The organism is Bacillus sp. LLTC93 (assembly GCF_002993125.1).
GTDB classification, from domain to species: Bacteria; Bacillota; Bacilli; order Bacillales; family Bacillaceae; genus Bacillus; species Bacillus zhangzhouensis.
The window spans coordinates 57,672-173,014 of the sequence record NZ_PVME01000001.1; the positions used below are offsets into that span (position 1 = coordinate 57,672).

Annotated in this window: 117 protein-coding genes and 1 pseudogene (2 of these 118 cut by a window edge); 48 read left to right on the forward strand and 70 right to left on the reverse strand. The window is 41.3% G+C overall.

The window, feature by feature from the left end:
• The 5 genes from C6W18_RS00320 to C6W18_RS00340 form a co-directional block, all read left to right on the forward strand.
• A protein-coding gene (locus tag C6W18_RS00320) for a bifunctional cytochrome P450/NADPH--P450 reductase (RefSeq protein ID WP_105925270.1) crosses the window boundary here: on the forward strand, positions 1–854 show its 3' end. The gene continues 2,290 nt to the left of window position 1, outside the view; only the last 854 of its 3,144 coding nucleotides appear in the window; the start codon falls outside the window, past its left edge; the stop codon is at positions 852–854.
• A gap of 194 nt (positions 855–1,048) precedes the next feature.
• Positions 1,049–1,957 (forward strand): trypsin-like serine peptidase, encoded by a 909-nt coding sequence (locus C6W18_RS00325; RefSeq protein WP_105925272.1) that lies wholly within the window; start codon positions 1,049–1,051, stop codon positions 1,955–1,957.
• Positions 1,958–2,104: 147 nt separating this feature from the next.
• Positions 2,105–4,093 (forward strand): ArnT family glycosyltransferase, encoded by a 1,989-nt coding sequence (locus C6W18_RS00330; RefSeq protein WP_105925274.1) that lies wholly within the window; start codon positions 2,105–2,107, stop codon positions 4,091–4,093.
• Positions 4,094–4,320: 227 nt separating this feature from the next.
• Positions 4,321–4,701, forward strand: a complete 381-nt coding sequence (locus C6W18_RS00335; protein WP_051691164.1) for a NucA/NucB deoxyribonuclease domain-containing protein — start codon at positions 4,321–4,323, stop codon at positions 4,699–4,701.
• 133 nt (positions 4,702–4,834) lie between these two features.
• The gene (locus C6W18_RS00340) at positions 4,835–5,683 is read left to right on the forward strand and encodes an STAS domain-containing protein (RefSeq protein ID WP_034323769.1); all 849 of its coding nucleotides are present in this window, start codon (positions 4,835–4,837) and stop codon (positions 5,681–5,683) included.
• Between the two features lie 32 nt (positions 5,684–5,715).
• Here the strand turns inward: C6W18_RS00340 and C6W18_RS00345 are convergent, their stop codons facing one another.
• The gene (locus C6W18_RS00345; RefSeq protein WP_105925278.1) at positions 5,716–6,258 is read right to left on the reverse strand and encodes an IseA DL-endopeptidase inhibitor family protein; all 543 of its coding nucleotides are present in this window, start codon (positions 6,256–6,258) and stop codon (positions 5,716–5,718) included.
• 293 nt (positions 6,259–6,551) lie between these two features.
• Here C6W18_RS00345 and C6W18_RS00350 point away from each other — a divergent pair, with 293 nt between their 5' ends.
• Positions 6,552–7,001 (forward strand): hypothetical protein, encoded by a 450-nt coding sequence (locus tag C6W18_RS00350; RefSeq protein ID WP_105925280.1) that lies wholly within the window; start codon positions 6,552–6,554, stop codon positions 6,999–7,001.
• A gap of 48 nt (positions 7,002–7,049) precedes the next feature.
• Here the strand turns inward: C6W18_RS00350 and lexA are convergent, their stop codons facing one another.
• Entirely contained in the window at positions 7,050–7,670 is a 621-nt protein-coding gene (lexA, locus tag C6W18_RS00355; protein WP_034323762.1) for a transcriptional repressor LexA, read from the reverse strand.
• A gap of 159 nt (positions 7,671–7,829) precedes the next feature.
• On the opposite strand from lexA, the gene yneA reads away from it, so the two are divergent.
• The 6 genes from yneA to C6W18_RS00385 all read left to right on the forward strand — a co-directional run bounded on the left by yneA (position 7,830) and on the right by C6W18_RS00385 (position 12,244).
• On the forward strand, positions 7,830–8,141 hold the full coding sequence (gene yneA / locus C6W18_RS00360; RefSeq protein ID WP_034660770.1) for a cell division suppressor protein YneA: 312 nt from the start codon (positions 7,830–7,832) through the stop codon (positions 8,139–8,141).
• Positions 8,142–8,158: 17 nt separating this feature from the next.
• Positions 8,159–8,806 carry a YneB family resolvase-like protein gene (locus C6W18_RS00365; protein ID WP_105925282.1) on the forward strand — a complete coding sequence of 216 codons (648 nt, stop codon included), beginning with the start codon at positions 8,159–8,161 and terminating at the stop codon, positions 8,804–8,806.
• Between the two features lie 68 nt (positions 8,807–8,874).
• Positions 8,875–9,105: a DUF896 domain-containing protein gene (locus tag C6W18_RS00370; RefSeq protein ID WP_099680703.1), complete on the forward strand. Its 231-nt coding sequence runs from the start codon at positions 8,875–8,877 to the stop codon at positions 9,103–9,105.
• 187 nt (positions 9,106–9,292) lie between these two features.
• The gene (gene tkt / locus C6W18_RS00375; RefSeq protein ID WP_034323750.1) at positions 9,293–11,296 is read left to right on the forward strand and encodes a transketolase; all 2,004 of its coding nucleotides are present in this window, start codon (positions 9,293–9,295) and stop codon (positions 11,294–11,296) included.
• Between the two features lie 198 nt (positions 11,297–11,494).
• Positions 11,495–11,941: a sporulation inhibitor of replication protein SirA gene (gene sirA / locus C6W18_RS00380; RefSeq protein WP_034323749.1), complete on the forward strand. Its 447-nt coding sequence runs from the start codon at positions 11,495–11,497 to the stop codon at positions 11,939–11,941.
• Between the two features lie 84 nt (positions 11,942–12,025).
• Positions 12,026–12,244 carry a YneF family protein gene (locus C6W18_RS00385; RefSeq protein ID WP_003212379.1) on the forward strand — a complete coding sequence of 73 codons (219 nt, stop codon included), beginning with the start codon at positions 12,026–12,028 and terminating at the stop codon, positions 12,242–12,244.
• A gap of 268 nt (positions 12,245–12,512) precedes the next feature.
• On the opposite strand, the gene C6W18_RS00390 is transcribed toward C6W18_RS00385, so the two are convergent.
• Complete coding sequence (locus C6W18_RS00390) at positions 12,513–12,686, reverse strand: aspartyl-phosphate phosphatase Spo0E family protein (protein WP_369810454.1); 174 nt, start codon at positions 12,684–12,686, stop codon at positions 12,513–12,515.
• Between the two features lie 209 nt (positions 12,687–12,895).
• Here C6W18_RS00390 and C6W18_RS00395 point away from each other — a divergent pair, with 209 nt between their 5' ends.
• Complete coding sequence (locus tag C6W18_RS00395) at positions 12,896–13,603, forward strand: cytochrome c biogenesis CcdA family protein (RefSeq protein WP_034323747.1); 708 nt, start codon at positions 12,896–12,898, stop codon at positions 13,601–13,603.
• A gap of 94 nt (positions 13,604–13,697) precedes the next feature.
• Positions 13,698–14,180, forward strand: a complete 483-nt coding sequence (locus tag C6W18_RS00400; protein ID WP_034323745.1) for a CcdC family protein — start codon at positions 13,698–13,700, stop codon at positions 14,178–14,180.
• Between the two features lie 21 nt (positions 14,181–14,201).
• Here C6W18_RS00400 and C6W18_RS00405 read toward each other — a convergent pair whose 3' ends face one another.
• From C6W18_RS00405 to sspO, 4 genes are all read right to left on the reverse strand, one after another.
• A complete protein-coding gene (locus tag C6W18_RS00405) occupies positions 14,202–14,630 on the reverse strand; it encodes a DUF2621 domain-containing protein (RefSeq protein WP_034323742.1) in 429 nt (142 codons plus the stop codon).
• A gap of 261 nt (positions 14,631–14,891) precedes the next feature.
• Entirely contained in the window at positions 14,892–15,293 is a 402-nt protein-coding gene (locus tag C6W18_RS00410) for an Hsp20/alpha crystallin family protein (protein WP_034323740.1), read from the reverse strand.
• Positions 15,294–15,395: 102 nt separating this feature from the next.
• Complete coding sequence (locus C6W18_RS00415; RefSeq protein WP_003211331.1) at positions 15,396–15,542, reverse strand: small acid-soluble spore protein P; 147 nt, start codon at positions 15,540–15,542, stop codon at positions 15,396–15,398.
• A gap of 16 nt (positions 15,543–15,558) precedes the next feature.
• The gene (gene sspO, locus C6W18_RS00420) at positions 15,559–15,705 is read right to left on the reverse strand and encodes a small acid-soluble spore protein SspO (RefSeq protein WP_034323737.1); all 147 of its coding nucleotides are present in this window, start codon (positions 15,703–15,705) and stop codon (positions 15,559–15,561) included.
• A gap of 220 nt (positions 15,706–15,925) precedes the next feature.
• Here sspO and acnA point away from each other — a divergent pair, with 220 nt between their 5' ends.
• The 8 genes from acnA to C6W18_RS00455 all read left to right on the forward strand — a co-directional run bounded on the left by acnA (position 15,926) and on the right by C6W18_RS00455 (position 20,924).
• Positions 15,926–18,655: an aconitate hydratase AcnA gene (gene acnA, locus C6W18_RS00425; RefSeq protein WP_034323734.1), complete on the forward strand. Its 2,730-nt coding sequence runs from the start codon at positions 15,926–15,928 to the stop codon at positions 18,653–18,655.
• A gap of 65 nt (positions 18,656–18,720) precedes the next feature.
• Positions 18,721–19,224 carry a TlpA family protein disulfide reductase gene (locus tag C6W18_RS00430; RefSeq protein WP_034323729.1) on the forward strand — a complete coding sequence of 168 codons (504 nt, stop codon included), beginning with the start codon at positions 18,721–18,723 and terminating at the stop codon, positions 19,222–19,224.
• Positions 19,224–19,421, forward strand: a complete 198-nt coding sequence (locus C6W18_RS20550; protein ID WP_034323726.1) for an FbpB family small basic protein — start codon at positions 19,224–19,226, stop codon at positions 19,419–19,421. Before C6W18_RS00430 ends, C6W18_RS20550 begins: the two co-directional genes overlap by 1 nt.
• A 51-nt stretch (positions 19,422–19,472) precedes the next feature.
• The gene (locus C6W18_RS00440) at positions 19,473–19,616 is read left to right on the forward strand and encodes an acid-soluble spore protein N (protein WP_008357830.1); all 144 of its coding nucleotides are present in this window, start codon (positions 19,473–19,475) and stop codon (positions 19,614–19,616) included.
• A 15-nt stretch (positions 19,617–19,631) separates the two neighbouring features.
• Positions 19,632–19,874 (forward strand): small acid-soluble spore protein Tlp, encoded by a 243-nt coding sequence (gene tlp / locus C6W18_RS00445; RefSeq protein ID WP_105925284.1) that lies wholly within the window; start codon positions 19,632–19,634, stop codon positions 19,872–19,874.
• Positions 19,858–20,037: a hypothetical protein gene (locus C6W18_RS19900; protein ID WP_189318041.1), complete on the forward strand. Its 180-nt coding sequence runs from the start codon at positions 19,858–19,860 to the stop codon at positions 20,035–20,037. Before tlp ends, C6W18_RS19900 begins: the two co-directional genes overlap by 17 nt.
• 149 nt (positions 20,038–20,186) lie before the next feature.
• Positions 20,187–20,609, forward strand: a complete 423-nt coding sequence (locus C6W18_RS00450; protein WP_034323719.1) for an acyl-CoA thioesterase — start codon at positions 20,187–20,189, stop codon at positions 20,607–20,609.
• Between the two features lie 3 nt (positions 20,610–20,612).
• Complete coding sequence (locus C6W18_RS00455) at positions 20,613–20,924, forward strand: hypothetical protein (RefSeq protein ID WP_034323717.1); 312 nt, start codon at positions 20,613–20,615, stop codon at positions 20,922–20,924.
• A 39-nt stretch (positions 20,925–20,963) separates the two neighbouring features.
• On the opposite strand, the gene C6W18_RS00460 is transcribed toward C6W18_RS00455, so the two are convergent.
• On the reverse strand, positions 20,964–21,239 hold the full coding sequence (locus C6W18_RS00460; RefSeq protein ID WP_373465705.1) for a HesB/YadR/YfhF family protein: 276 nt from the start codon (positions 21,237–21,239) through the stop codon (positions 20,964–20,966).
• Between the two features lie 110 nt (positions 21,240–21,349).
• Entirely contained in the window at positions 21,350–21,931 is a 582-nt protein-coding gene (plsY, locus tag C6W18_RS00465; protein ID WP_105925286.1) for a glycerol-3-phosphate 1-O-acyltransferase PlsY, read from the reverse strand.
• A gap of 154 nt (positions 21,932–22,085) precedes the next feature.
• On the opposite strand from plsY, the gene C6W18_RS00470 reads away from it, so the two are divergent.
• The 3 genes from C6W18_RS00470 to parC all read left to right on the forward strand — a co-directional run bounded on the left by C6W18_RS00470 (position 22,086) and on the right by parC (position 27,324).
• On the forward strand, positions 22,086–22,499 hold the full coding sequence (locus C6W18_RS00470) for a CoA-binding protein (protein WP_034323709.1): 414 nt from the start codon (positions 22,086–22,088) through the stop codon (positions 22,497–22,499).
• A 416-nt stretch (positions 22,500–22,915) separates the two neighbouring features.
• Positions 22,916–24,883, forward strand: coding sequence for a DNA topoisomerase IV subunit B (parE, locus tag C6W18_RS00475; RefSeq protein WP_034323703.1), 1,968 nt, complete (start codon positions 22,916–22,918; stop codon positions 24,881–24,883).
• 2 nt (positions 24,884–24,885) lie between these two features.
• Complete coding sequence (gene parC / locus C6W18_RS00480) at positions 24,886–27,324, forward strand: DNA topoisomerase IV subunit A (RefSeq protein WP_105925289.1); 2,439 nt, start codon at positions 24,886–24,888, stop codon at positions 27,322–27,324.
• A 52-nt stretch (positions 27,325–27,376) separates the two neighbouring features.
• Here the strand turns inward: parC and C6W18_RS20410 are convergent, their stop codons facing one another.
• The 3 genes from C6W18_RS20410 to C6W18_RS00490 form a co-directional block, all read right to left on the reverse strand.
• Positions 27,377–27,502, reverse strand: coding sequence for a hypothetical protein (locus C6W18_RS20410; protein WP_262982628.1), 126 nt, complete (start codon positions 27,500–27,502; stop codon positions 27,377–27,379).
• 43 nt (positions 27,503–27,545) lie between these two features.
• Positions 27,546–27,875 (reverse strand): hypothetical protein, encoded by a 330-nt coding sequence (locus C6W18_RS00485; protein WP_034323697.1) that lies wholly within the window; start codon positions 27,873–27,875, stop codon positions 27,546–27,548.
• 194 nt (positions 27,876–28,069) lie between these two features.
• Complete coding sequence (locus C6W18_RS00490; RefSeq protein ID WP_105925291.1) at positions 28,070–29,242, reverse strand: MFS transporter; 1,173 nt, start codon at positions 29,240–29,242, stop codon at positions 28,070–28,072.
• 169 nt (positions 29,243–29,411) lie between these two features.
• Between C6W18_RS00490 and C6W18_RS00495 the strand changes: the two genes are divergently transcribed.
• Positions 29,412–30,491: an isocitrate/isopropylmalate dehydrogenase family protein gene (locus C6W18_RS00495; RefSeq protein WP_189318013.1), complete on the forward strand. Its 1,080-nt coding sequence runs from the start codon at positions 29,412–29,414 to the stop codon at positions 30,489–30,491.
• Positions 30,492–31,117: 626 nt separating this feature from the next.
• On the opposite strand, the gene C6W18_RS19905 is transcribed toward C6W18_RS00495, so the two are convergent.
• The 6 genes from C6W18_RS19905 to C6W18_RS00525 all read right to left on the reverse strand — a co-directional run bounded on the left by C6W18_RS19905 (position 31,118) and on the right by C6W18_RS00525 (position 35,740).
• A complete protein-coding gene (locus tag C6W18_RS19905; RefSeq protein WP_189318042.1) occupies positions 31,118–31,381 on the reverse strand; it encodes a hypothetical protein in 264 nt (87 codons plus the stop codon).
• A gap of 91 nt (positions 31,382–31,472) precedes the next feature.
• Entirely contained in the window at positions 31,473–32,576 is a 1,104-nt protein-coding gene (locus C6W18_RS00505) for a threonine synthase (RefSeq protein ID WP_105925295.1), read from the reverse strand.
• A 72-nt stretch (positions 32,577–32,648) separates the two neighbouring features.
• Entirely contained in the window at positions 32,649–33,023 is a 375-nt protein-coding gene (locus C6W18_RS00510) for a RidA family protein (protein ID WP_105925297.1), read from the reverse strand.
• The gene (locus C6W18_RS00515) at positions 33,020–33,685 is read right to left on the reverse strand and encodes a helix-turn-helix transcriptional regulator (protein ID WP_105925299.1); all 666 of its coding nucleotides are present in this window, start codon (positions 33,683–33,685) and stop codon (positions 33,020–33,022) included. The genes C6W18_RS00510 and C6W18_RS00515 overlap by 4 nt, the downstream gene beginning before the upstream one ends.
• A 162-nt stretch (positions 33,686–33,847) precedes the next feature.
• The gene (locus C6W18_RS00520) at positions 33,848–34,528 is read right to left on the reverse strand and encodes a TetR/AcrR family transcriptional regulator (protein WP_189318014.1); all 681 of its coding nucleotides are present in this window, start codon (positions 34,526–34,528) and stop codon (positions 33,848–33,850) included.
• Positions 34,529–34,570: 42 nt separating this feature from the next.
• Entirely contained in the window at positions 34,571–35,740 is a 1,170-nt protein-coding gene (locus C6W18_RS00525; protein WP_105925301.1) for an FAD-dependent oxidoreductase, read from the reverse strand.
• A 254-nt stretch (positions 35,741–35,994) separates the two neighbouring features.
• Between C6W18_RS00525 and C6W18_RS00530 the strand changes: the two genes are divergently transcribed.
• Positions 35,995–36,183 carry a hypothetical protein gene (locus C6W18_RS00530; protein WP_105925303.1) on the forward strand — a complete coding sequence of 63 codons (189 nt, stop codon included), beginning with the start codon at positions 35,995–35,997 and terminating at the stop codon, positions 36,181–36,183.
• A 72-nt stretch (positions 36,184–36,255) separates the two neighbouring features.
• Here C6W18_RS00530 and C6W18_RS00535 read toward each other — a convergent pair whose 3' ends face one another.
• The 3 genes from C6W18_RS00535 to C6W18_RS00545 all read right to left on the reverse strand — a co-directional run bounded on the left by C6W18_RS00535 (position 36,256) and on the right by C6W18_RS00545 (position 37,827).
• Positions 36,256–36,603: a DoxX family protein gene (locus tag C6W18_RS00535; RefSeq protein WP_076821624.1), complete on the reverse strand. Its 348-nt coding sequence runs from the start codon at positions 36,601–36,603 to the stop codon at positions 36,256–36,258.
• Between the two features lie 156 nt (positions 36,604–36,759).
• A complete protein-coding gene (locus C6W18_RS00540; RefSeq protein WP_058337221.1) occupies positions 36,760–37,185 on the reverse strand; it encodes a MarR family winged helix-turn-helix transcriptional regulator in 426 nt (141 codons plus the stop codon).
• Between the two features lie 72 nt (positions 37,186–37,257).
• On the reverse strand, positions 37,258–37,827 hold the full coding sequence (locus C6W18_RS00545; RefSeq protein ID WP_105925305.1) for a TetR/AcrR family transcriptional regulator: 570 nt from the start codon (positions 37,825–37,827) through the stop codon (positions 37,258–37,260).
• A 181-nt stretch (positions 37,828–38,008) separates the two neighbouring features.
• Between C6W18_RS00545 and C6W18_RS00550 the strand changes: the two genes are divergently transcribed.
• Both C6W18_RS00550 and C6W18_RS00555 read left to right on the forward strand, forming a co-directional pair.
• Complete coding sequence (locus C6W18_RS00550; RefSeq protein ID WP_105925307.1) at positions 38,009–38,932, forward strand: DsbA family protein; 924 nt, start codon at positions 38,009–38,011, stop codon at positions 38,930–38,932.
• Between the two features lie 11 nt (positions 38,933–38,943).
• Positions 38,944–39,255: a monooxygenase gene (locus C6W18_RS00555; RefSeq protein WP_105925309.1), complete on the forward strand. Its 312-nt coding sequence runs from the start codon at positions 38,944–38,946 to the stop codon at positions 39,253–39,255.
• A 115-nt stretch (positions 39,256–39,370) separates the two neighbouring features.
• Here the strand turns inward: C6W18_RS00555 and C6W18_RS00560 are convergent, their stop codons facing one another.
• Positions 39,371–40,516 (reverse strand): alpha/beta hydrolase, encoded by a 1,146-nt coding sequence (locus C6W18_RS00560; protein ID WP_105925311.1) that lies wholly within the window; start codon positions 40,514–40,516, stop codon positions 39,371–39,373.
• Between the two features lie 165 nt (positions 40,517–40,681).
• Between C6W18_RS00560 and C6W18_RS00565 the strand changes: the two genes are divergently transcribed.
• Complete coding sequence (locus C6W18_RS00565; protein ID WP_105925313.1) at positions 40,682–41,449, forward strand: pentapeptide repeat-containing protein; 768 nt, start codon at positions 40,682–40,684, stop codon at positions 41,447–41,449.
• Between the two features lie 345 nt (positions 41,450–41,794).
• On the opposite strand, the gene C6W18_RS00570 is transcribed toward C6W18_RS00565, so the two are convergent.
• The 5 genes from C6W18_RS00570 to C6W18_RS00590 form a co-directional block, all read right to left on the reverse strand.
• Positions 41,795–42,721, reverse strand: a complete 927-nt coding sequence (locus C6W18_RS00570) for an alpha/beta hydrolase fold domain-containing protein (RefSeq protein WP_105925315.1) — start codon at positions 42,719–42,721, stop codon at positions 41,795–41,797.
• 26 nt (positions 42,722–42,747) lie between these two features.
• On the reverse strand, positions 42,748–43,149 hold the full coding sequence (locus tag C6W18_RS00575; protein WP_105925317.1) for a MerR family transcriptional regulator: 402 nt from the start codon (positions 43,147–43,149) through the stop codon (positions 42,748–42,750).
• 235 nt (positions 43,150–43,384) lie between these two features.
• The gene (locus C6W18_RS00580) at positions 43,385–44,851 is read right to left on the reverse strand and encodes a glycoside hydrolase family 1 protein (RefSeq protein WP_164072383.1); all 1,467 of its coding nucleotides are present in this window, start codon (positions 44,849–44,851) and stop codon (positions 43,385–43,387) included.
• A 23-nt stretch (positions 44,852–44,874) separates the two neighbouring features.
• On the reverse strand, positions 44,875–46,767 hold the full coding sequence (locus C6W18_RS00585) for a beta-glucoside-specific PTS transporter subunit IIABC (protein WP_105925319.1): 1,893 nt from the start codon (positions 46,765–46,767) through the stop codon (positions 44,875–44,877).
• Positions 46,768–46,885: 118 nt separating this feature from the next.
• A complete protein-coding gene (locus C6W18_RS00590; RefSeq protein WP_008343748.1) occupies positions 46,886–47,728 on the reverse strand; it encodes a PRD domain-containing protein in 843 nt (280 codons plus the stop codon).
• 375 nt (positions 47,729–48,103) lie between these two features.
• On the opposite strand from C6W18_RS00590, the gene C6W18_RS00595 reads away from it, so the two are divergent.
• Positions 48,104–48,412: a magnetosome magnetite crystal formation protein family gene (locus C6W18_RS00595; protein WP_007499277.1), complete on the forward strand. Its 309-nt coding sequence runs from the start codon at positions 48,104–48,106 to the stop codon at positions 48,410–48,412.
• A 54-nt stretch (positions 48,413–48,466) separates the two neighbouring features.
• On the opposite strand, the gene C6W18_RS00600 is transcribed toward C6W18_RS00595, so the two are convergent.
• The 18 genes from C6W18_RS00600 to C6W18_RS00685 all read right to left on the reverse strand — a co-directional run bounded on the left by C6W18_RS00600 (position 48,467) and on the right by C6W18_RS00685 (position 68,319).
• Positions 48,467–49,870 carry a sensor histidine kinase gene (locus tag C6W18_RS00600; protein ID WP_105925321.1) on the reverse strand — a complete coding sequence of 468 codons (1,404 nt, stop codon included), beginning with the start codon at positions 49,868–49,870 and terminating at the stop codon, positions 48,467–48,469.
• A gap of 2 nt (positions 49,871–49,872) precedes the next feature.
• Positions 49,873–50,580, reverse strand: a complete 708-nt coding sequence (locus C6W18_RS00605; RefSeq protein WP_105925322.1) for a response regulator transcription factor — start codon at positions 50,578–50,580, stop codon at positions 49,873–49,875.
• Between the two features lie 131 nt (positions 50,581–50,711).
• Complete coding sequence (gene xynC, locus C6W18_RS00610; RefSeq protein WP_105925324.1) at positions 50,712–51,980, reverse strand: glucuronoarabinoxylan endo-1,4-beta-xylanase XynC; 1,269 nt, start codon at positions 51,978–51,980, stop codon at positions 50,712–50,714.
• Positions 51,981–52,021: 41 nt separating this feature from the next.
• Positions 52,022–53,566 carry a glycoside hydrolase family 43 protein gene (locus C6W18_RS00615; RefSeq protein WP_035391887.1) on the reverse strand — a complete coding sequence of 515 codons (1,545 nt, stop codon included), beginning with the start codon at positions 53,564–53,566 and terminating at the stop codon, positions 52,022–52,024.
• A gap of 223 nt (positions 53,567–53,789) precedes the next feature.
• Complete coding sequence (locus tag C6W18_RS00620) at positions 53,790–55,250, reverse strand: CoA-acylating methylmalonate-semialdehyde dehydrogenase (protein WP_105925326.1); 1,461 nt, start codon at positions 55,248–55,250, stop codon at positions 53,790–53,792.
• A 396-nt stretch (positions 55,251–55,646) separates the two neighbouring features.
• The gene (gene melA / locus C6W18_RS00625; RefSeq protein ID WP_105925328.1) at positions 55,647–56,978 is read right to left on the reverse strand and encodes an alpha-glucosidase/alpha-galactosidase; all 1,332 of its coding nucleotides are present in this window, start codon (positions 56,976–56,978) and stop codon (positions 55,647–55,649) included.
• Between the two features lie 30 nt (positions 56,979–57,008).
• A complete protein-coding gene (locus C6W18_RS00630; protein WP_105925330.1) occupies positions 57,009–57,839 on the reverse strand; it encodes a carbohydrate ABC transporter permease in 831 nt (276 codons plus the stop codon).
• Positions 57,839–58,771, reverse strand: coding sequence for a carbohydrate ABC transporter permease (locus C6W18_RS00635; protein ID WP_105925332.1), 933 nt, complete (start codon positions 58,769–58,771; stop codon positions 57,839–57,841). The genes C6W18_RS00630 and C6W18_RS00635 overlap by 1 nt, the downstream gene beginning before the upstream one ends.
• A 30-nt stretch (positions 58,772–58,801) precedes the next feature.
• Positions 58,802–60,061, reverse strand: coding sequence for an ABC transporter substrate-binding protein (locus C6W18_RS00640; protein ID WP_105925334.1), 1,260 nt, complete (start codon positions 60,059–60,061; stop codon positions 58,802–58,804).
• 217 nt (positions 60,062–60,278) lie between these two features.
• A complete protein-coding gene (locus C6W18_RS00645) occupies positions 60,279–61,319 on the reverse strand; it encodes a LacI family DNA-binding transcriptional regulator (protein ID WP_105925336.1) in 1,041 nt (346 codons plus the stop codon).
• A 187-nt stretch (positions 61,320–61,506) separates the two neighbouring features.
• Complete coding sequence (alsE, locus tag C6W18_RS00650; RefSeq protein WP_105925338.1) at positions 61,507–62,199, reverse strand: D-allulose 6-phosphate 3-epimerase; 693 nt, start codon at positions 62,197–62,199, stop codon at positions 61,507–61,509.
• 18 nt (positions 62,200–62,217) lie between these two features.
• A complete protein-coding gene (gene ulaA, locus C6W18_RS00655; RefSeq protein WP_105925340.1) occupies positions 62,218–63,480 on the reverse strand; it encodes a PTS ascorbate transporter subunit IIC in 1,263 nt (420 codons plus the stop codon).
• Between the two features lie 25 nt (positions 63,481–63,505).
• Positions 63,506–63,772, reverse strand: coding sequence for a PTS sugar transporter subunit IIB (locus tag C6W18_RS00660; protein WP_034322754.1), 267 nt, complete (start codon positions 63,770–63,772; stop codon positions 63,506–63,508).
• Between the two features lie 15 nt (positions 63,773–63,787).
• A complete protein-coding gene (locus C6W18_RS00665; RefSeq protein ID WP_262982630.1) occupies positions 63,788–65,860 on the reverse strand; it encodes a BglG family transcription antiterminator in 2,073 nt (690 codons plus the stop codon).
• 249 nt (positions 65,861–66,109) lie between these two features.
• Positions 66,110–66,409, reverse strand: a complete 300-nt coding sequence (locus tag C6W18_RS00670) for a contact-dependent growth inhibition system immunity protein (protein ID WP_105925344.1) — start codon at positions 66,407–66,409, stop codon at positions 66,110–66,112.
• 108 nt (positions 66,410–66,517) lie between these two features.
• Positions 66,518–66,862, reverse strand: coding sequence for a hypothetical protein (locus C6W18_RS00675; RefSeq protein ID WP_105925346.1), 345 nt, complete (start codon positions 66,860–66,862; stop codon positions 66,518–66,520).
• Positions 66,863–67,115: 253 nt separating this feature from the next.
• Complete coding sequence (locus tag C6W18_RS00680; RefSeq protein ID WP_105925348.1) at positions 67,116–67,589, reverse strand: GNAT family N-acetyltransferase; 474 nt, start codon at positions 67,587–67,589, stop codon at positions 67,116–67,118.
• 310 nt (positions 67,590–67,899) lie between these two features.
• Positions 67,900–68,319, reverse strand: coding sequence for a MarR family winged helix-turn-helix transcriptional regulator (locus C6W18_RS00685; protein ID WP_223251628.1), 420 nt, complete (start codon positions 68,317–68,319; stop codon positions 67,900–67,902).
• Between the two features lie 170 nt (positions 68,320–68,489).
• On the opposite strand from C6W18_RS00685, the gene C6W18_RS00690 reads away from it, so the two are divergent.
• A complete protein-coding gene (locus C6W18_RS00690; RefSeq protein WP_105925352.1) occupies positions 68,490–70,010 on the forward strand; it encodes an MDR family MFS transporter in 1,521 nt (506 codons plus the stop codon).
• Positions 70,011–70,049: 39 nt separating this feature from the next.
• On the opposite strand, the gene C6W18_RS00695 is transcribed toward C6W18_RS00690, so the two are convergent.
• The 5 genes from C6W18_RS00695 to C6W18_RS00715 form a co-directional block, all read right to left on the reverse strand.
• Positions 70,050–70,919 (reverse strand): class II fructose-bisphosphate aldolase, encoded by an 870-nt coding sequence (locus C6W18_RS00695; RefSeq protein WP_105925354.1) that lies wholly within the window; start codon positions 70,917–70,919, stop codon positions 70,050–70,052.
• A 2-nt stretch (positions 70,920–70,921) separates the two neighbouring features.
• Positions 70,922–71,380 carry a PTS sugar transporter subunit IIA gene (locus tag C6W18_RS00700; RefSeq protein ID WP_034322740.1) on the reverse strand — a complete coding sequence of 153 codons (459 nt, stop codon included), beginning with the start codon at positions 71,378–71,380 and terminating at the stop codon, positions 70,922–70,924.
• A 15-nt stretch (positions 71,381–71,395) separates the two neighbouring features.
• Positions 71,396–72,811, reverse strand: coding sequence for a PTS fructose transporter subunit IIC (locus tag C6W18_RS00705; protein WP_105925356.1), 1,416 nt, complete (start codon positions 72,809–72,811; stop codon positions 71,396–71,398).
• A gap of 12 nt (positions 72,812–72,823) precedes the next feature.
• A complete protein-coding gene (gene pfkB, locus C6W18_RS00710; RefSeq protein WP_105925358.1) occupies positions 72,824–73,738 on the reverse strand; it encodes a 1-phosphofructokinase in 915 nt (304 codons plus the stop codon).
• 130 nt (positions 73,739–73,868) lie between these two features.
• Entirely contained in the window at positions 73,869–74,645 is a 777-nt protein-coding gene (locus C6W18_RS00715) for a MurR/RpiR family transcriptional regulator (RefSeq protein ID WP_034322733.1), read from the reverse strand.
• Positions 74,646–74,806: 161 nt separating this feature from the next.
• Between C6W18_RS00715 and C6W18_RS00720 the strand changes: the two genes are divergently transcribed.
• Entirely contained in the window at positions 74,807–76,213 is a 1,407-nt protein-coding gene (locus C6W18_RS00720; RefSeq protein ID WP_034322730.1) for a phospholipase D-like domain-containing protein, read from the forward strand.
• Positions 76,214–76,223: 10 nt separating this feature from the next.
• Here C6W18_RS00720 and C6W18_RS00725 read toward each other — a convergent pair whose 3' ends face one another.
• The 3 genes from C6W18_RS00725 to C6W18_RS00735 are packed head-to-tail and all read right to left on the reverse strand — an operon-like array spanning position 76,224 to position 77,862.
• On the reverse strand, positions 76,224–76,709 hold the full coding sequence (locus C6W18_RS00725) for a DMT family transporter (RefSeq protein WP_034322728.1): 486 nt from the start codon (positions 76,707–76,709) through the stop codon (positions 76,224–76,226).
• Between the two features lie 21 nt (positions 76,710–76,730).
• Positions 76,731–77,423 carry a Crp/Fnr family transcriptional regulator gene (locus tag C6W18_RS00730; RefSeq protein ID WP_105925360.1) on the reverse strand — a complete coding sequence of 231 codons (693 nt, stop codon included), beginning with the start codon at positions 77,421–77,423 and terminating at the stop codon, positions 76,731–76,733.
• A gap of 13 nt (positions 77,424–77,436) precedes the next feature.
• A complete protein-coding gene (locus tag C6W18_RS00735) occupies positions 77,437–77,862 on the reverse strand; it encodes a DMT family transporter (protein ID WP_034322722.1) in 426 nt (141 codons plus the stop codon).
• A gap of 211 nt (positions 77,863–78,073) precedes the next feature.
• Between C6W18_RS00735 and C6W18_RS00740 the strand changes: the two genes are divergently transcribed.
• The 3 genes from C6W18_RS00740 (at position 78,074) to cysI (ending at position 83,283) form a co-directional block, all read left to right on the forward strand.
• Positions 78,074–79,501 carry an aldehyde dehydrogenase family protein gene (locus C6W18_RS00740; protein ID WP_105925363.1) on the forward strand — a complete coding sequence of 476 codons (1,428 nt, stop codon included), beginning with the start codon at positions 78,074–78,076 and terminating at the stop codon, positions 79,499–79,501.
• Between the two features lie 210 nt (positions 79,502–79,711).
• Positions 79,712–81,532 carry an assimilatory sulfite reductase (NADPH) flavoprotein subunit gene (locus tag C6W18_RS00745; protein WP_105925365.1) on the forward strand — a complete coding sequence of 607 codons (1,821 nt, stop codon included), beginning with the start codon at positions 79,712–79,714 and terminating at the stop codon, positions 81,530–81,532.
• Positions 81,533–81,564: 32 nt separating this feature from the next.
• Complete coding sequence (gene cysI, locus C6W18_RS00750; RefSeq protein WP_034322715.1) at positions 81,565–83,283, forward strand: assimilatory sulfite reductase (NADPH) hemoprotein subunit; 1,719 nt, start codon at positions 81,565–81,567, stop codon at positions 83,281–83,283.
• A 30-nt stretch (positions 83,284–83,313) separates the two neighbouring features.
• Here the strand turns inward: cysI and C6W18_RS00755 are convergent, their stop codons facing one another.
• From C6W18_RS00755 to C6W18_RS00800, 10 genes are all read right to left on the reverse strand, one after another.
• Positions 83,314–85,251 (reverse strand): AMP-binding protein, encoded by a 1,938-nt coding sequence (locus C6W18_RS00755; protein WP_105925367.1) that lies wholly within the window; start codon positions 85,249–85,251, stop codon positions 83,314–83,316.
• Positions 85,252–85,264: 13 nt separating this feature from the next.
• On the reverse strand, positions 85,265–86,788 hold the full coding sequence (locus C6W18_RS00760; RefSeq protein WP_105925369.1) for an acyl-CoA carboxylase subunit beta: 1,524 nt from the start codon (positions 86,786–86,788) through the stop codon (positions 85,265–85,267).
• An 18-nt stretch (positions 86,789–86,806) separates the two neighbouring features.
• The gene (locus tag C6W18_RS00765; RefSeq protein ID WP_105925371.1) at positions 86,807–87,589 is read right to left on the reverse strand and encodes an enoyl-CoA hydratase; all 783 of its coding nucleotides are present in this window, start codon (positions 87,587–87,589) and stop codon (positions 86,807–86,809) included.
• Positions 87,590–87,604: 15 nt separating this feature from the next.
• Positions 87,605–88,510: a hydroxymethylglutaryl-CoA lyase gene (locus C6W18_RS00770; RefSeq protein WP_105925373.1), complete on the reverse strand. Its 906-nt coding sequence runs from the start codon at positions 88,508–88,510 to the stop codon at positions 87,605–87,607.
• A 12-nt stretch (positions 88,511–88,522) separates the two neighbouring features.
• Positions 88,523–88,738: an acetyl-CoA carboxylase biotin carboxyl carrier protein subunit gene (locus C6W18_RS00775; protein ID WP_034322699.1), complete on the reverse strand. Its 216-nt coding sequence runs from the start codon at positions 88,736–88,738 to the stop codon at positions 88,523–88,525.
• The gene (locus C6W18_RS00780) at positions 88,735–90,084 is read right to left on the reverse strand and encodes an acetyl-CoA carboxylase biotin carboxylase subunit (RefSeq protein WP_105925375.1); all 1,350 of its coding nucleotides are present in this window, start codon (positions 90,082–90,084) and stop codon (positions 88,735–88,737) included. The genes C6W18_RS00775 and C6W18_RS00780 overlap by 4 nt, the downstream gene beginning before the upstream one ends.
• 8 nt (positions 90,085–90,092) lie before the next feature.
• Positions 90,093–91,730: an AMP-binding protein gene (locus tag C6W18_RS00785; RefSeq protein WP_105925377.1), complete on the reverse strand. Its 1,638-nt coding sequence runs from the start codon at positions 91,728–91,730 to the stop codon at positions 90,093–90,095.
• A 42-nt stretch (positions 91,731–91,772) separates the two neighbouring features.
• On the reverse strand, positions 91,773–92,915 hold the full coding sequence (locus C6W18_RS00790) for an acyl-CoA dehydrogenase family protein (RefSeq protein WP_105925379.1): 1,143 nt from the start codon (positions 92,913–92,915) through the stop codon (positions 91,773–91,775).
• 158 nt (positions 92,916–93,073) lie between these two features.
• A complete protein-coding gene (locus tag C6W18_RS00795) occupies positions 93,074–94,612 on the reverse strand; it encodes a glycoside hydrolase family 10-like protein (RefSeq protein ID WP_105925381.1) in 1,539 nt (512 codons plus the stop codon).
• Between the two features lie 24 nt (positions 94,613–94,636).
• Positions 94,637–95,443: a tyrosine-protein phosphatase gene (locus C6W18_RS00800; protein ID WP_105926355.1), complete on the reverse strand. Its 807-nt coding sequence runs from the start codon at positions 95,441–95,443 to the stop codon at positions 94,637–94,639.
• 150 nt (positions 95,444–95,593) lie between these two features.
• On the opposite strand from C6W18_RS00800, the gene C6W18_RS00805 reads away from it, so the two are divergent.
• Positions 95,594–96,352: a DeoR/GlpR family DNA-binding transcription regulator gene (locus C6W18_RS00805; RefSeq protein ID WP_105925383.1), complete on the forward strand. Its 759-nt coding sequence runs from the start codon at positions 95,594–95,596 to the stop codon at positions 96,350–96,352.
• A 61-nt stretch (positions 96,353–96,413) separates the two neighbouring features.
• Here C6W18_RS00805 and C6W18_RS00810 read toward each other — a convergent pair whose 3' ends face one another.
• On the reverse strand, positions 96,414–96,992 hold the full coding sequence (locus C6W18_RS00810; protein ID WP_034322685.1) for a hypothetical protein: 579 nt from the start codon (positions 96,990–96,992) through the stop codon (positions 96,414–96,416).
• Positions 96,993–97,117: 125 nt separating this feature from the next.
• Between C6W18_RS00810 and C6W18_RS00815 the strand changes: the two genes are divergently transcribed.
• From C6W18_RS00815 to C6W18_RS00840, 6 genes and pseudogenes are all read left to right on the forward strand, one after another.
• Entirely contained in the window at positions 97,118–98,251 is a 1,134-nt protein-coding gene (locus tag C6W18_RS00815) for a CdaR family transcriptional regulator (RefSeq protein ID WP_034322682.1), read from the forward strand.
• 77 nt (positions 98,252–98,328) lie between these two features.
• Positions 98,329–99,738, forward strand: coding sequence for a glycolate oxidase subunit GlcD (gene glcD, locus C6W18_RS00820; protein WP_105925385.1), 1,410 nt, complete (start codon positions 98,329–98,331; stop codon positions 99,736–99,738).
• On the forward strand, positions 99,735–101,072 hold the full coding sequence (locus C6W18_RS00825; protein ID WP_105925387.1) for a (Fe-S)-binding protein: 1,338 nt from the start codon (positions 99,735–99,737) through the stop codon (positions 101,070–101,072). The genes glcD and C6W18_RS00825 overlap by 4 nt, the downstream gene beginning before the upstream one ends.
• A gap of 78 nt (positions 101,073–101,150) precedes the next feature.
• Positions 101,151–102,637 (forward strand): annotated as a pseudogene (locus C6W18_RS00830) (spore germination protein).
• Between the two features lie 12 nt (positions 102,638–102,649).
• A complete protein-coding gene (locus C6W18_RS00835; RefSeq protein ID WP_105925389.1) occupies positions 102,650–103,750 on the forward strand; it encodes a GerAB/ArcD/ProY family transporter in 1,101 nt (366 codons plus the stop codon).
• Complete coding sequence (locus C6W18_RS00840) at positions 103,747–104,847, forward strand: Ger(x)C family spore germination protein (protein WP_105925391.1); 1,101 nt, start codon at positions 103,747–103,749, stop codon at positions 104,845–104,847. Before C6W18_RS00835 ends, C6W18_RS00840 begins: the two co-directional genes overlap by 4 nt.
• Before the next feature lie 55 nt (positions 104,848–104,902).
• Here C6W18_RS00840 and C6W18_RS00845 read toward each other — a convergent pair whose 3' ends face one another.
• Positions 104,903–105,133 (reverse strand): excisionase family DNA-binding protein, encoded by a 231-nt coding sequence (locus C6W18_RS00845; protein ID WP_105925393.1) that lies wholly within the window; start codon positions 105,131–105,133, stop codon positions 104,903–104,905.
• Between the two features lie 164 nt (positions 105,134–105,297).
• Between C6W18_RS00845 and C6W18_RS00850 the strand changes: the two genes are divergently transcribed.
• The 3 genes from C6W18_RS00850 to uptA are packed head-to-tail and all read left to right on the forward strand — an operon-like array spanning position 105,298 to position 107,246.
• On the forward strand, positions 105,298–105,705 hold the full coding sequence (locus C6W18_RS00850; protein WP_105925395.1) for a GtrA family protein: 408 nt from the start codon (positions 105,298–105,300) through the stop codon (positions 105,703–105,705).
• A gap of 4 nt (positions 105,706–105,709) precedes the next feature.
• Positions 105,710–106,591, forward strand: coding sequence for a UTP--glucose-1-phosphate uridylyltransferase GalU (gene galU, locus C6W18_RS00855; protein ID WP_105925397.1), 882 nt, complete (start codon positions 105,710–105,712; stop codon positions 106,589–106,591).
• Positions 106,592–106,643: 52 nt separating this feature from the next.
• Positions 106,644–107,246, forward strand: coding sequence for an undecaprenyl phosphate transporter UptA (gene uptA, locus C6W18_RS00860; RefSeq protein WP_034322656.1), 603 nt, complete (start codon positions 106,644–106,646; stop codon positions 107,244–107,246).
• A gap of 43 nt (positions 107,247–107,289) precedes the next feature.
• On the opposite strand, the gene C6W18_RS00865 is transcribed toward uptA, so the two are convergent.
• The gene (locus C6W18_RS00865) at positions 107,290–108,108 is read right to left on the reverse strand and encodes a uroporphyrinogen-III synthase (protein ID WP_034322653.1); all 819 of its coding nucleotides are present in this window, start codon (positions 108,106–108,108) and stop codon (positions 107,290–107,292) included.
• Between the two features lie 142 nt (positions 108,109–108,250).
• Between C6W18_RS00865 and C6W18_RS00870 the strand changes: the two genes are divergently transcribed.
• Complete coding sequence (locus C6W18_RS00870) at positions 108,251–108,871, forward strand: acetate uptake transporter (protein WP_105925399.1); 621 nt, start codon at positions 108,251–108,253, stop codon at positions 108,869–108,871.
• Positions 108,872–108,909: 38 nt separating this feature from the next.
• Here C6W18_RS00870 and C6W18_RS00875 read toward each other — a convergent pair whose 3' ends face one another.
• The gene (locus C6W18_RS00875) at positions 108,910–109,929 is read right to left on the reverse strand and encodes an LLM class flavin-dependent oxidoreductase (RefSeq protein ID WP_105925401.1); all 1,020 of its coding nucleotides are present in this window, start codon (positions 109,927–109,929) and stop codon (positions 108,910–108,912) included.
• A gap of 183 nt (positions 109,930–110,112) precedes the next feature.
• Here C6W18_RS00875 and C6W18_RS20555 point away from each other — a divergent pair, with 183 nt between their 5' ends.
• Positions 110,113–112,470 (forward strand): beta strand repeat-containing protein, encoded by a 2,358-nt coding sequence (locus tag C6W18_RS20555; protein ID WP_411266064.1) that lies wholly within the window; start codon positions 110,113–110,115, stop codon positions 112,468–112,470.
• A gap of 21 nt (positions 112,471–112,491) precedes the next feature.
• Here C6W18_RS20555 and C6W18_RS00885 read toward each other — a convergent pair whose 3' ends face one another.
• The 3 genes from C6W18_RS00885 to dacB form a co-directional block, all read right to left on the reverse strand.
• Positions 112,492–113,052 (reverse strand): CatB-related O-acetyltransferase, encoded by a 561-nt coding sequence (locus C6W18_RS00885; protein WP_034319363.1) that lies wholly within the window; start codon positions 113,050–113,052, stop codon positions 112,492–112,494.
• A 64-nt stretch (positions 113,053–113,116) separates the two neighbouring features.
• A complete protein-coding gene (locus tag C6W18_RS00890; protein WP_105925403.1) occupies positions 113,117–114,484 on the reverse strand; it encodes an MATE family efflux transporter in 1,368 nt (455 codons plus the stop codon).
• A gap of 19 nt (positions 114,485–114,503) precedes the next feature.
• A protein-coding gene (gene dacB / locus C6W18_RS00895; RefSeq protein ID WP_105925404.1) for a D-alanyl-D-alanine carboxypeptidase/D-alanyl-D-alanine endopeptidase crosses the window boundary here: on the reverse strand, positions 114,504–115,343 show its 3' portion. It continues 645 nt past the right edge of the window; the window shows 840 of its 1,485 coding nt (coding positions 646–1,485); its start codon lies off the right edge, out of view; its stop codon occupies positions 114,504–114,506.

Below are 115,343 nucleotides of genomic sequence, written 5' to 3' on the forward strand. Positions count from 1 at the left end.
CGCAGCTAAGAGAGCTCGCAAAATATACAGTATGTCCGCCTCACCGCATAGAGCTTGAACAAATGGCTGGTGATTCCTATCAAGAAACCATATTAAAGAAGCGAGTAACCATGCTGGATTTATTAGATCAATATGAAGCATGTGAGCTGCCCTTTGTACACTTTTTGGCGCTTTTACCAGGTTTGAAGCCGCGTTATTACTCAATTTCTAGCTCACCAAAGGTAGATGAAGAGAGGGTCAGTATCACAGTAGCAGTTGTGAAAGGCGAAGCGTGGAGTGGCCGCGGAGAATACGCCGGGGTCGCATCAAACTATTTATGTGGTCTGCAAGAAGGACAAGAAGTGGCCTGCTTCCTGCATGAAGCGCAGGCAGGATTCCAGCTGCCGCCTTCACCTGAAGTACCGATGATCATGATCGGACCAGGAACAGGAATTGCCCCATTTAGAGGGTTTGTTCAGGCAAGAGAAGTGTGGCAGAATGAAGGAAAACAACTTGGTGAAGCCCATCTTTACTTTGGCTGCCGTCACCCTCATGAAGATGATCTGTATTTTGATGAAATGCAGCTGGCAGCACAAAAAGGAGTTGTCACCATCCACAGGGCTTATTCTCGTTATGATGAGCAAAAAGTGTATGTTCAGCACTTGATGAAAGAGGATGGCGACATGCTTATTGAATTACTTGATCAAGGTGCATATTTGTATATTTGCGGGGATGGAAAAGTCATGGCACCAGACGTAGAGGCTACACTTGTCGATCTGTATCAAGCCGTGAAACAGTGCTCGAAAGAAACAGCTGAAAATTGGCTGACATCAATTTCGAATGACAATAGATATGTAAAAGATGTATGGAGCTAACAAACAGCGAAAACCGCCAATTTGGCGGTTTTTTTCAGTTTACATAGAGAGAGATAGATAGAATGAAAGTTGGAAAGATACAAAACACCCAATTTAAAAATGAAATATTTTGTAAAAAATAAGAATATTCTCTCATTTACTCCAATATGAAACAATCGTATGATTTTTGATATAGGACATTAAGGAGGAATATGATGAAAAAGGTGAAAATGTTAATCCCTTCTCTACTCGTTTTTGGTGCTTTAAGTGTGCCTAGTTTTGCCCATGCCGCATCGGATTCAGTACTAACGTCTGATTATGACATGGTGACTTCTGATGGAAAGGTCATCTCTTCAAGTGATTTCCACAATGATACGAAAGCCCCCTCATCCTTTGACAAAGTGGACGATTTATCTTCTACTGTTGGCGAAAAAGTAAAACCACTAACAAAATATTTAAAAGACTTTCAAACAAAAGTAGTCATCGGAGACGATGGTAGAACAAAAGTAGCGAACACAAGAGTTGCGCCATATAATTCGATTGCTTATATTACATTTGGCGGGTCCAGCTGTACTGGTACACTCATTGCCCCAAACAAAATTTTGACAAACGGACACTGCGTGTACAATACAGCATCGAGAAGTTATAGTGCAAAAGGGTCTGTGTATCCAGGCATGAATGATAGTACTGCTGTGAACGGCTCAGCAAACATGACCGAATTCTATGTGCCAAGCGGATATATCAATACAGGTGGGAGCCAATATGATTTTGCCGTCATTAAAACAGATACGAACATCGGAAATGCGGTCGGTTACCGCTCCATCCGTCAGGTGACAAATCTGACTGGAACAACGATTAAAATTTCTGGATATCCAGGAGATAAAATGAGGTCAACTGGCAAGGTGTCACAGTGGGAGATGTCAGGTCCTGTGACAAGAGAAGATACGAATCTAGCATACTATACGATTGATACGTTTAGCGGAAATTCAGGTTCTGCGATGCTGGATCAAAACCAACAAATCGTCGGGGTTCATAACGCAGGCTATTCAAATGGAACGATCAATGGTGGTCCAAAAGCTACAGCAGCCTTTGTTGAATTTGTAAACTATGCGAAAGCGCAATAAAAAATAGAGCATAAAGCTTGTTTCCTTCAAAGGAGACGAGCTTTTTTTCATAGTCGAATGTAGAAAAGTTTCTTTTTTTATTCATCACTTTTTCATATTTAACAGCTATGCTGAATGAAAAAAATGAAAAAGAAAGAAGAGATATGAGTGAAAAACAGAAAAATAGACAGCATGTTGTTAATGATTTTGCTTATTGCAGGATTTCTCTATACTTATCAAATTTGGCAGAATGATAGTGCCAATCAATATTATTTAGCCGCGGTCAAAAGTATGTCCAAAAGCTTCCATCACTTTTTTTACGCCTCATTTGACGCAACTGGATTCGTATCAATTGATAAACCACCTGTCGTTTTATGGATTCAAACCATTAGTGCTCTTATTTTTGGCTTTCATACATGGAGTGTGATTTTGCCGCAGGCGCTTGCTGGAATTGGCTCCGTTCTTCTTCTTTATCTTATGATAAAACCGACCTTTGGTCAGGGTGCTGCGAGGGTGTCAGCGGCAGTTATGGCCCTCACTCCAATTGCAGCAGCGGTTAGTAGAACCAATAATATGGACAGTATGCTCGTTTTCACATTACTCGTTGGTGCTTATTTCTTAATGCGTGCTGTAAAAAGTGGGAGGCTACGCTGGCTCCTCATGGCTTTTGTTTTAATAGCCATAGGGTTTAATATGAAGATGTTGCAAGCATTTATGGTTCTTCCAGCATTTATGTTCTATTATTTTATTGCTGCTCGCGTCTCGTTGCAAAAGAAACTATTATCTCTCCTATGCTCACTGGCTGTACTTGTTTCTTTATCTTTATCATGGGCAGTTGCTGTTGATATGACAGCTGAAGGTCATCGTCCATATGTGGGAAGCAGCCAAACCAATTCTGTGTTAGAACTTGCCTTTGGTTATAACGGCACTGAGCGGTTACTTGGACAGACAACAGGCAAATCCTTTGGTGAGTCGAATCAGCAAGCAGGTGCTATGATGCCAGACAGTTCAGGAATAGGTGGGACGTCAGGTGATCAGTTCAATAGGAATCAGCCGCCCCCATCACAGAATCAAATGATGCCGCCTCATCAGGGTCCAGATGGTGCTCCGCCTGGCAGTTCTCTTAGTGGTCAAAGTATGAATATGTATGGGACTGGAAATCCAGGTGTATTTCGTTTATTTCAATCTGCATTGTCAGGTCAAATCAGCTGGATGCTACCATTCGCCTTATTTGGACTGTTAGGGATGATCATCAGCTGGTGGAAGGAGAGGAATTCTCAATTAAATGAATGGAAACAAACGATATTTTGGACAGCATGGCTGATCCCTATTGCAGGTTTTTTTAGTATTGCAGGATTTTTTCACCACTACTACCTCATCATGCTTGCCCCACCAATTGCGGCACTATGTGGCATAGGAGCCAAAAAAATGAGTGAGTTATTTACGGCGAACAAAGGAATGTCCGCATATCTACTTCCAGCGGCAATTGCTGTTACAGCTATATTCCAAGGATATATTTTGAGCAATTATATAACGCAAATAAGTAGTGTATGGATGTATACAATTGCGATTGCAGGTTTGAGTATCGCTATTTTATTGCTCGTATACAGAGAAAAACAATTGATCAAAAAACGGTTGATGATCATCGCTTTGACAACCCTATTGCTGATACCTGGTTATTGGGCTGCAACCCCTATCATATATGGAGGGAACAGCGTACTTCCTGAGGCCGGTATTCAGCTATCTAGTTCACGTGGAGGGAATATGTTTACATCTAGTGTCGATCAAGGTTTACTCACTTATTTAAAGACTCATCAAACAGGTGAAACGTATTTATTTGCGACACTTACGACAGTTACCGCAGCGCCATATATCATTGATGAAGATGAGAATGTGATGGCCTTAGGCGGGTTTAATGGGACGGATCCAATTTTAACTGTAAACAAATTAAAAGCACTTGTTCAACAAAGGAAAGTGAAATACTTTTTATTACCAGATAATCAGTCAGCTAACAGCGATTTAGTCAACTGGATCAAGTCACATGGTACAGTGATCTCAACAGAAGAGTATAAGGGCTATTCCTCATCAACTGTACAGGGGATGCCCTCTGAGAGTTCACAAAATGAAACATTATATAGAGTAGATGGAATATCATAAATGGAGCGAGGCGAATGATTGAAAAACCATTCGTCTTTTCTTATGGAGAAATCGCTCGACAGCTTCAGCTCATCTTTTTCACATGTCACCACTGAACCACTCATACATTAAAAATGACTCATTTCCTTAAAGTCAAGATCATACCTGAAGAAGTATGAGGAGGTCACAAGCTTTTGAAGATGAGGAAAGGCTGGTTCACTGTTGTCGTCCTATGCTTTGTGATATGGATGGGTGCGTTATTAAGTGGATTTGGAGAGGATCAGGCGGCAAAAGGGGCGGACCGTTATGATCATGTCATTCAATTTCCAAAGGAACGGTATCCTGAAACAGGCAGTCATATTCAAGAAGCCATTCGAAAAGGGCATTCAGATGTGTGTACCATTGACCGAAATGGAGCAGATGTCCGCAGGCAAGAATCGTTAAAAGGAATTCCCACAAAGCCTGGCTTTGACCGGGATGAATGGCCGATGGCGGTTTGTCTTGAGGGAGGAAAGGGTGCAAGTGTTCAATATGTCAGTCCATCAGATAATAGAGGAGCAGGCTCATGGGTCGGGCACCAAATAAGCGGCTATCCTGATGGGAAAAGAATTTTATTTATTGTGAAATAAAACTTGGGAAGAGGCTCCTTGTTGGGGCCTTTTTTGTTTACAATAAGAGCGTATTCAAGCTAGCAGGGATAAAAGATTCAGTGGTACAATCAATCTACAATGACAAGAAGAAAATGTGAAGGGACATATGCTTATGGATAAGAACCGTGCATTATACGATTTTTTCATGCAACATGCAGAGAAATTAACTGAAACATGGTATGAATCAATTGAGGATGATGATCCAGAATCTATTTATCGTTCAACTGATTCAGGCATCGTAGAAGAGCTAAAACGGCAAAATCAAGATTATTATCAGCATTTTATACGTGCTCTTATTGAAGATAAGACGTATTTACATACTGAATTTAAAAAGTGGTCGGAAGACTTAGCAAGTGATCCGAAGCATTTAAACACACCATTAGATTATGTTGTCAGAGAATATATGTCTAATCAAAGAGTGGTCCTTCATTACTTAAAAGAGTTTATTAAACAGCGTCAAGGTGATATTGATATCGACCGCATCTTTTATTGGTATGATTTAATATCAGAGGCGTTTAACATTTCAATCCATGTGTTCATTCAGCAATATGTGAAAAATACAACAAAAAAGCTCGTTGCTCAAAGAGATATGATTTATGAGCTGAGCTCTCCTGTGATCGTCTTAAAAAGCCATATTGCCTTATTGCCTTTAGTAGGTGACATTGACACAGCGAGAGCTAAGATTATATTAGAAAATACATTAAAACAGTGCTCACAAAAAGGTGTTCAGCATTTGTGCATTGATTTATCGGGTGTCGTCATTATTGATACAATGGTGGCTCATCAAATCTTTGATCTTGTGACATCACTACGGTTAATCGGGGTGGAGACAACCATTTCAGGGATCAGACCAGAAATTGCTCAAACAGCTGTGCAGCTCGGGCTTCCTTTTCATGAATTTCAAGCGGCATCATCACTTGCTCACGCGCTAGATCGAATGACTGAATTTTCTCCAATATAAAAACCAGGCCTAGTAATGGGCCTGGTTTTTAATTAGATCACAGCGTCAATTTTTGTTACTTTCCAATCCTTTTGTACTTTCTCGTAAGTGACAGTTCGTTTTACTTTACGTCCATCAAGCGTTGGGACTGTGAATTCATATGTGCGGATTGTATTTTTCTTAGAGACAAGTTTAGGTGTTGCTTTCTCCCAATTGAGCATATTGTCTCCGTCACCGACGGGAACAGCCATTTTACCTTTATGAACAATAAACTGATAGTCTTTTAAACCATGAGTGATCGCATCTTTTGTGAAAACTTGAGATAGGTAGCTGTTTAGTTTTTTCTTTGTATCAAATGTTTTAGAAAGATAGTTGTACGTCATGTCTTTATAGCTAAATGATTTTAATTTGTAATCTGAATGTTCATTAATTTTATAGCCTGACATCGCACTCCAAAAGTGTTCTCGTGCATCAAGGGCAATATGTAACGCTTCTTTATTTGTTAAAGCGGCTGGTTTTTTGGAAGCGGCCAGTGTTGTTGTTTGTAATGAGATCATCAGCATAATAGCAGTTAATAAAACAAATAGTTTTTTCAAGGCGATTGCCTCCTTTTTTAAATGAAAACTTCTTATGTTACAAATGTTACAATAATTACAGTGATATTACAAGTGTTAAATATAAATGTTTTTTATTTCTTTTCTTTCTATCTATATAACGTTTGAGTGAGACAAAAAGTTTTCATTTTTTTATTTTTTCTTCTCAACTATTATTTAACCGTTCTAAAGAAGAATAAAACGTCTTTTGGAAAAATTTTATTTGGACGTTCAACACCCTTTTTCATTTATGACATATAATGTCGTGATGAATGTCTAAGAAAGTGGTGTTTAGTATGTATCATCCGTATGAAGTTATGTGGAATGGGTACTTGTATGATAGGCAGGTACAAGGATGGCCATCGCTTCCTATTCCTCAAGTTGGAGGTTTTCCTGGGCTTCCAATCGGAGGGGGAGGTACTGGGCCAGGGCAAGGTTCAGGCGGACAATCAGCCCCGCCAGCTCCGTCGCAGCACATCATCTCTCAGTATCAGCAAGCAGTCTCTCAGCCTCAAAGTATGCAGTCACTTATTTCAGGGCAAAGTGTAAGTGGAGGCCAGCAAACTGTTCAATTTGCAGCGGGATGTAATAGAAGGTGGACGATTGTGTTCCTTAGAAACGGTCAAGTATTTTTAATGTATGTGCTTTCCTCACAGCCTTTTGGCCGTACAACAGGCTTTATATGGCCGAACTTTACATTTGGTTCGTTCCCAAGTTCGAGTATTCTTGCTTATTCTTGTTCATAAAAGAAAAAGCCGGTTTTCATCAGCAGCTGATGAAATTCCGGCTTTTCTTTAATGAATATTTCTAAATACGCCAATCACTTTACCTAGTATACTCACATTCTGTAAAATAATCGGTTCCATTGACGGGTTCTCTGGCTGTAATCTAAAGTGTGTATCTTCTTTATAAAAACGTTTCACTGTGGCTTCATCTTCCTCTGTCATGGCGACCACAATATCTCCATTGTTGGCTGTGCTTTGCTGACGTACAATGACATAGTCCTTGTCCAAAATACCAGCATCAATCATACTTTCTCCCATAATTTCAAGCATAAATACTTGTTCATCTGGTGCTGCAAAAGTTTCTGGAAGAGGGAAGTATTCTTCTACATTCTCAACAGCCGTGATAGGCAAGCCGGCTGTTACTTTTCCGATGACTGGTACATTCATTACAGCACTCTTTGGAATATTCATTTCCTCATCATCTAATACTTCGATCGCTCTAGGTTTTGTCGGGTCTCTTCTAATTAAGCCCTTTGTTTCTAGTCTAGCTAAATGTCCATGGACAGTTGAGCTGGATGCTAGACCGACGGCTTCTCCAATTTCACGAACGGATGGGGGATAGCCCTTGCTTTTTACTTCTTCTTTGATGAATTTCAGGATATCGAGTTGTCTTTTTGATAGCTTCGTCATCTTTTGCACCTCAAAACGTCAATTTTAAAGAAATTATAGCATGTTTTTCCTAACAGTACAAACATAGGTTCGAAAAAAACGTTTGACAGAAACGTTTGTTCGTATCTATAATGAGTAACAGAAAGAGCGAACACACATTCTATTAGGAGAGATGACATTATGAGGTTAAAAGAATCTATTATTTTTATTGGGGTATTCTCATTCATCGTTGGCATATTTCTCTCACTTATCGCAGTCACTAGCCATAATGATCCAAATCAATATGTTAAAATAGAGGTTCAATCAGGTGATACTCTTTGGGGGTTAGCTGATCAAGTAAACGATAGTAAATCAATCGACAAAAATGCGTTTATTGACTGGGTAACCGAACACAATGATCTTGCTTCAACTGAAATCCAGCCTGGAGACATTCTTGTGATACCAGTCAAAAAAGAGCATCCAGTCGTATATCAACTTGCAACGGTACAGTAGAAAGGTCGATTGAAGACATGAACGCAATCATTTATGCGAGAGTAAGTACTGTCAAAGAAGAGCAGGAAACCTCGCTGAAAAGACAAGAAGAAGAACTGCTAGCTTTAGCTGCTTTGCACAAGATGAATGTGGTCAAAGTCATTAAAGAAAAAGCAAGTGGATACGATCTAGATCGTGATGGAGTTTTTGATATGCTTGCTACGCTGAAAGAAGAGTCAATAGATGCTGTTCTCATTCAGGATGAGACGCGACTTGGAAGAGGACAAGCAAAAATTGCACTTCTCCATTGTCTTTTTAAAGAGAAAGTAAAGGTGTATAGCGTTTTTCATAGAGGACAGCTTGAGCTTTCAGAAGCAGATGAGATGGTCATTGAGATTGTAGGAATCGTGGAAGAGTATCAACGAAAAATTCATAACCTGAAAATTAAGCGGGGAATGAAGAGGGCTGTTGAGCGCGGGTATCAGCCTGAACTCAATTTAAAACACCATGAGCAGGCGCCTGGCCGTGAGCGTATTGAAGTACCGATTTCAGAGATTGTTCGATTAAGAAAAAACAACATGACGTTTGCCGAAATTGCAGCAACACTTCAGGCACTGGGCTTTGACATTTCAAAGGCGACGGTGCATAGAAGGTATCAAGAGTACGAAAAAGGTCTTACCACGTAAGTATGAATTGTTGTAAAAATGAATGATATTTAGTAGTATGTAGAGAAAATGTTTTAAAGGAGTTTGTCATGATTTCTAAAGAACAGCTTGCAAGAATAAATGAGCTTTCAAAAAAGTCAAAAGAGACGGGATTGTCGGACGCTGAAAAAACAGAACAAAAGCATTTAAGAGAAGAATATTTAAAAGCTTTTCGTTCTTCTATGAAAAATACACTTAAAACTGTGAAAATCGTCGATCCTGAAGGAAACGATGTCACACCAGAAAAATTAAAAAGAGAAAGAGATCAGAACCTTCATTAAGGTCGTGATTTCTTGAATTTTGAAAAGATGGGAAGAATATTCTCATCTTTTTTCATATTTGCATAAGTTTTTAGGTGATCGATAAACTAAATGTGACAAAATCCTTCTTTTTCAGCGTGAAATAGTTGTGAAAAAAGGACAGTAGATTTATGATAATGGTGTACACAAGATACGGAAGGGGATTTATATGGAAACGATTGAATTGAAATCTATTGCAACAATACGTACTCTCTCCATAGACGCAATTGAAAAAGCGAATTCCGGTCACCCTGGAATGCCAATGGGTGCTGCACCAATGGCATACGCTTTATGGACGAATCACTTAAACGTAAGTCCGCAAAATCCAAATTGGTTTAACAGAGACCGCTTTGTTTTATCTGCGGGACATGGTTCTATGCTTCTTTATAGCATGCTTCATTTAAGCGGATACAACCTTAGCATCGAAGATCTAAAACAATTCCGCCAATGGGGAAGCAAAACACCTGGACATCCTGAATTTGGACACACTGAAGGCGTAGATGCCACAACAGGTCCTTTAGGACAAGGGATTGCCATGGCAGTTGGAATGGCACTTGCAGAAAGACATCTTGCGGAAACGTATAACAAAGACAACTTTAACGTTGTGGACCACTATACATACAGCATTTGTGGAGACGGAGACTTAATGGAGGGAATTTCCTCTGAAGCTTCTTCACTTGCTGGTCATTTAGGCTTAGGCCGTCTAATTGTTCTTTATGATTCAAATGATATTTCTTTAGATGGCGACCTAGATCGTTCCTTCTCTGAAAATGTGAAGAATCGTTTTGAAGCGATGAACTGGGAAGTTCTTTACGTCAAAGACGGCAACAACATCGAAGAAGTGACTGCAGCTATTGAAAAAGCCAAACAAAGTACGGACAAACCTACACTCATTGAAGTGAAAACAACGATCGGTTTCGGATCTCCAAACCGCGCGGGAACGTCTGGTGTGCATGGTGCACCGCTTGGCAGCGACGAAGCAAAGCTGACGAAGGAAGCTTATTCTTGGACGTTTGAAGAAGATTTCCATGTACCTTCTGAAGTGTACGATCATTTTAAAGAAGCTGTAAAAGACGCTGGTCAGAAAAAAGAAGCTGCGTGGAATGAGCTATTCGCGCAATATGAAAAAGAATATCCAGAGCTAGCAGCTCAGCTGAAGCTTGCGATTGAAGGAAAACTTCCTGAGAACTGGGATCAAGAGGTTCCTGTTTATGAAGCAGGCTCAAGCCTCGCCTCTCGTGCTTCTTCTGGCGAAGTATTAAACGGCATTGCGAAGCAAGTACCTTTCTTTATTGGTGGTTCTGCTGATCTTGCTGGATCCAATAAAACAACAATTAAAAACACTGACGACTTTGGTAAAAATAATTATGCAGGCAAGAATATTTGGTTTGGTGTCAGAGAATTTGCAATGGGTGCTGCGTTAAACGGTATGGCACTTCACGGCGGTCTTCGTGTATTCGGCGGAACGTTCTTTGTTTTCTCAGATTACTTAAGACCAGCAATTCGTCTTGCTGCATTAATGGGACTGCCAGTCACTTATGTCTTTACGCATGATAGTATTGCCGTCGGTGAAGATGGTCCGACGCATGAGCCAGTTGAACAGCTTGCTTCATTACGTGCGATGCCTAACCTTTCTGTTATTCGCCCAGCTGATGGAAACGAAACAGCTGCAGCGTGGAAACTTGCTGTATCTTCAACGGATAAACCAACAGCACTAGTCCTTACTCGTCAAAACCTTCCAACGATTGACCAAGCACCAGAGAAGGCATATGAGGGAGTAGAAAAAGGTGGATACGTTGTCGTTGAAGCTGCTGACGCCCAGCCTGAAGCACTTTTACTCGCTTCAGGATCTGAAGTAGGTTTAGCAATTGAAGCGCAAAAGGCACTTGAAAAAGAAGGTATCCGCGCTTCTGTTGTGAGTCTTCCTGCATGGGATCGCTTTGATCAGCAATCAGACGAATACAAAGAATCAGTCCTTCCTAAAGCAGTGAGAGCACGTGTTGCGATTGAAATGGGTGCTTCACTAGGCTGGGAGCGTTACACGGGTCTTGATGGTGACGTGATTGCGATTGATAAATTTGGCGCTTCTGCTCCAGGTGAAACCATTATTGAGAAATACGGATTTACTGTAAGCAACGTGGTTAGCCGTGTAAAAGCAAAACTTAATAAATAATCGATTTCCAATCATCATGCTTTTTTGCTACCTGTTTGCAGAGCATTTCCATCCGCTCTGCAAACTTTTTTCTTTTTTCTTGTTTTTTTGACAAAACTAGTTTCTTCTTGCTTCATATATAGACAATTCTTTCTTTCACATTTTTGTATAATACAAGCAATAAACGATATTGACGAAATGTGAAAGGAAGGGATAGACATGGAACGCCATTATTATATTTATTGGATTGAGGATGAATTTGCTCATCATTATTTTGGCAGAGAATCTATTTTGTTTCACTTGTTTGAGTCATTGCACTGGACGAACTGTACTGACGATGAGTTAGTCATGCTTGTTAAGCAAGTGGATTACGTGACGAAACGAATCCCTGCTTTTCATATGCACCAACGATTAATGAACAACTTAACGAACATTCACTATACACAAATAGGCTCGATTTACAGCGCCTCATTACCAGATGGAAAAGGAACAGCTGCATTCATTATCAAAGATCGTTATATCCAAATGTCTGCCAAAGGTAGTTATGAGGCAGAAGCGGTGTTTTTTGAAGTGCTGAGAAAAATTAGTCCTTGCTTCCTTGCCATGGACTTTGGATCAAAGAAGCACGGGTGGCTCAATCCGGTAAAAGTGAGGAATTTTGTTTAAAAAAATAAAATTGAACGTGAAATGTTGTATAATAGCCTTTTGTTTAGTACACTTTATACGAGACAACATGAAGGAGGAAGAATTATGGATTTATGGGTTGTCATCCTTGTAGGCGTTGTTGCACTGCTTGCAGGAGTTGCACTCGGATTCTTTATTGCTCGTAAGTATATGATGAGCTACTTGAAAAAGAATCCACCAATTAATGAACAAATGCTTCGAATGATGATGATGCAAATGGGCATGAAACCGTCCCAAAAGAAAATCAATCAAATGATGAAAGCCATGAACAACCAAGCGAAATAATACGTACGATATTATGATCATAGATGGAACATGGGCATAAAGAATGGACAAGCTATGTCCTTTCTTTATGAAGTCACCTTCATCAGACGCTAAAAACCACTGTACTTGCATGAATGAAGCAGGGAAGGTGGTTTTTATTATGTCGTTATGCATCATCTGAAAGACCAAAAACAAAAAACCCCTGTGATTAGAGGTTTTTGTTTCGTTTATTGTCACACATATCAACTTTTCTAAAATCGTGCGGCTTGGTTTATATCATGAGATATGATTAGTTGGCTGAATTTGAGTGTAAGTGTCGTTGATATTGTAAGAGGAGATGATCTAGCTGCTGGCTATGTTCGATGGTCACTGTTGATGTCATCCCATTATGCAAGACAACTTTCATCAACTCTTCTCTTTTTTCTTCAATTTGAGTTAATAATGATGTTTTTACCAAAGTCATGTTCCTTTCATGCAAATCTTGATAAAAAGAATCGATTCTATTATATCCATATTAAGGTTTATTTTCAAATTTAAAGGATTCGTTATCTCGATGTCAAATTAAATTATATAAGGTTTTAAGAGAATAGACCATCTTTATTGAGATGATGTAAAAAAAATGAAATGATTTTGTCATCTCTTATTGTATATTGTAAGAAGGGGGGTGTTCTTTTGTCAGATTTGAATTATTTTTTAGCTTTTGGAGCAGGGTTTCTTTCTTTTATCTCACCGTGCTGTCTTCCGCTTTACCCAGCCTTTTTATCGTATATCACGGGTGTTAGTATAGATGAAGTGAAATCTGAGAAGGTGATGTTGAGAAGAAGAAGTCTCCTTCATACATTATTCTTTTTAATTGGGTTCTCTATCATTTTTATTGCGATTGGCTTTGGGACATCGTTCGTTGGTTCGTTCTTTATTGAATATCATCAAGCGATTCGTCAAATTGGGGCCATTCTCATTATTTTCTTTGGCTTTATGATTCTTGGTGTATTTCAGCCCTCTTTTCTGATGGGGGAAAAGAGAATGCAGTTCAAAAATCGTCCAGCTGGTTTTTTTGGATCGATTCTCATCGGAATGGGTTTTGCTGCTGGATGGACACCTTGTACCGGCCCGATTTTATCAGCTGTCATCACACTTGCCAGCAATAAACCGGAGTCCGCTGTGACCTATATGATTGCGTATGTATTAGGCTTTGCCATTCCGTTTTTTGTTCTTTCTTTTTTCATCACGAAAATGGCGTGGATCAGAAAGCGTCAGCAGCTCATCATGAGAATTGGCGGGATCATTATGATTGTGGTAGGGATTTTATTGTTCTTTGATCTTCTCACATGGATTATCATTATGTTCTCATCATTGTTTGGTGGATTTACAGGCTTTTGAAATCGTTTTCTACAGTCGCGGCGAATGGTTTTTTTTCGTCAATTGGAGTATATTATACATAGACTGACCTTAAAGAATAAAGGAATGATTTGATATGATGATCATAATCTCTTCTATAATTGCGGTATGTATGGCGGTAGCCGTCATGTTTATTCGCATTAAATCATCTGCAAAACCTGCAACCGCGAAAAAAATTATTTTACCTCCTATATTCATGAGCACTGGCGCTCTAATGTTTTTGATCCCTATGTTTCAAGTAACTGGAGCCGAATTTCTTGAGGCGATCACAGTGGGGATGTTTTTCTCAATATTTTTAATTAAAACATCAAAATTTGAAATTAGAGGGAATGAAATTTATTTAAAGCGATCAAAAGCTTTTGTGTTTATTCTCATTGGTCTTCTTGTTATTCGTATTGGCATGAAGACCATCCTGAGTTCTTCCATTGATTATGGCGCGCTAAGCGGGATGTTTTGGATCCTTGCCTTTGGCATGATCGTGCCTTGGCGTGTCGCTATGTATTTGTCGTTTAGAAAACTGGCTAAACAATTAGATCCACAGCAGGCTCAAATGAATTAAACCTCCTTTTTAAAAAGGAGGTTATTTTAATAGTGATTCGTATGGCGTGTGATCAATGTTTTTTTCTTGCAGGCGCTTTAGTAAAAACTTATGGTCTCGCTTTGGCGTAGCGATTATATAGCCGCGAATGATTAAGTCTAAATTAATGCTGGCAGCTTGTTCTTTTAGTGCCAGTTCGCCAATTTTACCAGCAATTTTTTCTTTGGCGACATCTCGAAACAGCTCTGGAACTGGTAATACCAGCTCATTTAAAAGCTGTTTGTCCTCATCCCGCCATAGGTGCAGGCTCTTTTGAATATATTCATCCTGCCAATCAAGTTCTGATTTCCCGTCTTCCTTCGGCAATCGTTTTAAAAATTTGCGAAACATAAAAAAGCCACCGATTGCTAGTAATCCGATCATTACTGTACCCCAAAATAAAATGAACCACAAAAACCAGCCGCTTAACATGTTCTCACTCCTTATACCCCTTATCTCTCTACCTTATTTTACATGAAGAGATGATAGAAGAAAATAACAAAAATGTCTGTATCTTTTCTGTATAAACGCCCTTTTTTATAAATAGACGTCCAATTACTAGAAGGACCCAAACCATTTAGTAGAAAAAGAATATATTATCGTATAGCGACTCTACTATTTGGCCATGGTGGTTCGCAAAAGGGATTGACTTGAAACGAACGGAAGAGAGCCCACCTAAATGAAGAAGGGCTCTTAATGTTTGACATGTGGCATTTGAAAGGAAAATGCCCCGTCTTGATGATGGGAATATTTTTTAATCTTTATCGATATGATTCGGTTTTCGTAATCCGTGGCTATGTCTTTGTCATTCAAATAAAAAGGAAGCATAACGCTTTTTTCAATTTGCTGATCGCCTGCATCATTTGGCTTTTTTAACGTATAAGCTAAAGTGAGCTCATATCCCGCGAAGGTCAGCTTTACATCAGTGATCGATAGGGCGGAGACATCGATCTCAATAATATAATCACGGCTTGTTTCATAAAGATCAATTGGGAGGTGTTCATCATACCAGGCAAAAGGATCATCCATTAGCACATTGAGCCAATCATCTATTTCAAGAAAATCAGAGGAATTCGCTTGCTTTTCATTCTCCATAAACACTCCTCCATCACATCTCATAATAAATCATATGTTGAAAACTGAAATGTGTGAAAGACCTAAAACATCCCGCTTGGTCACGGGATGAGAGGGGAATGTTTACATATCATGATGTGAATTGTGCTTTTGTCTTGTATGGTTGCGGTTTTTAACTTTTTTACTGCCTGATAATGGCTCAGGCTGTCCGCCTTGATGCTCCTTAGGAGAGTTTTGACGGATGTCTTTCCCTGTGTTTTTATTCGTCATGATTCCTGCTCCTTTCTTATTGGTTCTTTTTGCGCTTTTTATTGTTTTGTCTTTGTTCTTCTGTTAAAACGAGCTGATCATTTTCAATATAGCCTGCACCTTTTCCTTGGCTTTTGGCTGCGTTCATGCCGTCAATCACATGATTTGCTTTGCGTTTTGTCATGTTCTATCACCTCAATATTAGTATGAACCCGCACCACTCGGTTTATGAAGAGTAATCATTTCCTAATGATAAGATAAACTTATCGAATTTAATAAAAGCATTGTTATTTACTTATGTATGAATTTGTTTTAAGATGAAATTGTGAGAAAATTGTGGTGAAATACGACGATTTTTCTGAGAATTGAAATTGATCTTGATCATCAAAAGGGGGATTTTGGACATGTCGAAACAGCAGCAAGTCGCTAAACAAGACGCTTTTCAATCTAGAAAAACGTTTTCGACAAATGGGAAAACGTATCACTATTATTCGTTAGAAGCACTAGAAAAACAAGGAATCGGAAATGTTTCTAAGCTGCCTTATTCCATTAAGGTACTGTTAGAATCAGTGCTTCGCCAAGTAGACGGTAGAGTGATCAAAAAGGAACACGTTGAAAACTTGGCAAAATGGGGAACTGCCGAGGTAAAAGAGATCGATGTTCCATTTAAACCATCTCGTGTTATTTTACAAGACTTCACGGGTGTACCAGCCGTCGTTGACCTTGCTTCTTTAAGAAAAGCAATGGCAGATGTCGGAGGAGACCCGGATAAAATCAACCCTGAAATTCCAGTTGACCTTGTCATTGACCACTCGGTACAAGTTGACAAAGCTGGAACTGAAGACGCATTAAACATTAACATGGATTTAGAATTCGAACGTAACGCAGAGCGTTATAACTTCCTTAGCTGGGCTAAGAAAGCGTTTAACAACTATCAAGCTGTTCCGCCTGCAACAGGAATTGTTCACCAAGTGAACTTAGAGTATCTTGCAAGTGTTGTTCATGCGATTGAAGAAGATGGCGAGATCATCACTTACCCAGATACACTAGTTGGGACTGACTCTCATACAACAATGATTAACGGAATTGGTGTTCTTGGATGGGGCGTTGGCGGTATCGAAGCGGAAGCTGGTATGCTTGGTCAGCCTTCTTACTTCCCAGTACCAGAAGTTATTGGCGCTAAATTAGTTGGGGAGCTTCCAAACGGAACAACTGCAACTGATTTAGCATTAAAAGTCACGCAAGTATTACGTGAAAAAGGCGTTGTGAACAAGTTTGTTGAATTCTTCGGACCAGGCGTTGCCCAGCTGCCACTAGCTGATCGTGCAACGATTGCGAACATGGCTCCTGAATACGGTGCTACTTGTGGATTCTTCCCAGTAGATGAGGAAGCTCTGGCTTACCTACGCCTCACTGGCCGTGAAGAAGAACAAATTAATATCGTTGAAGAATATTCTCGCGCAAATGGTTTATTCTATACGCCAGATGCTGAGGAACCAATATTTACTGATGTCGTGGAAATTGATCTTTCTAAAATTGAGTCAAACTTATCTGGTCCAAAACGTCCACAAGATTTGATTCCACTTTCTGAAATGAAAGAGACGTTCCATAAACATATTGAAAGCCCAGCAGGGAACCAAGGATTCGGCTTAGAAAAATCAGAGCTGGATAAACAAATCGAATTTGATCTTTCAAACGGCGAAAAAGCTGTCATGAAGACAGGTGCGATTGCGATTGCAGCGATTACGAGCTGTACGAATACATCTAACCCATACGTCTTGATCGGAGCAGGTCTTGTCGCGAAGAAAGCAAGTGAACTTGGTATGAAGGTACCAAACTACGTGAAAACGTCACTAGCACCAGGTTCAAAGGTTGTAACAGGATACCTTGTGAACTCAGGACTTCTTCCATACTTAAGAGACCTTGGATTTAACATTGTTGGGTATGGTTGTACAACATGTATCGGAAACTCTGGACCGCTTGAGAAAGAAATTGAAGATGCTGTCTCTGAAAATGATCTTTTGATCACTTCAGTTTTATCAGGTAACCGTAACTTCGAAGGTCGTATCCATCCGCTTGTCAAAGGAAACTACCTTGCATCACCACCACTAGTTGTGGCATATGCACTTGCGGGTACTGTAGATATCGACCTAACAAAGGATCCGATCGGTGTCGATAAGGATGGCAAAAACGTCTATTTCAATGACATTTGGCCAACGATGGACGAAATCAACAGTGTTGTTAAGAGCACAGTAACACCTGAATTATTCCGTTCAGAGTATGAAACTGTCTTTGATAACAACGATCGCTGGAATGAAATCAAAACAACCGATGATGCACTATACAAATGGGATGAGAATTCAACTTATATTGATAACCCACCATTCTTCGAAAACCTTTCAGTTGAACCTGGCAAAGTTGAGCCACTTAAAGGACTTCGCGTTGTTGCAAAATTCGGTGACTCTGTCACAACTGACCATATTTCTCCAGCTGGAGCAATTGGGAAGGACACACCTGCAGGTAAATACTTGCAAGAAAGAGGCGTGTCACCTAGAGACTTTAACTCATATGGATCTCGCCGTGGGAACCACCATGTCATGATGAGAGGTACTTTTGCAAACATCCGGATTAAGAACCAGATTGCACCAGGAACAGAAGGCGGATATACAACGTATTGGCCAACTGGTGAAGTGACATCCATTTATGATGCATGCATGCGTTATAAAGAAGATGGAACGGGTCTTGCGATCTTAGCAGGTAAAGACTACGGAATGGGTTCTTCACGTGACTGGGCTGCAAAAGGAACAAACCTTCTTGGAATTAAATTTGTTCTAGCTGAGAGCTTTGAGCGTATCCACAGAAGTAACCTTGTCTTCATGGGCGTACTTCCTTTACAGTTTAAAGACGGAGAAAGTGCAGAGACTCATGGACTAACAGGTACCGAAACATTTGAAGTTGATGTTGACGAAACAGTTCGTCCGCGTGATCTTGTCACTGTAAAAGCAATCGATGCAGATGGCAATGAGAAAACATTTGAAGTGCTTGTTCGCTTTGACAGTGAAGTCGAAATTGACTACTATCGTCATGGCGGTATCCTTCAAATGGTACTGCGCGAGAAATTGGCAAGCAACTAATAAAACGAAGAAGAGAAGGCGCTCGAAAGCTTTCTCTTCTTTTTTAAAATGGTGGAGGATCAATCATGTGGAAAAAAGTAATGGCAAGCGCTGTTTTACTTGTGTTGATTGGTTTACTTGCGTGGAATTTATTTGGGCCGAAAGAGCCGGCCATTGGTCTTGAAAAAGGGGATCAGGCTCCTGATTTTGAGCTCAAAACACTTGATGGCAAAACCGTATCGTTAGCTGATTATCGAGGAAAAAAGGTGCTCGTCAATTTTTGGGCGACATGGTGTAAACCATGCAGAACGGAAATGCCGGATCTAGATGCGATCAGAAGCGAGAATGATCAAGTCGAAGTACTAGCGGTGAATTTGACGACGACTGAAAAGAGTGTGGATCATGTCGCAGCATTCAGAGATGAATTCAAACTGAGCTTTCCTGTTTTATTAGACCAAAAAGGCATTCAAGCGAGGTATCAGGTGCTTTCATATCCAACTACATACATATTAGATGAAAAAGGACGCATCATGTCTGTGAAGCATCAAATGCTGACAAAAAAAGAAATTGAAACAGAGCTGGATCTCTAATGATTCAGCTCTTTTGCTTATTTTCTAAATTTTTTGGCGAAAATGAAATACATACACTGGAGGTGAGTGGAATGAGAAGAAGAAAACGCCGTACATTTGAAGAGCTTGTGCTTGAAAATAAGAAAGAATTACTAAGTAATGAGGAATTTTTAAACCAGCTAGAAGAAAAGTTGGAAGAGCGATTTAGACAGAAATAAGTTATGATTTATCCGTTTTCGTTCATCCTAAAGAAGAGGGAGGGATGAATGATGGGTAGAGAGCATGATAAACAAGCACAGTTTACACCAGACCATTTAGGGACAAAACCTGTAGCGTACAAACGCAATAAAGGTAAAAAGATGCATAATAAATCAAATGAACAGCCTGATGTGATACAGACAAAGGGCGAATAATAGGAGGTAAGCATGATGTTTGGCAAGTCATATCAATCCAATCCAGATGATCGTTCTGATAACGTTGAAAAGCTGCAAGATATGATCGAGAACACCATTGAAAATATTGATGAATCTGAAGCAGCGATGGCCCTTTCGACAGAGGAAGAAAAGCAGATGATCAAGCAAAAAAACGAAAACCGCAAAATGAGTATTGACGCCATGCGTACTGAGATAAAAGACGAAGAAGCAGCAAGAAAGAATGGCTATACCGAATAAACCAGGGATACCTGGTTTATTTCAGCGTGAAGACAAACCCTCGCATTCGGTGTCAGTTCTGCGTGCTGGTGCTCACGAATATCAAATTCGCTCCGCGCCAGTACTCGACCTTCCTAGACTTCAAGGGTTTTCGTATCACGCTGAAAAGAAGACAAAGGGCTAAAATAAAGATCATTTTAGCCCTTTGTCAACAATCTGGAATAAAATAAACCAGGGATACCTGGTTTATTTTATTGTCTCTTTTTAGAAGAACCTTTTGGAATGTGGTAAAATGGCAGAGACCTTAGGTTTCGATAGGAGAGCGATGAAAACGTGTATGTATCCAAAAAAGAAATAGAAGTCCGTTATGCAGAAACAGATCAAATGGGCATTGTCTATCATGCCAATTACTTAATTTGGATGGAAGTCGGCAGAACAGCGCTGATTAAAGAACTGGGTTTTTCCTATGCTCAGCTAGAAGCAGACGGTGTCCTGGCACCTGTTGTAGATCTTCAGGTTCGATATAAAAAACCACTACTGTACGGTGAAACAGCCATCATCCATACGTGGATTGAAGAATATAATGGTGTCAAAACGGTATATGGCTATGAAATTCAAAAGCCTGATGGAAAAACAGCTCTTACAGGGACAACCTCACATATTTGTGTAGATAAAGACACCTTTAGACCTATTCAATTTAGAAAAGCCTTTCCTGCTTGGCACAAAGTATACGAACAGTCGAAAAAGCAGGGTTAATCTATGGCATTTGGCATTAAAAGAAGTGATTTGAATGCATGGAAATCAGCTGTTCAGCAAGGGAAAGTCGCCTTTTTGACACACTATTGGCTTGATGACCGTTTTCCAAATGCCAATACTGTCACAAAAGCAGCCTGTCAGGATATGAAGCAATTAATTGCTTGGGGAGAAAAGCATGGATTAAAAAAAGAATGGATTCATGTCCGTGAAGGCTTTCCTCACTTTGACCTGATCGGTGAATCGCAAAAAAGGATCTTGCAAAAGGAAAGGTCTTTAGGAAACATTCAGGAGTATGGACTATATATTGATGTGTAAAACAAAAAAGATACCCGAGGGATGAGGTATCTTTTTTGTTTATTCATAATGAAACTCTGGTTCTTTCACGGACTCGTTATAATCAATATGCAGATCATGGTTGTCAAAATACCAAATATCACTTTCCTCTATAAAGAAAGTAATACCTTCTAATTCAGCGGTTGCGCCGGCGTTTTGAGGTTTATCTTTTGCAACGCCGAGAGAAAAGCCTTTTTGTACATTACTGCACCCGCCATATCTTACAAAAAAGCGAACATGATCACCTTTTTCTAAATCCAGTTCATCCTTGTACCAATTGAGTGCATCATCTTTCATTGTTAATTTCAATGTGATCGCCCCTTTTTGAAGTCATGCTGTTTTTTAAAATGCAGGATGCAAAAACAGCTTTTCTGTACTTTTACCACATATTTAAACGTAATAAACGGCTAGAGCCATTTGATTTTCGGTTCAGTTTTGTTGAAGATTCGTTTGAGGTTGGCGATGTGTCTGTAGATCACAAAGCCAGCAAGAACGGCTACAACAATGATTAAGAATAGATCTTGGGTGAATATGCTGTAAATGAATGTATAGATCCCAGTCAGCATTGATGATAAAGACACATATTTACTAATGTATAAAAATAAGAAAAAAGCAGCGATCATCGTGATAAATAAGAACGGGGCATAAAATAGCAATACGCCACCTGATGTAGCGACTGCTTTTCCCCCTTTAAATTTTGCAAAGACAGGAAAGCTGTGACCGATAACAGCAGCAACTCCTGCTAGTAAGGGATGAATGTCCAGTTGCATGAAAAACGGTAAAGCTGAAGCGAGAGTCCCCTTTAAAATATCAGCTGTAATAACAATAGACCCTGCTTTTACCCCAAGCGTACGAAATGCATTCGTCGCACCTAGGTTCCCGCTACCATGTTCACGGATATCGATTCCCTGTGCAGCTTTCCCGACAATGAGACCGGACGGAATACTGCCGAGTAGATAAGCCAAAATAAATATCAAAGCAATTAACATCTGCATAACTCCTTTATATTCTCCCTCTTGTCTTACATTTTAACATGATCTTATGAAAAACATGGCGATCTTTTTTTGAAAAAATAGAAGGAGAATGAATTGAGCTTTGTTTTTCAGAGGAAATTCGCTAAAATAGAAGAAAAGGAGTGTCTGGATGAATCATCCTACTAAACAAGAAATTGGTCGTATATTAAAGAGTAGCAAACGAATTGCTGTTGTTGGGTTGTCAGATCAGCCGCACCGAACGTCTTATATGGTCTCAAAAGCGATGCAGGATGCCGGCTATGACATCATTCCGGTTAATCCAACGATTGATGAAGCACTTGGCGTAAAAGCGGTTGCGTCTTTAAAAGACATAAAAGAGCCTATTGATATTGTCAATGTCTTTAGACGTTCAGAATTTTTGCCTGAGGTGGCAAAAGAATTTCTTGAAATAGACGCACCTGTTTTTTGGGCACAGCAAGGCGTATATCACGAAGAAGCGAAAAGGTTGATTGAGGAAAAAGGTAAAGTGGCCATCATGGATTTATGCATTAAAGTGGCTCATGCTATGACAAAAACTCATTAAATCGTCAAGAATCCTTGGTTTTTCAAGGATTTTTGCTTTTTCATTGTAGAAATATATTTGCGATTCTAGAAGAAAGCGATAAAATAAGGCGACAGGGACATATCGATGACCTTGCATATCGAGAAAAAGAGCGATAAGATAAAAACGGAACATTTGTTCTGTTTCGCTAAAACCATCATATGATTGCATTTGGCTTATGAAACAGTCTTGTTTATAATGGACTTCTAGTTCTGATTGCAGAATATGGGCCATACTCATAGTCATGCAAAAGAGCATGTATAGCTGAATCACACATGCATGGTGATGATGCAGCTTATTAAAGTGGATAGTAATGAGCAGCATGATCATCATTAAAATCTAAAGAGATCATTTGATGATTAACCGGTTATGTTTGTTAGTGAAAGGGGATTAAGCATTTGGTTAAAAAGCAGCAAGTAGATTATAACGATGATTCTATTCAGGTGCTAGAGGGGCTTGAAGCGGTCCGTAAACGTCCAGGTATGTATATTGGATCTACGGATTCACGCGGTCTTCATCACCTTGTCTATGAGATTGTAGACAACTCTGTCGATGAAGTGCTCGCTGGTCATGGAGATCATATCATTGTCAAAATACATAAAGATAACAGCATTTCCGTCCAAGATAAAGGACGAGGAATGCCTACTGGTATGCATAAGCTTGGAAAACCGACACCTGAGATCATTTTAACTGTCCTGCACGCAGGCGGAAAATTTGGTCAAGGCGGATATAAAACAAGTGGTGGACTTCACGGGGTTGGGGCATCTGTTGTAAACGCATTGTCAGAATGGCTCACCGTAACAATTGAACGAGATGGCTTTATTTATCACCAGCGCTTTGAAAACGGCGGCAAGCCAGTGACATCACTTGAAAAAATCGGGAAAACGAAAAAGACAGGAACACTGATTCATTTTAAGCCAGATCGAACAATGTTTAGTGCCATCACCTATAATTTCGATACATTATCAGAACGTTTAAGAGAATCAGCCTTTTTATTAAAAGGGTTAAAAATAGAGCTGATCGATGAACGACACGATGTACAAGAAACCTTTTATTATGAGACGGGCATCGAAGCATTCGTAGCTTATTTAAATGAGGAAAAAGATGTACTTAGTGAAGTCGTCTCGTTTGAAGGGGAGCATCAGTCTATTGAAGTAGATTTTGCTTTTCAATTCAATGATGGCTACTCAGAGAATATCCTTTCCTTTGTCAATAACGTAAGAACAAAAGATGGTGGTACGCATGAGTCAGGTGCAAAAACAGCAATGACGAGAGCCTTTAATGAATACGCACGCAAAGTGACTCTTTTAAAAGAAAAAGACAAAAATTTAGAAGGCACTGATATTCGAGAAGGACTGTCTGCCATTATTTCCGTCAGAATTCCTGAAGAGCTGCTCCAATTTGAAGGACAAACAAAAGGAAAGCTTGGGACAAGTGAAGCTCGATCGGCTGTTGACACTGTTATTTCTGAAAAACTTGCTTATTTCCTTGAAGAAAACCGGGAAACGGCGACTCTTCTTGTGAAAAAAGCCATTAAAGCGCAGCAGGCAAGAGAAGCTGCTAGAAAAGCAAGAGAAGAAGCGAGGAGCGGCAAGAAACGTAAAAAGTCCGAAGCGACGTTAAGCGGGAAATTAACACCTGCTCAATCTAGAAACCCGGCAAGAAACGAACTGTACCTAGTAGAGGGCGACTCAGCGGGTGGATCAGCAAAGCAAGGACGTGACCGAAAATTCCAAGCGGTTCTTCCGCTTCGAGGGAAGGTCATTAACACCGAAAAGGCGAAGCTTGCTGATATTTTCAAAAACGAAGAAATCAACACGATTATCCATGCAATCGGTGGTGGCGTCGGTGTCGATTTTAATGTAGAAGACATCAATTATGACAAAATTGTTATCATGACAGATGCGGATACGGATGGCGCGCATATCCAAGTGCTTCTGCTTACATTCTTCTATCGATATATGAAGCCGTTGATTGAGCATGGGAAAGTATTTATTGCACTTCCGCCGCTATATAAAGTCAGCAAAGGCTCAGGGAAGAAAGAAGTCATTGAGTATGCATGGTCTGATGAAGAAATGGATGGCGTACTAAAGAAAGTTGGAAAAGGGTATACGATTCAGCGCTATAAAGGTTTAGGTGAAATGAATGCCGACCAGCTATGGGAAACGACAATGAATCCAGAGTCGAGAACACTTGTCAGGGTCAAAATCGATGATGCTGCACGAGTAGAACGCCGCGTCACGACACTTATGGGTGACAAAGTAGAACCGCGCCGTAAATGGATTGAAAAGAATGTCGCTTTTGGACTTGATGAGGAAAGCAACATTCTTGAAAATGAAAACTTGTCGCTAGCTGAGGAGGTTTAAACATGGCACAACAAGAACGATTTCATGATTTACCATTAGAAGAAGTGATCGGAGACCGGTTTGGTCGCTATAGTAAATATATTATCCAAGACCGTGCGCTTCCAGATGCACGCGATGGACTAAAACCTGTGCAACGAAGAATTTTATATGCGATGTACGCAGAAGGAAACACACAAGATAAAAACTTCCGTAAAGCCGCCAAAACAGTCGGTAACGTCATTGGTAACTACCATCCGCACGGTGACTCATCTGTTTATGAAGCCATGGTCAGAATGAGTCAGGATTGGAAAGTACGAAATGTGCTGATTGAAATGCATGGGAATAACGGAAGTATTGACGGAGATCCTCCTGCTGCCATGCGTTATACAGAAGCAAGACTTAGTGCGATTGCTTCAGAGCTTTTAAAGGATTTAGACAAGGAAACAGTCGAATTTGTCGCAAACTTTGATGATACGAGTAAAGAGCCGGTTGTATTACCAGCGATGTTTCCAAACCTTCTAGTAAACGGATCAACAGGAATTTCAGCTGGTTATGCGACTGATATTCCTCCGCATCACCTGGGAGAAGTGATTGATGGGGTCATTAAACGAATCGAACAGCCGCATTGTACGGTTGAGGAATTAATGACAGTCATCAAAGGACCAGATTTCCCAACAGGCGGTATTATTCAAGGTGTGGACGGCATTAAGAAGGCATATGAAACGGGAAAAGGAAAGATTATGATTCGCGGAAAAGCGGAGATTGAAACCATTCGCGGTGGACGTCAGCAAATCGTGATCACTGAAATTCCTTATGAAGTCAATAAAGCCAACCTTGTGAAAAAGATGGACGAGTTCCGCATTGAAAGAAAAGTAGAAGGGATTTCAGAGGTTCGAGATGAGACAGACCGCACTGGGCTTCGAATCGTTGTAGAGCTGAAAAAAGAAGCTGACGCAAATGGTGTCTTGAATTTCTTATATAAAAATTCAGATTTGCAAATCCCGTATAATTTTAATATGGTTGCGATACATAATCGAAGACCGACCTTAATGACGCTCACAACAATACTTGATGCATATATTGCCCATCAAAAAGAAGTGGTGACGAACCGCTCATCATATGAGCTTCGAAAAGCGAAGGAACGTCATCATATTGTAGATGGATTAATTAAGGCCCTTTCCATCTTAGATGAAGTGATTGCGACCATCCGCTCGTCTAATGATAAGCGTGATGCAAAAAATAACCTAATGGACAAATATGACTTTACAGAAGCCCAATCAGAAGCGATTGTTTCTCTCCAATTATATCGTTTAACGAATACAGATATTACGCAATTAAGAGACGAAGCAAGTGAGCTTGACGTGCGTATAGCAGAACTTGAAGACATTTTAGGAAACGAGAAAAAGCTGCTAAAGGTCATTACGAACAGTTTGAAAAAGCTCAAAAAGACTTATGCTGATGAGAGACGATCTGTCATTGAAGAAAAAATCGAGGAAATTAAGATTAACCTTGAAGTGATGATCGCATCAGAGGATGTATACGTTACGGTCACGAAGGATGGGTACATCAAACGGACAAGCCAGCGCTCCTATGCTGCATCTAACGGGAAGGACTTTGGCATGAAGGATACAGACCGGCTGATTCATCAGTTTGAAATGAATACAACGGATGTTCTTCTTTTGTTTACGAATAAAGGGAGCTATATTTATTGTCCGGTTCATCAGCTACCAGATATACGCTGGAAAGATATGGGCCAGCATATTACGAATATTATTTCGATTGATCGTGATGAATCTATTCAAAAAGCGATTCCAATTAAAGAATTTGATGAATCGTCATATCTTGTGTTCTTTACAAAAGGCGGTATGGTGAAGAAAACAGAGCTTCTGCAATATAAAGCACAGCGATATTCAAAACCGCTCGTCGCCTTGAATCTAAAAGGTGATGATGAACTCGTAGATGTTCACGTCACAACAGGCCAGCAAGAATTGTTTATTGCAACGAAAAATGGTTATGGATTGTGGTTTGATGAAGAAGAAGTGAGCGTTGTAGGTCCGAGAGCGGCTGGTGTCAAAGGAATCAACTTGAAGGAAGGGGACGAGGTGGTCTCTGGACAAATCATTGATCCGAAGAACGATGTCCTAGTTTTGGCGACACAAAGAGGTGCCGTGAAGCGAATGAACCTCACTGAATTTGATAAGACATCAAGAGCCAAACGCGGAGTGCTCATGCTAAGAGAATTAAAGAAAAACCCGCACCGTATTGTGGCTGTGATCGCTGCATCTTTTCACGATACACTTGAGATTGATACGGAAAAGGGTGCCATGATCCCGCTTGATATCTCTACTTTAAGAGCGAATGATCGATATAGCAATGGATCATTTATTTTAGATGAGGAGGAGCAGGGAGAAGTGATTCATGTCCTTCTGTCACCGGAACCTACTCCAGATGATCATAAATAAGCAAACGAAAACCCCCTGAGATAGTCAGGGGGTTTTTTTATATTTGGGTCATTTAGCTCTCATGGTTGCCAAACATGCTTGTAAGGGCGTGAACTACTTCAATTCCTTGGTAGACGAAAAGAGAAAGTGAAGTGACAGAGAACAGACCTACAATGAATAATCTTAAGAAAAATAACATCGTGTAAAACCTCCCAATTGTTGTTTTGATTTAAATGGTTGGGTTAAACACGAACTGCTCGGAAATAAGAAGATTGATAGAACACTGCAAGTAAATGCTTCTTTTTCCGGTCAAATCGATCAGTATAAGTGATGCGTGCAAATCCAGCTGTCATACTGCCAATGATCAGCAGTGCTGTAAATGCGGCAAATACTGCGTTCACATGTTTATTTTCATCGCCTGTTGTCTGAACGATTTTTATTTCATGTGATTCTTGATCGGCAACCACCTTCGCATGATGGTATACCTGAACGGAATGAGGCATTGAGAACAAATGAAAACTTGCCAGTGCTATGAATAAGACGGCTAATTTTAACAGCATATTTTTTTTCATTTATCTCACCCCTCCCTGTTTATTTTCATGATCTTACCACGTTTTCAGTTATTTGAAAAGTCTTATTTTTTTACTTTCCCTCATTAAAAATGCTGTAAACATCAGGACATCTATAGGACTGTTTCACTTCATGAAAGGTTTCGATTTTATTTTTTAAATTTAAAAAAAGTGCCATGATGAGAATCTGGCACTTTTCAGTGAGAATGTAATGAATGTGGTTTTGCTACAGCTTTTGTAAAGATTCCCGCCATACAAATAGCGAATAGAACAAATATAAAGGCATGAAGCAGTCCCACCTCATTGGCGAGCAGTCCTAAAATAGGGGGACCAGAAAGGGAGGCTGTGTAACCAGATAAGGTCACAATGCTGACGCGTTTGACGGCGTAGCGGCTATCATCACCAGCTGCCGAAATGGTCAGTGGGAAGCCTAAAGAAGCGCCAAGTCCCCATAAAAAGATGGATATCATACACACTACGAGTGAAATCTTTAAAATGACTAACAATAGTCCGGCAGCTGCTGAAAAAATAGCGACTCTTAGCAATAACACCCTGCCAAATCGATCAATTAAACGTCCACTGATCAGTCGTCCACTAATCATTCCGCACAAAAATAAAGCATAGATGACGGTACTCATGGAATGTGAAACCTGGTAACCATCCACCATCGCAAGGGGAATCCAATCATTTGCAGAGCCTTCTACAAATGCAAGACATAAGGCGATCATCGCAAGAGATATCGTCCGTTTGTTCAGCCATGCCGCATGAGAACCATCAGTTGTATCTATTTGCTTCTCAAGCTGATCCTTTCCTGTCCCGTGGGGAATAAACCGTGTACAAATCAAAATGCTGAGAAAGAAAAGAATGGCAATGATCAGAAGGTGAATCAACACAGATACCCCTAGATGAATAAAGAGAATGCCAGCACCTGCACCGATTAACGTGCCAATGCTGAAGGAAGCGTGCAATATAGGCAGGATGGTTTTCCTGATGTTGTACTCAATTTCCGTCCCTTCTAAGTTCATGGCCACATTGCACATGCCTGAGCCCGCTCCAAAAAGAAAAAGACCGGCAGTGACAACAAGGATAGAAGAGAGCGTTGAACCAATAGCGAGAGTCGTGAATCCAGTGAACATCAAAAAAGCGCTGATCACAATGGCCACTCGTCCGCCTTTTTTTCGAACGAATATATTGGAAAGGACAAGTCCAACAATAGAACCAACAGATAAGCCAAGTAAAATAAGTCCCATTGTCCCTGTATTCGCTTGTAATAAATCTCTGACTTCCGGTGTCCGTGAAAACCATGTAGAGATGGATATCCCAGACATCGTAAAAATGACAATAATCGCTTTATACCACTTTAATTCCATCTAATCCCTCACATTTAAAGATATATACAAATCTACTCGATTATAAATGAGACTTCCTGATTCGTAAATAACATGAGGAAGGGTCATGCTGAAATTTTAGTAAGAAGAAATGACGCCTTCACAATTCATTTGATGAGAAGGTAAAATAAAGACAAAGGGGGCGGATTTTATGCAGTCATATCGAATCGGTGTATTGAAAGGTGATGGAATTGGACCAGAAATTGTACAAGCAAGTATGTGCATCTTAGAGGCAGCGCTGTCTCGGTTTCATGAGTCGTTTGTGGAATTTGTAGAATGTCCAATCGGTTTTGAAGCCATCCAATCTCTTCACCAAGATCCTGTGCCGACATCTACTAAAGACGAATTGAAAAAATGCCATGGGTGGATTTTAGGGCCTCATGATTCTGCATCATACCCAGACATATTTAAAGAGAGGAGGAATCCAAGCGGAGAGCTCCGTCATACGTTTGATCTATTTGCGAACATTCGTCCGTCTCAATCGTTACCAGGGGTACAAAGCCTTGCACGAGACGTCGATCTTGTCATTTTTCGAGAAAATACAGAAGGCTTCTATCCAGATCGGAACATGTATCATGGAGTAGGCGAGTGGATGATTACACCAGATGTTGCTATATCTACAGGTGTATTTACAAAAAAAGCGATAACACGTATTGCTCATGCAGCCTTTCAAAGTGCGATGGAGCGCAGGCAAAAGGTTACTATTGTTCATAAGGCAAATGTAATCAAATTAGGATCTGGTTTGTTTTTGCGAACATGCCAAGAGGTAGCAAAAGCGTATCCGCAAGTGACGGTAGAGGATGTACATATTGACGCAATGGCGGCTCACTTAGTGAGGCGTGCAAGTGATTTTGATGTGATTGTGACAGAGAATATGTTTGGTGATATTTTATCTGATCTAACAGGGGAGCTAGTCGGAAGTTTAGGAATAGCGCCTTCATTAAATTGTAACGAAGACCAAGCCATGGCACAGGCGGCACATGGATCAGCACCGGATATCGCTGGGCAAAATATTGCCAACCCAATTGGTATGATTCTTTCTACAGTGATGCTTTGTGACTGGTTACATGCGAAATATCAGGATGAAAGGTTAAAAAAGACGGCTGCTCTTATCAAACGTACACTTCATGAGATCATGAAAATGAATGTTAAAACGAAGGATTTAGGAGGAAACGAGACGACGACACAATTCACAGAGGCATTCCTTCAAACCATGAATCGATATAAATAGAAGGAAGGATCAACGATGACAGATCGAAAAAAGCGAGACAATTGACAGCAAACAGGTCATCAGAAAAAGACGATCCATTTTAAATGAATTGTTGGGCGCTTGCGGTGACAATGTAGTTTTTGAAGGTAGGTTGCAATGTGATTATGAATACAATATCGAGGTCGGTGAGCATTTTTTTACGAATTTTGATCCGGACATCCGCTTGATCCAGTAGAATTGAATTGGGCAAACCAGTCACAATCGAAAAATCATAAAGTATTTACAAGAATCAAAATCTGATAAACGCAGGATTTTGATTTTTTCTTTTTGTCTCAATAAGTTAAGTATACTTAGTTTTGAGACAGCGAAAATTCATTCATGGTTTAACTTCCTAGAATATATATTATGTAAACTAATAAAAAAGCATACACAAAATAGTTCTTAAATCGGTGCTTCCTCTTTATCTTCATCTTTCCCTTATGTATGTCATATCAAAAACCTCTACGTCCTCAATAAATTAAATCGGTCATAAAGGTTTTTGAATTAAAGTGAATTTAATGAGCCTCACTCTTATATATATCCCAATGGCTCATTTTGTTGATGCGCTAGTTCCATTCCTTCTGCCAGATAGAGAGCGTTCTTTTTATCTATATCATCTCAGGCCAATTGTGGATCAGTTGACGTAATCTAACTGCTACGGTCTTACAAACATCTGGCATTAAGTAACTATCAGAATCTGAAATATCCAGCAATGGAATGATGTCATCTTGATAGTTTTCAAATGGTATTTCCCCGCCAAACCCCTCCATTTCATCTAAATTCATGCCAATACATGCTGCTAACTTGCATCTAAAATCATGGAAGTCGGTGTAAGACCAATGTGCTTCGCAATGAGTGAAACCCAATCCCACGAATCATTCCTCCATTTTCAAATTGTGATGGTCAATGTTTTCAACTTTTGCAAATATCACTCCTGATTGATCATATAATAGGTCAACAAGGTTATTTTGATTTAATCCCTGCACCACAAAGAGGTATGACAATGGTCTCTTCTGGTTCCTTTTGATATTTCATGTAGCCAGCCAAATTGACTGCAGATGTCACTTCTACATAAAACCCTTTCTCACTCAGTTTAGATCGTGCATTTAAGATCTCATCTTCTTCAATTTCAATAAACGTACCATTGGTAACTTGTACAGCTTCTAAAATTTGTTTGGAGCGTGCTGGAGCAGCAATGGCAATCCCTTCTGCTAAGGTCCCTTTATTCGTCACAGGTGATGCTGATCCCTCCGCATTTTGATAAGCTTTCACAAGGGGTGCACAGTTTTTCGCTTGTACGGCAACGATTTTAGGTATGTTATGAATGAGACCATTTTCAAATAACTCTTTAAAGCCATAATACGCACCGAGCAGCAGAGTACCGTTTCCAACCGGAATGATTAAAGCATCAGGTGCTCCTTTTAGTTGCTCATAGATTTCATAGGCGTATGTTTTTGTACCTTCGAAAAAGTAGGGATTATAGACATGGCTTGCATAAAAAACGTTTTCATTGTCTACTGCCTTTTGTGCCGCAGCTGCAATGTCCTCTCGCGTCCCGTGAATTTCTTTAATCGTTGCTCCATGTGCTTTTATTTGAGCGACCTTTTTAGGTGAAGTGTCATCGCTTAGATAGATATCACAGGTAATACCACAACGTGCTGCATAAGCTGCAATCGCTGTTCCTGCATTCCCACTACTATCAGCTATGACTTTTGATACCCCTAATTCCTTTGCTTTTGTCATCAAAACAGCGGCTCCTCGGTCTTTAAAGGATAATGTCGGCATCATATAATCAACTTTTACATAAGTGTTTGGCTCATTAGGATCCAGAACGATTAAAGGAGATTGACCCTCCCCCATTGTCACAGTTTCCCAAGTCTTAGAACCTTTTGAAAATGGCATGGTTTCAACATAACGCCATAATGAGTTTGGATAGTGATCCCAAGCTGCGATATCTATTATCGGGGTATCTTTCACCAGATTTAATACTCCACCACAATCACATTTCCATAGAGTTGGTGTCATCTCATATTTTTTCCCGCAATGGTTACAAATCAATTGATTCATCAATCATCAACTCCTTCAAATATTTTTTTATACGAAATATAATTTTTTATATAGAGTAGGCAAAAAAATATCTTAAATATATGAAATGGCATCAATTTCAATTTTGAACCCAAAATGTAATTCATTCGTTGGCACAACAGTACGTGCTGGTTTATGTTCACCGAAAAATTCAGTATAAACCGCATCTACTTTGTCCCATAATTCAATATCTGAAATGTATAATGTCATGCGCAAGATCTTCTCTTTTTTACTTCCAGCCTCTTCTACAATCATCTCTACATTCTTAAGCGCTTGTAATGTCTCTTCTTCAATGGTGCCGAATTCTTTTTCTCTCGTTTCGGGATTGATGGCAAATTGTCCTGATACATATACTGTATTTTGGTGAATGGTTGCGAATGCATAGTGTCCGTTTGATTTTAGATTTCCCACCTCAAGGATGCTTTTCATTTCGTTTCCCCTTCATTCGATTTATTTTTGATTTCATCCAAATAGCTATAGACGGTTACTTTGGAAATGCCTAACATAGATGCGACCTTCTCAACAGATCCTTTCATTAAAAAAATTCCCTTTTCATCCATAAATCTTATTAATTCAATTTTTTCATGACGTTTCATGACTGGATGAACACTGTTTTGAATGATCTGTTGAATCAATTGATCTACTATTCCTTCCACATTTTCAAGGTCATCGTTTGATTTTGTTTCATCCTCTTGAACTTCCATTTGTGTAGAAAGAAAAGTATCCATAAATTGCTGCATTTGATTCAGTGCTTCAACGTCAAAATTGATACAGAAAGCACCAATCACTTTTTGCTTCGAATCACGTATTAATGAAGTCGAAGAACGAATCGTACGCTTATCTTCTGTTACAAATGTATAACCAGCAAGATAATCTTCTTTAAAATCTTCTGATTGTAATACAGTCTTTACTAGATGATCAAATGATTGACCGATTTCTCTTCCTGTCACGTGGTTATTTACTGTAAACATGACAGATGCTTGAGGGTTCGTTAAATCATGAATAATTACTTCACAATTTGATCCAAACATTTTTGCAGTAGATTTTGCTAAAGGAATATAACTCTCTAATAACTTTTTAATATGTTCCATGCCTAAGCACCTCATTTTTTTATTCCACTAGATTATATAATTTTTTATATATAAAAACAATATATAGATTTATTTATATATTATAATGCTCACAAGATCACAAATATGAAAATCACCATATAAAAAAAGCAGCCATTGACTGCTTTTTGCTTATGCTCCTTTCTAATTGTCTTCCTGCTGGATTCCATACAAAATGACGTCAATTCCCCATCGGAACCGTTCCATTGATACGGTATCACCTGCAAACATTTCTTCTTTTACACGATGAATGAAAGGAAACTGCGTTTTGTCTGCTTGAAAAAATGCTTTTTTTGTGTCTGAAATCTGTGAAGAGCCTTGTTTCTTCCAAGAGACCTTTTCGTATGCTACAGAAGATACGTATAACAGCAATAGGTCTACTCCCCATGCTGCAGATGTAGATTTGATCCCGCCTTCATGCAATGCAGCGAGAATATGTTCGGTCAACTGAAGAAAGTTCGTTCCTTGTGGAATGGTGGAAAGAGAAATTTCAGCAAGACCAGGTTTTTCGAATAGCAGTAGGAAATAAGTATGCAATATGTCAAATAACTGTTCTTTCCATGTGCTATCCGCTGAATCTGGATAAACCATTTGGCCGAGACCATAATCCAATACGTAAGCACTGAGTTCTTGAAAATTGTTCACGTAGACATACAAGGATGCAGGTCCCGTATCCAATGCTTTAGCCACCTTACGCATACTCATGCCCTCTAACCCTTGCTCCTTAAGAAGCTCATAGGCAGTTTTCACAATGAGCTCACGGCTTAAGGGCTCTTTAGCCGGCCGAGACCGGCGACTTATAATGCGACGATTTGAATTGTTCATACTCTCTTTATAACATGTCAAAGTAAAATAGTAAATTGAGCATCAATCACCGTTTTCTTGAAAAGAATTCATCATATCTGCAAGCTTGATCGCAGCGTCTTTTGAAAAACACAGTTTTAAACTATACTCCGATTCATGAGCCTTTTCCGATGAATATTCGTACATCATGTCTTCGTATTCTTCAATAGCCTTTTCAATATCATGAGGATGTCGGACAATAGCAAGTGCTAGCTCCCTTGCATCAAACATCGCCATGTTTACACCCTCGCCTGCGAATGGCGACATGACATGAGCTGCATCACCGATAAGCGTTACTCCTTTATGACGGTTCCATTTAAAACCGACAGGAAGCGTATAAATCCGTCTTGGAATGATGGCATCTTCTGCATAACGAATATAATTTTTCAGCTGATCATCCCAATCACTAAATAACTTTAATAATTGTTCTTTTGCTTCTTTCGCTTGGTGAAACGGTATACCACAAGTCTCGATCCAGTTGCGTTCTACCATAAGGCTTACATACACTTTGATTCGTCCATCTCCGTTTAACTGACCAATCAGTCCTTTGTGGTCTGCTAAAGCAAACATCTTACCACGTTTATTAAATTCAGCTAAATCAGGGTGATTCCCCTCTACGCTTAGGACATTTAGTTCCAGCATCGTGAGCCCAGAGTATTCAATACCAATATCAGTTAACAGAGGACGCACACGAGAAAATGCACCATCAGCCCCAATCAAAAGGTCAACTGTCTCGACAACCCCGTTTTCAAAATGAATCTCCGTCATGCCGTTTTCTAATGAAACACATCTTTCTAGTTTATATCCATATTTGATGTTTTCAGCATCAATTTGATCTAGCAGCAGTTCACACAACACACCACGATCAATTTCTGGACGAGTGCCTTTTTGATCTGATTCCGTTTCTTCATCTAAATAAATTCTTCCTGATTTATCAAGTAATCTGAAATCTTCTCCTTCATAACGGGCGTTCCTTTGAAATTTCTCATAAACTCCTGCTTCTTTTAAGGCTTTTTGACCTGTTTCTTCATGAATATCCAGTGACCCTCCTCTTTCAAGACTCTTGTCATACATCTCCCGTTCATAGATGGTTGTTTGTATACCGTAATTTTGCAAAATTAAGGCGAGTGTTAGCCCACCTGGTCCTCCTCCAATGATAGCGATATGCTTTGGGTCTTTAGATAATGACGTCATCGTATGCATCTCCTCTTCTTTATGGAAGTAGTGTAAAACCGCATCTCATTTATATTATAACGAACACAGTTCGTAAAGAACAGTGTTCGTTTAAAATCGTTTGTTTCACGATTGTGTTTTAATGAAAAGAAACCAATCGCCCGCCATCATATGATACACTCCATCTAGGAATGTTAAAGGTTGTCGAATCATAACAATGATTCTTGAATCAGTAGGTTTCCATTGTTCTAATTCTGAGTGTAAGAGGTGTTTCTATGAATAAATTATTGGCCATGTTGATCTTAGGATTGAGCTTTAGTGGTGCTGCGCTCATTCTTTCTGTCCCTTTGTTATTCAAATCCAAACTAGAACAATCTGGGCTGATGTTTGCTGCAGGATCAGCAGGCGCTTTCACAGTATTTGCTGTCTCATGCCTAGTGCTTCGAAAGCAATTCAATCGCTAAAAAACCTAAACAAAATCCACCGTCATGAACAGTGGAGATTTGTTTAGGTTTTTGTGATTTTTTAATATGAATTTAAAGAATGTGGTATAAGCTGACACCGATACTGAGAGCGAATAAAACAAGTGCAGGGATTGCTTTTTTAAAGGGATCTTTGGCCAATACGATCAGAGTAAATGCAGCTGCCAGCATCGTACCTCCTAACAATAAGCCTGATAATAATGCTAATGTTGGGATCCATATGCCAGCTAGCATTCCAGCAGCGCCTATTAACTCAAGAGCCCCCGTTAAAATATTGAAAAATGCGGGTAAACCAAATCGTTTGAACTCTTCTGCCATTTTTCCAGATATGATTTTCGTTCCTGTGAGGAAAAAGAAAACAGCCAATACAATTTGTAGAATAAGAATGAAAATAGTGATCACATCTTTCTAAGTTATTTGACCAGAAAGGGTCGCTTAATGGACACCGGTTTCTGGGGCCATCTTGATAAAATCTCACTCCTACACTGAATGGATGAAATTTATATGTCGTAGCATATATCATGCAAAAATAGAGGTTGTTTCTACCTTACAGATTTATCAAGATGGATAGTCTGAATAGAATAATTTGTTTAAAAGTAATTTTAATTGTTCAATCTCTTCATCGCTTAATTGATTTGTCACAGTTCGATGTGCATCCATGACAACAGGAAGAATCGCCTTTTTGATCTCGTCCCCTTTTTCTGTTAAAAACAGGTGATGAGAGCGCCGGTCTTGTTCATTATAGATTTTTTTGACAAGTCCTTTTCGTTCCATTGACTGGATCATTCTTACGACAGTGGTTTGATTTTTATCAATGCCTTCTGCCAATTCTTTTTGAGTCGAGCCTTTTTCACGGCTAAGAATACTAATAATACTCCACTGCTCTGGTGTAACACCGTATGGCTTTAACCTATTCGTAAAATAATTCGTCATTTTCACATCAGTGCGATGAACGAGATAACCTATTAAATCATGTAACTTCATGTAAACACCCTCTAATCATTTTATATGCTATAGCATTTATATTAGTGGAGCGGTTAAACATTGTCAAATTGTCTACATGTTATGCTTAAAATCAATTCCTGACATGATATACGGCAATGTTGATTTGATAAATTCTTCTGAAGATATGTGCGAACTATTTTTTCTCCACTCAACAGAAGCTCCGTGAATTCCCCAGCTTAAAAAAACAGCCGTGACCTTCAACACTTGCTTTTCGACATTTGTATATTGATTCACTAACAACTGATAAAAAATAATTTCAAGCTGTTCTCGAACAATTGGAGCAAGTTCAGTTTCATATTCTACTTGGCAGCGGTTATGAAGAGATTGTTGGAAACTGGCTAGCGCTTTAAAAATATTCATCATTGTATCTTCATCTAGTTTACTATTGTTAAAATTGATACTTTCTAAATTAATCGACAATACTTCTGAGAGTGTTTTATCTAATAAATCGTATTTATCCTCAAAATGATAATAAAACGTGGCTCGGTTAATCATGGCTTCTGCTGTCACATCTTTCACCGTAATATCCTTAAATTCCTTTTTCGATGAAAGCTTCATGAAAGACTCCATGATTAATTTGTGTGTTCTTAATACACGCGGATCTGTCTTTGGCTGCGTCATCTTCTTCCCCCTTTCTTTTTAAACACATGCTTGAATCTGTCGGATATACAACAAATTGAAGAAATTATTGGTGTTGATCTCACTCATTCTGTCTTAAGATTCAATTGTAAAGCAAATGATGACTTGATTCAAACAACTGATCAGGACACATTTTTTCCTGAAAAATTGAGGAGGAAATAACTTGAAAAACAATGACATGTTTTGTGATTTAGAAACTGGTGTATGCGGTGTAGGTGAAGAAGATATTCAGGTCATTGACTTTCACCAACCTAAAAAAAACATTACGCTCTACTATGTAACAGATCCGATTTGTTCTCATTGCTGGGCAATTGAACCTGTCCTGCGCCGATTTAAAGAGCAATACGGACATTATTTTCATTTCCAGACTGTGTTAGGTGGATTGCTAGAGAAATGGCATGACGGTCCAATAGATCCCGCAAACGGAATTTATAAGCCTGCGGATGTTGCGGATCACTGGAGAGAAGTCGGAGAACATTCTCGCATGCCAATTGATGGGTCCTTAATGATCGACAATCCTGTTCAATCCTCCTACCCGTCCTCGCGTGTGTTCAAAGTGATTCAAAAACATCACGGTGATGAACAAGCTTATACGTTTTTACGCCGTGCAAGAGAAGCACTATTTGCATTCAATCAAAATATATCTGATATTACGGTTTTGATTGATATCGTCAACAACCTTGGATTGAACGGAGATGAGATTTTACATGAAGCGGAGCTCCCTAGCGGACAAGACTTATTAAATCAAGATTTTGCTCTTGTTCGAGACCTCGGTGCAAGAGGTTTTCCGACCATCATCTTCGTCAATGAAGAAAATAAAGGAGTTAAAATCACGGGTGGTCGACCATTAGACGTCTATGTGGATGGATTAAAGCAAGCTTTAAACACAGAAGAGCTTCAACCGAAAAAGCTACCAGCGGTTTCTGCCTTACTCGAAAAAGAAAAATGTCTATTCTCTAAAGAGATTGAAGTGATGTACGATATTGATCAATCGGGTGTGCAGACTTTTATGGAGAAAGAACTTTCACAAGTACCGTTTCATATGAAAGAAGCTCTAGGAGAACAGTATTTCACAACTTCAACATAAGGAGAATGGCGATGGCTTACGTATTACGAGTGGATTTTAAGATGAATGGCCCTTTCGGAGATGAATTGGCAAAAGAGTTTTCTGATTTAGCGAGAAGTATTAATGAAGAGGATGGGTTCATATGGAAGATATGGACGGAGAATCCTGAGAAAAATGAGGCTGGCGGAATTTATTTATTTGAAACAAAAGAAGAAGCTCAAACATATCTCGATATGCATTCTAAAAGAATCACTAGCTTTGGCATAACAGACATCAATGCGAAAATCTTTGACATAAATTCTGAGCTGACTCATATCACAAAAGGTCCATTAAAAACGCATTAAGATTAACACACGAAAAAAGAGCGGTTGTTGACTGCTCTTTTTTCTTATGAATGAAGTATGATATTTAACTTTAAACCGATTCATTAAAAGGTTAGGATCAGCAGTTTCTCCTAGCTCACTTGTTGCTTGTTTTTTTAATTAAGTCTACACCATCATATGATAGGGTTTCTACATGTGTAGCCTTTTGCAGGATGTAATGATCAAAAAACGTCTTCGTATAGTCCGTCACAAGATGATGCATCTCTAATGCATCTCTTGTGCCTCTAAGTTCCTCATCTACACCGGTAAACACGATGTCACAGTAATCTAAATGTGCAGCACCATCAACAGTGAAATAATAGGTTTCCATGCTATTGTTATCACCAATGATCGCATTCATATTATAATTCGGTTCAGAAAACAGGAGCAAAAAGGGTTTATTGAGGTCGCTGTCGAGAAGGCCAAATGCACCACTATCTAAGCCAGCCCCGCAGACAAACCGGTCGTCATCCCGGCAAACCATAACCGCTGTAGGTCCGCCATAAGAATGTCCAGCGATACCCATGCCAGTGTCGAGTAGCAGTCTGTCATGAAAAATGAACTTCCATTCTCCAGAGTTTAGTTTGTGAAGATGATCGGCTACGTACCTTACATCTTCTGCCTGTCGTTCACTATATCTTGTTAACTCGTTAATGATTGGCAAGGAAAGGATGTTACGGCACATCTCAATAGCCGTTTCATCGTCAGGGCGCATATTCATCTTACCTGCCAGTGTTATCATCTCTGGATCTTCAGAAAACGCCTTAATGACTTCCGAAAAACCCTTTGATACATTCAACAGCTTCCCATCTTTCCGTTTGTACATGGTGCTATCCTGATGGCCGATACTGACGACAACATACCCTTGGCTTGCCATATCTGTACAGATGGCTGTCCCCCATTCAGGTGAACCACCCCCGCCGCAAACATAGAATACCACTGGATAGCGCTCTTCCTTCCGAGAAAGAGCCAGATCGTCATAACAATGCGTTTTGATATCGATAGAGAAGAACTTTATTTCCTTCAAATACTCAGTGACAAGCGGCTGGTCATGAAGCATTTCGTAGACTTCAGGAAACATGTATGTGGATGGAGTCTTTCCTTCACTGCTATCAGATGGATAGTACATAAATGCGGTCAGTTCTCTTTTGGATTGATCTGATGCCGTATACTCAAAATCCATCTGGATTCGGCCGACTATGTAGCTACCGATTGGTTCTGGAAATGTGTCATACCTTTTCATTCTTTTATGCCCCTTTCATCATGAAAATGAATATCGGTTCTTTGCTGGCTGAGTATCGTATTGTGATATAATCTTGAGTCAAAGACAAGCGCTAAGAGAAAATGAACTTGCTGAATGGACATCATGATGGTGAAAAATTTCTGAAGAAATGATAGGGTGATAGCGATGAGAAGACTTGAGTCTGGTATATCAGTAGACAACGAAACATTTTCTGATGTTGCCAGGTATGAAAACGAAACAATTAGCAGAACGACAATCATCAACTCAAATATTCGTTCTCCTATTTTTTGGAGCTGTCACTTGGATCATCTTGTATTTGATACGTGTGATCTGACGAATGCGAGATTTTTTGCCGGTAGTACGATTGATCATTGTACTTTTAGTCATTCAGACTTGCGCTCTGTGGGCATTGGCAAAAACGAAGCCGTCTTCACCAATTGCGAATTTTCTTCCTGCGATATGAGGGGAATGACATTGGAGAATGCTACGTTTATCGATTGTACTTTCTCTAATTGTAGATTCAATGACCGTGTTTTACAGGCAGCGAACATCGTCAATTGTACCTTTGCTGGTAAGCTAATAGATATAACGTTTGAGGGAAATGGCAAACAAAAGCTGATCGCCAATTTTGAAAACTGCACCCTTGATGGTGTTCGTTTTATAGGCTGTGACCTAGCGGCATGTATTCCGCCAGCATCCAAAAACCATTTATATGTTGAATATGTATCTGCACGTGTGAAAAAGGCCTTAGAGAAGATAGATGATGATCCTACTCTGTCTGACCATGATCGGAAAATACTAGTGCGGAGTCTGCGGAAGCTTGAACAAATGGAACAGTATATTTTTAACACGAAATATATGGAGAAAATACATGGGGCCGCTTTTGTTGAACGCTTTTTCAGTCATCTTGGATGTAGCAAGGATCACATGTAGCGTTTGCTACATCTCTTTTCCTATTAATTCTATATCTTCTTGTGATAGATCAAACGTTTTCATCGCGTTCCCCCTTTCACTTCACTGCTCGTATGTATTATACCAAACATGAGGTGATGAACTGAATGGGGAAAAAACAGCCTATGATTGTACATATCATCATCTTCTTATCCTTTTTTATAGCTTCACTCTCCTTTACTAACCAGCCAAAAGACCGTTTAATCTGTAGTGAATTGCCATTCTGAATGTATTTCATATTCAATTGAAAAAGGCTGCTTTTAAGTAAGCAGCCTTTTCGCCTATTTACATCAGAACATGTACCCTTTCTAGGTGTGAACTGAATCCCTAACGATTGATCACTTGAATGATTTTCTTCAGAGCATCTGCCGCTTCTGGAATTGGCATGACAACAAACACATGTAGCATTTCAGGATAAACAAAGGTTTTGATGTCCATCCCTTGTTCCGATAGTTTTTCATCGAGCTTTATGGCATCTGGATATAACATATCATGTGTTCCGATAAAATGAGTGATCTTCCCGAGCCCTTTAAAGTCACCGTAAATCGGACTAATCAATGGGTCTGTGAGACTTTGATCAGCTGCCCACATTTTTGTGATGACTTCCATTCCTTCATGACCTAGAATCGGGTCCTTTTTTGCATATTCAAATATGAGAGGGTTGCTCATGCTCATATCCACACACGCAGATAGTAACACGATATCCTTTGGCTGCGGCAGATCCTCTTTCTTTAAAAGGTGCGCAAGACCAAGTGAGATGTTTCCGCCAGCTGAATCTCCCATGATCGTCAATTGATTGGCACTTCCAGCAGTTTTCAGAAGGTCTTTATATAGGTTAAGAATTTTCGGATACGTATCCTGGTTGCTATAATGAGGCACTTTTGGGTAAATAGGGGCGACTACTTTCGCACCTAGTGATTGCGCCATTTTATCCATGAACCACCAATGGACATTCAAAGGATGATTTGTCCACGCGCCACCATGTAGATAGAGAATGACTTTTTGATTTTGTGATGCTTGTTCATTCAATGTGAAAACTTGCATGCCTTCGAATGTCTGCTCTTGTACCTCACTGATTAACTTCACATCCTCCCCAATGGCATAAGGCTGCGTATTTTCAATTCCTTTTTGCTCAAGAAATTTTTTTGTCTGTTCGATACTAGAAAAACTCTCTTTATTACTTTGCGAAGCGAATAATGTTTCAAATTGAATACTTTCTTTAGAACGTTCACCATGATACATTTCTACGCTCATTTTTTTCTCTCCTTCACTCAATAGGTTTATTGATCATCCTGCTTTGGAACACGAAATGATTCCAGGTAGACTTGTACTTTTTTTTCAGGGGTTTTTAATAAGTTAGATAAAAGGTCTTGAATGAGACGAAGTCTTTTAATTTTCTTTTCAATTTCTTCATGTTTAAGATGGACAATTTGTCTTAGGGTATCAAGGTCTATGTCTTGACTTAGCATGTCCATAATTTCAGCTATTTCCTTTAATGAATAACCGAGCGTTTTCGCATCTTTGATCAATTGAATTTTCACAACATAGTCGTCTGTATAGAATCTGTAACCGTTTGAACGTCGTCTTGGAGCAGGTAATATGTTGTGCTCTTCATAGTAACGAATTGCGGCAGGACTTACTCCTGTTTTTTTGGCAAGTTCTCCTCTAGTCATCAACTCCATCGTTACTCCTTTTTTATTATTTTGTTTTACTATATGTACATTATAAAGGTTGAACTATACTTCAAGGTCAAGGTGAAACATTTTTCGGCCAACTTTTGTTATCAAATGATTGTAGCGAAGAGATCTCTAGTGCTTGCTATGACATAATTGAGGTTACTTTTCGGTAAACAAAAAAACACCATCGCACCCGGCCAATTAAGGCGGATGCAATGGTGTCATCATCATTCCATCTGGATTATGATAAATCTTCCCCATTTGTTTCAATCACTTTTTTGTACCAGTAGAAGGAATCTTTTTTGTAACGATTTAATGTCCCATTCCCTCTGTCGTCTTGATCTACATAGATCAAACCATAGCGTTTACTCATTTGAGATGTTCCGCAGCTAATTAAGTCAATACAACCCCATGGTGTATACCCCATTAAGTCGACACCTTCTTTGACTGCTTCTTTCATCTGTTCAATATGTTGTTTTAAATAATCAATTCGATAATCGTCGTGAATTTCTCTGTCTGGTGTCAATGTATCTCTTGCGCCAAGTCCGTTTTCACAAACAAATAAAGGTTTTTGGTATCTGTCATACAGTTTAATTAATGAAATGCGCAGACCCATTGGATCAATTGGCCAATCCCATTGTGATAACTCCAAATGCTCATTTTTAATTGGACTATCAAATGTACCCGCTAGCTCGGCTGCATCTTCTCGCGCTTCTGCTACGTGGGACATATAGTAGCTGATCGCCACAAAATCAACGATGCCCTCTTTCAAAATTTGCTCATCCTGCTCTTCGATATCAAGTTTGATGTCGTTGTCAGCAAAATATTTCACCATGTATGTTGGATATTCACCTCTAGCTTGAACATCCGGATAGAACATATTCAATTGGTTCGATTTTACCGCTTGCAGCTGGTCCTCTGGTTTCGTTGTTTTTGCATAGGCTTCAATTTGGTTAATCATACAGCCAATTTGTGCATGTGGAATGATTTCTTTTGCAGCCTTCACTGTGAGAGCGCTGGCGATAAATTGGTGATGTGATGCTTGATACGCAGCCTGTAATTTATGGTCTACTAGGTCCTCTAAAATTCCAGCACCGGTGTAAAGGCTGTTGAGGTTCATATTCATTTCATTGAATGTAATCCAATACTTCACTTTATTTTTATATCTTTCTAAAATGGCGCGAGCATATTTTTCAAACAACGGGACAAGCTCTCTACTCATCCAGCCATTATATTTCTCTGTTAAAGTAATCGGCATTTCATAGTGAGACATCGTGACTAGCGGTTCAATTCCATATTTCGCACACTCATCAAATACGTTATCGTAAAAAGCCAATCCTTCTTCGTTCGGCTTGTCTTCTAAACCAGTTGGAAAGATTCTTGCCCATGAAATAGACAAGCGAAACACTTTAAAGCCCATCTCTGCAAATAGTGCAATATCCTCTTCATATCGATGGTAAAAATCGATTCCGCGTCTTTTCGGGAAATCAAATTCATCGGGTTGTTCCTTGTATCTTGTTAATTCAGCTGAACTCACATCGAAAGTAAAGTTGTTCACTTTTCCTTTTTCATAAGGATCTTTATATGCAGCAAAGTCTGACGTCGACAGGCCCTTGCCACCTTCTAAGTATGCGCCTTCTATTTGATTGGCAGCAGTTGCGCCACCCCATAAAAAATCATCTGAAAATCCTTTTTTTACATTCTTCATTTCAATCATCCCTTCTCTTTATATTAGTGAATAAGCATTAAGAGCTTATTTTGACCTGCGGTGACATGAGCGTCACCTGTATGAATCACATCAAGGTATTGCGTTGAATTTGTGACGATAATAGGTGTCACTACATCTAAATGGTTTGATTGAATTCCTTCTATATCAAACGATAATAAATGATCCCCCGTCTTCATCTCATCGCCCTCTTTTACCAGTACATCAAAGAATTGGCCATTTAGGCTGACGGTATCAATCCCCACGTGGATCAATAATTCAATCCCATCATCTGAAACGAGTCCGATGGCATGTTTAGTAGGTGTAACAGTCACTACTTTGCCTGAGAACGGTGCTTGTACCACCCCCTTATCAGGCAAAATTGCGACTCCCTTCCCCATCATTTCACTTGAGAACACGGAATCATTCACTTCAGATAAAGGAATGACCTTTCCACTCATAGGTGCTTGAACTTCATAAGGGTTTGTTTGCTTAGACATTTGTTGATTCTCTGTACTCTCAGTGTGATTTCGCTTTTCTGCTGCTTGCTCGTTAGCGGCCGTGACAGACTCCTGAAATCCAAGGAGAATGGTGATGAGAAGTGACACGATGAAGCTAAGGGCGATTCCAATCAGAGCCAGCTGAAAATTATTTGTCCCTTTCATAATGTAAGTTGGCAGTGAAGTAATGCCTGGGATCGAAAAGGCTGTCGTTTTAACTGAAAATAAACCGTAAAAACATCCACCGACTGCGCCGCCAATTAATGAAGCATAAAAAGGTTTTTTTAGTCTAAGTGTGACTCCATAAATGGCTGGTTCTGTGATCCCGAAGAAACTAGGAAGCAATGTTGAAAGTGCTAAAGACCTTGTTTCTACCCGCTTGGTGCGGATGATGACACCTAACACAGCGCCTGCTTGTGCCATATTCGCAATGAAATTCATCGGAAGCAGCATGATATCGTAACCCACTTTTTCAAAGCTGGCTAACGTGCTTGGGAAGAATGCGTAATGCATTCCAGTTAACACAATGAGTGGCATAAGGCCTCCCATTAATAAACCGGCAATCGGACCAGCGAAATTGAACAAAGAAGTGAAAAAGATTTCTAAATATTGCCCAGAAACGTTCCCAATAGGAGCGATAAAAGCCAGTGTAAGAGGAGCCGTGATCATCAGGCTCAGTACCGGTGTAAATACGATACTTAAGGATTTTGGGATCGCTTTTGTTATCCACTTATCGACAAAACTTAGTAATAGCACACCTAAAATAATTGGTAATACAGAAGATGTGTAATTATTTAGTGGAATACTTAACCCTAAAAAACTTAACGGGTCTGCTCCTTTTGCTGCACCTTCGATCATCGTTGGATATAGTAAAATCCCTGCTAATGCGAGTGCGAGAGATTCTCGCGTTTTAAATTTCTTCGCTGCCGAATAAGCAATGAGGAAAGGTAAAAAGTAAAAGACAGCATTTGAAAAAATTTGAAGTACTTGATAGGTAGAGCTTGTCTCCGTCAGCCAGCCTAAGCTAACGAACAGTGCCATGATCCCTTTGATCAATCCACTACCAACAATCGCTGGCAAAATAGGTGTGAAAATCCCGCTGATCACATCGAATACGACTTCAATTGGGTTCATTTTTGACGTGTTTTTAACAGGAGCAGAATCATTGCTACTATGACCGGCCAGATGATCGATTTCCTCATAAACCTCTGCTACCTTTGCTCCAATAATGACTTGGAACTGTCCACTTTGGAATTGAGCACCTAAGCAACCATCTAATGTTTTCAGCTCATCTACTTTTACCTGACTTTCATCGTTGAGATTAAATCTTAGCCGTGTGATACAATGCCAACTTTGAGATATATTTTCGGTTCCACCGATTAATTTCACAATTTTTCCAGCCAATTCTTTGTTTTCCATGCTTTCACCCCTTCATTTTCACAAAAAAAACCTAAACAAAATCCACCATAGAAAAGATCATTCTTTCTCATGGAGATTTGTTTAGGTTAATGCTTTTTCATAACACGCCTAAAAGAAATCATTTATTTTTTTGGTGTTCCTTTGTGATTCTCTCAATATGGATGACTAAAAAAACAAGTTCGTCTTCTGTCACATTCCAATTGAATTCTCGTTTTAACATTTCTTTGATGATCAATCCGCAGGCATAACTCTTCATATAACGATCCTGTATTAATTCTTTTAACGAGTCATCCATCTGCTGCGGTGGTTGGTTGGTTTCCTGCCTGACAATAAAATATCTCAAGTGGGTAATAAACCTCGAATAATTAATGGATGATTTATCCAATATCATCTCGAAAATATTTTGAATGATTTTGACGATTTCTTTCGTGAGGTGAGTCATCTTAATGGTGTCTCCCATAGACTGACCATCTATTTGAGCGTTTACAAAATGCAGGGCAATGAGTGAAGCTTCAGTATCTTCAAAAGAAATGCCCATCATCTTTTGAATAATTGTCAGTGCTTTTTTCCCGACTTGATATTCTTGAAAATAGAGATGTGGAATTTCCCACACAATGGGGTTTTCATACGCCATTTTTTCTTCGTGCCTTTGAATAGCGAAGGTGAGATGATCGGATAGCGAAAAGAGCGCGCTGGAACCTAACTTCTTATTCAACATCTCTTCGCCTACGCGAATGATTTTTTCAGTTAATAAAAGGATATCAGTTGGGATAGCGGCAAGTTGAGATTCTAATGGAGACGTCTGATCAGAATAAAATGTCTTACTGACAGCGCTCTCATCAAGTGTATCACCTTTCTTCTTTTTAAAACCTATTCCTGTTCCAAACACAACGACTTCATTTTGAGCCTCTGTTAGAGCTAATACGATATTATTATTTAAAACTTTAACGACGGTGAACATCCTCATCCCACCTTACCTAAAATGCTAAAAAAAGCATAAAAAAACACCAAAATCTCAGCAAACAACGTACAAATGTACAATCTGTTTACCTGACTTGGTGGTGCCTGATCATATCAGTAACACTCCTGCATCGGTTACGACTTTATTTTAAATAGAGGAATGACCAAAGTCAACTATTTTTTTCTGGAAAAAATAGATTGAAATACCCAGAATCATTTTATCTTTCCTTGTCTTTTTACAGTTTAACATATTTAAGGTTGCTGTAAGGTTCGGATTAATACAAGTTAAGGTTGAGGTTGTACAATGGGTTTGTAAGGAATTGAGGGATGAGTCAAATGGTCCCCTCTTCTAAATCAATCATAGAGGTGAAAAGCTTTGAGAGAAAATAAAATTTTGTCTTCATTATGTTACTTCAGTATCTTTTTTGCACCGTTTCTATTTCCGATTATCGTTTATTTCTTAGGAAAAGACGAAGTGAAATACCATGCGAAAAAATCACTATGGACACATATTATTCCTTATTTGATTTTCGGTCTTGGTATTGCCGGTTCAGGTTTACTTGGCATGAACGATATCAGTCATGCTGGTCCGTTCTTAATTGCAACGTATGCTGTGACATTCCTTGTGGCGATCTACTTCTTCATTTGGAACATTGTAAAAGGCATAAAAGTGTTTTCAGAATAAGAGTTAGAAAAAACGGTTCTGTGATTGAGCAGAACCGTTTTTTTGTATGTCCGTTTAAGCGGGTAATTGGATATCAATCGTTGTTCCTTCTCCTATCATACTTTGTATTGTAATATCTCCCCCGTGTTTTTGGATGATATCTTTTGCAATCGCCATTCCAAGACCTGAGCCTGCATGTGTCCCTCCAGTATTCGTCCCTCTATAGTAGCGGTCAAACACTTTTTCTAGCTCTGCCTCTTCAATTCCTTTGCCGTTGTCTTGAATTGTGATGTGGGTATGTTCTTTTTGTTCAAGCTGTACAATGATTTTCACATCAGCATCATTGTGAACAAGGGCATTTAAAATGAGATTGGTGACCGCTCTTCGTATGAGGATCGTATCAATATTCAGCATGAGCTTGTCTACATTCGTTTGTAGCTCAATGGTCTGATCTGCATATCTCGAATCGTTGAGGATATCAATTAACGTTTCACGCAGCAATGGCACAATGTTCACAAGCTCTTTATGCAACATCACGTCGTTATTTTTCAGCCTTGTTGTTAAATTTAGATCCTCCATCACATCTTTGATGTACAGTGATTTATTCTCTATGATGCTGGCATAATGTCTAATGTCTTGATTTGAAAGAGGATAATTTGGATCTTTCATGATTTCTGCATAGCCTTGAATAGAGGATAATGGTGTTTTAATATCATGAGAAATATGACTGATCCACTCTTCCCGCATTTGCTCTAATTTGTCTTTTTCTTTTTGGCTTGAAGCGAGCTGCTCTGATAAGTGATTGACATTATAGAACACATCTTTATATATCCCCTTCGTTGGCAGCTTCGTCGTATAATCTCCGTTTGCGAGCCTCTGGATGCCATAAATGGCACGGCCGAGCGGTTTGATGAGTTGCCGGCTGAATAAGTATCCAATGAATAAGGCAATGATGGCATCAATCGATAATAAAATCATCGTCCCGATATTGAATTGCGATATTAATTCTTTCGTATCAAAAGAAAATAAATATTTTCCGATGGAAGGGTCCTTAAATCCGATGAAATAGCTGTATTCCTTACCCTTTCCATTTTTTCCTCCAGCATAGATCGTCGACATCAATTGCTTATCTTTATATTTATGTAAGTTTACAATTTCTATAGGTGTGTATTTGCTCTTTAAGCCTTTAGGTGCTAGTGCATGATAGACGTCTTGTCCATTTTCGTCTACTATTTGAATCCACGCATTTTGTTGTTTTAAGGCTTGCTGTCCTTCTTTACTCACAGTGATATTTTGATCAGACAAGGTTATGTATTGTTCAAATGTTCTTGTGAAGGTTTCCGGCGTATTTTCTTCGTTTTGCTGACTGCTTGCTTGTAGTACAAGCCATATCATGAATCCAAATAAGTTAATAAAGACCGTGATAATAGTCACGATAATGACAGAGACCATGTATCTGCCTGTTAATCGCCATTTCATCTTTACGCATCCTTTACAACAAATTTATAGCCAAGCCCTTTGACCGTCACGAGAAATTCCGGTGTAGATGGGGAATGTTCTATTTTTTCCCGCAGTCTTCGTATATGAACCATTACCGTATTATCAGAACCGAAGAAATCCTCTCCCCAAACCGTTTGATAAAGCGTTTCTTTACTGATCACGCGATTCGGATGCTGCAAGAAATAAGTCATTAACATAAGTTCTTTCGGAGTGAGCTCAATCGCCGCTCCGTTTTTCGTCAGTTCGGCTTGCTGCTCGTTTAACTCAAATGGGCCTTTTTTGATCACGGGCTCCGCTTGAGAAGGCTGTACGTATGATGACCGTCTTAGCTGGGCTTTTACCCGGTAGGCGACTTCTTTTGGACTGAACGGTTTTGTAATGTAATCATCGCCGCCAATGGCAAGTCCTACAATTTTGTCTGATTCCTCTCCCTTTGCTGATAAAAAGATAATCGGAACATGCGAGACATCTCTGATTTGTTTGCAAATATCGTAGCCTTCTCCGTCTGGCAGCATAATATCCAGTATGACGAGATCGGGTTGTTCTTGATGAAATAGCGAGAGCCCATCACGGGCAGTTGAAGCTGTTAACACCTGGTCAATGCCTTCTCTTGTTAATACGGTATGGATTAATTCTAAAATTTCTTTTTCGTCATCTATAATCAATACTTTGCTTTGAACCTTTGGCATGTTGATCACTCTCCTAAAGTCATTGTTATTATTATACCCAAAGTGTTGACGTCGTGAAAAATCAACTTTCTATTTACACAGAAAAAAGCCAATTTTCTTTTTTGATGAGAAAATTGGCTTTTCGTGTTTCTCTAGCGTTTGACCACAAATGTTGTCACACTTTGAGCCGGAAGATGAGCCCAAAATTGATTGCCCGAAATCGTGATATCTGTACCAGGCTGAAGGTTGCTGCTGCCGCTCGTCACCCATCTAGACGCCTGAGAAACAGAGCCATTTTGCACGACGAAGTGTTGATTGACCCCTGCATTGTTTTTATTAATCGCCACAATGACGACCTGATTGTTTCCTTTATAGGCTGAGACGAAAACATTCGATTCAGGGCTTTTCGTTGCATCAATTCTGACGTACCCTGGACGCACAAATTTGGAGAAATGCGCCATGTTGTATCCACGTTTGCTAATCATTCCATCTTCCTTCATAGGACCGTATGATCTCCTAATGTACCACCACACATACGCCTGAAAGTCCCCTTCCACCATTGAATGGTGAATATGCTCTGATACCCCTAATGCCTCAGGCCAGCGGTCCGCTGAATTGTTATCACTATTCGGGTAGTAGACCTCTGTCATCCATAGCTCTTTTCCCCCTCCTTTTTGTTTGAAAAGAGGATACGGAAGCTGACTGATTTGGGTCCCGTATAGATGAGCGCCGAGAATGTCCATATTTCTAAGCGCCTGCGGATCGTTTAAGATAGGATCTGAGATATTCTTAAGGTATTGAAAGGATTCTGGTGCAATCACACGTGCATTAATGGAGCCGGCATTTTCTCTCATGAAACGCAGGATTTCCTGAGGCGTCCACCATGTCCATTCGTGTGCATAATCGGGCTCGTTTTGAACAGAAATCGCATAAAGATTGACTCCGTTGTTCTTCATGTAAGTGACAAAATCATTCAGATGCTGAGCATATGCTGCGTATTGATTGTATTTAAGCCGCTTGGCAGGTGATCCATTCCGGTTAAATGTTTCAACCATACTGCTTGGAGGATTCCAAGGGGAAGCAATGACTAAAGCACCATGCTCGATCGCTCGTTTGGCCGTCGCAACTTCTCTGCTCCAATTGTTTCTGTTTTCGTCTACATATATTCTAAGAACGGAAAACCCTAACTGATTTTGTCCATTGCCAAAGGCGGTTTCCCTTTGTGGCGCTGTCAAGTCACCAATCCAAGCTGGGTGGTTCATTCCGCCAAAACCACGAATCACTTGTCTTTCTGCGTTGAGGTTAATGTTTGCGTCACTGGCTGCTGATACCTCAGCTGCTCCGGGTCCAATGAACATGACAGACAGCATGGTGAAACACACCAATAAAGCAAGCATTGGTTTTTTTATACATGACATCAAATTCCCCACTCCTCTATCAAACATTTAAGCACCTTTATTCTCTACCTTTGAGTAAACTGCCAAGAATCAAATTGGAATAGATTTCCCCCGCCTGTTCCGGTAAAGACAAAAAATACGTTGTGCACACCGGATGCGCCGTTAATCGCTGTTTCTATTTCCCGCCAGTTTTGTGTTCCACCGGTGGAAGGAACATCAAGTGTACCGACCAGTCTGCCGTTTGCGCTGCCAAGGCGTACTTCTATTTTCCCGCCTACTGTCGATGCGACATTGGCTTTAAATGTTCTAGCGCCATTTGAACCAAAGTCTACATTCCCTAAAGCCACCCAATCGCCGTTTTGAATGTTGGTGACATGCTGGTTATTCACTGGTCCTCCTGGTGCTGACGAGGCTTCTGTCAAAATGCGTCCATTCCAAGCGAATGTTTCAGCTTCAACACGTTGATATGGATTCAGATTAGATAGCTGTTTCACTCCTTCATAATTGGCTGCTACTTCTCGAAGGGAGCCATCTGCATTATGCACAAGCTTATTAATATGTGGAGAGCGGTAACCCTTGCCGGCCCCGTATAAAGCAGAGCTAACGGTTTGCGTATGATACACCACATACCACTCATTTTTAAAATTGAACACCGCATGATGGTTGTTACCGCCGCCACCAAAAAAAGCACCCGGATTTTTCAGAAAGTGTCCTTTATACGTGAAGGGTCCCATCGGACTTGAGCTCGTCATATAGCCGATTTCACCAGGTGGTTTATCAGCAGGATGAGAGCCGCCAAAATTGATGCAATAGGAATAGTAATAGGTTCCGTTATACTTATGCATCCCCGAATCTTCAAACATAAAAGGAGCATCAATGGTGGATGCGCTACTGGCCACACTTGTCATATCAGCACCTAGCTTGAGGACTCTTGCTGTTTTAGGATTTGCCCATTGTCCCTGCGTTGGATTGGAACCGCCTGGAACGCCTCCGCCGGCATATAGATAGCCAGTGCCGTCATCATCTACAAATACGGCCGGATCAAAAAGCCATACAACTCCGGACATGCCAGGTGTACTTGGCGTAACGAGCGCTTTTCCAATTGGATCAGTCCATGGGCCAATCGGGCTGTCTGCTGTAAGGACACCTATCCCTCCGCCGCTGTTAGCGAAATAAAGGAAAAATTTATCCTTTCCATTGATCTTCTTTACAGCAGCGGCTGGAGCCCAAGAAGCGCCTGCCCATTTGGCAATGCCTCTGCCGCCATTTGCCCCATTTGCCCCCGCTACTGGAATCGCTCCGTGATCGGTCCAGTTGACCATATCCGCCGAAGAGATGACGAATACTCTATTCAGATTCGCAAATGAATTGTCCTTAATCGTTCCGTTGCTTTGATATTCATAGTCATCACTCGACATATAAAGGTACACTCTTCCGTTATAGGTAAGCGCAAACGGGTCTGCTCCTAAGTGATGGTCAATGAGCGGGTTTGCATTTCCTACTTGCTTGGCAATAGGAGTGCTTGCCGCATTCGCTTCATATACCGGCAAACAACTCAGTACCAAAGTGAAAATCAATAAACAAACGCTGCACTTCATCCTCGTCCTCATCGTGTCATTTCCTCCTGTTTTCATCTTCCTGATATTGGGGTTTAGGCCCAATTTCAAATTATGTTGATGTTTCGTGATGAAGAATGAATACAAAGAATGATTTCTCCCTGTGAATCCCTGTAAAGAGTGCGATGAAAACCCTTACTTTTTAACTAGAAGACAACAAAAAAATGCAGTCTCCATGATGGAGCTGCATTCTTCCTCAATGTTCATTAAATGTAGGCTACATATACCGAGCGGTCACCATTTTCTTTCTTGTGTAAAACTCTACTCCGTCTGTTCCATTGGCGTGCAAGTCTCCGTAGAAGGAGTCTTTCCAGCCGGAAAATGGGAAGAAAGCCATTGGAGCAGGAACACCAATGTTAATGCCTAACATGCCGGCTTCGATGTTTTCACGAAATTCTCTTATGCTTGAAGCGCTGTCTGTGTATAGGCAGGCACCGTTTGCGAATTTTGATTGATTGGACAGGTCGATTGCTTCTGCGAGTGATGAGACACGGACAATGGATAAGACTGGGGCAAAAATCTCGTCCTGCCAAATTTTCATTTGATTTGTGACATGATCAAAGATCGTTGGTCCGACAAAATACCCTTCTCCATTTGTTTCGTTATCTTGTCTGCCATCACGAATCAGGCTTGCGCCTTCTTCAATTCCTGTTTGGATATATTGAAGAGTTCGTTCTTTATGCTCCTTCCGAATGACTGGTCCGAGAAAGACATCTTTATTTATTCCGTTTCCGATGACAAGCTGGTTGGATTCATCGATCAATTGTTGAATCAAGTCGTCCGCCACGTCTTCTTCCACTGCGACAACGGCTGCTGCCATGCAGCGTTCACCTGCTGATCCAAAAGCAGCGCCAATGATTTGTTTTGTGGCCGATTCTAAATCAGCATCTTTCAAGACGATGGAATGATTTTTTGCACCGGCAAGTGCTTGTACACGTTTACCATGTGCTGTCCCTTTTTTATAGACGTATTCTGCGACTGGCTGAGAGCCGACAAACGAAATGGCTTTTACCTTTTCATGTTCAAGCAGACCGTTTACTACATCGTGAGCGCCATTGACAATGTTGAGCACACCTTTTGGAAGTCCCGCTTCTTCAAATAGTTCTGCTAACCGTGCAGCAAGGATTGGCGTCCGTTCTGAAGGCTTTAAAACAAATGTATTTCCGCAAGCGATAGCAAGCGGGAACATCCAGCATGGGACCATCATCGGAAAGTTAAAAGGGGTAATGCCGCCGATGACGCCAATTGGGTAGCGGTACATGCCAGACTCTAGACCAGTCGCAATATCAGGCAGTTGTTTCCCCATCATTAAGGTTGGTGCACCAGCGGCAAATTCCACACATTCAATTCCGCGCTGCACTTCTCCTTTTGCTTCTGTTAAACTTTTTCCGTTTTCAATTGTGACCAGCTCTGCTAGCTCATCCCATTTCTCTACGAGTAACTGTTGGTATTTAAATAAAATACGTGCACGCCTAGGGACAGCTGTTTTAGACCAAGTGGTAAACGCTTCTTGTGCTGCTTGTACTGCACGTTCTACATCCGTTTTCGTTGAAAGTGGTACTTCTGCAATGACTTCGCCAGTAGCCGGGTTATAAACAGCTTCCGTTTGGCTTGTTTCTGCCTCAATCCATTGTCCGCCAATATAATTTTTCAACGTTTGTACATCTGTTCTGGTCATGTTCCCTCTCTCCTCTTTGTTCAGATTGTCATGCTATAAGACGTTTATTTATCGTCATTGTCTCATCTAACGGGAGCTCATCTGTATACACTCTTTGTCAAATCAAACCGCTGTTTTGGTTTACGTTGTGATAAACAGCATTCTCTATGATGAAAGGTCTTTTGCTGTCAGCTCTTGTTTGCCGCAGATTCGTCCCCATTTTAGATCAGTTTGTCTGTGTGTCATATGACATCACGATGCAACCATTTTTGATGCATTGTTGGTTAATTGTTGGTTAACTTTAGAAAATCATAATATTAAAAACGCTTACAGTCAATGATCTTTTTGCTCGATTTCCTGCTTGTTACATAAAAAACCTGATGCGTGGTGCATCAGGTAGAGGCTCGTTCATTTCAGTTATGTGGAAGATGCGACATATTGGTTCGGTTCTTTATAATCTGGCAACATCTCTCCATGTGCTTCAATTAATTCATCACATAATTTGATGGTGTCATCAATCGAAAGTTCAGCGCTTGTATGTGGGTCTAGTAAAGCCGCTTGATAAATATGCTCTTTTTTGCCGCTGATCGCTGCTTCGATCGTCATGAGCTGTGAACTGATGTTGGTCCGGTTGAGTCCAGCCAATTGTTCAGGTATCTCACCGATATAACATGGTATGATGCCGCTTCGATCTGCAACACATGGCACTTCGACACAGGCTTTTTCCGGAAGATTGTGAATGAGTCCTCCTGTGTTCAGTACATTTCCACCAAATTTAAAGGGAACGTTCGTTTCAATCGCTTCAATGATACGTGAACCATATTCTTTAGAGCGCGTATGCGTGATCTGTGTGTTTCCCACAAGGTCATGTTTCATCGTATTCCAATTGTTGATTTGTTCCTCGCAGCGTCTTGGATATTCATCGAGCGGAATGTTAAACTGTCCAATCAGTTCTGGATAACGAGATTTGATAAAATACGGATGATATTCTGCATTGTGCTCTGAGGATTCGGTGACATAGTAGCCGAATTTATCCATTAGTTCAAAACGAACCATATCTGGATGCCGTGTTTTTTGTTTTTCTTTTGCTCTTTTTTTGATTTCTGGATATAAGTCTTGACCGTCCCGTTTCACTTCTAATAACCATGCCATGTGGTTAATGCCGGCAATTTTTTCTTCAATGCCTTCATGGTCCATTTCAAGTGATTGAAATAAATCTTTCGTACACACCTGTACGCTATGGCAAAGACCAACCGTTTGAACCCGAGTATAACGCAGCATAGCGCCAGTCAGTGTGGCCATTGGATTCGTGTAATTTAACAATAAAGCGTGTGGACATACCTCTTCCATATCCTTTGCAAAGTCAAGCATAACAGGAATAGTTCGAAGTGAACGAAAGATGCCGCCGATGCCAACCGTATCAGCAATCGTTTGTCTTAACCCATATTTTTTCGGAATCTCAAAATCAATGACAGTGCTTGGCTGATAGCCTCCAACCTGGATGGCATTGATGACATATTTCGCATCCTTTAAGGCTTCTTTACGATTGTGATAGGACTGGATCGTCACATTTGCAGCGTAGTTTTCTTTTAAGTGCCGCAGCATCGTTTCTGATTCTTTCAGCCGGTTGTGGTCGATATCATATAACGCAAATTCAAAGCCGGCAAGTGCAGGGACAAACAGACAATCTCCTAATATATTTTTAGCAAAGACGGTACTCCCAGCACCGATAAACGTAATTTTTGACATAGACGACTCTCCTTTTTACATCAAGGTGGATTACCCTTTAACAGAGCCTTGAGACAGCCCTGCGATAAAGTATTTTTGCAAAAGTAAAAACATCGTGACCATTGGCAGCATCGCAATGAGAGCAGCGGCGCCAACGAGCTGGAGCTGGTGTTGATTTTGACCAAAGAAATTGGATAAGGCGACTGTAAGTGTATGCATCTCTTTATCTTGCAAGAAGAAGATGGCAAATTGATAGTCGTTCCAAATATACACACAGGCAATAATTAAAACAGAAGCGGTAATCGGCTTCAGCAGCGGAAAAACGACGGTGAAAAAGACTCTAAGTGTTCCCGCGCCATCAATACGGGCTGCTTCTTCAAGCTCCTTTGGAATCGTTGACCGGATAAAGCCTGCGTATAAAAAAATCGTCAGCGGCAAAAAGGCGGCCACATTGTTTAAAATAGCGATTTGATACGTATTCATCATTCCGATTTGAACGACCATTTTATATAGCGGGACAAGAGCTGTGAGCGGTGGAATGACCATAATGGCAATGAATAACACATAAACCGCTTTATTGAGCTTTGTGACCCTTCTTGCGAGCGGATAGGCTGCAAGAGATCCAAGAATGATGAGTAAGACAGCTGAGCTGAACGTAATGATCACTGTATTCAAAAAGGACTGGCCAAGCTGAGCCTCTGTCCATGCCTTGCGAAAATTTTCAAGATGAAGCGTTGTCGGAAACAGCCATTTTGAACTGAAATCTCCTATCCCCTTTAGCGATGTCGTCACTAAGATATAAAATGGGATGAGGTGAAGCAATGTAATCAAAAGTGCGAGTAAGGAGTACCATCTTTTCTTGCGTTTATAGGCGTTATCCATCACACCTCGGTCTCCTTTCGTTTGAAATAAATGAGCGCTGCGACACTTATCACAAGAATGATGACAGCCATGAAGACACCTTGTGTCGCGGCATAGCCTGCATCCTGACGTTTGAAATATAGATCATACATAAAGGTCGACATCGATTGCGAGGAATCTCCAGGTCCGCCGCCAGTGAGTGCCACAATGACATCAAACAGCTTGAGTCCGCCAATGACATTGAGCACTATATTAATGGTGATGGACGGCATTAAAAGCGGCAATGTGATCCGCCTGAATTGCTGGAGGCTTGATGCGCCGTCTAATTGTGCCGCTTCATAATAATCCTTAGGAATACTTTGAAGTCCTGCTAAATAAATGATCATTGCAATTCCGACGAATTGATACGTGTTGACAAGCACAATGATCCATGTGTTTAATTGCGGATTGCCAAGCGCATTTATTTGGTCAAATCCAAAAAGCGTCACCACATCGTTTAAGGCACCGCCTTGATAAGCAAACACAAAATACCAAATATAGCCCATAGCAATCGGACTGATCATGACGGGTAAATAGATCACAGTCCTTGTGATGGCTCTCATCTTTAAGCTTTGATGTAACAAAAGAGCATACCCAAGTCCAATGATATTTTGTAAGATGGTGCTCCCAATTCCGTAAAGAAGTGTGTTTTTGACAACAAGCCATGTGGTAGGGTCTTGAAGCAGCCGTTTGTATTGATCAAGCCCGATCCACTCATAGTTTTGAGAAAAACCGTTCCAATTTGTAAAAGAAAGCTGAATCCCGTTAAAAAAGGGATAAATGATAAAGGTACTGACCACGAGAACAGCTGGCATGTACATCCACCAAAGTGATGAATTTTGGCTTCTTTTCATTTTCTGTTTTGGAAAAGAGGTGAATGCGGCCGCCTGTTTTGCTTTTGTGATGTCACTCATTGGCTTCACTCCTGTTTCAGCATCAGTCGGCTATTGTTTTTTCAAGCGCTTATATTCCTCTTCCATTTTCTTTGATAATTGTTCTGGTGATATGGAGCCTGCTAATAATTCTTGACCGGTCGTTGCCATGACAGCCCACATTCCGCTTGGTAAGTATTTTCGGTCAAAATATGGTTCAATCTTGATATGTTCGTATTGATCGTAAAACGTAGAGTAATAGTTTTTGGCTTTCACTTGCTTTAGTGCAGTTTCAGAGGATGTGCCCTCTGCGATTTTCTTCACATTTTCTGGTTTTGCTAAAAAGTCGATGAATTGTTTTGCTTCTTTTAGATGTTTAGAGTCCTTCCAGGCAGCGACAGTGAATCGTTCTCCGCCAATCCAGCTTTGCTTATCTCCTTCATGAATGGCTGGAACAGGCATCGTACCTACTTTGATCGATTGATTGAGCTCTGTCGCTTCAGGACCTAGAGATCCTCCGACAAAAGTGAAAGCGATTTTATTTTGCGCCATCAGCTCAGGTGCCTGAGACAGTTTCGCTGTGAGGACATCTTTGTTTAAAAGGTCTTGATCCTTTAGCTCCTTCATGAACTGTGCAAGCGGAGTATAGTGAGACCAATCAAACGTTCCGTTTTCAAGTTCTTTTCCGTATTGATGTTTTTGATCGGTGATTAATAAAGGTGTGGCTAGTTCGTCAAAGACCTGGGCGATATTTGAATTATCTCCTCCTGGTATCCAGAGCGGCACAACATCTCCCTTACTCCTTTCTTTGACCGTTTGTAAAGCACTTTTGAGTTCATCAAGTGTTCTAGGTACTTCAATGCCATATTTTTTTAATAGATTGGCATTGAAACTAAGCCCATCCTTCGCTTGATTCAGCGGATAGGCGTACACTTTGCCATCTTTGTCCTTTAAAATCTGGTCGAGTGAAGGATCAAGCTGTTTGACCCAGTCCATCTCCTTTAAATCAGCCACATACTCGCTATATCGCAGTTTGGCCCAGCCATGTGTATCAAATAGGTCAGGCATATCGTTCGCTCCCATTTTGACACGTATCATATCTTCATAGCTGTTGCCAGGGAAATTGGCGTCGATTCGAATATGTTGATGCTCCTTTTCAAAATCACGAATCACTTCTTCAAACGCTTTTCTTTCTCCGCTGTTACTCATCGTCGAAAATAGAGTCAGGGTGACCTTTCCGTTTGCTTCAGAAGCGCCGTTATTGCTGCAAGCAGACAAAATAATGGTCAAGACAAAGGCTACAGTCATCAGTAGCATCATTTTTTTATTCATGGTTTCCTCCTTTTGATCACTGAAAATTCAGACGATTGTTGATAGAATTCCTGCAGTTGCGGAAACAAAAGAAGTCCATTATACTGGAATTCTATTCTTTTCAAAGAGATAAGAGAGCATATCGGTAAGCTTCCTTATGTTCAGCATGATCTGGCCATCATGCTCAGCAGCTTCCTTTCTGCTTTTTTGTCTCTTTTTTGTTTGCTGAAATGCTGTTTCACCCCCTTTCATGGATTAAGCATGTGCTGCCTCTTTCAATGAGCTTCGTGGGCACGACGACTTTTAGAGGGAGTTTTCTTCCGTGTATCCGCTCAAGTAACAGCTTCAGACCGACTTCCCCCATTTCTTCTGTATACACTTTGACTGTTGTGAGCGGCGGGCTTGAAAATGAAGCGGCTTCAATGTCATTAAACCCAACAATGGATACATCTAGAGGCACACGGAGACCCGCTTCATGTAAAGCACGCATAGCACCAATCGCCATAGAGTCACTTCCGATAAAAAAGGCTTCTGGAAGATTTCCTTTTTCGATGGCTTGCTGCATAAGCGTATAGCCTTCTTGCATGGAGTATTCACCAATGTGGATATCATTCATATGAAGACCTCCCGCCTCTTGCATTCTTTTCATAAAAGTCGTTTGTCTTTCGTCTTCAATGACAGCGTTCCCTTCGAAAAAATGTTCTCGTTCTTTTCCGCCGATATAGCCTAGGTGTGTATAGCCGAGAGATTGCAAGTGTCGAATAGCGCGATCAGCCGCTCTTACAAAGTCCACATGTACGCAATCATACAAATCTTCATCCGCATAATGATTGATAAAAACAATGTGCTCCATGCGATTTGTCATTTTTTCAACAGTTTCAGGGCTGATTCGTCCAATGACGATCAAACCGTCTATATCTTTTAGCATCGCACCTTTGTCCATGCTTCTCAGGCGAAATGTATGGAGGGTGGACAGGCCTTGTTTGGCATATTCTTTTTCGATTCCTTTTCGAATGGATGAAAAAAAGGGATCATTTAATTCTTCATCAATGGATTGTGCGACAACGACACCGATGACTGGGGATTCAGATGGATTTTTTCCTTCTGCTTGATCGGCTTTTCTTGCTCTCACTGGGGTATAGTTTAACTTTTTAGCAATGTCGAGGATGTTTTGTCTTGTTGCATGTGAAACGGCTAGCGTTTGGTCGCCATTTAACACACGGGATACAGTGGAAACGGATACTTTTGCATCATGAGCAATATCTTTTAGTGTGGTCATAGGCAAACTCCTCATGGATTTTTTGACTAAATATTTACTAAAGATATTTGAAGAATAACACATAAATAAAGCGCTTTCAATTATAAATTTCCGCTTTTTTTCATGTTTTTGAGTATGTGTTGGTGAATGTGCAGTAATTTTAGTAAATTTACGTAAAAAAAGAGGATGAATTTCATCCTCTCGTTTCCTAAGGTGATTTCATTGCGGCTGTTTCTTTTGCAAACAATTGCTTCATTGTTTCCCACGCGATGTCGATTTGTTCGTGAAGTCCAAATAAACCTGAGGTACCGATGATATAGATCTCATTTCCAGCCTCAGCAAGTAGTCGGAACGTGTTTTCATTACAAGAGCCGTCTACTTCGATTGAAAACGAGTACCCTCCCTTCTCTTTTACATCCTTCACCTCTTTGATTTTCTGAAGCATTTCTTGAATAAAAGGCTGTCCGGCAAACCCTGGATCGATCGTCATGATCGTCACTCGGTCTATTAAATGAATAAAAGCATCTAATGCCGCAACTGGTGTGGCGGGATTTAGAACAAAGCCGACCTCACACTTTCTTTGGTGGATATGCCGGATGATTCGAAAGACTTCTTTTTGCACAACTTCCGGGTGTAAACAAATCATCGTTGCGCCTGCATCAATACACGCATCGATTAAAAATTCCTGGGGATGTTCGGCCATAAGGTGAACATCAATCGGTACATCTGTCAGCTTTCGAAGCTGTTCAATGAAAAAGGGTGATAAGGTGATATTTTTCACGTAATGACCATCCATGACGTCGACATGATACCGATCTGCTCTCGTGTTAAGAAGATGAATTTGTTCACGGAAGTGCGTTAAATCCATGCACATCAGTGAAGGTGAAAAAATGGCTGTCATTCTCAGCCTCCTCCTTTTTTAAAGATGAAATAAAAACTTGATCAATCCAATCAAGATTCCGATGATACCGAAGTCTGTATCTCCAAAAGTTGTCCCTTCAAAGCCAAGAGTTCCTAACACAGGGAGTAAACAAGCAGGTAAGAATGAAAGAAGTAATCCATTCACAAATGCCCCGGCGACTGCACCTCTCACCCCTCCTGTTGCATTGCCATATACTCCTGCTGTAGCACCGCAAAAAAAGTGCGGGACAAGACCAGGAACAATGACAGTTAAACCAAACAAAGGTAAAAGAAAAATGGACACGATCCCTCCTGCAAAGCTGCATAAAAAACCGATAATAACCGCATTTGGAGCAAAAGGGAAAACGGTTGGTGCATCAAGTGCCGGCTTTGCACCTTTCACAAACCGATCAGCAATCCCTTTAAAAGCAGGCACGATCTCGCCAATTGCCATCCGTACCCCTGCTAAAATAATGTATACACCAGCTGCAAAGGTAATGGCCTGGATGAGAATAAAGACGGCAAAATTCGTGCCTCCGCTAATCTGTTCTATAAAGGAAATCCCTGCAAACGGTGCGATCGCAAAGAACAGCAAAGCCATTGTGATCGAAATCGCAACCGATGTATCTCTTAGAAAGCCGAGTGATTTAGGCACTTGAATGGTTTCTGTTGATTTCTCTGGACGGCCGACCCATTTGCCGATCATTCCCGCTGTAAAATAACCGAAGGTACTGAAGTGGCCGAGCGCGAGATCATCGCTTCCGGTGACTTTCCTTGTAAATGGCTGAAGGATAGCGGGTGCAATGACCATAGCTGCCCCTAATATCATGGAACCGGTGGCGATAAGAAGTCCCCCTCCCATGCCGGCTGTTGAGAGAACGACTGCGAGCATAGCAGCCATATACAACGTATGATGACCAGTTAAAAAGACGTATTTAAATGGTGTGAATTTTGCCAGTAACAGATTGACCAGCATGCCAAAAATCATAATGAGTGCTGTCTGTGTACCGAATTCCTTTTGAGCAATCGCAGCCATGGCATCTGTATTTGGGACAACTCCTTGAATGTGAAAGGCTGCTTCAAACATCTTTCGAAAAACACCAAGTGAATCAGACACGACTGTGGCGCCGGCTCCTAAGATTAAGAATCCCATAGTTGTTTTCAAGGTGCCTGACACGGTATCTGCGGCTGATTTTTTCTGCAAAAGTAAACCAGCTAGTGCAAACAAACCGATGAGAATGGCAGGTGTGCCCAATATATCGTTCATGATCAGTTCTATCATGATGTGAATCCCCCTTTTTCCTGACCTATATGTGTTTGCGAAGGACGTCTTTAATGGCTTCTTGGTCTAACAAGTTATTTAATCCAGCAACCTTTCTTGTGCCGTCATCCAGTTGATCAATAATGTCTTTTGCTCCGATATACAGATCGGCTTTTTCATTTTTACTTGTACTGAGATCGGTATGATCCACTTCAGCTAAAAGGCCTAACTCTTCTAAAGCTTTTTTGACATTCATTTCTACAATAAAGCTGCTTCCTAATCCGTTTCCACACACAACAAGAATTTTTTTCATTCTCTTTTTCCCCCTTTATACTTTTGAAAATTGATCAATTAGTTCTTGAATCGTTGTTAATTCCTCTGCTTCAATTAATTGTTGGATTCGTTTTTCATCACTCAACAGCATGGTCAGTTGTTTGAGTGCTTTCAGGTGAGTCATACTGTCAATGGCAGCTAGCACAATGACGAGCCGAACCTGCTTTTTTTCATCCTTTGAAAAGTAAACAGGCTGTTTGAATGACATGAGTGACATGCTTAATGTGTTCACGCCGTCCTCCGGTCTGGCATGCGGAATCGCCACTTGTGGTGCAATCACAATATAAGGCCCATTTTGATGAACGGACTGAATCATGGCTTCCACATAACCTCCCTGAATGGCATTTTGATCGAGTAAAGGCTGCGCTGCTTTTGCGAGGGCCTCTTGCCACGTTTCTGCTGTTTGCTGGAGCTGAATGGTTTTTTCTGTTAATAAATCGTTTAACACTGGTTTCCACCCTTTCTGATGGGATACATATGCGGGATGAAGCAGCTCCTTAAGATCACGAAGCAGTGCTTTTTCATTTTGTACGATGGTATGCTGCTGAATGATGTTGAATAAATCGTTTACCCTTTGCTCATCAAGCCTGTTTTTTCCGCCTTCCCCATATTGGAGCAATATTTTTTTCTCATAGGCGGTAAGAATGGGGTGAACGATGTGAACGGGTTTTCCTTTAAACGAAATAGGTGTTGTTGATACAACAAAGTCGGCATCGATGGATGACAATTCTTCATATGAACGCTTAGATAACAGACCGCGTACCTCGATGTAGCCGATTAATTCAAGTAACTGTGTTTTCAGCATGTAACTTGTGCCAATTCCTTCGCCGCACACAATGTATACAGAACGCCTCTCGATCGGTGAAATCCCTTCTCTTCTCATCCAGCCGCCAAAATGCATCGCAACATACGCAATTTCATGGTCGCTCATCTTTGAACAGGTCACCTTTTCTAAATGGCCTGCGACCTTTTGAGTGATTTCAAACACCTCTGGCTGTGTTTTTTTCATAGAATCTGTTAATTCATTGATGATACCAACGTGATAGATGAGCCTGTAATAGGCCGGAATTAAATGCATTGTTAAGTTTTGCTCCAAGGCTTCTGGCTCTTGAAAGGAAATACAAGCATACCGCTGAAAGTCAAATATCATTTGTCTGGCGATGGTACGAATGAGATGCTCTACAGGTTTTTTACTTGAAGGAAACTTTTGTTTCTTTGCGCTGAGCCATAGCGTGCTAAGAAAATAGATTTCATCATCATGAACATGAAGACTGGTTTCTTTTTGTATCTGTGTCATGAAACGAATAGCGGACAAGCATTCATCTGTTTCCTGCAATGTACGCTTTTCTTCGTTTGAAAGGTGTACAGCACGTCCTAGCTTCATCCGCTTAAAGTAGAAAAAGAGATCCAAAGAGAGCTGATCCAGCATGTCATCTGCAAACTCGAGCTTAAGCTCTTGTTCTGACTGCTCGAGGAGATGCTTTAACCGCTTATATGAAATTGGCCCCTTTAACCAAAAAGATGGAAACTCTTTTTCGTTTTTTATCATGGTGCGAATGGAATGAATATAAGGTTTCAGCGCCAATCGAATCATTCTTTCTTCTCCTGAAATCAAATAGCCGCAGGCTGCCTGATAGTGAAGCGTGAGCTGCTGCTTTGAAAGTGCTTCTTTTAGCTGTTTCATATCTTCAAGCAATGTATTTCGGCTCACTTTGGTCAGCTTCATAAAATCATCAATTTTTAGACGTTTCTCACTGCATGCAATGGATAAGAGCAGGATCGCCCTTCTTTCCTTTACACATGGTTCATAATCAGAACCAACGAGAATAGTGTTGGCTTTTTGAATAATGACTTCTTTTTCATGTGTGAGTAAGTAGTAGCCAAGTTGATCTTTTCGCTGAACGCCACTAAGCTCATGAGTTTTCAGCCAGCTATTCATTCGTTTGATTTCAGAGTAGACGGTTCGAGTAGAGACATTCAGTCGGTTCTGTAAATCTTCAATTGATAAATAAGATGTCGTGTGAATCAGCATCGATAATAAAGTCGTACCCCTTTTGGTTAAGTGCAGTTCGAATTCCTCCCTTCTTCCCTTTGGTTATAAGTCTAATCAACTCCCCTGCGTCAAAGAAGTCCAAATGTCTTCAGCAAATGCTGTGCAGGTTTTTGGGTGTTCTTTTGCTATAAGAAAAAGCACACCCGCTTGAGTGTGCTTTTAGACTTGTATACAAAGGCTAAATTTATCCTTTGGTCTTCTTTTATGTAATAGAAAACCTTTGTAATGAGGTTAGGAATCTTCTGAAAAATTTTGAGCCTTTTATTACTTCATTTTCACTTTTTCTTTCATTTTCTCTATTATTTTATTAAGCCACTGTAGCGGGTATAATGAGGTCTCTGGAAAATTGATTTCTACATTATTAACGATAAAGCTTTCTTTTTCCTGTAAATTTAAAGTACTATTCAAAAAATCCTGACAATCTTTTATAGTAGACAGCAGACATTCTTCGCTAGCTAAATGAATAAACTCATTTAACGCTTCTTCTGGTGAATGAATATCCTGATGAAATGTCCCACCTAAAAAATCTTCTAACTCCTCTAAATAACTGTAGCTTTCATTCATTGAATCACCTCTACAATGTAATATAATTAAAATCACCAATTATATTAGACAAGTGAAACCTTGATTCCATTAAAATCAAAGTAGTGGTGATGGTTATTCTATTTATTGTTAACTCAGTTGCCACAATAGAAACTCGACTTTTTCTATTAATTCGCCTTTTTGGTTCGTTTCAAATGATGTGACTGGATTTTCCCAATTAAAGTCTTCTACTACATCCAAACCATAAACCCCTTCCGGATCAGCTTCCGGATACCATCCAACATCTAGCAGTATATTTTTCTTAATATTCTTGATTTGCAATAAATCTTCTGTTAAATTTAACCATTTATCTTGTTCATCTTTATTTAGTAATGCCGGATCTAACTCTGTTAAAGAATTGTAACTAATTTCCCAGCCTGAAGGTATTCTAATTGGCTGAAGTTTATATTTAGGAAGTTTTTTCTCAATTTTCATTTTAAATACTTACGCTCCTGATGATCTTGGTTTAGCTATTTTTAAATACTCTTGTAATCGATTACCTGCTATTGGATGACCATGAAAAACCCCACTTGAAGTTAGTTCCGCTCTAACCCAAGACGTTTTTTAAGAAACTCACTTTTCTCTGATCAAATAGAAGCTGTTTTTGTATCTATATTCCTATTTAAGACTAATATGTTATACCCTTTCTTCTTAAACTAACGCACCTGTTAGCATAACAAGAAAATTATTATTTTATTTTTTTTAGCATTTTAAAATTAGCCAACTTAACCCCCTTTTTTTCCACAGTTTGTGAACAAACAATTTTGTAACCTAGATGTTCAAAAAATGGTTTAGCTGTAATACTTGCTTCGGTATCAATTTCTAAAAGATTTACTTTCTTTGCCTCAGTTTCGAGCATATCAACTAAAGCTGAGGCTATACCTTGTCCTTGATAATCTTTATGAACGAATAGTCTATCTAAGTACCCGGTATGCGTTAAATCGCTAAAACCAACAACTTTATCATTAACTTTAGCAACAAATGTTATATTTTGACCCAATGATTCCTTCCAAGAATTAATTTTAAATTCTTTTTCATCTCTTGGTGCCCAAGCATCCAATTGTACTTGGGAATAATCTTTTGAATTTACGGAATGAACTGTTTCATAAAACAATGAAACAATCTCTTTTGTATCAGTTTCCTTAAACTTTATAATCTCCACTTTCTGTCATACCTCCCCTTATTAGGATAAGCATCCTATGTTGTTATTCTCAATGAGAACTTCTTGCACCCTCATAACACATCTCTCTTATATTAACGCTCGTTCTAAAGACCTCACTACGCCTCCCGCTGTGGGCTACGTCCTCCACCAAAAACAAACTTATGCTCCAATGTGTTGTATACATACTATACAATATTTTCAACATCTAATTAACGAATATAATATGCATAAGAAAAGAAGATATATGCTCATATATTGAACATAGTAACCTCTTATTAGTTTAGTCTATTTAACGCAACAGTGTGCTCTCTTACGATTTAGACTTAAGCAATTGCAGCTCTTGATCCATGATATCTGCTGCCTCGGTAATAAATTGAATGATTAAGTCTAATTCTTCTCGTTTGTATTCCTTTGTGAGCTGTTTTGTTGATGCTGATAAAGATAGAAAGAGCTCTTTCACCTGTGATTTCCCCGCAGTTAGTGGAACAATGATGACCCTTCGCTTGTCTTTTGGGTCCTTCTCCCTTTTGGCGTAGCCTGCTTTTTCAAGCCGGTCAATAAGAGCCGTGACGGCACCTGAGCTAAGACCTGTTTTTTCACTTAATTCACCTGCTGTGAGTGGTCCGAGTTCGTTTAATAAATCAGCTGATTTGAGATCTGTTGGAAAAAGGCCGAGCGATTGAGCAGCCGCTTGATGGAACAAAACCGTTCGTGTGGCAAGGCGCCTCATCGTATGAATGATCAGGTCTGCTCGGTCTTCTGACTCGTTCTTTATTGACAACTTGTTATCCTCCCTTTAAAATCAATTTATCTTGATCATCAAGATAAATGTTCTCTTACTTTATCATTAAGTTGATCATAGCAAAAAAGAGAAGAGAACGTAAGCAGGAGGTAAATGAAATGAATAACGTGGATAAAGGCAAGGCATCCACTCGCTTTGTTGTCATCGGTTTGCTGTTAGGTATTTTTATGGCAGCGATGGACAATACCATTGTTGCAACAGCGATGGGAAGCATCGTAGCAGATTTGGGGAATTTTGATAAATTTGCTTGGGTGACCGCTTCTTATATGGTGGCAGTGATGGCCGGAATGCCGATTTATGGGAAGCTTTCTGATATGTATGGTCGAAAGCGTTTTTTTCTGTTTGGACTTATTTTCTTTTTAATTGGATCTGCGCTGTGCGGTATCGCACAAACGATGGATCAGCTCATTATTTATCGAGCCATTCAAGGGCTTGGAGGCGGTGCACTTCTTCCGATCGCATTTACGATTATCTTTGATATCTTCCCGCCTGAAAAGCGCGGAAAAATGTCAGGTATGTTCGGTGCAGTATTTGGTTTATCAAGTGTACTAGGACCGCTATTAGGCGCCATTATTACGGATTCGATCGGCTGGCATTGGGTTTTCTATATTAACGTGCCAATCGGTATCGTCAGTGTATTCTTGATCGCCAGATACTATCAGGAATCGCTTGAACATCGCAAGCAAAAAATTGACTGGGCAGGTGCCATTACACTAGTCGTTGCGGTTGTGAGCTTAATGTTCGCACTTGAGCTTGGCGGTAAATCTTATGCTTGGGATTCCGTACAAATCCTGACACTATTTGCTGTGTTTGTTGTCTTCGGTACCATTTTCTTTATCGTTGAGCGTAAAGCTGAGGAACCAATTATTTCATTTTGGATGTTTAAAAACCGCTTATTTGCGACATCTCAAATTTTAGCGTTTTTATATGGCGGGACGTTTATTATTCTTGCCGTCTTTATCCCTATTTTCGTACAGGCGGTGTACGGTGAATCTGCGACAAGTGCAGGCTTCATTTTAACACCAATGATGATAGGCTCAGTAATTGGCAGTATGATTGGCGGAACGATGCAGACGAAGGTGCCTTTTAGACGGCTTATGACCATCTCTGTGATTTCATTTTTCGCTGGGATGCTGCTGCTTGCCAACATGTCACCAGACACAGCAAGACTGTGGCTCACACTCTTTATGATGATATCAGGCTTTGGTGTAGGGTTTAGCTTCTCCCTTCTGCCATCTGCTTCAATGAATGATCTCTCTCCGCGCTACCGAGGCAGTGCAAACTCAACCAATTCATTTATGAGATCACTTGGGATGACGTTAGGTGTGACGATTTTCGGGACGATTCAAACCAATGTCCTGACAAATCGTTTAGCAGATGCTTTTAGTGGAATGAAAAGAGCCTCCTCTCAAGTTGGTGATCCGCAAGCCATTTTCCAAGAGGGGGCACGCTCACAAATTCCACCGGATATTTTAAATAAGATCATTGATGCGATGTCACAAAGTATTACGTATGTATTTATGATTGCTTTATTCCCGATTGTACTTGCGGCGATTACAGTCGTATTTATGGGAAATGCACGAGTACGTACTTCAAATGAAATGAAAGAAAGTGAATAATGTGAAAAAGCAGAGCGACGAGGCTCTGCTTTTTTCTTTTTATTGATATAAAAGATGCGCTTTGCCTTCACTGCCAACGATTTGTATTTTAGATGTGACCATGTCTTTTGCTGCTTGCTTGGCTTTTTGTAAATACATACGCGGATCTAAGCTTTCGGGTTCGTTTGAGAAATGATCACGAATGGCTTCAGAGTATGCGTTTTTCAGTTCAGTTGAGACATTGACCTTTGCCATACCAAGTGTGACACATCTTCTGACATCCTCTTCTGGTACAGCTGAACCTCCGTGCAGGACAAGTGGTACATCGACAAGCGCTGCAATTTGTTCAATGCGGTCAAAATCAATATCCGGCACTCCTTTATAAATGCCATGGGCGGTGCCGATCGCAGGCGCTAAAGTAGGTACCCCAGTTTCTTCTACAAATTGACGGCACTCTGATGGAATGGCTTTTTCAGCATCCTTTTCATCTACCACGATGTCATCTTCTACGCCGCCTACCTTGCCAAGCTCAGCCTCTACATTCACACCTACTTTTAATGCGAGGTCAACGACTTCTTTTGTACGGCGTACATTTTCTTCATACGAATGCATGGATGCATCTATCATAACGGATGTATACCCAGCCCTGATACAGGTGAGAATCACATCAAAGTCAGTACAATGATCCAGATGAAGACCAATTGGGATTTGATATTGGTCAGCTGCCGCCTTTACTGTATCTGCAATGGCTTTTGCTCCAAGAGATTGAACCGTTCCGACCGTCGTTTGCAAAATAACAGGTGACTTTAATTCAGCGGCAGTTTCGAGCACCCAATAGATACTGTCAAAGGAGTGTACATTGAATGCCACAATTCCGTATTTTTCTTTTTTGGCAGCCTCAAGCATCGGTGTTGTTGAAAGTAAAGGCATGGTCAAACATCCTCTCTAGTCAAAATATCTTTATTTAATACAGCGAGCATTTCTTCATTTGTTCTTGTTTCAAGCAGCTTTTGACGTTTCGCTTCATCCATTAAGCCTCGTGAAAGGGCAGAAAGTGCTTTTAAATGAGTGGTCCCTGCTTCATTTTTTGGGATGAGTAAGGATAAGAAGAAAAAGCAAGGCTTTCCATCAAAAGCGTCCCATTCAATTCCGGTTTCAGTGCGGACGATCACTAGTGCTGGTTTCGTGATGGCGTCTGTCTGTGTATGCGGAATGGCAAATCCATCTTGAAAGCCTGTTGTACTAAGGGCTTCCCTTTCAGCTAAGCCTTTTTTGACATCCTCTTGTGATGTGCAAATACCTGCTTTGTAGGCAATGTCAGCAATGGCTGCGAAAACGCCAGCCTGTGAAGAAGCTGTTTCATGAAGATTCATATAGATATGTTCCATCATTTTTCTTCCCCCCTATTAAACTGCGGCTTTGTCTATTTTTTTACGATAAAGTCCGTATAGAATCGCACCGATCAAAGATCCGATCAGTATTGAAAGCACCCACTGAAATGCGCCTGTGACGACTGGCAGGACAAGGAATCCGCCATGTGGTGCAGGAACCTGTACGCCAAACAGATAGGTTAAAATAGCAGAGATGGCCGAACCGAACATGATAATTGGTAGAACAACCACTGGGTTTTTAGCCGCAAACGGGATGGCCCCTTCTGTAATATGTGTAGCCCCAAGAATATAGTTGATCGCCCCTGCATTTCGTTCTTGTGGTGTGAAATGTTTCCGGAAAATCGTTGTCGCAATTGCAATGATGAGTGGCGGTGTAATACATGCTGCAGACACACCTGCCATGAAATAAAGATTGCCTTCTGCAAGCAAAGCTGTTCCTGTCACATAGGCTGCTTTGTTAAATGGTCCACCCATATCAAATCCACACATCGCCCCAACAATTAAGCCTAAGAGTAGCGGATTCGTGGATTGAACGGATGAGAGAAAATCCATTAATGAATTATTTAACCCTGTAATTGGAACTAATAGAGGAGTCATTACAGCCCCTATCAAGAAAATACCGATGACGGGATAGATGAAGATCGACTTTAATCCATCAAGTGAAGCAGGTAATTTTTGAAGCAACAATTGAAGTAAAAGAATGATATACCCTGCTGCAAAACCTGCGATAATACCGCCTAAGAAACCGGCACCTCCATCGTTTGCAAGCAGGCCTCCTATAAATCCAACAACCATCCCTGGGCGTCTTGCGATCGAATCAGCGATAAATGCTGCTAAAATAGGAACCATTAAGCTAAAGCCGAGTCCGCCAATACTTTTCAAATAGGCAGCAAACGGGTGATACGTTTCATGCTGAGGATCAGCAGAGTAGATGCCGAATAGAAAAGAAAGGGCAATTAAGACCCCGCCTCCTACGACAAATGGAAGCATGTGTGATACACCGTTCATTAAATGCTTATAGATGGTGTGTATCCATTTATTTGACGTCTTTTGTTGAGTGGATGAAGGAGCTGTTGTTTTCTCGGTAACAACGGCCCTTCCTTTCACTTGATGAATAGGTGCATCTCCATTTAAAATGCTCTGGATCAGATCAGCTGGTGTGCGAATCCCTTTAGATACAGGCACTTCTATGAGTGGTTTTCCATGAAAGCGCTCTGTGTGCACATCTTTGTCAGCTGCAACAATGACCCCATCTGCTTCCATAATGTCTTGATCGGTTAAAGCGTTTTCAATTCCTACTTGACCATGCGTTTCGACTTTGATGTCGACCCCTAATTGCTCAGCAGCTATTTTTAATGCCTCAGCTGCCATAAATGTGTGCGCAATGCCTGTTGGACACCCAGTTGCAGCGACAATTTTTTTACGGCTCATGTTTACTCCCCCTTATATGCTGTGAATGTGGATTTGCTCGATTAACGACTTAATATCATGTAAATCACTTAATCCTTTAGAAAAGGCTGTAGATGCACCTGTTGCAATGCCATAACGTAAGCATTCTTCAGCTGAATGTCCTTCAAGCTGTTTACTAATAAATGCTGCAAGCATGGCATCTCCTGAACAAGCTGTGTTTACCACCGTGCCTGTTGGTGCGTTTCCCTTTAATATGTCTTCTTTTGTGATGAATAGAGCCCCTTCTCCTCCGCGGGAAATGAGTACTTGCTCTGCACCCATCTCGATGAGTTTTTCACCGGATTGAATGAGTTCTGTTTCTGATAAATGATGTGTTTTGCCGAAAAAAGCGGCCATTTCTTCTTCATTTGGTTTTAATAAATACGGTTTGTACTGAAGCGTCTCAAGAACCGCTACAGAGCTTGTATCTAAAATGAATTTGACGTTGTTTTGATGACAAATTGCAGCTACTTCTGAAAAAATGCTGGCAGGTACGCCCTTTGGCAGGCTGCCTGACATAATGAGAATACCGCCCTGCGGGATTGCTGAAATTTTCTCACGAAATGCGTGAAGTGCTTTTGCCTGAATGGCAGGACCTTGATTCACGAGCTTGTATTCTTCTGTTGTATTGATAAAAACGTTAATGCGCGTAATACCTTCAACCGGGATAAAATCTGTTTGAATGGAAAGATCTTTTAAAGATTGCTCAATATAAGAACCAGAAAACCCGGCAATAAAGCCTAATGCAGTGCTGTTAACGCCGTATTTTTTCAGCATAATCGAGACATTGACGCCTTTTCCATTAGGCTGATAATCCTCATCTTCCGTGCGGTTCACTGTATTTGCCCGCATTTCTTTTAATGCAATATATAGGTCTATAGCAGGATTTAAGGTGCAGGTATAAATCAATTGTTTTCACCTTCTTTCTTTTCTCTAAAGAAAGTATCTCATACGATTCAGTGAAAATGTTTTCAGATTGTGTAAAGGTTTTCATGAGGAAAAGCCTTCCAGCACAAAGTCTAGAAGGCTTTCTTATCGGTTATTTCATTCGGATCACGTAGGCATCTAGTAAAATGCGGGCAATGACATGTAGAGACAGCCGGGAGCGGACTTCATAATCTGGGAAGAAAGATTGTTCGCCTTTATATCCGACTAGTGTCATGTCTGATATTTTACTTAAAGTAGAATCAATTCTTGTTGTGACGGTAATGGTTGTGACCTGCTTCATGCTTAAATTTTGACAGGCTTCAACGAGTTCTGCTGTTTCTCCATTTAATGAAACGAAGATGGCAAGTTCGTTTTTATCAATGTCACGCGATTTTAGTCGAATGATATTCGGATCGTCGTGCACTTCACATGTTTTCCCGATGAGCTGTAATTTGATGGTCATCTCTTTGGCAATCATCTCAGAGAAGCCTCTGCCAAAAATATAAATTTTATCTGCATCATGTATTTTTTGAACGGCATCTTCAATTTGCCCTATACTTTGCAGTTGTATCGTCTTTAAAACCTCTTCTTCATTTTTACGAATCGCCAGTTTGATGTCTTCATCAATATTTTTTAGCTGGTCACTGTCATCTGTCATTTTCTTTTCTTGTTTCAATCGATATTTAAAGGATGTATAGCCATTGTAACCAATTTTTTTCATCAGTCTGACAATAGTGGCTGTCGACACATTGGCTCGTTCACTTAATGTGACGATGGATAAGGTGGAGATATCCTCTAAATGCTGGTGAATATAATGGAGTAAATAACGTTCTGTTTCACTTAACGTTTGATACACATCACTTGGAATGTTAAATAATGGTTCATTCAATGCGATTCCCCCTTACTTATTTCATACTATAATTAAATGCCCTATGAAAACAAGTTGATTCTTTTGTCCTGTATTTTTTATTAGAAGCCCAAATGAGTGAAATTTTATTTTTAACATAAACTAAGGAAAAGTAGTGCCTGTATTGAAAGGAGCTGATCACCATGCTTCATCTTTTATTTTTTCTGATCCTTCTGTATGTGGTGTATGTATTTTTGACTGCATTTGTTTTGTTTTATTTCCCGTTTCAAAAAACATGTAAGGAGCATTGTATCTATAAAGCCTCTTCTATCTCAGGAGACGACCAAGGCACAAATCAAGTCATGCTTCTTGACGACGGGTTTGAGTCGGGTCAGGTCAGAATCCAAATGATTCGCGAGGCTAAAAAGATGATTCGTCTGAGTTATTATTCCATTCAAAAGGGGAAAACAGCCGAATGGTTACTTGGTGCTTTAATTGATGCCGCTGATCGAGGAGTGAAAGTTCAGCTATTATTAGATGGCATCTGCCACAGCCTGCGTGGGCCGCTGAAGCATTTGCGCTATGCCGTAGCAAATCATCCGAATATGGCGATTCGTTTTTATGAGCCTTTTCGTTTGTTCAAGCCATGGACGTGGCATAACCGCCTTCATGATAAGCTGCTTTTGGCAGATGGAAGAGTCGCTGTGATGGGTGGAAGAAATATCGGTGATAAATACTTTGCAGATCAGCCGCCGAAAGACTTTGCTTATGACCGTGATGTGCTGCTCTATAACGCCAAAAAGGGAAAAGTATTAGATGAAATGGAGCAATATTTCGTTTATCTATGGAATCATGACTTTACGAAAAGAACGAAAGATGTGTTCTCTAAGCAAAAAGCGAAAAAAGGGTTGAAACTGAGAAAGAAGCTGCTCAGGTCCTATCAAGAAGCGATGCGCACGAAAGAACCTTTTGTCATGTCCTCCTTTGATTGGGCAACAGATGCCACTTCTGTGAAACAGATTGCATTTTTCACAAATCCAGTGGAGCGCTTCAATAAACGTCCTCTCGTGCTGAAAAAGTTAAACGATCTAGCTCACCGGGCAAAGCGTTCTGTTCTCATACAGACGCCGTATGTGATACCAACACGGCCCATGAAGGATGGACTTACTCCCTTACCTGAAGATATTCAAACGACAGTTGTCACGAATTCTCTTACAGCCACACCAAATCCTTTAGCATTTGCAGGATATTTAAGCACGAAAAAAGAGCTGATGAAAACAGGTGTGCATTTATATGAATATGAAGGTCCGTATTCTATTCATGGGAAATCGATGGTCATTGATGATTATTTAAGTATTATCGGGACATATAATTTAGATGCAAGGTCCAGTTTTTTAAATACAGAATCGATTTTGGTCATTGATAGCGCACCGTTTGCGTTATCTCTTACACAGGCAATCGAGCGAAAAATTGCCTATAGTGTCCTCGTGGCTAAAGACCGAACAGAATATAAAGCGAGCACCTATGGGCAGAAAAAAAAGCCTTTGATGAAAAGGCTCCTTTTAAATGGTTTATCGACGATAACCGTTCTTTGGCGGCGATTGATCTGAACAAGGGCAGCTATTTTTGTGGCAGCCCTTGTTCTTGCGATTGATGCTCGTCTGCTTGCTCTAATTTGGTCAGCTTAAACACCAAGATTCCGGCAACGATGACAAGAACACCTAATAGTTTTGTAAAAGAAAATTCCACTTTCTCTAACCCAAGCCAGCCGAGCGAATCAAACAAAAGCGCGCAGCCTAGCTGTGAGATAAGGACAATCGAGATCCCATAAGTCGGACCAAGACGTTTGATGCTCTGAACAAGACAGATGACAACCCCTACCCCAATGGCTCCGCTTACCCAGTACCAGGCTTCCATATGCCTTAATTGAAACATGCCAGTTCCTTCTAACATAAGACCCATAAAGAGTGAAGCAATAAAGCCCATTCCAAGAACAAGTGTCGTTGTTGACCAAGAGCCTGTATGCTCATTGACTTTACTATTAAAAATGGTTTGTAAGCTGACAAGTGCACCAGCTGTGATCGCTAATATTATTCCTATAATCATATATAAATCCCTTCGTTTCTTCTATTCATAAATGTTGTGCTCTGCTATTTCTAAAAGCCCTTTCCGGTCACGAATCGTAATCTTGCCTCTTCGCCTTTCAATCAGCCCTTTTTCCCTGAATTGCTGAATCACACGGTTAATATGACGGTAGCTCGTTCCAATTAGGCTCGCCGCATCAGTGAGACGAAGCGGGCGCGGGCGCGGGCGCGTGGTGTCGTCATCTGTTAAAACAGATAATAAATAGCTTGCGAGCCTGACCTCCACTGGATATAAAAGGTGGAAGCTTAAATCGTTTGATTTTGTATAAAATTTGTTTGTGATGCCTTTTAGCAAAAAGGTTAAAACATGAGGATCATCCTTCGCATCGTGCATGAGCGCTTGATGAGAAATCCTTAGCATATGTACTTCTGTGACAGCTTCGACTGTATTGACCATATCCGTCTGCTGGACATATTCAATATCTCCAATCGCTTCAAGAGGATTTTTAAAGCAAAGAATAAAGGTTTTCCCTTCCTTTGTGGTGGTGAAAATCTTTAATTTTCCTTTCACTAACAAGTACATGTACTCCCTCTTATCCCCTTTTGAACAAATCAGCTCACCTTGTTCATAGCGCCATAACGTCACATGTGACATCAAGTTCTGATGAAAGACGTTTTGTAAATGATGCGCCTTGATATAAGAAGAAAAAAGAGATTCATCGTGAAGCTCCTCCATCTGACTACCTCCTTTATAGCTTTAAAATGATCACGCCCGCAATCATCAAAAGAATTCCTGCATAATGAGGCCATTTCATTTTCTTCTTCTGTACACCAAACCATCCTTTTGCATCAATTGCAAAGGTAAACGCAAGCTGGGCTATCAGTAAAGCAGCGATGGTGAGGGTCACACCGATTATTTGAATTGCGGTGACTTCATTAAAGATAATAATGGCTGCAAATGCACCGCCAATTAAATAGAGTGGCTGCACCTTTTGATACTCCCTGAAGTGCCCATCCCGTACGATGAGTAAAATGAATAAAGAGATGATAAAACCGGTCAGCTGGGTGATGGTTGCTGCCTGCCATGTACCGATATCTTGACTAATTCTTGCGTTGGCTACGCCTTGCAGTGTAATACAAGCGCCTCCTAATAATGCGAAAATAACACCTTTCATTCTTTCAAATGCTCCTTCTTTTTCAGTCTAGTTCTATTAAATGATAGATGCCCTGATGTTGAAAAGGACATATGTCCCACTTTGCGTATTATATCAGAAACTTTTTCTTTTGCAGTTTCTTCGTTTTAGATTTTTCACAGTGGGTACAGTTTTATATCAGCTGAAAACAGAATATCGAATTGAATCACATATAAAAAGGAGACATGTCAGAATGAGAAATCAAGAGAAACATTTTATTAATGGAGAATGGGGCGCATCAACAGGAAACGAAACGACGGAAGTCATTAACCCCGCTACAGAGGAAGTCATTGGCACAATCAGCTTAGGAACAAAAGAAGATTTAGATAAGGCCGTCAAAGCAGCTCGTGCCGCCTTCCCTTCTTTCTCAAAAACGTCTCGAAATGAACGATTAGAGATGCTGGAAAACATTGTGCGCGGGTATGAAAAGCGCAAGGATGAACTTGTAGAAGTCATGACACAAGAGCTCGGTGCACCGCTTAAAGTATCAGAAGAGGTTCATTACAAAATGGGCTATGAACATTTTTCTAAAGCAGCGGAAGCACTTAAATCTTATACATTTACCGAGGACCGCGGAGGACATACTATTATAAAAGAAGCGATTGGCGTCAGCGGATTGATTACACCGTGGAACTTCCCAACAAACCAAACATCACTTAAAATCGCGGGTGCCATTGCTGCAGGCTCACCAGTTGTCTTAAAGCCAGCGGAAATTACACCTTTTGCTGCGATGATTCTTGCAGAAATCATTGATGAAGCAGGCGTACCGAAAGGAGTCTTCAACTTAGTAAACGGAACTGGTGACGTTATTGGTGACGGTATTAGCTCACATCCTGATATTGACTTTGTTTCATTTACTGGATCAGGTGCTGTTGGCTCTAAAATTATGGAAAACGCGGCGGACAATGTGAAGAAAGTGGCTCTTGAGCTTGGCGGGAAATCCCCTCTTATTGTCTTAGATGATGCAGATGAGGATGAGGCAGCCGAAACCGCCGTTCATCATATTGCGATGAATACAGGTCAAGTGTGTTCGGCAGCCACACGTGTGCTCATTCCAGAATCAATGAAAGATGCGTTTGAAAAAGCGCTGCTGAACGCCCTGCCAAAGTTTACAGTTGGTGATCCGAGAGAAGATCACGCCACTGGTCCGCTCGTATCCAAAAAACAATGGGATACCGTGCAATCTTATATTGAAAAAGGAATCGAAGAAGGTGCTACCCTGCTTGCTGGGGGAACTGGAAAGCCGGACGGAATTGATAAAGGATATTTTGCGAAGCATACGATTTTCACAAATGTGAAAAATGATATGACCATTGCGCAAGAAGAAATATTCGGACCCGTCATGAGTGTGATCACTTATCAGGACCTAAATCATGCCCTTGAGATCGCCAATGATACAGTATACGGTCTTGCTGGCTATGTGGTTGGAAAAGATGAAAAGACACTAAAATATGTCGCTGAACACATTCGCGCTGGACAAATCACCATTAACAATGCCGAAACAGATTACTTTGCCCCATTTGGCGGCTTTAAGCAATCTGGTATCGGCAGAGAATGGGGAGATTTCGGTATCGAAGAATATTTAGAAGTGAAAGCTGTGATGGGGCTTCCAACTGCATAAGTCAGATAAAAAAGGAAAACGGTAATCCGTTTTCCTTTTTTATGCCCTCTCCCCTATTTGCGCAAACTTTGTCATTAGAAATCTTAATCATGACAATCAATATTATATATTTTACTTAATGGCAAACTTTCGGTAAAGTTCAAATTGAACCTATATATATAATTCCTATCGAATTAATCTATGTTTATATTCCTTGTGAGGTGGATATCGTTGCAACTTCAGGTATTGAACAGTCCGTTTAGTCAGCAGCAGGCAGAGTTACTCAATCAGCTGCTTCCGACTTTAACAGATCAACAAAAAATTTGGCTTACCGGTTATTTATCAGCACAGGCAGCTCTAGCCGGATCAGAAACTGCCACTCTGGCTCCTTCTCCTTCTGCCGTAGCACCTGCGCAGCCTGTCAGCAAAGATGTGACCGTACTTTACGGGTCTCAAACAGGCAATTCCGAAGGTTTAGCGAAAAAGACAGCGCAGCATCTTGAAGAGAAAGGCTTTCAAGTGACGCTCTCTTCTATGCCAGATTTTAAACCAAATAGTCTGAAAAAAATAAACAATTTACTGGTGATCGTCAGTACACATGGTGAGGGAGATCCGCCTGATAATGCCCTTTCTTTCCATGAATATGTTCACGGCAGACGTGCGCCAAAGCTCGATCATTTAAGCTATTCTGTCCTCTCACTAGGTGACAGCTCATACGAATTCTTCTGTCAGACGGGGAAAGAATTTGACGAGCGCTTAAAAGAACTGGGCGGGACACGTCTTTTCGACCGGGTCGACTGTGACCTTGATTATGATGAGCCGTTCTCTGAATGGCTTCAAGGGGTTGCATCATCTCTTAGCGAAGGTGAAGCCGCAGCAAACCCGCAAGAATCAGCGGCAGCAACCAATCAAGCAGCTGCATCTGAATACTCAAGAACAAACCCTTTTTATGCGGAAGTGCTTGAAAATATTAACCTAAATGGCCGCGGATCTAACAAAGAAACCCGCCACCTAGAGCTTTCTCTTGAAGGATCAGGACTTGTTTATGAGCCGGGAGACAGCCTTGGTATTTATCCGACAAATGATCCTGCGCTTGTTGATGAACTGCTCACGACATGCGGATGGAAGGCAGACGAAGCCGTAACCGTTCATAAAAACGGCGACACGCTTCCTTTAAAAGAAGCACTTACCTCTCATTTTGAGATTACAGTATTAACAAAACCTCTTCTTCAAAAGATTGCGTCCTTTACAAAAAGTAAAGACTTGCATGCCCTTTTAGAAGAAGGAAATGAAGAAAAGTTAAAAGCGTATATAGCGGGAAGAGATTTAGTAGATGCTGCTCGCGATTTCGGTCCTTTTGAAGGAACAGCGGCAGACTTCACTGCTATCTTAAGAAAAATTCCTGCACGTCTTTATTCGATTGCAAGCAGCCTGAAAGCCAATGAGGAAGAAGTTCATTTGACAATAGGTGCTGTGAGATATGATGCACACGGGAGAGAACGTCAAGGTGTCTGCTCGATCTTATGTGCAGAGCGCTTAGAGCCAGGTGATACACTGCCTGTTTATATTCAGCACAACCAAAATTTTAAGCTTCCTGAAAACCCTGATGCACCGATCATTATGGTAGGACCAGGCACAGGCATCGCTCCTTTCCGTTCATTTATGCAGGAGCGCGAGGAAGTCGGTGCAAATGGAAAGTCATGGCTATTCTTCGGTGATCAGCACTTTGTGACAGATTTCTTATATCAAACCGAATGGCAAAAGTGGTTAAAGGATGGCGTCTTAACAAAAATGGATGTGGCTTTTTCAAGAGATTCAGAGGAAAAGGTATATGTCCAGCACCAAATGAAGAAACAAAGTAAAGAATTATTCGAATGGCTGGAGCAAGGTGCCTATGTCTATGTTTGCGGAGATGAAAAACATATGGCGCATGATGTTCATGGTACCCTTCTATCGATTATTCAAGAAGAAGGTGCGATGAGCAAAGAGAAAGCAGAAAGCTATCTTGCCAATTTGCAGCAGCAAAAACGCTATCAGCGTGACGTCTATTGATTTGATGCTTGAAAGAAAGGAGCTTTTACGACATGGTGAAGACAGCATTCACAGCGCCGGATGGACCTCCGAGCGACGTAGAGGAAATCAAAGAAAAAAGTGATTATTTACGAGGTACGTTAAAAGAAGTGATGCTTGATCCGATTTCAGCGGGAATTCCTGATGATGACAACCGCCTGATGAAGCATCACGGCAGCTACTTACAGGATGATCGTGATCTTAGAAATGAACGACAAAAACAAAAGCTTGAGCCTGCCTATCAATTTATGCTGCGTGTACGTCTGCCTGGCGGAATCGCCACATCAAAGCAGTGGCTTGTCATGGATGAGCTTGCTCACAAATACGGCAATGGCACGTTAAAGCTGACAACTCGTGAAACCTTTCAGCTTCACGGTATTTTAAAATGGAACATGAAAAAGACCATTCAAGACATTCATTCCACTATGCTTGATACGATCGCTGCTTGCGGGGATGTGAATCGGAATGTGATGTGTACATCGAATCCTTATCAATCGGAAGTGCACCATGATGTGTACGAGCTGGCAAAAAAATTAAGTGATGACCTGCTTCCTCAAACAAGAGCGTATCATGAGATTTGGCTTGATGAGGAAAAGGTAGCGGCAACGCCTGATACGGAGGTTGAGCCGATGTATGGGCCGCTTTATTTGCCAAGAAAATTCAAGATTGGTGTTGCGGTCCCTCCTGCTAACGATATTGATGTTTTTTCGCAGGATCTAGGCTTCATTGCTATTATCGAACAAGATCAATTAGTCGGCTTTAATGTCGCGATTGGCGGCGGAATGGGTATGACTCACGGTGATACAGCGACCTATCCTCAGCTTGCAAAGGTCATCGGTTTTTGTACACCTGAGCAGGTCGTGGAGATTGCCAAACAAGTCATCACCATTCAGCGTGACTATGGAAACCGTTCAGTGCGAAAAAATGCCCGCTTTAAATATACAGTGGACCGCCTCGGCCTTGAGAATGTAAAAGAAGAGCTTGAGCGCCGCCTTGGGTTTACTCTTTTAGACGCACGGGATTATCACTTTGATCATAATGGTGACCGCTATGGCTGGGTAAAAGGCATCAATGGCAGATGGCATTATACGATGTTTGTAGAAGGCGGCCGTATCACGGATTACGATGATTACCCGCTGATGACAGGTATTCGTGAAATCGCAAAGATTCATACAGGTGACTTCCGCTTAACAGCGAATCAAAATTTAATCATTGGAAATGTCACATCTCATAAAAAGAAACAAATCGAGCAGCTCATTCAGGAGTTCGGTTTATCAGCTGGCCAGCAGCACTCTGCACTGCGCCGCAGTTCAATGGCTTGCGTTTCTCTTCCAACATGCGGCTTAGCAATGGCAGAAGCAGAACGCTACCTTCCTCGCTTGATTGATAGAATTGAAGAGATTGTAGAAGATAACGGCTTAAGTGATAAAGAAATCACCATTCGAATGACTGGATGTCCAAATGGATGTGCCCGTCATGCTTTAGGTGAAATTGGCTTTATCGGAAAATCACCTGGCAAATACAACATGTATCTTGGCGCTGCGTTTGATGGCAGTAGGTTAAGTAAACTGTACCGAGAAAACGTGGGTGAAGAAGACATTTTAAACGAGCTTGGCTCTCTGCTCCCTCGCTACGCAAAAGAACGAGAAGAAAATGAACATTTCGGTGATTTTGTGATACGGGCAGGTATTGTCAAAGAAACAACCGATGGAACGAATTTTCATGTACAATAAAAAAAGACAGGGGTCCTTCCTGTCTTTTTTCTATTGATTCTGTTTCCTTTTCAGGTATGCGGAAATGCTGTTATACACATTTGGGTTTTCTAATGAAGAAAGGTCTGGTGAAGGCTTCTGTTCATGCGCCCCTTTTAGTAAACGCCGGACGATTTTTCCGTTTCTTGTTTTCGGTAAAGCTGAAATAAGATGAATCTCTTTTGGTGTGAGCGCTTTTCCTGCATGTGAACCAACGTGTGCTTTGAGTTCTTGAATGAGCATTTCTTCTTCAAAAGAGTGTGAACTGGTCACTATGAAACACACGAGCGCCTCTCCCTTCACCTCATCTTTTACCCCAATCACAGCGGCTTCGTGCACGTCCGGATGTCCCACAAGGATGGATTCAATTTCAGCTGGACCGATGCGTTTGCCTGCTGTATTAATGACATCATCCGATCTGCCCGTGATATGGAATACTCCGTCCTCTGTTTGCATGACCCAATCACCGTGTGTCCACACCCCGTCAAATCGTTTGAAATACGTGTCTTCATAACGCTCAGGCTCATTCCAAAAACCACATGTCATGCCGACCCATGGCTTTTTCACAACAAGCTCCCCTACTTCATTCATGACGCTCTGACCTGATTCATTATACACATCTGCCGCCATTCCTAAGATCGCCGCATTGAAGAGAATCGGTTTGATCGGACGAAGCAAAGTACTTCCTACAATGCCACCAGACACTTCGGTCCCCCCTGAATAGTTTAAGATAGGGATGTTCTTTTGACCGATTGTGTCAAAAAGCCATTGCCACGGTGCTTCATTCCAAGGTTCACCGGTAGAAATGATGGCTTTGACATGCGGAATTTCAATTTCTGCAAGGTTCTGCTGCATTGCAGAACGAACAAATGTAGGCGAAAGCCCAAAATGGGTCACTTTCTGCTGATGGATGAATGACCAGAGATGCTGTTCATCTGGATAATCGGGTGCGCCGTCATATAGAACAATCGCGGCTCCATTGATCAAGCCGCCAAAGACTAGAAACGGTCCCATCATCCAGCCCATGTCTGTGAGCCAGAACAGCCGGTCTCCTATTTTGACATCCATACAAAGACCAGCATCAAAAGCCGCTTTTACAGGAAAGCCTGCATGTGTATGGACAGCTCCTTTTGGCGTGCCTGTTGTACCAGAGGTGTACAAAATCATGAGAGGGTCTTCATTTGTAACATAGGTCGTGTCGTCGTTCATCGGCTGTTCTTTTAATACATCATTTAGTCTTACATCATCTTGATATCCAGTATCAGAGGAAGCATGCACAATGACTGTTTTGACGGTATTTGTTTTTTTGATCGCATCAGCGACACATGCTCGCATGTTGATGGTCTTTCCCCGCCTTGTCATTTCATGACCTGTGACGACAATGGTTGCACCTGAAGCACGAATGCGTACGGCAAGAGGCTCGCTTCCATAGCCCGAGAAGACCGGACTAAAGATCACGCCAATCTTTGCAAAGGCAAGCATGACAGCAACCGTTTCAGGAAGCATCGGCATATAGATGATCGCCACATCCCCTTTTTGAAGCCCTTTCTTCAAAAAACCAGTTGCGAGACGATTGACTTTTTCCTGAAGATGGAGGTAGGACCAACTCTTTTCTTCCCCAGCTTCATTTCCCCAAATCACCGCTGGTTGATGTTTCGTCTCTTCTTTCTCCGCCCATTTGTCCACGGCCGTTTCGGTGATGTTCAATTGGCCGCCTTTATACCACTTTGGCCACATGAATGAATCTTGACCTAATGAGGCTTCATACGGCACCTTCCACTGAATGCCGATGGCTTTTTCAGCTTCTTTCCAAAACCATTCTGTGCGCTCGATACTAGCTTGATAGAATGCGTCATAAGTAGAAAAACCAAGTGAGTTCATCCATTTGTAAAGACGTGTTTTTTTGATCATCTGCTCTCCCGGTATCCATGCTGGTTTCAGGTTCATCATAAGGACGCCCCCTTTAGACCGGATAAACCGGATGTTTTCGTCTCGTAAATGTCATCTCTTTAGAGGTATAAGCTTGTAATCTATTGCACAGTTCCGCTCTTAAACGGTCAAATGGGATGACGCCGTCGACAATCATTTCAGAGGCAAGCTCGTATATATTCATATCTTCCTGGTATTCCTTGCGTTTCTCTTGTATAAATGCGGCTCTTTCTTCGTCAGGCAGTGCGGCAATTTTATTCGCATAGACAGCATTTACTGCGGCTTCTGGTCCCATCACAGCGATTTGCGCCGATGGAAGAGCAAGGCAGCAATCCGGCTCAAAGGCAGGCCCTGCCATTGCATATAATCCTGCACCGTATGCTTTACGCACGATGACGGATATTTTCGGAACAGTTGCCTCTGACATAGCAGAGATCATTTTCGCCCCGTGCCGAATAATGCCAGCTTGTTCCACTTTTGTTCCAATCATAAAACCCGGTATATCTGCAAGAAAGAGAAGTGGAAGATGAAAGGCGTCACATAGCTGAATAAACTTGGCAGCTTTGTCAGCCGAGTCATGAAATAAGACGCCGCCTTTCACCCTCGGCTGGTTGGCAATAAGACCTACAGGCTGACCATTCATGCGGCCAAAGCCTGTGATCAGCTCTGCGGCAAACAGCTTTTTGATTTCAAAAAATGATCCTTCATCGATGAGTAAATCAATGAGTTGATACATATCGAAAGGTGTATTCTGACCTTTAGGGATGAGGTCTTGGATGGATATCTCAGATGATTTAGGTGCTTTTGCGGCTTTCGTTTTTGGTCTTTCCGTATAGTTGGCAGGCATGTAGGTTAAATAATCACGCGCGATTTGAATGGCCTCTTCCTCTGTTTTCGCTAATACATCTCCGCATCCAGAAATGCTGCAATGCATTTTTGCCCCGCCCATTTCTTCGAGTGATACTTTTTCTCCAATCACCATTTCGGCCATTCGTGGAGAGCCTAAATACATGGAGGCATTTCCTTCGACCATGACGACGATATCACAAAAAGCAGGGATGTAAGCACCGCCGGCCGCAGAAGGACCAAATAGTAAACAAATTTGCGGGATACGTCCAGACAGCTTGACTTGGTTATAAAAAATGCGCCCTGCCCCCCTTCTGCCTGGAAACATGGCGATTTGATCGGTGATTCTAGCACCCGCAGAGTCGACTAAATACAGCATCGGACAGTTGAGCTTCTCGGCTGTTTCTTGGATTCTAATGATTTTCTCGACCGTTTTGACGCCCCATGAGCCAGCTTTTACGGTAGAGTCATTCGCCATGACGCAAACTGTCTGTCCATTCATACGCCCCGTCCCTGTGACGACACCATCTGCTGGTAAATGTTCATCTTTACACTCTGCAAACATAGCATCTTCAATAAAAGAATCCTGATCCAATAATAACTGGAGCCGATCACGGACGAACAATTTTCCTTTTTCTTTGTTTTTTTGATGATATCGCTCGGACCCGCCTTTAAGAATTCGCTGTTTATTTAATTCATATTCCTCGATCATGCCCATTCCCCTTTCTTGCTAATTGCCTCTATAATGAGGCGTTCGTTTTTCTTGAAAAGCCTGAAGACCTTCTATTCGATCTTTTGTATGAATGAGACGCAAATAGGCTTCGTATTCTTTCATGAGACCTGTGTGTATATTGTGATCAAGACTAGAATGAATGGCTTGTTTTGCTTCTTTTAAGGCGATAGGTCCATTTTGAGCGATTTGTTTTGCGAGGGTGATGGCATCATTCATGAGTGAATCTGCTAAAGAGATGTGTTCAATTAATCCAATTTGTAAGGCTTCATCTGCTTGTAAGGAAGCGCCTGTGAAAATGAGCTCTTTTGCTTTACCGAGTCCGATCAGGCGCGGAAGTCTTTGCGTACCCCCGGCCCCTGGAATGATAGCTAGTCCTGTTTCTGGCAGGCCGAGTCTTGCTCCAGTTCTTGCAATGCGAAGATCACAAGCCAGTGCAAGCTCAAGGCCTCCGCCAAGTGCGTGTCCGTTCATGACTGCAATGACAGGTATAGGCAGGGATTCAATCTCAGTAAAGGTTTGCTGAATCGTAAGAACGGCTTCTTTGGCTTCTTCTTCTGCCATCAATCGTCGTTCTTTTAAATCTGCTCCTGCGCAAAAGACTTTAGAGCCAGCTCCTGTTATGAGCAAACAGCGGATGCTTTCATCGTGTTTGATTTCTTGAATGGTTTGGTTGATCTCCTCCAGCATCCCAGCAGATAGGGAATTTGCTTGTTCTGGTCTGCTTAAGGTCATGATGCCAATCTGCTCATCTTGTATCGAAAAATTGACCAATGATGTCATGTCATTCATCCTTTATTAAGTAGTATGAGAGTGAAAAGCACGTAAGCAGTGACTAGGCAGGGTTCGCTCTACTTTTGTTTCAATCCATTCTGCCGCTTTGATCAATGCAGGTAGGTCGATATTTGTTTCAATCCCCAGTTTTTGAAGCATATGCACCACATCTTCTGTCGCCACATTCCCGCTAGAGCCAGGTGCATATGGACAGCCGCCAAGCCCGCCGCTAGAGGAATCAAATGTCGTGATTCCAGCCTTTAATGCCGTGTATATATTCGCAAGCCCCATCCCCTTCGTGTCATGAAAATGAAGAGCGATTTTATCAGCAGGAAAGCGTTCAAGTAAAATGTCTAATCGTCTTTCTACTTGCAGCGGATGGGCTTCTCCGATGGTATCACCGAGTGATATTTCATCGATGCCATAGGAGAGCAGAATATCCGTTAACCGTAGCACTTGATCCATTGATACTTGTTTTTCATAGGGGCAGCCAAACACGGTAGAAATATACGCGCGAGTGTTCCTTCCTTCTGCTTTTAAATCTGCTGTCATTTGTTTGATGACTGGAAGGGTTTCGTGTATAGATTGATTCATATTCTTCTTGTTATGTGTTTCACTCGAAGAGATAAACATAGCACCTACGTCAAGATTTGCTTCAAAAAAATGGGCTAAGCCTTTTTCGTTAGGAATGAGTGCTGCATAGGTGGTATCGTCTTTTTTGTTTAAGGATTGGGCTAATTGTTTGGCGTCCTTTAAGGCTGGAACCCATTTAGGATGGACAAATGATGTGACTTCAATATAAGGAAGATGGGATGCTGCTAGTAAATCGATCCATGCTCGCTTCTCGTTTGTGTCCAGCCAAGCTGATTCATTTTGCAGTCCGTCCCGCGGGCCGACCTCTCTGATAAGCACACGTTTTGGTAATGCCATTTGGCTTCCCTCCTATTCTGTCAGCTCCAGTAGCACCTCTCCTTCATCGACAAATTCACCCTCTGCCTTATACACTTTGCTAATCACACCTGCCTCTTCTGCAACGATTGGAATCTCCATTTTCATCGATTCTAAGATGGCGACTTCCTGCCCTTTTTGTACTTCATCCCCTTGTTTTACAAGAAGCTTCCATAAGTTCCCGGCCATTTGTATCGTGACGGTTTTCATGAACGGTTTTCCTCCCTTTTTTTCATCAGAAAATCGGTTGTGATCCTTCCATGTAAGAAAGCAGATGATCCGGCCATTTCCCTTAAAAGTGGTAAATTCGTTTTGATCCCTTCTATTTTATATGCTTGTAATGCCGCTTTTAATCGTTCTATTGCGAGTTTTCGTGTATCACCGTAAACAATCATTTTGGCAATCATTGGATCGTAAAATGGAGTAATAACGCTCCCGTTTGTCACACTTGACTCATGGCGTATATACGGGGCGACAGGTGTAGAAAGTGTAGTGATTGTACCTGGTGATGGATAAAATGTGACTGGATCTTCAGCATAGATTCGCACTTCGATGGCATGCCCAATTTGATGAATATCCTCCTGATTAAAGGAAAGCGGCTCTGATGCAGCGATTTTCAGCTGCTCCTCGACAAGGTCAATTCCTGTGATTTCTTCTGTGACAGGGTGCTCTACTTGCAATCTCGTGTTCATTTCTAGGAAATAAAACTGTTGATTTTGATCAACTAAACATTCAATCGTACCAGCATTTTCATAGCCAATCGCTTTGGCTGCTTTGACGGCCATTTGCCCCATCTGATGTCTCACCGATTCATCGAGACAGGCGGCTGGTGCTTCTTCAATGATTTTCTGATGTCTTCTCTGGAGTGAACAGTCTCGTTCAAATAAGTGAACCCCGTGGCCGAAGGAATCAAAGAGGACTTGAATTTCAATGTGCCGCGCGTGTTCAATCACCTTTTCCATATACAAAGTACCGTCGTTGAAAAAGCTTTGTGCTCTTTTTTGATTTCCTTCAAACGCTCTGTACAGCTCCTCGTCACTTCGAACGAGCTGCATGCCAATTCCCCCGCCTCCGCTTGATGCCTTTAGCATGACCGGATAACCGAGCGATTGCGCTTTATTAACCCCTTCATCTGCGTCATGCAGTGGGGCCGATACACCTGGAACGATTGGGATGCCCGCTTGTTCCATCGTCTTTCTCGCTTGAATTTTATTCCCCATTTGCTGAATGACTTGTGCAGTTGGTCCAATAAAGGCTATTCCTTCGTTTCGACAACGATCAGCAAAATCGGCGTTCTCTGATAAAAGACCATATCCAGGATGGATGGCATCTGTATTTGTTTGTTTGGCCACCTTGATGATCGCTTCCACATTTAAATAGCTTTCAGATACTTTTGCGCCTCCGATTGGAAATGCGCTATCTGCTTCTTGCACATGAAGTGCATGCTTATCTGCTTCTGAATAAACGGCGACTGTTTTGATCCCGAGCCGTTTACAGGTCCGAATAATTCTACGAGCTATTTCGCCTCGATTGGCGATCAGTACTTGTTGAAACATCGCTACCTTCACTCCTTTATTAGATCAAGCGCCTGCTTTTTCAGTCGAAATTTTTGAATCTTTCCTGATGCGGTCATTGGATACTCATCTGTAATGAAAAAATATTTCGGGATTTTGTAGCGTGCCATTTGGGACTGACAATAGCTGGTTAATGTCTCAATCGTGACCGTACTCCCCTGTTTGAGCCGAATAAATGCGGCTGCTTCTTCTCCGTATGTCTCGTCAGGAATACCAACGACCTGTGCGTCAAGAATGGCCGGATGAGTGTAAAGAACATCTTCAATCTCTTTTGGGTAAACATTCTCTCCGCCTCTGATGATCATATCTTTCAGCCGGCCTGTAATTTTCACATAGCCGTCATGATCCATCTCAGCTAAATCCCCCGTATGAAGCCACCCGTCCTTATCAATGACTTCATTTGTTGCTTCTTCATTTTTATAGTAGCCTTTCATGACATGATAGCCTCTTGTACACAGTTCCCCCTGCTCTCCTCTCGGCACCTCACTCGATGTGCCTGGTGCGACGATTTTCACTTCGATGTGAGGAAGCGCCCGCCCGACCGTTTGAACTCGTCTTTCAAATGGATCATCGGTTCTTGTTTGAGTAATGACAGGTGAGCTTTCGGTCTGACCATAGGCAATCGTGAGCTCCCTCAAACCCATTTTTTCAATAACTGCCTTCATCACATGAGATGGGCAAAGTGAACCGGCCATAATACCCGTTCGTAATGTGGACAGATCATAATGGAGAAAATTCGGATGATCAAGCTCTGCGATGAACATCGTCGGGACGCCGTGAAGAACGGTGCACTTTTCTTTTTCAACTGTTTGAAGTACTCGCTCTGGATGGAAAGATTCAACCGGGATGATCGTTCCCCCTTTTGTCAGACAAGCAAGCACGCCAAGAACAGAGCCAAAGCAATGAAAGAAGGGTACTGGGATACACATTCGGTCTTGTTGGGTGAGTTTCATACAATCTGCGATTTGACTGGCATTGCAGACGATGTTGGTATGACTGAGCATGACTCCTTTTGGATAGCCGGTTGTACCTGAGGTATATTGCATATTAATGACATCATCTGGGGACAGCTGATTCATTCGTTTTTCCCATTCGTGCGCCTCCGTTCTTTTGGCAGCAACTTGTATGCTGTCCCAGCTACGCATGCCGTTTGGTACGTGCTGGCCAATATATACGACACTTTTTAAATAAGGAAATGATGCGGCTGATATCTCATCTTGATTAGCTGTTTGAAGCTCTGGGATCAGTTCTTCAATCATTCTGACATAGGATGTCTCTTTGAACCCGTCTACGATAAACAGCATTTTGCTATCAGAGTGCTTTAGTAAATAAGCGAGTTCCTGTGATTGAAAATTCGTATTCACGGTGACAAGAACAGCTCCGATGGAGGCAGAGGCGAATTGCAAAATGAGCCATTCAGGTACATTTGGTGCCATGATGGCGATATGATCCCCCTTTTGAACCCCTAATGCCATTAGACCTTTACCTGTTTCCTTGACCTTTCTATAAAACGCTTCGTATGAATAACGTAAAGAACGTTCTGGATAAACAATGGCTTCATGTGCTGGGTGCTGCTCCTTTTTCTCTCTTAATAGGGAGCCGATCGTCTGTGGTTGAATCGACATCATTGCTTTCCTCCTTCACAAATAGTAAGCGTTTTCATTACACGATTACGCTAACAGTTGTCTTGCGATGACTAGCCGCTGAATTTCAGATGTCCCTTCTCCGATTTCCATCAACTTCGCATCTCTCACGAGTCGTTCAACACCACATTCTTTCATGTAGCCAGTTCCGCCGTGAATTTGGACTGCATCAAGACTTGCTTTTGTCGCCATTTCAGAAGCGAAAAGCTTAGCATAGGCTGCTTCCTTTGTAAACGGCTTGCCGTTATCTTTCAGCCAAGCGGCTTTCCATACCATTTGTCTTGCGAGCTCTATTTGCATCGCCATATCCGCCAGTTTAAACTGAATGGCTTGAAAGGATGAGAGGGTCTGCCCAAATTGCTTTCTTTCTTTTGCATAGGAAAGCGAGGCGTCAAGTGCCGCTTGCGCGATTCCAACAGATAGGGCGGCAATCGAAATTCGTCCCCCGTCTAATGTATATAAAAACTGCTTGAAGCCTTTGTTTGGATCCCCTAATATATGATGCGCTGGTACACGTACGCCGTCTAAAATGATTTCAGCAGTATCTGATCCGCGCACCCCCATTTTGTCATATGGATTTGTAATTGATAGCCCTTTTTGTCCTTTCTCGACAATGAAGGCTGAGATGACCGGGCGGCCGTGCTCATCATGATCCGTAACAGCGGTAACGATAATGGTTCTGGCAAAATTGGCATTTGTGATCCAGCACTTCTCCCCGCTGATGATGTATTCTTGTCCGTCTTTAATCGCTTTTGTTTTCGTTCCTTTTGCATCTGATCCTGCGTTTGGTTCTGTTAATCCGAAGGAACCGAGTGCTGTTCCAGATGCTAGCGGGACAAGGTGATCCATCTTTTGCTCCTCTGTACCGAAATAATAAAGCGGGCTTGCACCTAAGGAGACAGCAGCGGCATAGCTAAGACCTGTACTTGCACACTGTTTTCCGATTTCTTCTACAGCCAGCGCATACGATATCGTATCTCCACCCGAGCCTCCATATTTTTCTGGAAAGGGTATGCCCATAAAGCCTAGCTCCCCCATTTTTTGAAATGTTTTGACAGGAAATACTGCCTGTTCATCAATCGTTTGAGCGAGCGGTGCAATTTCTGCTTTTGCGAATTCTTTGACCATCTGACGGATCATTTGTTGTTCTTTTGTTAATTCGAAGTCCATCTTGCTTCCCCCTTTGCCTCTTCTCTATCATATTTATTAATCAAGTCGCTGCTTCATGCCAAGCTTGATTGAATTCAGAAAATTAAAATAAGAATAGTAGAAAAAAAGGAAATGAAAAAAGCATAAATGAAAGAAAGTCCTCATTCATGCTTTTTTCGTTATTTTACTGTTTTTGTAGAAGGCTTGCTTTCATGATGAAGGCGATTAAGAGCCGTTACTTTGTAGGTAGCACTCTTCTTCTCGTTCAATGAAATGTCTTTGACGGGTGTCATTGCGCCTTTTTCTTTTCTGACTGTTTGCAGTAATTCATATGTCCCTTTATTCGTCAATCGATAGACCGCATAATAGGATGCAGTAGAATGTGGGTCATTTTTGATCTGTAAAGCCGCACCACCCGCTGTTTTTTTCACAGATTGGATGATTGGTTTTTTTGGAGCTTTCTGATGAAGCCACGGCATTTCTGGGATGAGAGCCGGTTTGCTATATGTCTCCTCTATTAATCGATCCTTTACATTCAAAGGGTTACGATTGATATCTTTTAGACTAAAATGCATGCTTCCCTGCACGAGTGGAGATTCCCTGTTCAGCTTGATTTGGCGAAAATATTCCTCGGGATCAGACCAAGCGGGGTCACTGTTTTGATTGATTTTATAAGTCGCTTGACCAATGTATAGGTGAACGGGCTCTCCCTTCACTTCATTTGACCACCATTTCGTCAATACATCATAGGCGGCTGCCGGAAAACCGATGCTCCAGTAAATTTGTGGAGTGACATAATCGATATTGTGCTGCTGAATCCACTCTCTTGTATCAGCATACAAATCATCGTAATTGGTCATCCCCGCTGTGGTGTTTGAACCAGTTGGATCGTCTTTTATATTGCGCCATACCCCAAACGGGCTAATGCCAAATTTCACATACGGCTTTTCTTTCTTAATAGTTTCGTTGATTTGCTGCACCAATTGATTCACATTATCTCTTCGCCAATCTTCTATACGCGTGAATGTCTTTTTTCCATATGTTTCATACGTTTCTTGATCTGGAAATGGCACACCTGCAATTTTATACGGGTAAAAATAATCATCCATATGCACCGCATCAATATCATAGTTCTTCACGACTTCTTCTATGCCGCCTACAATGAAGTCCTGAGCTTCAGGAATGCCTGGATTGTAATAAAGCTGATTTCCGTAAGCAATCGTCCAATCAGGATGTTTTTTTGCAGGGTGATCGGCTGATAGCCGGCTGAGGTCTGTATGGTTCATTGTGATTCGATAAGGGTTAAACCAAGCATGAAACTCCAGGCCTCGTTTATGTGCTTCTTCTATCATGAATTCAAGCGGGTCATACCCAGGATCTTTCCCTTGCGTTCCGGTCAAATATTCTGACCACGGTCCGTATGCCGAAGGATAAAAGGCATCTGCTGTTGGTTTAATTTGCATGATGATTGCGTTCATATTCATCGCTTTGATCTCATCTAACAAATGAATGAACTCTTGTTTCTGGTCTGCGGCAGACAGCCCTTTCTTTGAAGGCCAATCCAAGTTATAAACCGATGCGACCCAAACTGCACGCATCTCCCTGCTGCTTTCAAGCTTCCCTTTTGGCATGGGACGGGCTAGACTACTAGATGGAATCAATAAGAATACAAACATCAAAATCAGCGTCAGAAACATCATACTGATCTTTTTCAGCATGTTTTGCATCACCTCATATCAAGTTTATTCTGCGATTTGTGATGGAATGCCAGCAGATGGTGTAAGCAGGATGTTTTTCATTTCATTAAGCTGCGCTTCAGGTACTTCGCACGCTTCGATTAAATACCGCTCTGCACTCCCGTATGTCTCCATCATCTCGCTTAGCACATCTTCAAGGTAATCTTGCTGCACACCAAGAAGCGGCTGAATTTGTTCTTTTGATACCCGGTATAAACTCATCATTCGGACAAATCGTTCCTGCCTTCTGACAAGCATTTGCACTCCTTCATTGGAGCGCATGTATTCACTTAAAACGGTATGCACCGGTACACCGGCTGCTAATTGAATAAGGGCAGATAAAAAACCCGTACGGTCCTTTCCGCTCGTACAGTGAAGCATAAGCGGATAATTGCTTTCGTCTGAAAGTAGTGTGAACAACTGCTGAATCTCTCCTTTACGCTCGGTGAGCATGGTTTGATATAAATCTTTCATGATCGCCGTAAATGAGAGAGACTTCCCTTCTGCTACCAGCATACGAAACATAGCCCATTTACTAGGCATCTTACTGTCAGGCTGCATGGGGATATGGATGATTTTGTCGTGTTCCCTGATCTTTGGCGGATGTGATTTACGTTCTGAGGTTGTACGGAGGTCGCAAACGGTTTGAATCCCAAGCTTCGAGAACATCGCAATATCTTGTTTCGTGAGGCGGGATAAATCTGCGGATCGATAAATCATTCCCTGCTTGATCAACATCTCATCTGCTGTTTGAAGTCCTCCTACTTCTCTAAAATTTGCAAGCTTTGAAAATGGGTTGTTTGACTGATTCATAGAAGTTAAAGTCCTTTCCTTCATTTTTCCTATCTCTATCATACGCTTTTATAGAAAAGGAGAAAAGAGAAGCAGACGACCTGATCTTCATGTAAGAGGAATTATTGGTATAATGAAAAAAAGACATTCGGATTGATTGGAGATTGTAGCATGATAAAAACAAAACGGATCCAGCAAATCAAAGAGTATGTGTTTGACCGGGAATCTGCCTCACTTGATGAGCTTGTAGCGCATTTTGGCGTCTCCAAAAACACGATACGCCGAGATGTACAAGCATTGGTTGAATCCGGCGTGCTAAAGAAAGTATATGGCGGTGTGGCTGTGAACCACTCAACGTTAGTGGTGTATCAAGAGCGTAAGACACGTCAGCTGAGTAAAAAACAATTGATCGGTCAGAGCGCTGCCGCTTTTGTCGAAAATGGGGATAAGATTTTTGTTGATTCTGGTACGACAACCCTGGAGATGCTTCCCTATTTGACTGAGAAACAGGTAACCGTTGTGACAAATAATGTGGACTTCATCACACAGGCGATGCCTTATGAAAATCTCACCATCTTTTCCACCGGCGGGATGCTTGAGCGAAAAACGAATTCTTTCGTTGGCTATCAAAGTGTAGAGCGTCTAAAAGCATACAATGTGAATAAAGCGTTTATTGCGTCAACTGGTTTATCCATTGATCACGGCGTCACGAATTCTTCCCCGCTTGAAACGGATATTAAAAAAACACTCGTTCAAAAAAGTGCAAAAACGTTTTTATTAGTCGATGATAGTAAATTTGATCATTATGCTCTGACCACCTTTTGTGACTTACAAGATATTGATGTCGTCGTGACCAATAAAGAGCCGAATGAAGAGTATCTTCAATATGGAAAAGAGCATGATGTGCGGTTTGTCACGCCTTCATCTTAAGAGACACGAAAGCTTGTAACCGTTTTCCAACGGTTCAAAACAGAGGAAAGAAAAAAACGGCTCAGGAATTTGAGCCGTTTTTTGAATCATTCATCTCAAGCTGCATGATTAAGTGGAATAAATATCGGTACATTGCCGAGATCACGTCTATGAAAGGCGTATCTTCTTGGATGTCATCAAGCTCAAGAAGCTGTAAATTCACATCGAACAAGCCGTCTTGTCCATTAAATTGAAGCTGAGCACCATTGAATGGCGACAGCATTTCCTTTAGAATACCCGTGTCTTTTTTAGGCCGTTTTAATCCGAATAACACAGTATACGTTTGAAACACTTCGTCCCATTCAACGGCTAATCCATCGACCTTCACCACATCAAACCACTTCGATTCGATATAAATGAATTCTTTTTGTTGTTTTTTCACATATGTAAGCGGTGTGTTTAAAAATGAGGAGGCTTCCGTTTGAATCATTTCCTCTGTTTCCTTGTCCACACGCTCTATATATACATCGGCAAAGCGTGCTTCTTCCTTTATTCTTGCACCTTCTAACGGCCAATTGTGACGCGCCGCTTCGTCATATTCAAAGTCCGTCAGCGCCTGCCCTTCTTTCAATACATCTTGTAAGCGATTTTTAAGCGACATGGCTTTGTCTCCTTTCATCTACTTCATTTGCGTTTATTATTTTAGCATAACACACGAAAAGAAAGATATGTCCCAGTATATGATGGTATCATAGTGTAAAAAGAAATATCTCGGAGGGGTACGTTTTGCTCACAATGACACTGGCAGAAAAAATCGTAGACGAGGTCAAAAAAGTGCTGACTGAGGAAGTCATCATCGCACAAACAAACGGTACCATCATTGCGGCAACAGATCCCGCACGTATTGGTCAATTTCATGAAGGGGCCTATCTTACGTCCTTTGAAGGACAGAAACGAATCCTTACAAAAGACGACGAAAAGCATATGAAAGGTGTCAAAGCTGGTATCAATCTGCCTATTTACTTTGAGCAAGAAGTCATTGGTGTGATTGGGATGACAGGAGATCCTGTACATGTGTCCCCTTTTGGCGAAATATTACGAAAAATGACTGAGCTGCTCATACAAGAACATGAATTTTTTCAAGAGTCTGAAACAGATGAACGGCAGCTTGAAGCGTTTGTGTTCGACTGGCTTCATTTGCCGGAGACATCCATTGATATCATTGAAAAAGCGCAGCGGCTTCAGCTTGATGTCCAAAAGCAGCGTGCAGTTGTCCTGATCGATTGTCAGGATGAATCATTTATGAAGCAGGAGCAATATAAAGCGATGAAGGCTGTGCTTCATCTCACAAAGCAGGAGATCATCGTGCGCTGGGGACATGCGCGTTTTTTGCTGATGCTGCAAACAACTGCGGAAGGTCGTGACGCTTTGCAGCAGCGCCTTTTTCACATGCATGCCTCGCTCTCAGCGCTATCCACGTCGAAAATATTGATTGGTACGGGGAAACCAGCGGCTTCTCATTTGATGAAGCAATCTTTTCATCAAGCCTTTCGTGCATTAAAATTGGCGCATGCTGATACACCGATTGTGTTTGATGAAGATTTGACGCTTGAGCTTTTTATCGAAGAAGTTAGTCAGGAAACAAAAGAAGTGTTTCTTGATCGAACGATTGCGCCCCTTCTCCCCTATCCTGAACTGGTGAAAACATTGCGGATACTCATGACATCAGATTACTCATTGAAATACACCGCAGAAGCGATGCATGTACATATCAATACACTGCATTACAGGTTAAAACGAATCCAAGATTTAACGACACTTGATCCAAAACGCATGCAAGATGCGATGCTCTTTTATTTAGCATTGATGCTGCTAGATCATGATACAAAAAAACCAACAAAACAGCCAGATATTTTGTAGAATCGTCCATAGGCATGAGGCGGTTCTTTTTTTATACTGGAAGATACGATACGTCAAATCAATGGGAGTGAATGTACATGCTAGATTCTGAATTTTCAAATCAATTAAAAGAGATTGTCGGTGCGTCTTATGTACAAGACAGCAAGGCGGATCGTCTTGCCTACTCATATGATGCGACACCAAATTTTCAGCATATGCCAGATGCCATCGTGAGCCCTCACACAGCCGAGGAAGTGCAGCAAATTGTTCGGCTTTGCGCCTTATACAAGGTGCCGATCGTGCCAAGAGGATCAGGAACCAATCTTTGTGCAGGAACTTGTCCCACACAAGGCGGCCTTGTGATGCTGTTTACAAGAATGAACCAATTAATAGAAATAGACGAAGAAAACCTCACCGCAACGGTGCAGCCTGGCTTGATTACCCAGGAGCTCATTCGCCAAGTAGAGGAAAGAGGTCTTTTCTATCCACCTGATCCAAGCTCTATGAAAATCTCTACGTTAGGCGGAAATATGAATGAAAATTCAGGTGGTCTAAGAGGCTTAAAGTATGGTGTGACAAGAGATTATGTCCTTGGACTTGAAGTGGTTTTGCCAAACGGTGACATCATCAAAACAGGCGGCAAGCTCGCAAAGGACGTAGCTGGATATGATTTGACCCGTTTATTCGTTGGTTCAGAAGGAACGCTCGGGATTGTCACAGAAGCAACGCTGAAGCTTTTGCCGCTTCCAGAAACAAAACAAACGATGCTTTGCTTATACGAAAGCCTAGAGGAAGCCGCTACTTCTGTCTCGGCCATTATTGCAGAGCGGATCATCCCCGCCACATTAGAATTTATGGATCAGCCAACCCTAGAAGTCGTTGAGGATTTTGCGAAAATTGGTCTGCCTACTGACGTTCAAGCGGTGCTATTAATTGAACAGGACGGCAATCCTGAAGCGGTTTCCCGTGATATGCAAACCATCGCAGCAGTTTGCCTGGAGCATGGTGCAAAAAGCGTCAATATCGCACATTCTGAAGAAGAGGCAAGTGCGCTCTTAACAGCGAGACGATCCGCTTTATCTGCTCTTGCCCGGTTAAGCCCGACAACCATTTTAGAAGATGCTACAGTACCCCGGTCTGAGATTGCCAATATGGTGCGAGCGATCGAAGACATTGCGAGGGAATACGAAGTGAAAATCTGTACGTTTGGTCATGCAGGTGATGGGAACTTACATCCTACTTGTGCAACAGATGCAAGAAATGAAGAAGAAATGAAGCGGGTGGAAGAAGCGTTTCAGGCTATTTTTGAAAAAGCGGTCTCACTTGGCGGCACCATTACTGGTGAACATGGCGTGGGCCTTATGAAAGCCCCTTATTTGGAGCTGAAGGTCAAAAAAGAAGGAATCGCGGCAATGAAAGCCATTAAAGAAGCACTTGACCCGGAAAATATCATGAACCCCGATAAAGTGTTTGGAAAATCAACAAGAAAGCGGGTGGTGGTCTCATGAATTCCTCTAAACAAAAAGAGATTCATCAAAAGTTCCAGCAGCAAATGGATGAAAAGGAGCTGCTCAATTGTATGCGCTGCGGATTCTGCCTCCCTTCCTGCCCTACCTATATTGAATCCGGTCAACAAGAAACGCACTCTCCCCGCGGCCGAATTGCTTTAATGAAGGCGGTAAGGGACGGTGTGATTGAACCAGATGAAGATGTCGAACATTCACTTAATCTTTGTCTTGGCTGCCGTGCATGTGAACCGGTCTGCCCTTCTGGTGTCAAGTATGGGCGATTACTTGAAGATGCAAGAGACATCATTCAGCAGCATAAAAAACAATCGTTTCCTGTTAAATGGATGAGGCGTGCTGTTTTTAAAGGTCTCTTTCCTTCACAAAGCCGTATGCGACAAACCGCAAGTCTTCTTAGATTTTATCAAACATCTGGTTTGCAAACTGCTGCTCGTAAGACTGGGATGCTGAAGGTGCTTCCCTCGCATTTACAGTTGATGGAACAGGCACTCCCAAAGGTGCCGCGTCAAAAAAAAAGCCGTTTGACTGAATACAAAGCCAACAGTCCAGCAAGAAAACGTGTCGCATTTTTTTCTGGCTGTTTAATGGACACGGTTTTTTCCAGTACAAACGAAGCGACAATCCAGCTTCTGCAGCTGTCAGGCTGTGACGTTGTCGTCCCTCCTATTCAGACGTGCTGCGGAGCACTTCATGGCCATAGTGGAGAAAAAGAGCAAGCGAAACAGTTAGCAAAGCAGAATATTGAAGCCTTTGAGGAGGCGGATGTAGATGCAATTGTTATGAATGCAGGCGGATGTGGTGCCTTTTTAAGTGATTACGATCATTTGCTTCAGGATGATCCAGCTTTTCAAAAGCGAAGTGAAGCCTTCTCAAAGAAAATCACGGATATATCAGACATTCTAGTGGAGCTGGAATTTCATCGCCGCATTCCTTTGGCTTTGCCTGAACAAGTCATCACCTATCAAGACTCTTGTCATTTACGGAATGGAATGGGTGTACAAGGCGCGCCAAGGGTGCTTATGAAGGCGATTCATGGTGTTTCGTTCAAAGAAATGAAGGATGCCGATCGCTGCTGCGGCTCGGCAGGGATTTACAACATCTTGCAGCCAAAAATGTCGATGCAAATTTTAGATCATAAAATGTCGGAAGCAAGTCTAACAACGGCTGCTGCCATTGTCACATCTAATCCTGGCTGTCAATTGCAAATGGTGGCAGGGATCAAACGCTCAGGGCACTCACCGAGCATGCGAGCCGTTCATCTCGCTGACTTTTTATTAGAAGCCGTCCAATATGGAAAGGAAGCGTCCAGCTCATGAAGCTGAACGCTTTTTTCATGCATATCTTCAGACAATTTGTTGGATAATAGAGGAAAATCGCGGAAGGAGACGGTTCAAGTGCTGAAGAAAAACAAACAACATCAGAAGGACCCGAATTCAGTGTTTGAGGCATTATCACGTTCAGCAGATTTCACCAATGAACTGTCTCATGTTGAAGATCTCTACTACCGGATTTCATTTTTCCGCTCTTTAATTAACGGAAACCTTCTACATGAACAGATTCTTCCTTGTATCAAACAAAGAAGTGCTCTTCAAACATTAGAAGAATTAAGAGAGCTGATTCCAATTGAACAAGCTGTCATCACTAGCGAGCATCAGAAAATAAGCGACAGTCTCCAACGTGGATATATCGCCATTCGTTTTAGCTCTGATTGGAGCAAAGCGCTTCTCCTCCCAATCGAAGAAAAAAAGGCAGGCCGGTCGGTCCGCCTGAACTTGAATTTGGCATCATCAGTGCACAGGAAGCCTTTGTCGAAGTTCTTGACACAAATTTAAATTTAATTAGACGAAGACTCCCAACACCAGATTTAAGAGTTGTGGAAAAGACTGTTGGATCGTTATCTCAAACAAAGGTCGCGATCCTTTATATTGATCAAGTGGCGAATCCCGATAACGTCGAGACGGTTATTCAGCGAATTGAAGATGTCAATTATGATCAAATTTTAGATGCGAATTATCTTGTTCAAATGCTCTATGACGTGTCTAATACCATTTTTCCGCTTTTTTTAAATACAGAACGACCAGATCGTGTTTCTTCAGGGTTAACCGAAGGGAAAATTGCGATCATGGTCGATGGTTCACCGCATAGCTTGCTTGCACCGACCATTCTGTTAGAGTATTTTTCAACAATGGAAGACTATAACATGTCATGGATCGCAGCTTCTTGCTTCCGCCTTTTACGTATGTTTGCCGTCATTTTTTCTATTTTTGCCACGCCTTTATATGTTGCGGTTTTAACATTTCATTATGAACTGATCCCGACTGATTTATTGGAAACCATTGTTGCATCACGATATCTTGTTCCTTTTCCGCCCATTATCGAAGCGCTGTTTTTAGAGATTTCAATTGAATTGTTAAGAGAAGCTGGCTCCCGCCTGCCAACAAAGGTAGGTCAGACGCTAGGTATTGTTGGAGGGATTGTCATTGGACAAGCGGCCGTTGCAGCAGGGTTAACGAGTAATATTTTACTCATTATCGTGGCATTATCAGCCCTTGCCTCTTTCGTCACACCTATTTACAAAATGGGTAGCGCCATTCGGCTTCTACGCTTTCCTTTCCTATTTGCAGCACAGATTTGGGGTGCACTTGGTATCAGTTTAATGGCCTCATTCCTCATCACCCATTTAATGAAATTGACATCAATTGGTCAGCCATATTTAGAGCCGATTTATCCGCTTCGCTTAGCAGACTTAAAAGACAGTTTTATTCGGCCGCAGCTCCGCTTTCTAAAAAACAGACCGAAAAATTTACGTGGACAAAATGAAACCATTCATCGCCAAAAGCCTAAGCAGGGACGCAAGGGGAAAAACGATTTTTATGAATAAGGAAGTGACATCATGAGCTCATCTTCTGTCAAAGAGAAATTTCAATTGTCCCCTTTTTTTGTGTTGTTTTTAATCAATGCCAACCAAACAGGTGTTGGCGCCTTAAGCTTTCAGACGAACCTTGTGCGATCCGTGAATAATGATGGATGGATAGCCATTCTGATCGCAGGTTTAAGCGTGAACTTGATGATTTTTCTCATTTATTTTATGTTTCGACAATCTCCTACCTCAGAATTTAGTGAAATTACTCAATTTGTGTTAGGTAAATGGCTCGGACAGTTTTTCAATGTGCTTTATATTCTCTATTTTTCTTCGTTATCTTTGATCGTACTTGTTCATTATATGGATGTCGTTCACGTATGGCTTTTTAAAGACATCCCTGGCCTGCTATTTGCAGGTGTCTTGCTTTTACTCGTTTATTATATTCATACAGGCGGATTCAGAACGGTGGCTGGATGGGCTTTTTTTAGTATTGTCCTGACGTACTGGCTGACGTTTGTTTGTTTTTATGTCATGAAATATAGTCACATTCGCTTGATGTTTCCAATGTTTGATCATTCGATGTCAGAGATGCTCGTCGGCGTCAAAGATGCCTCTATGACGATGTTTGGCTTTGAAACACTGCTTGTTTATTATCCTTTTATCAAAAAAGCTCAAACCTCACAAAAGTATGCCCAGATTAGTGCAGCAGCTACAACCGTTTTAAGTATGTTTCTTTTTTTAATTTCCATTGCTTATTACTCAAGTGCACAAATTAAATTAACGAAATGGCCGACACTCACGTTAACAAGCATTGTCAAGCTCCCTTTTATCCAGCGATTTGAATTTATTGAAATATCAATGTGGCTATTGATCATTATCCCAAATGTTGCAATCCCCTTATGGGCAGCTAGTAGAATGGCAAAACAGGTTTTTCACACAAAACAGTCGATCACTTTACTCGTACTCAGTGTCATTGTTTTAACGATGTTCACATTTTTTATAGATGCCACAAGCTTTGAAACCTTTAATGAATGGATTGAATATAGTGGGTTTGTCCTTATTTATGGTTTTATTACATTACTTGCAATTGCCTTATTGCTCAAAAAAAGGCTGGTGAAAAAAAGAGCATGAAACGTTATCTTCTTATCAGTCTCATGTTAGTCAGTATCACGTTATCCAGCTGTGCGCAGCCGCGACTTTTAGATGAATTGAACATTGCTCAAGCAGCAGGATTTGATTTGTTAGAAGAAGGAGAAATGAAGGGGTTTTTTGTCTTCCCTGTATTTAAGCGTGAACAGCAAGGCAGTTATCAAATATTAAGTGCACGATCCAACACGCTGAGCAACATTCAATTTCTCGTATCAGAAAAATCTCCTTTTCCTGTCGTCATGGGTCAGGTGCAGGTGATTTTGATTAGTGAAAAGCTAGCGACAGAAGTCGGTATGATTGACTTAATGAATTACATTTACCGTGATCCCATTATCGGAGCAAGACAGGTTTTTGCGATAGTCGGCGGTGAAGTGGAAGATCTTTTATACACAAAAATGAATCAAACCAACTTAAATATTGGGGTGTATATCGCTGACCTCCTCTCGCAAAATATGCGCAACGGCAATGAGCCATTGACGAATCAGCACATTTTTATGAATCAGATGCTTGCAAAAGGTGTGGATGCATACCTTCCTTATATCAAAAAAACAAGCAATGCCATACATGTCACAGGGGTTGCCTTATTTGATAATGAAAAAATGGTTGACCAAATTCCAGGGGACAAAGCCTTTACATTTAAAGCGATGATTGAGAACCATAAAAATGGTATTTATGAGTTTAGGTTAGGTGATCATGCGAAAACGCATGTTGTGATTGAAAACATCAAATCACATGTGTCCTATCAAATACGGAAAACAGAGCATTTGAGAAGGAAACCTAAGGTGACGATCACCATCAAACTCAAGGGTGAATTAAAAGAATTCATGAAATACAAAAGAATTGATTCCCCCTCGATCTTACAGCATGTCGAAAAAGAAGTGGAAAAACGTGTTGCTCAGCAAGGAGAAGACCTTGTTCAAGCATTTAAAAAGCAGAAAATAGATCCGCTTGGATTAGGCTTGAGATATCGGTCAAAAGACAAAGCAATGACACCGGAGAAATGGGATGAAATTTATCCTGATGTAGATGTTCACATCAAATGCCAGATGAAGATTGTTCAAACCGGCGTGAGCCAATAATTGAAAAAGACTGCATATGAAAAGGGCTGAGCCATTTTTCAAGGGCAGTCTTTTTTTAATCTTCATCTTTTACATCGGGGTCTTCAGGGATCGGTTCATTTAAGATTTCTTGGACGAGCTCTTTATATTGTTCAAGCTGCTTCAAATGTGTTTGAAACTGTCCTTGATAAATCAGGTAAGATTCTCCGTCATATACGTAGCGAATCTTTTTTTGCTGGATTAATTTTTCAATATACGCTTCTGATACTTCTAAGTATTCAGCTGTTTCTGTGATTGTTAAATACATGCATGTGCACCACCCGTTCGTTTCATCTCACAAATTATATCACGAGCTGTTCAAAAAACGGATACCGCCTGTTCATGTTTTTTTCATCTTTTCTTCACTGATTCGTCAACTCCCTTATGTACAGTATTCATACACACAATTTTTAGGAGGTGACCATTCTTCACATGACAAGGAAAAACATTCGAACCTATGCCGCGTTTTCAATTGTAGGAGCAGGCAATACGCTCATTGACTTGATCTTTTTCATCCTTCTAACCGCCTGCTTTGTCCCCCCATTCCTTGCGCAGTGCCTTTCCTATAGTGCAGGGATGATGAACAGCTATTTTTGGAATCGAAAATGGACGTTTCAAGTAAAAAAGAAACCTGACAGGTGGGAATGGATCAAGTGGATCACTGTCAATGGGGCGGCGTGTCTTCTTACCTACTTCGTCTTATACGTCATGCAGCTAGCAAATTTCTCATTATTCATCAGTAAATTGGTCGGCACCCTTCTTGGCCTTATGATCACTTTTACTGGAAGCCGCGTTTGGGTCTTTCAAACAGAAAATAAACAATCAGAAATGGAGCGTTGATCTCATGAACATAAAAAAAGCCGTTATACCAGCAGCCGGATTAGGAACACGTTTTTTACCAGCCACCAAAGCACAGCCAAAGGAAATGCTGCCCATCGTAGACAAACCTGCCATTCAATATATAGTAGAAGAGGCTGTTGAATCAGGGATTGAAGATATCCTCATCATCACAGGGAGAAACAAGAAATCAATTGAAGATCACTTCGATCGGTCGATCGAGCTAGAACAAAATTTACTCGAAAAAGGAAAGAATGAACAGCTGGCTGAAATCAGGCATATTGCGGAAATGGCCAATATTCATTACATTCGTCAGAAGGAACCTCTAGGTCTCGGACATGCAGTGTTATGTGCACGTCATTTTACCGGCAATGATCCTTTTGCTGTTCTTTTAGGTGATGATGTGATGGTATCAGACAAACCCGCCCTCTCTCAGCTCATGGAAGTCTATGAAGACAAACAAACAGAGGTAATTGGTGTTCAGCAAGTCGATCGTCTAGATGTCAGTAAGTATGGTATGATAAGACCAGCTAGACTAGAAGGTCATGTGTTTGAAGTCACAGACTTGGTGGAAAAGCCAGCCATTCATGAGGCGCCTTCCGATTTAGCCGTGATGGGCAGGTATCTTTTAACCCCATCGATTTTTTCTGTGTTAGAAAGAATCGGCAGAGGCGCTGGTAACGAAATACAGCTGACAGACGCTCTGAAAGAGATTGCACATCAATCACCCATTTATGCAAGACGATTAGATGGTTTGAGATTTGATGTTGGAGATAAGCTTGGCTGTTTTAAGGCAGCGACTGAAATTGGATTAATGCGTCATGATATGAGGCCAGCCATGCTAGCATATATAGAAAGCATACTCATGAGAGAAGCAAAACAAGCATAGGCTCTTATAAGAATGCTTGAAGAAAATCGTATTTAAAGGCAGTGTGAAATGAATGGGAACCTTTTTTAATGAAATTTTAACCTGGCTGACAAGCCTCGGTTACGTAGGTGTTGCACTTGGACTCATGATTGAAATCATTCCGAGTGAAATTGTTCTGGCCTATGGCGGATATATGGTATCAACAGGAACCATTGGTTTTGTTGGGGCTGTCATTGCTGGGGTCATTGGAGGCACGCTTGCGCAGTGCTTTATTTACTGGATTGGTCTTTACGGCGGAAGACCTTTTTTAACAAAGTACGGAAAATATTTATTCATCCATGAGCATCATATTGCCACTGCAGAGCGCTGGTTTGACCGATATGGAACAGGTGTCGTGTTTACAGCGCGCTTTATTCCTGTTGTGCGCCATGCCATCTCGATCCCAGCCGGTATTGCCAAGATGCCATTTTTAAAATTTGTCCTCTTGACTGGATTAGCTGCCATCCCTTGGTCCATCTTATTTATCTATCTCGGGATGCAGCTCGGGACAAAGTGGGATCACATTCAAAGTGTTGCCCACACTTATACAACTCCTATTATGGCTATTGCCATCGTCCTTATCGTTCTGTATTTCGTGCTAAAAAAAATGCGTACGAATCGAAAACGGACAATCTAACGAAAACGCCTTTCACTGATGTTGTGAAAGGCGTTTTTTTCTGTTAGTGTGTCGATTGTTTTTTCATATATTTGGATAATTCCATAATCATTGCACCCATTCTCTCAAAAGACGGGGCAAGAATGCGGTCTACTCCCTCCTCTTTTAAAGCTTCAGCCGTTACTTTTCCGACAGCTACAGCCAGTACATGCTGCTCAAATAGGTCTTGCAGTTCTTCTTTTCTGCCCCATTCTGATGCTAGTTTGAAAAAGGCATGAACCTGAACTGCGGTCGTAAAGCAGACAGCCTGGACTTTCCCATCTTTCATTTCTTGAAGCAATGTTTCAGCAGCCTCTGGTTCAGGAGGCGTGTGCTGATATGGTAATAGCGGCAAAACATCTGCCCCCTTATCATGTAAAAATTGCATGAGAGCTGGCGCATTTTCGCCGTGAAGCTGAACCATGACCCGTTTGCCTTGAAACTCTTTGTCTTCAAGCTTTGAGATGAGATCACGAATGGTTCCATCTTCATCAGAGACATCTGGCTGAATACCGTGTTTTTTGAGAGCAGCAAAGGTTTTGTACCCTCTTGAAGCGATGTGGGCTTTTGATAAAATGTTCATAAATGCTTCTCCGAGAGTTAGTTCTTCTGCACTCTCAATTAATGTATTTGTGCCGATGCCTGTTGTTAAAATCACCCAGTCAGCCCCTTGTTTCACAAAGGTTTCGATGCCTGGTTTTAACTCCTCTTTGGCTAAAAACACTGTTCCTTGAAGGGAGCGAATAACGGCTTGTCCTCCTTGCTTTTCAACAAGTGTACGCATTTCTTCTGTTTTTCTCGTTCCACAAATGGCAATCGTTTTTCCTGCTAAGCCTTTACTCATTCTATCCCTCTTTTTCTATCACATATTATATGTATTAAATATAGATTTATTTGGAAGAGGTTGCAAGTGTCTACTAAAAAAGAGCTTGACGTTTCTGTGGAATTCGAGTATCTTTTGTAAGTGCAAATTGTAGGAGGTCATTATGGAAAAACAGAATGTTCAAGCAATTCGATTATCAATTGCAGACCCAACACCACTTGGTTTGTTTGGTTTAGCAATGGTGACGCTCGTTGCGTCCTCACAAAAACTAGGAATCACAGATGGCACTTCCCTTATCTTACCTTGGGCTATCTTCCTTGGAGGAATCGCGCAGCTTATTGCGTCCATACAAGATTCAAAGCATCAGAATATTTTTGGTGCCACTGCCTTTGGCGCATTCGGTCTTTTTTGGATGGGCGTTGGAACCACTTGGCTCATTCAAGCTGGCGTTTTTGGGAAAACGCTTGCGGGAGCTGCGGATCCAAAACAACTAGGTTTTGCTTTTATTGGTTATTTGATTTTCAGCTTGTTTATGACGATCGGTGCAATGGAAACACATAAAGTGTTATTTATGATTTTCGTCTTTATTGATTTCTTATTCATTGGCCTTTCCCTTAGCTCGTTTGGTGTGATGTACGATGTGACCCATACCATTGCAGGCGTATCAGAGCTGATCATTTCCCTGCTTTCATTCTATGGTTCTGCAGCGGTTGTGCTCAATACACATTTTGGTCGTACTGTGCTGCCAGTTGGACAACCATTTCGCGTTTTTACAAAAGCATAAATAAAAAAGAACTGCTCTGTGCAGTTCTTTTTTCATACTTATTTTTCTTGTTCCTCTTGAAAGATGTCTGCAATGATTTCATAAGAGCGCATTCTTTCTTGATGATCAAACATATCAGAATTAATCATCACTTCATCTGCTTGAGTGGCTTCAATAAAGGCTTCCAATTCTTTTTTCACCTTTTGCTTATCCCCAATCATGGTAGAACTTAATTGTTCATCAACCATCGCCTTTTCATATGGACTCCACAGTCCATCCATACTGTCAACAGGGGCCTTGAGTTTTCCTGGTGTATTGCGAATGAGACTCAAAAAGCGCTGATAATGGGAGGTCGCCAAATATTCAGCTCGCTCTGTTTGATCTGCAGCAAAAACCGTCACACCCACCATCGCATAAGGCTCTTTTAACACATCAGAAGGTTTAAATGACTGTCTGTACAATTCTAAAGCAGGTATTGTATTTTTAGGCGAGAAATGAGCAGCAAAGGCAAATGGCAATCCAAGTTCTCCTGCAAGCCTTGCGCTAAAACCACTTGAACCAAGAAGCCAAATCGGAATATCCAATCCTTCTCCCGGAACGGCTCTGACATGTTTTTTGACCTGACCTGTTGGTTTGAAATATTGCCGAAGTTCTTCAAGCTGCTCAGGGAAATCTTCTCCGTTATGAAGGTTTCGTCTGAGAGCTCTTGCCGTTAACTGATCCGTTCCTGGTGCTCTGCCAAGGCCTAAATCAATTCTCCCCGGATACAAAGTCTCAAGTGTCCCAAAATGTTCTGCAATGACAAGCGAAGAGTGGTTTGGAAGCATAATCCCCCCAGATCCAACCCGGATTTTTTCGGTTCCCCCTGCAATATATCCTATTAATACAGACGTTGCGGAGCTCGCAACACCTTCCATATTGTGGTGTTCTGCAAGCCAGTATCTATGATACCCCCACTTCTCCGTCTTTTTTGCTAAATCCATACTATGCTCAAAGGACTCTTTAATTGTGCCCCCTTCTGTCACAGAGGATAAATTTAAAACGGAATAAGCTGTGTGCTTCAAAACTGATTGACTCATAAATGATGTCCCCATTTCTGTCAAAAATCATATTAGTTTCATTCTTTCAACACCATAACATAAAATCATTTAACTTTTAAATCATTTGATTCGATGATTTTCGAAATGATAAATTTCTAGGTTTTACTTCCGATTTGAACATTTGCACATAGAATGAATTATCAATTAGAGGAGATGGGCAATTTGTACAATCAATTCGATCACAAATGTCCCTTTTGTGGCAAAAATCATGGGCAGCCTCATTATAAAAGATCACGTCATGAACGAGTACAAAACATCGACTGCCCATTATTAAAACATAAACTTCCAAAACAACCTCAAGCAAATCACCCTTGCCACAATGCAAAAGGACAAAACAAATCAAAGCCAAACCAAACCATTGTCAGAAGAGGTCCAGCAGGTCCACCTGGACCTACTGGTGCGACTGGTAGCAATGGTATAACCGGTCCTACTGGTGCAACTGGAATAGGATTAAGTGGAATTGTCGCTTTTGACCCAGCGATAGCGCCAACATATCCAGTAGGTCAAGTCGTAACGTTTGAAGGTGGTACTTATATTGTGAACACTGCACCACCTTCGGGTACGCCAGATACGTCACCAGACTATACCATATTAGCAGCACCAGGATCTACTGGTGCGACAGGTGTTACTGGAGATACCGGTGCTACTGGAGATACTGGTGTTACCGGAGATACCGGTGCTACTGGTCCTACTGGCGCAACTGGTGTTACTGGCGCAACTGGTGTTACTGGTCCTACTGGCGCAACTGGTGTCACTGGAGATACCGGTGCTACTGGAGATACTGGTGTTACCGGAGATACCGGTGCTACTGGTGCAACAGGTGTTACTGGTGTTACTGGCGCAACTGGTGTCACTGGAGATACCGGACCTACTGGCGCAACTGGTGTCACTGGAGATACCGGTGCTACTGGCGCAACTGGTGTTACCGGAGCTACCGGACCTACTGGTGCCACTGGTGTTACTGGAGATACCGGACCTACTGGCGCTACAGGAGCTACCGGACCTACTGGTGCCACTGGTGCTACCGGAGATACTGGGCCTACTGGAGCCACTGGTGCAACTGGAGATACTGGGCCTACTGGTGCGACAGGTGTTACTGGAGATACCGGACCTACTGGCGCAACTGGTGTTACTGGAGCTACCGGACCTACTGGCGCAACTGGTGTTACCGGAGCTACCGGGTCTACTGGTGCGACAGGTGTTACTGGAGATACCGGACCTACTGGTGTGACAGGTGCTACTGGAGATACCGGATCAACAGGAGATACCGGGCCTACTGGTGTTACCGGAGATACTGGACCTACTGGTGCCACTGGTGTAACTGGAGATACCGGGTCTACTGGACCAACAGGTGCAACTGGAGATACTGGTTCTACTGGTGCGACTGGTGTTACTGGAGATACTGGGCCTACTGGACCTACCGGACCTACTGGTGCGACTGGTGTTACTGGAGATACTGGGCCTACTGGCGCAACAGGTGTTACCGGAGCGACCGGACCTACTGGCGCAACAGGTGTTACTGGAGATACCGGACCTACTGGTGCCACTGGTGTTACCGGAGCGACTGGTGTAACTGGAGATACTGGGCCTACTGGACCTACTGGACCTACCGGACCTACTGGTGCGACAGGTGCAACTGGAGATACTGGGCCTACTGGCGCAACTGGTGTTACCGGAGCTACCGGACCTACTGGTCCAACTGGTGCCACTGGTGTTACTGGAGATACTGGGCCTACTGGACCTACTGGCGCTACAGGAGCGACCGGACCTACTGGTCCAACTGGTGCCACTGGTGTTACTGGAGATACTGGCGCTACCGGAGCTACCGGGCCTACTGGGCCTACTGGTGTAACTGGAGCCACTGGTGCAACTGGAGATACTGGTTCTACTGGTGCCACTGGTGTTACTGGAGATACTGGGCCTACTGGACCTACTGGCGCTACAGGAGCGACCGGACCTACTGGTCCAACTGGTGCAACTGGAGATACTGGGCCTACTGGTCCAACTGGTTCTACTGGTGCGACAGGTGCTACTGGAGCTACCGGACCTACTGGCGCAACAGGTGCTACTGGAGATACTGGCGCTACCGGAGCTACCGGGCCTACTGGTCCAACTCAAACGGCTCTTTATGCCGGAAATACAACCGGTCCTACAATCATTACTGTTGTTGGTGGTACGAACATTGCTTTACCAAGTAATCAAAATATCAATGGATTTACACCGAATGGTTCAAATGATACTTTTACTGTACAACAAACAGGTAAATACTATATCACATACCAAATTAATACAACAGTTGCACTTTTAGTTAGTGCACGGCTACTTCTTAATGGAGCCACTGTCATCCCAGGCTCTATTCAATCACCGGTGGTCTCAACCACAATGATCAGCAACACATTAATTGTGAATTTAACTGCTGGAAATACGATATCATTGCAATTGTTTGGGGCAATTGTAACAGCTATTTTAATTGGTGGAGGGGCAACCGGGGCATCCCTTACAATCATAAGACTCAGTTAACGAAAAAAAAGAAGGGCTACTTTAGCCTTTCTTTTTTGTTTCTTCTATTGCGTTTATACAGGTTTCAATATCATTTGATTGTAAGAGATGAAAAATGGACTGTATGCTTGAAAACTTTAAATTCCACCATTCCAATGACTGAAGTTTTTCAATTATGTTAGAAGAAAAACGATATTTCATTAGCTGCTGCGGGTTTCCTGCCACGATTGCATATGGTGGCACATCTTTTGTAATCACACTATTTGCACCAATCACTGCACCGTTTCCTATACATACTCCTGACATGATCGTCGCTCCATAACCAATCCAGACATCGTGTCCTATATGGACATCTCCTTTTGATTTTGGGTGTCCTTTAATATGAGCAGCTTCTTTGAAAATTTGATTAAACGGATAGGTTGTGACCCAATCTGTTCGGTGTTCACCGCCAAGAAAAATCTTTACTTCGTTTGCGATGGAGCAAAATTTCCCAACGTTCAGTGTCGTTCCTTCCCCCCACGTAAGCACTTGGAAATCTGGTCCGGCATAGGAAAAATCACCGATGTCATACGAGCTGAGTTCACTTCTTTGATTCAAAAACATAGAAGATCAAACCTCCTAAAAAGTAATGGATCTTCGTATGTATATGCTGATTGACATCCTCACATTATGATTTAACAAGCGCTTCGATCTGTTTTTTCTTCCATACCAACTGATAGTAGCCATATTGAAGGAGTAAGTTCACAAAGAAAGCCGCAGGATAGCCTATCCAGATTCCCTTAATGCCAAGTGAGGTATAGTGTGATAACACATAAGCAACTGGTACTTCAACAAGCCAAATGGAACAAATACTAAAAATCGTCGGCCATAGAACCGTTCCACTTGCTCTCATCGTGGCTGCAACGATTTGAGCTGTTCCGAAAATGAGATAGCTCCATAGTGTAATGACGACCAAACTATACGCAATATCTATCGTCCTAGGATCTGTTAAAAAGATGGATAAAATCTGCGGGGCAAATATATAGACGAAAATAATGATGAATCCACCTATGGCGAAGTTTAGCCCTAGCCCTATTTTAATGACATCTTTTAGACGGTTGATATTTCCTGCCCCAATGAATTGTGCTGCAAAGATAGAGACCGCTATGCCAAGACTCACTGCTGGCATTTGCACGTAACTCACGACCTGATTGACAACACCATAGGCAGCTGTGGCCTGTGATCCATAATCGTTCACAAAAGAAATGACGGCAATTTCTGATAAAGAAATGAGGATCATATTAATACTTGAAGGAATACTTAGCTTTAATAACGTTTTTAATAGATCCCCTTTCATCAATAAATGCCTTCTAACCGACGCATCAATGCGCAGCGGGTGCTTTGTCTTATATAGATAGATATGTAGAATGATGAACGTCACAATTGTTGAAATCACAGAGGAATACGCAGCGCCGTATAAACCAAAAGCCGGCAGTCCTAGCCAGCCAAATAATAAAATCGGCAGCAGCAAAATATTCGTTGCTGTGCTAATCATTAAGAAATAAAAAGGCGTTTTCGAATCCCCTGTCCCTCGTAAAAAGGTCGTATAAACAAAATAAAGAAATAAGATCGGCATTGAGATGAATAGAATTCTGGCATAAGCCGCACTTTCCTCCACAATATTTGCGGGTGTTCCCATTAGATTTAGGATGTCTGTTGCGAATAAACCTCCAATGATAGCTAAAAAAAGTCCGATCAAAAAGGTGAACGAAAGCGTTGTGCCAATAATTTCTTTTAATCTCTGTTCATTTTTTGCTCCATATGCTTGTCCAATTAGGATGGAGCTTCCTGATCCAATTCCAATGGAGAATGAAACGAGTAAAAAGAAAAGCGGAAAGAATGCAGAAATAGCAGCTACTGCATCCTCTCCAATCCATCTGCCGACAAGTACAATGGACACAAGCTGTCCGATTGATTGCAAAATATTGCTTAGCAAAAGTGGAATGAGAAAAATGGACATGGTTTTTACTAAAGATTGATTGTTATCTAACGTCATGATGGTTCCCCTTCTCTGTCTAAAGATCCTCAGCTAAGATGCTGACAATACGGTCTTCTATATCCTTTCCTTTTTCGTCATCTACAAGATGATTTAATAGGATAGAAAAAGCGAGTGTCTTTCCGCTCTGCGTTTCAATATATCCAGAAAGTGTGCTGACTGTTGATAATGATCCCGTTTTCGCACGTACCTTTTCTAGAGTAGCTGGTTCTTTCAATCTGTTCCTTAACGTTCCTCCCACCATTCGTTCGCTTGCCCCTGCTAACGGAAGCGCATGTTCATAGGTCTTAAACCATTTTTCCTGTTGAATGTTTGTCAAAAATAAAGTGAATTGGTTTGCAGAGACAAGATTAATAGGTGATATGCCTGATCCATCTCTTAACACAGTGAGTGATGGATCTACGCCAAAGGCAGGAAGGCGTTCATTCATCACGTCCAGCCCTTCCTCAAAACTCCCTTTGTTCTTTACCTGCTTGCCAAGTTCCTTTAACAGAATTTCTGCATGAGTATTGTTGCTTAATTTCATCATAGGAACAAGCAGCTCTGATAAAGGCATGGATGAATGGGAAGCGATTTTCTTGGCTTTTTTAGGAACGTGTTTTGTTTTGAGTGGTCCTTTCACCTGTATCCCTTCAGCTTTTAGCGCTCGTTTCATTAAATCTAAAGCATAGGTTGTCGGCTCCCATAATGCTATCCATTGTTTAGATGAACTTGCTTTAAGAGGAATGGTTCCAGTCAACGTAATCTTGTTTGTGCCATGAGAGCGCTTAAAAGATATCTTCTTTTTTCCGGCTTCTGGAACAGTTTTCACTCGATTGATGACTTGAGCAACATCAGTCTTCGGGATCATGTCATAGGT

Bases quoted from the DNA above. Each gene is read 5' to 3' on its own strand.
- C6W18_RS00805 (WP_105925383.1), top strand. From the start codon at position 95,594: ATGATAAAAACAAAACGGATCCAGCAAATCAAAGAGTATGTGTTTGAC.
- C6W18_RS00865 (WP_034322653.1), bottom strand. From the start codon at position 108,108: ATGAGTAAAGGCTTAGCAGGAAAAACGATTGCCATTTGTGGAACGAGA.
- C6W18_RS00390 (WP_369810454.1), bottom strand. From the start codon at position 12,686: ATGACTTTGGTAAAAACATCATTATTAACTCAAATTGAAGAAAAAAGA.
- C6W18_RS00825 (WP_105925387.1), top strand. From the start codon at position 99,735: ATGAATTCCTCTAAACAAAAAGAGATTCATCAAAAGTTCCAGCAGCAA.
- C6W18_RS00800 (WP_105926355.1), bottom strand. From the start codon at position 95,443: ATGAATCAGTCAAACAACCCATTTTCAAAGCTTGCAAATTTTAGAGAA.
- C6W18_RS00495 (WP_189318013.1), top strand. From the start codon at position 29,412: ATGCAGTCATATCGAATCGGTGTATTGAAAGGTGATGGAATTGGACCA.
- lexA (WP_034323762.1), bottom strand. From the start codon at position 7,670: ATGACGAAGCTATCAAAAAGACAACTCGATATCCTGAAATTCATCAAA.
- C6W18_RS00740 (WP_105925363.1), top strand. From the start codon at position 78,074: ATGAGAAATCAAGAGAAACATTTTATTAATGGAGAATGGGGCGCATCA.
- C6W18_RS00400 (WP_034323745.1), top strand. From the start codon at position 13,698: ATGATGATCATAATCTCTTCTATAATTGCGGTATGTATGGCGGTAGCC.
- C6W18_RS00365 (WP_105925282.1), top strand. From the start codon at position 8,159: ATGAACGCAATCATTTATGCGAGAGTAAGTACTGTCAAAGAAGAGCAG.
- C6W18_RS00850 (WP_105925395.1), top strand. From the start codon at position 105,298: ATGACAAGGAAAAACATTCGAACCTATGCCGCGTTTTCAATTGTAGGA.
- C6W18_RS00585 (WP_105925319.1), bottom strand. From the start codon at position 46,767: ATGGAAAACAAAGAATTGGCTGGAAAAATTGTGAAATTAATCGGTGGA.
- galU (WP_105925397.1), top strand. From the start codon at position 105,710: ATGAACATAAAAAAAGCCGTTATACCAGCAGCCGGATTAGGAACACGT.
- C6W18_RS00645 (WP_105925336.1), bottom strand. From the start codon at position 61,319: ATGACCACACTAAAAGATATTGCTCATGATGCAAAAGTATCCGTTTCC.
- C6W18_RS00570 (WP_105925315.1), bottom strand. From the start codon at position 42,721: ATGAGCGTAGAAATGTATCATGGTGAACGTTCTAAAGAAAGTATTCAA.
- C6W18_RS00660 (WP_034322754.1), bottom strand. From the start codon at position 63,772: ATGAAAAAAATTCTTGTTGTGTGTGGAAACGGATTAGGAAGCAGCTTT.
- C6W18_RS00460 (WP_373465705.1), bottom strand. From the start codon at position 21,239: ATGAAAGATGATGCACTCAATTGGTACAAGGATGAACTGGATTTAGAA.
- C6W18_RS00885 (WP_034319363.1), bottom strand. From the start codon at position 113,052: ATGTTTTTGAATCAAAGAAGTGAACTCAGCTCGTATGACATCGGTGAT.
- uptA (WP_034322656.1), top strand. From the start codon at position 106,644: ATGGGAACCTTTTTTAATGAAATTTTAACCTGGCTGACAAGCCTCGGT.
- glcD (WP_105925385.1), top strand. From the start codon at position 98,329: ATGCTAGATTCTGAATTTTCAAATCAATTAAAAGAGATTGTCGGTGCG.
- yneA (WP_034660770.1), top strand. From the start codon at position 7,830: ATGAGGTTAAAAGAATCTATTATTTTTATTGGGGTATTCTCATTCATC.
- C6W18_RS00615 (WP_035391887.1), bottom strand. From the start codon at position 53,566: ATGAGGACGAGGATGAAGTGCAGCGTTTGTTTATTGATTTTCACTTTG.
- C6W18_RS00575 (WP_105925317.1), bottom strand. From the start codon at position 43,149: ATGGAGTTGATGACTAGAGGAGAACTTGCCAAAAAAACAGGAGTAAGT.
- cysI (WP_034322715.1), top strand. From the start codon at position 81,565: ATGGTGAAGACAGCATTCACAGCGCCGGATGGACCTCCGAGCGACGTA.
- C6W18_RS00430 (WP_034323729.1), top strand. From the start codon at position 18,721: ATGTGGAAAAAAGTAATGGCAAGCGCTGTTTTACTTGTGTTGATTGGT.
- C6W18_RS00675 (WP_105925346.1), bottom strand. From the start codon at position 66,862: ATGAAAATTGAGAAAAAACTTCCTAAATATAAACTTCAGCCAATTAGA.
- C6W18_RS00530 (WP_105925303.1), top strand. From the start codon at position 35,995: ATGAATAAATTATTGGCCATGTTGATCTTAGGATTGAGCTTTAGTGGT.
- C6W18_RS00690 (WP_105925352.1), top strand. From the start codon at position 68,490: ATGAATAACGTGGATAAAGGCAAGGCATCCACTCGCTTTGTTGTCATC.
- C6W18_RS00565 (WP_105925313.1), top strand. From the start codon at position 40,682: ATGAGAAGACTTGAGTCTGGTATATCAGTAGACAACGAAACATTTTCT.
- C6W18_RS00775 (WP_034322699.1), bottom strand. From the start codon at position 88,738: ATGAAAACCGTCACGATACAAATGGCCGGGAACTTATGGAAGCTTCTT.
- C6W18_RS00620 (WP_105925326.1), bottom strand. From the start codon at position 55,250: ATGACCAGAACAGATGTACAAACGTTGAAAAATTATATTGGCGGACAA.
- C6W18_RS00635 (WP_105925332.1), bottom strand. From the start codon at position 58,771: ATGAGTGACATCACAAAAGCAAAACAGGCGGCCGCATTCACCTCTTTT.
- C6W18_RS00695 (WP_105925354.1), bottom strand. From the start codon at position 70,919: ATGCCTTTACTTTCAACAACACCGATGCTTGAGGCTGCCAAAAAAGAA.
- sspO (WP_034323737.1), bottom strand. From the start codon at position 15,705: ATGACAAAACGCAAAGCAAATCATGTGATTGACGGCATGAACGCAGCC.
- C6W18_RS00545 (WP_105925305.1), bottom strand. From the start codon at position 37,827: ATGACGCAGCCAAAGACAGATCCGCGTGTATTAAGAACACACAAATTA.
- C6W18_RS00470 (WP_034323709.1), top strand. From the start codon at position 22,086: ATGAATCATCCTACTAAACAAGAAATTGGTCGTATATTAAAGAGTAGC.
- C6W18_RS00485 (WP_034323697.1), bottom strand. From the start codon at position 27,875: ATGAAAAAAAATATGCTGTTAAAATTAGCCGTCTTATTCATAGCACTG.
- C6W18_RS00525 (WP_105925301.1), bottom strand. From the start codon at position 35,740: ATGACGTCATTATCTAAAGACCCAAAGCATATCGCTATCATTGGAGGA.
- C6W18_RS00705 (WP_105925356.1), bottom strand. From the start codon at position 72,811: ATGAGCCGTAAAAAAATTGTCGCTGCAACTGGGTGTCCAACAGGCATT.
- C6W18_RS00515 (WP_105925299.1), bottom strand. From the start codon at position 33,685: ATGGAACATATTAAAAAGTTATTAGAGAGTTATATTCCTTTAGCAAAA.
- C6W18_RS00795 (WP_105925381.1), bottom strand. From the start codon at position 94,612: ATGCTGAAAAAGATCAGTATGATGTTTCTGACGCTGATTTTGATGTTT.
- C6W18_RS00370 (WP_099680703.1), top strand. From the start codon at position 8,875: ATGATTTCTAAAGAACAGCTTGCAAGAATAAATGAGCTTTCAAAAAAG.
- C6W18_RS00875 (WP_105925401.1), bottom strand. From the start codon at position 109,929: ATGAGTCAATCAGTTTTGAAGCACACAGCTTATTCCGTTTTAAATTTA.
- C6W18_RS00755 (WP_105925367.1), bottom strand. From the start codon at position 85,251: ATGATGAACCTGAAACCAGCATGGATACCGGGAGAGCAGATGATCAAA.
- sirA (WP_034323749.1), top strand. From the start codon at position 11,495: ATGGAACGCCATTATTATATTTATTGGATTGAGGATGAATTTGCTCAT.
- C6W18_RS00325 (WP_105925272.1), top strand. From the start codon at position 1,049: ATGAAAAAGGTGAAAATGTTAATCCCTTCTCTACTCGTTTTTGGTGCT.
- C6W18_RS00770 (WP_105925373.1), bottom strand. From the start codon at position 88,510: ATGGCATTACCAAAACGTGTGCTTATCAGAGAGGTCGGCCCGCGGGAC.
- C6W18_RS00730 (WP_105925360.1), bottom strand. From the start codon at position 77,423: ATGGAGGAGCTTCACGATGAATCTCTTTTTTCTTCTTATATCAAGGCG.
- parC (WP_105925289.1), top strand. From the start codon at position 24,886: ATGGCACAACAAGAACGATTTCATGATTTACCATTAGAAGAAGTGATC.
- C6W18_RS00555 (WP_105925309.1), top strand. From the start codon at position 38,944: ATGGCTTACGTATTACGAGTGGATTTTAAGATGAATGGCCCTTTCGGA.
- C6W18_RS00580 (WP_164072383.1), bottom strand. From the start codon at position 44,851: ATGAAGAATGTAAAAAAAGGATTTTCAGATGATTTTTTATGGGGTGGC.
- tkt (WP_034323750.1), top strand. From the start codon at position 9,293: ATGGAAACGATTGAATTGAAATCTATTGCAACAATACGTACTCTCTCC.
- C6W18_RS00415 (WP_003211331.1), bottom strand. From the start codon at position 15,542: ATGACGAATAAAAACACAGGGAAAGACATCCGTCAAAACTCTCCTAAG.
- melA (WP_105925328.1), bottom strand. From the start codon at position 56,978: ATGTCAAAAATTACGTTTATCGGTGCTGGGAGTACCGTCTTTGCTAAA.
- C6W18_RS20410 (WP_262982628.1), bottom strand. From the start codon at position 27,502: ATGTTATTTTTCTTAAGATTATTCATTGTAGGTCTGTTCTCTGTCACT.
- C6W18_RS00835 (WP_105925389.1), top strand. From the start codon at position 102,650: ATGAGCTCATCTTCTGTCAAAGAGAAATTTCAATTGTCCCCTTTTTTT.
- plsY (WP_105925286.1), bottom strand. From the start codon at position 21,931: ATGTTAATTGCTTTGATATTTATTTTGGCTTATCTACTCGGCAGTATT.
- C6W18_RS00510 (WP_105925297.1), bottom strand. From the start codon at position 33,023: ATGAAAAGCATCCTTGAGGTGGGAAATCTAAAATCAAACGGACACTAT.
- C6W18_RS00685 (WP_223251628.1), bottom strand. From the start codon at position 68,319: ATGAGGCGCCTTGCCACACGAACGGTTTTGTTCCATCAAGCGGCTGCT.
- acnA (WP_034323734.1), top strand. From the start codon at position 15,926: ATGTCGAAACAGCAGCAAGTCGCTAAACAAGACGCTTTTCAATCTAGA.
- tlp (WP_105925284.1), top strand. From the start codon at position 19,632: ATGTTTGGCAAGTCATATCAATCCAATCCAGATGATCGTTCTGATAAC.
- C6W18_RS00540 (WP_058337221.1), bottom strand. From the start codon at position 37,185: ATGAAGTTACATGATTTAATAGGTTATCTCGTTCATCGCACTGATGTG.
- C6W18_RS00340 (WP_034323769.1), top strand. From the start codon at position 4,835: ATGGATAAGAACCGTGCATTATACGATTTTTTCATGCAACATGCAGAG.
- C6W18_RS00785 (WP_105925377.1), bottom strand. From the start codon at position 91,730: ATGATGTCGATTCAACCACAGACGATCGGCTCCCTATTAAGAGAGAAA.
- C6W18_RS00765 (WP_105925371.1), bottom strand. From the start codon at position 87,589: ATGACATCATTGGTCAATTTTTCGATACAAGATGAGCAGATTGGCATC.
- alsE (WP_105925338.1), bottom strand. From the start codon at position 62,199: ATGACAGCCATTTTTTCACCTTCACTGATGTGCATGGATTTAACGCAC.
- C6W18_RS00890 (WP_105925403.1), bottom strand. From the start codon at position 114,484: ATGACGTTAGATAACAATCAATCTTTAGTAAAAACCATGTCCATTTTT.
- C6W18_RS00335 (WP_051691164.1), top strand. From the start codon at position 4,321: ATGGGTGCGTTATTAAGTGGATTTGGAGAGGATCAGGCGGCAAAAGGG.
- C6W18_RS00870 (WP_105925399.1), top strand. From the start codon at position 108,251: ATGGAAAAACAGAATGTTCAAGCAATTCGATTATCAATTGCAGACCCA.
- C6W18_RS00505 (WP_105925295.1), bottom strand. From the start codon at position 32,576: ATGAATCAATTGATTTGTAACCATTGCGGGAAAAAATATGAGATGACA.
- C6W18_RS00790 (WP_105925379.1), bottom strand. From the start codon at position 92,915: ATGGACTTCGAATTAACAAAAGAACAACAAATGATCCGTCAGATGGTC.
- C6W18_RS20550 (WP_034323726.1), top strand. From the start codon at position 19,224: ATGATTCAGCTCTTTTGCTTATTTTCTAAATTTTTTGGCGAAAATGAA.
- C6W18_RS00840 (WP_105925391.1), top strand. From the start codon at position 103,747: ATGAAACGTTATCTTCTTATCAGTCTCATGTTAGTCAGTATCACGTTA.
- C6W18_RS00490 (WP_105925291.1), bottom strand. From the start codon at position 29,242: ATGGAATTAAAGTGGTATAAAGCGATTATTGTCATTTTTACGATGTCT.
- C6W18_RS00640 (WP_105925334.1), bottom strand. From the start codon at position 60,061: ATGAATAAAAAAATGATGCTACTGATGACTGTAGCCTTTGTCTTGACC.
- C6W18_RS00385 (WP_003212379.1), top strand. From the start codon at position 12,026: ATGGATTTATGGGTTGTCATCCTTGTAGGCGTTGTTGCACTGCTTGCA.
- C6W18_RS00440 (WP_008357830.1), top strand. From the start codon at position 19,473: ATGGGTAGAGAGCATGATAAACAAGCACAGTTTACACCAGACCATTTA.
- C6W18_RS00810 (WP_034322685.1), bottom strand. From the start codon at position 96,992: ATGTCGCTTAAAAATCGCTTACAAGATGTATTGAAAGAAGGGCAGGCG.
- C6W18_RS00350 (WP_105925280.1), top strand. From the start codon at position 6,552: ATGTATCATCCGTATGAAGTTATGTGGAATGGGTACTTGTATGATAGG.
- C6W18_RS00760 (WP_105925369.1), bottom strand. From the start codon at position 86,788: ATGATCGAGGAATATGAATTAAATAAACAGCGAATTCTTAAAGGCGGG.
- C6W18_RS00845 (WP_105925393.1), bottom strand. From the start codon at position 105,133: ATGTATTTAACAATCACAGAAACAGCTGAATACTTAGAAGTATCAGAA.
- C6W18_RS00520 (WP_189318014.1), bottom strand. From the start codon at position 34,528: ATGAACAATTCAAATCGTCGCATTATAAGTCGCCGGTCTCGGCCGGCT.
- C6W18_RS00725 (WP_034322728.1), bottom strand. From the start codon at position 76,709: ATGATTATAGGAATAATATTAGCGATCACAGCTGGTGCACTTGTCAGC.
- C6W18_RS19900 (WP_189318041.1), top strand. From the start codon at position 19,858: ATGGCTATACCGAATAAACCAGGGATACCTGGTTTATTTCAGCGTGAA.
- C6W18_RS00560 (WP_105925311.1), bottom strand. From the start codon at position 40,516: ATGAAAAGGTATGACACATTTCCAGAACCAATCGGTAGCTACATAGTC.
- C6W18_RS00410 (WP_034323740.1), bottom strand. From the start codon at position 15,293: ATGGAGAATGAAAAGCAAGCGAATTCCTCTGATTTTCTTGAAATAGAT.
- C6W18_RS00670 (WP_105925344.1), bottom strand. From the start codon at position 66,409: ATGAATGAAAGCTACAGTTATTTAGAGGAGTTAGAAGATTTTTTAGGT.
- C6W18_RS00600 (WP_105925321.1), bottom strand. From the start codon at position 49,870: ATGAAATGGCGATTAACAGGCAGATACATGGTCTCTGTCATTATCGTG.
- C6W18_RS00605 (WP_105925322.1), bottom strand. From the start codon at position 50,580: ATGCCAAAGGTTCAAAGCAAAGTATTGATTATAGATGACGAAAAAGAA.
- ulaA (WP_105925340.1), bottom strand. From the start codon at position 63,480: ATGATAGAACTGATCATGAACGATATATTGGGCACACCTGCCATTCTC.
- C6W18_RS00455 (WP_034323717.1), top strand. From the start codon at position 20,613: ATGGCATTTGGCATTAAAAGAAGTGATTTGAATGCATGGAAATCAGCT.
- C6W18_RS00590 (WP_008343748.1), bottom strand. From the start codon at position 47,728: ATGTTCACCGTCGTTAAAGTTTTAAATAATAATATCGTATTAGCTCTA.
- C6W18_RS00720 (WP_034322730.1), top strand. From the start codon at position 74,807: ATGCTTCATCTTTTATTTTTTCTGATCCTTCTGTATGTGGTGTATGTA.
- C6W18_RS00405 (WP_034323742.1), bottom strand. From the start codon at position 14,630: ATGTTAAGCGGCTGGTTTTTGTGGTTCATTTTATTTTGGGGTACAGTA.
- C6W18_RS00700 (WP_034322740.1), bottom strand. From the start codon at position 71,380: ATGATGGAACATATCTATATGAATCTTCATGAAACAGCTTCTTCACAG.
- C6W18_RS00630 (WP_105925330.1), bottom strand. From the start codon at position 57,839: ATGGATAACGCCTATAAACGCAAGAAAAGATGGTACTCCTTACTCGCA.
- C6W18_RS00780 (WP_105925375.1), bottom strand. From the start codon at position 90,084: ATGTTTCAACAAGTACTGATCGCCAATCGAGGCGAAATAGCTCGTAGA.
- C6W18_RS00735 (WP_034322722.1), bottom strand. From the start codon at position 77,862: ATGAAAGGTGTTATTTTCGCATTATTAGGAGGCGCTTGTATTACACTG.